Source organism: Pseudomonas sp. ERMR1:02 (assembly GCF_002277815.1).
Lineage (GTDB): Bacteria > Pseudomonadota > Gammaproteobacteria > Pseudomonadales > Pseudomonadaceae > Aquipseudomonas.
The window spans coordinates 57,672-151,140 of the sequence record NZ_NKJI01000015.1 but is presented as its reverse complement, the minus strand read 5'-3'; the positions used below and the strand labels follow the sequence as shown (position 1 = coordinate 151,140).

Annotated in this window: 64 protein-coding genes and 23 pseudogenes (1 of these 87 running past the window's edge); 51 read left to right on the top strand and 36 right to left on the bottom strand. The window is 59.2% G+C overall.

Annotation, left to right across the window (positions count from 1 at the left end):
- The 4 genes and pseudogenes from glyA to CES87_RS23495 form a co-directional block, all read left to right on the top strand.
- Nucleotides 1–469 (top strand): annotated as a pseudogene (glyA, locus tag CES87_RS23505) (serine hydroxymethyltransferase); the annotation flags it as partial.
- Between the two features lie 192 nt (nt 470–661).
- Nucleotides 662–1,444 (top strand): annotated as a pseudogene (locus tag CES87_RS23500) (M15 family metallopeptidase).
- Nucleotides 1,441–1,626 carry a hypothetical protein gene (locus CES87_RS34530; RefSeq protein WP_371858257.1) on the top strand — a complete coding sequence of 62 codons (186 nt, stop codon included), beginning with the start codon at nt 1,441–1,443 and terminating at the stop codon, nt 1,624–1,626. Before CES87_RS23500 ends, CES87_RS34530 begins: the two are co-directional and overlap by 4 nt.
- Before the next feature lie 17 nt (nt 1,627–1,643).
- Nucleotides 1,644–2,174 carry a L,D-transpeptidase gene (locus tag CES87_RS23495; RefSeq protein ID WP_371858256.1) on the top strand — a complete coding sequence of 177 codons (531 nt, stop codon included), beginning with the start codon at nt 1,644–1,646 and terminating at the stop codon, nt 2,172–2,174.
- Nucleotides 2,175–2,291: 117 nt separating this feature from the next.
- On the opposite strand, the pseudogene CES87_RS23490 reads toward CES87_RS23495, so the two are convergent.
- Both CES87_RS23490 and CES87_RS23485 read right to left on the bottom strand, forming a co-directional pair.
- Nucleotides 2,292–3,685 (bottom strand): annotated as a pseudogene (locus tag CES87_RS23490) (cytosine permease).
- 140 nt (nt 3,686–3,825) lie between these two features.
- Nucleotides 3,826–5,669: pseudogene (locus tag CES87_RS23485) on the bottom strand (amidohydrolase).
- A gap of 388 nt (nt 5,670–6,057) precedes the next feature.
- On the opposite strand from CES87_RS23485, the pseudogene CES87_RS33560 reads away from it, so the two are divergent.
- A pseudogene (locus CES87_RS33560) lies at nt 6,058–6,449 on the top strand (DUF6124 family protein).
- Here CES87_RS33560 and CES87_RS23475 read toward each other — a convergent pair.
- The 3 genes and pseudogenes from CES87_RS23475 to ggt form a co-directional block, all read right to left on the bottom strand.
- Nucleotides 6,432–7,453: pseudogene (locus tag CES87_RS23475) on the bottom strand (response regulator transcription factor). The pseudogenes CES87_RS33560 and CES87_RS23475 overlap by 18 nt on opposite strands.
- A gap of 1,150 nt (nt 7,454–8,603) precedes the next feature.
- The gene (locus CES87_RS23465) at nt 8,604–9,137 is read right to left on the bottom strand and encodes a cysteine hydrolase family protein (protein WP_128607959.1); all 534 of its coding nucleotides are present in this window, start codon (nt 9,135–9,137) and stop codon (nt 8,604–8,606) included.
- A gap of 68 nt (nt 9,138–9,205) precedes the next feature.
- Nucleotides 9,206–10,933, bottom strand: a complete 1,728-nt coding sequence (gene ggt / locus CES87_RS23460) for a gamma-glutamyltransferase (protein WP_128607958.1) — start codon at nt 10,931–10,933, stop codon at nt 9,206–9,208.
- Between the two features lie 146 nt (nt 10,934–11,079).
- On the opposite strand from ggt, the gene CES87_RS23455 reads away from it, so the two are divergent.
- The gene (locus CES87_RS23455; RefSeq protein ID WP_128607957.1) at nt 11,080–11,592 is read left to right on the top strand and encodes a methylated-DNA--[protein]-cysteine S-methyltransferase; all 513 of its coding nucleotides are present in this window, start codon (nt 11,080–11,082) and stop codon (nt 11,590–11,592) included.
- A 100-nt stretch (nt 11,593–11,692) separates the two neighbouring features.
- Here the strand turns inward: CES87_RS23455 and CES87_RS23450 are convergent, their stop codons facing one another.
- Both CES87_RS23450 and CES87_RS23445 read right to left on the bottom strand, forming a co-directional pair.
- Nucleotides 11,693–12,286: an NUDIX domain-containing protein gene (locus CES87_RS23450; RefSeq protein ID WP_128607956.1), complete on the bottom strand. Its 594-nt coding sequence runs from the start codon at nt 12,284–12,286 to the stop codon at nt 11,693–11,695.
- Between the two features lie 63 nt (nt 12,287–12,349).
- Nucleotides 12,350–12,787, bottom strand: a complete 438-nt coding sequence (locus CES87_RS23445; protein WP_128607955.1) for a hemerythrin domain-containing protein — start codon at nt 12,785–12,787, stop codon at nt 12,350–12,352.
- 146 nt (nt 12,788–12,933) lie between these two features.
- Between CES87_RS23445 and CES87_RS23440 the strand changes: the two are divergent.
- Nucleotides 12,934–13,358 (top strand): annotated as a pseudogene (locus CES87_RS23440) (GNAT family N-acetyltransferase).
- A 149-nt stretch (nt 13,359–13,507) separates the two neighbouring features.
- Here the strand turns inward: CES87_RS23440 and CES87_RS23435 are convergent.
- Nucleotides 13,508–13,857: pseudogene (locus CES87_RS23435) on the bottom strand (hypothetical protein).
- Between the two features lie 147 nt (nt 13,858–14,004).
- Here CES87_RS23435 and CES87_RS23425 point away from each other — a divergent pair.
- The 8 genes and pseudogenes from CES87_RS23425 (at nt 14,005) to CES87_RS23390 (ending at nt 18,258) form a co-directional block, all read left to right on the top strand.
- Entirely contained in the window at nt 14,005–14,253 is a 249-nt protein-coding gene (locus CES87_RS23425; RefSeq protein WP_128607954.1) for a hypothetical protein, read from the top strand.
- Nucleotides 14,254–14,274: 21 nt separating this feature from the next.
- Nucleotides 14,275–14,603 (top strand): annotated as a pseudogene (locus CES87_RS23420) (DUF6388 family protein).
- Nucleotides 14,604–14,787: 184 nt separating this feature from the next.
- Nucleotides 14,788–15,180: a sulfurtransferase complex subunit TusD gene (tusD, locus tag CES87_RS23415; protein ID WP_128607967.1), complete on the top strand. Its 393-nt coding sequence runs from the start codon at nt 14,788–14,790 to the stop codon at nt 15,178–15,180.
- Nucleotide 15,181: 1 nt separating this feature from the next.
- The gene (gene tusC / locus CES87_RS23410; RefSeq protein ID WP_128607953.1) at nt 15,182–15,544 is read left to right on the top strand and encodes a sulfurtransferase complex subunit TusC; all 363 of its coding nucleotides are present in this window, start codon (nt 15,182–15,184) and stop codon (nt 15,542–15,544) included.
- A complete protein-coding gene (gene tusB / locus CES87_RS23405) occupies nt 15,544–15,837 on the top strand; it encodes a sulfurtransferase complex subunit TusB (RefSeq protein ID WP_128607952.1) in 294 nt (97 codons plus the stop codon). The genes tusC and tusB overlap by 1 nt, the downstream gene beginning before the upstream one ends.
- Nucleotides 15,834–16,168, top strand: a pseudogene (locus CES87_RS23400) (TusE/DsrC/DsvC family sulfur relay protein). The gene tusB and the pseudogene CES87_RS23400 overlap by 4 nt, the downstream one beginning before the upstream one ends.
- Complete coding sequence (locus tag CES87_RS23395; protein ID WP_128607951.1) at nt 16,165–17,166, top strand: glycosyl transferase family protein; 1,002 nt, start codon at nt 16,165–16,167, stop codon at nt 17,164–17,166. The pseudogene CES87_RS23400 and the gene CES87_RS23395 overlap by 4 nt, the downstream one beginning before the upstream one ends.
- Nucleotides 17,167–17,256: 90 nt before the next feature.
- Nucleotides 17,257–18,258: a glutathione S-transferase family protein gene (locus CES87_RS23390; protein WP_128607950.1), complete on the top strand. Its 1,002-nt coding sequence runs from the start codon at nt 17,257–17,259 to the stop codon at nt 18,256–18,258.
- A gap of 130 nt (nt 18,259–18,388) precedes the next feature.
- Here the strand turns inward: CES87_RS23390 and cysG are convergent.
- The 6 genes and pseudogenes from cysG to CES87_RS23360 all read right to left on the bottom strand — a co-directional run bounded on the left by cysG (nt 18,389) and on the right by CES87_RS23360 (nt 26,049).
- Nucleotides 18,389–19,781: pseudogene (gene cysG / locus CES87_RS23385) on the bottom strand (siroheme synthase CysG).
- A pseudogene (serS, locus tag CES87_RS23380) lies at nt 19,782–21,061 on the bottom strand (serine--tRNA ligase). It lies immediately after the preceding pseudogene.
- Between the two features lie 16 nt (nt 21,062–21,077).
- Nucleotides 21,078–21,451: pseudogene (gene crcB, locus CES87_RS23375) on the bottom strand (fluoride efflux transporter CrcB).
- Nucleotides 21,451–22,768: pseudogene (locus CES87_RS23370) on the bottom strand (replication-associated recombination protein A). The pseudogenes crcB and CES87_RS23370 overlap by 1 nt, the downstream one beginning before the upstream one ends.
- A 160-nt stretch (nt 22,769–22,928) precedes the next feature.
- Nucleotides 22,929–23,552, bottom strand: coding sequence for an outer membrane lipoprotein chaperone LolA (gene lolA, locus CES87_RS23365; RefSeq protein ID WP_128607949.1), 624 nt, complete (start codon nt 23,550–23,552; stop codon nt 22,929–22,931).
- Between the two features lie 66 nt (nt 23,553–23,618).
- Nucleotides 23,619–26,049 (bottom strand): annotated as a pseudogene (locus CES87_RS23360) (DNA translocase FtsK).
- A gap of 319 nt (nt 26,050–26,368) precedes the next feature.
- Between CES87_RS23360 and trxB the strand changes: the two are divergent.
- The 4 genes from trxB (at nt 26,369) to infA (ending at nt 29,178) form a co-directional block, all read left to right on the top strand.
- Nucleotides 26,369–27,328 carry a thioredoxin-disulfide reductase gene (gene trxB / locus CES87_RS23355; protein ID WP_128607948.1) on the top strand — a complete coding sequence of 320 codons (960 nt, stop codon included), beginning with the start codon at nt 26,369–26,371 and terminating at the stop codon, nt 27,326–27,328.
- A gap of 63 nt (nt 27,329–27,391) precedes the next feature.
- Nucleotides 27,392–28,072, top strand: a complete 681-nt coding sequence (gene aat, locus CES87_RS23350) for a leucyl/phenylalanyl-tRNA--protein transferase (RefSeq protein WP_128607947.1) — start codon at nt 27,392–27,394, stop codon at nt 28,070–28,072.
- 67 nt (nt 28,073–28,139) lie between these two features.
- Nucleotides 28,140–28,847, top strand: a complete 708-nt coding sequence (locus CES87_RS23345) for an arginyltransferase (protein ID WP_128607946.1) — start codon at nt 28,140–28,142, stop codon at nt 28,845–28,847.
- 112 nt (nt 28,848–28,959) lie between these two features.
- Nucleotides 28,960–29,178 (top strand): translation initiation factor IF-1, encoded by a 219-nt coding sequence (gene infA / locus CES87_RS23340; protein ID WP_002553999.1) that lies wholly within the window; start codon nt 28,960–28,962, stop codon nt 29,176–29,178.
- A 294-nt stretch (nt 29,179–29,472) separates the two neighbouring features.
- Here the strand turns inward: infA and clpA are convergent, their stop codons facing one another.
- A complete protein-coding gene (gene clpA, locus CES87_RS23335) occupies nt 29,473–31,743 on the bottom strand; it encodes an ATP-dependent Clp protease ATP-binding subunit ClpA (RefSeq protein WP_128607945.1) in 2,271 nt (756 codons plus the stop codon).
- A 30-nt stretch (nt 31,744–31,773) separates the two neighbouring features.
- Nucleotides 31,774–32,157: an ATP-dependent Clp protease adapter ClpS gene (clpS, locus tag CES87_RS23330; RefSeq protein ID WP_008062017.1), complete on the bottom strand. Its 384-nt coding sequence runs from the start codon at nt 32,155–32,157 to the stop codon at nt 31,774–31,776.
- A 224-nt stretch (nt 32,158–32,381) separates the two neighbouring features.
- Between clpS and cspD the strand changes: the two genes are divergently transcribed.
- Nucleotides 32,382–32,648 (top strand): cold shock domain-containing protein CspD, encoded by a 267-nt coding sequence (gene cspD, locus CES87_RS23325; RefSeq protein ID WP_141239472.1) that lies wholly within the window; start codon nt 32,382–32,384, stop codon nt 32,646–32,648.
- An 80-nt stretch (nt 32,649–32,728) separates the two neighbouring features.
- On the opposite strand, the gene icd is transcribed toward cspD, so the two are convergent.
- Nucleotides 32,729–33,985, bottom strand: a complete 1,257-nt coding sequence (icd, locus tag CES87_RS23320; protein WP_128607943.1) for an NADP-dependent isocitrate dehydrogenase — start codon at nt 33,983–33,985, stop codon at nt 32,729–32,731.
- Between the two features lie 507 nt (nt 33,986–34,492).
- On the opposite strand from icd, the gene CES87_RS23315 reads away from it, so the two are divergent.
- The 22 genes and pseudogenes from CES87_RS23315 (at nt 34,493) to nuoN (ending at nt 60,691) form a co-directional block, all read left to right on the top strand.
- Complete coding sequence (locus tag CES87_RS23315; protein ID WP_128607942.1) at nt 34,493–36,718, top strand: NADP-dependent isocitrate dehydrogenase; 2,226 nt, start codon at nt 34,493–34,495, stop codon at nt 36,716–36,718.
- A gap of 205 nt (nt 36,719–36,923) precedes the next feature.
- Complete coding sequence (locus tag CES87_RS23310) at nt 36,924–37,370, top strand: NUDIX hydrolase (protein ID WP_128607941.1); 447 nt, start codon at nt 36,924–36,926, stop codon at nt 37,368–37,370.
- Between the two features lie 59 nt (nt 37,371–37,429).
- Nucleotides 37,430–38,575: a tRNA 2-thiouridine(34) synthase MnmA gene (gene mnmA, locus CES87_RS23305; RefSeq protein WP_128607940.1), complete on the top strand. Its 1,146-nt coding sequence runs from the start codon at nt 37,430–37,432 to the stop codon at nt 38,573–38,575.
- Nucleotides 38,572–39,195: a high frequency lysogenization protein HflD gene (hflD, locus tag CES87_RS23300; protein ID WP_128607939.1), complete on the top strand. Its 624-nt coding sequence runs from the start codon at nt 38,572–38,574 to the stop codon at nt 39,193–39,195. The genes mnmA and hflD overlap by 4 nt, the downstream gene beginning before the upstream one ends.
- A 127-nt stretch (nt 39,196–39,322) precedes the next feature.
- The gene (gene purB, locus CES87_RS23295) at nt 39,323–40,693 is read left to right on the top strand and encodes an adenylosuccinate lyase (protein WP_128607938.1); all 1,371 of its coding nucleotides are present in this window, start codon (nt 39,323–39,325) and stop codon (nt 40,691–40,693) included.
- A gap of 86 nt (nt 40,694–40,779) precedes the next feature.
- Entirely contained in the window at nt 40,780–41,949 is a 1,170-nt protein-coding gene (locus tag CES87_RS23290) for a cupin domain-containing protein (RefSeq protein WP_128607937.1), read from the top strand.
- Nucleotides 41,942–42,367, top strand: a complete 426-nt coding sequence (locus CES87_RS23285) for a GNAT family N-acetyltransferase (protein ID WP_128607936.1) — start codon at nt 41,942–41,944, stop codon at nt 42,365–42,367. The genes CES87_RS23290 and CES87_RS23285 overlap by 8 nt, the downstream gene beginning before the upstream one ends.
- Before the next feature lie 213 nt (nt 42,368–42,580).
- Nucleotides 42,581–43,342 carry a secretin N-terminal domain-containing protein gene (locus CES87_RS23280; RefSeq protein ID WP_128607935.1) on the top strand — a complete coding sequence of 254 codons (762 nt, stop codon included), beginning with the start codon at nt 42,581–42,583 and terminating at the stop codon, nt 43,340–43,342.
- A gap of 473 nt (nt 43,343–43,815) precedes the next feature.
- A pseudogene (gene aceA / locus CES87_RS23275) lies at nt 43,816–45,140 on the top strand (isocitrate lyase).
- A 611-nt stretch (nt 45,141–45,751) separates the two neighbouring features.
- On the top strand, nt 45,752–46,165 hold the full coding sequence (locus tag CES87_RS23265) for an NADH-quinone oxidoreductase subunit A (protein WP_003223812.1): 414 nt from the start codon (nt 45,752–45,754) through the stop codon (nt 46,163–46,165).
- A 10-nt stretch (nt 46,166–46,175) separates the two neighbouring features.
- Nucleotides 46,176–46,850, top strand: a complete 675-nt coding sequence (locus CES87_RS23260) for an NADH-quinone oxidoreductase subunit B family protein (RefSeq protein WP_007946424.1) — start codon at nt 46,176–46,178, stop codon at nt 46,848–46,850.
- 73 nt (nt 46,851–46,923) lie between these two features.
- A complete protein-coding gene (gene nuoC, locus CES87_RS23255) occupies nt 46,924–48,708 on the top strand; it encodes an NADH-quinone oxidoreductase subunit C/D (RefSeq protein ID WP_128607934.1) in 1,785 nt (594 codons plus the stop codon).
- Nucleotides 48,709–48,710: 2 nt separating this feature from the next.
- Nucleotides 48,711–49,208: an NADH-quinone oxidoreductase subunit NuoE gene (gene nuoE / locus CES87_RS23250; protein ID WP_128607933.1), complete on the top strand. Its 498-nt coding sequence runs from the start codon at nt 48,711–48,713 to the stop codon at nt 49,206–49,208.
- Nucleotides 49,205–50,560 carry an NADH-quinone oxidoreductase subunit NuoF gene (gene nuoF / locus CES87_RS23245; protein WP_128607932.1) on the top strand — a complete coding sequence of 452 codons (1,356 nt, stop codon included), beginning with the start codon at nt 49,205–49,207 and terminating at the stop codon, nt 50,558–50,560. Before nuoE ends, nuoF begins: the two co-directional genes overlap by 4 nt.
- A gap of 137 nt (nt 50,561–50,697) precedes the next feature.
- Entirely contained in the window at nt 50,698–53,412 is a 2,715-nt protein-coding gene (gene nuoG / locus CES87_RS23240) for an NADH-quinone oxidoreductase subunit NuoG (protein WP_128607931.1), read from the top strand.
- Nucleotides 53,409–54,416: an NADH-quinone oxidoreductase subunit NuoH gene (gene nuoH, locus CES87_RS23235; protein WP_128607930.1), complete on the top strand. Its 1,008-nt coding sequence runs from the start codon at nt 53,409–53,411 to the stop codon at nt 54,414–54,416. The genes nuoG and nuoH overlap by 4 nt, the downstream gene beginning before the upstream one ends.
- A gap of 12 nt (nt 54,417–54,428) precedes the next feature.
- Nucleotides 54,429–54,974: an NADH-quinone oxidoreductase subunit NuoI gene (nuoI, locus tag CES87_RS23230; RefSeq protein WP_218196376.1), complete on the top strand. Its 546-nt coding sequence runs from the start codon at nt 54,429–54,431 to the stop codon at nt 54,972–54,974.
- A 9-nt stretch (nt 54,975–54,983) separates the two neighbouring features.
- Nucleotides 54,984–55,487, top strand: coding sequence for an NADH-quinone oxidoreductase subunit J (gene nuoJ, locus CES87_RS23225; RefSeq protein ID WP_128607928.1), 504 nt, complete (start codon nt 54,984–54,986; stop codon nt 55,485–55,487).
- 2 nt (nt 55,488–55,489) lie between these two features.
- The gene (gene nuoK, locus CES87_RS23220) at nt 55,490–55,798 is read left to right on the top strand and encodes an NADH-quinone oxidoreductase subunit NuoK (RefSeq protein WP_007946416.1); all 309 of its coding nucleotides are present in this window, start codon (nt 55,490–55,492) and stop codon (nt 55,796–55,798) included.
- The gene (gene nuoL, locus CES87_RS23215; protein WP_128607927.1) at nt 55,795–57,648 is read left to right on the top strand and encodes an NADH-quinone oxidoreductase subunit L; all 1,854 of its coding nucleotides are present in this window, start codon (nt 55,795–55,797) and stop codon (nt 57,646–57,648) included. The genes nuoK and nuoL overlap by 4 nt, the downstream gene beginning before the upstream one ends.
- 39 nt (nt 57,649–57,687) lie before the next feature.
- Nucleotides 57,688–59,220: an NADH-quinone oxidoreductase subunit M gene (gene nuoM, locus CES87_RS23210; protein WP_128607926.1), complete on the top strand. Its 1,533-nt coding sequence runs from the start codon at nt 57,688–57,690 to the stop codon at nt 59,218–59,220.
- Nucleotides 59,221–59,227: 7 nt separating this feature from the next.
- Nucleotides 59,228–60,691, top strand: coding sequence for an NADH-quinone oxidoreductase subunit NuoN (gene nuoN, locus CES87_RS23205; RefSeq protein ID WP_128607925.1), 1,464 nt, complete (start codon nt 59,228–59,230; stop codon nt 60,689–60,691).
- Nucleotides 60,692–60,787: 96 nt separating this feature from the next.
- On the opposite strand, the gene CES87_RS23200 is transcribed toward nuoN, so the two are convergent.
- From CES87_RS23200 to CES87_RS23190, 3 genes are all read right to left on the bottom strand, one after another.
- Nucleotides 60,788–61,177, bottom strand: a complete 390-nt coding sequence (locus tag CES87_RS23200; protein WP_128607924.1) for a hypothetical protein — start codon at nt 61,175–61,177, stop codon at nt 60,788–60,790.
- Nucleotides 61,174–62,586 (bottom strand): PAAR domain-containing protein, encoded by a 1,413-nt coding sequence (locus CES87_RS23195; protein WP_128607923.1) that lies wholly within the window; start codon nt 62,584–62,586, stop codon nt 61,174–61,176. Before CES87_RS23195 ends, CES87_RS23200 begins: the two co-directional genes overlap by 4 nt.
- A 163-nt stretch (nt 62,587–62,749) precedes the next feature.
- Nucleotides 62,750–63,079 (bottom strand): hypothetical protein, encoded by a 330-nt coding sequence (locus tag CES87_RS23190; RefSeq protein ID WP_256591057.1) that lies wholly within the window; start codon nt 63,077–63,079, stop codon nt 62,750–62,752.
- 592 nt (nt 63,080–63,671) lie between these two features.
- Here CES87_RS23190 and CES87_RS23185 point away from each other — a divergent pair.
- Together CES87_RS23185 and CES87_RS23180 are read left to right on the top strand one after the other, a co-directional pair.
- Nucleotides 63,672–64,034, top strand: coding sequence for a DUF6124 family protein (locus tag CES87_RS23185; RefSeq protein ID WP_128607922.1), 363 nt, complete (start codon nt 63,672–63,674; stop codon nt 64,032–64,034).
- Between the two features lie 389 nt (nt 64,035–64,423).
- A complete protein-coding gene (locus CES87_RS23180; RefSeq protein WP_128607921.1) occupies nt 64,424–65,749 on the top strand; it encodes an OprD family porin in 1,326 nt (441 codons plus the stop codon).
- 156 nt (nt 65,750–65,905) lie between these two features.
- Here CES87_RS23180 and CES87_RS23175 read toward each other — a convergent pair whose 3' ends face one another.
- The 5 genes and pseudogenes from CES87_RS23175 to CES87_RS23155 form a co-directional block, all read right to left on the bottom strand.
- Complete coding sequence (locus tag CES87_RS23175; RefSeq protein ID WP_128607920.1) at nt 65,906–66,238, bottom strand: DUF2790 domain-containing protein; 333 nt, start codon at nt 66,236–66,238, stop codon at nt 65,906–65,908.
- A gap of 78 nt (nt 66,239–66,316) precedes the next feature.
- On the bottom strand, nt 66,317–66,517 hold the full coding sequence (locus CES87_RS23170; protein ID WP_128607919.1) for a co-regulatory protein PtrA N-terminal domain-containing protein: 201 nt from the start codon (nt 66,515–66,517) through the stop codon (nt 66,317–66,319).
- Between the two features lie 260 nt (nt 66,518–66,777).
- Nucleotides 66,778–69,910, bottom strand: a pseudogene (locus CES87_RS23165) (CusA/CzcA family heavy metal efflux RND transporter).
- Nucleotides 69,911–69,937: 27 nt separating this feature from the next.
- Complete coding sequence (locus tag CES87_RS23160) at nt 69,938–71,143, bottom strand: efflux RND transporter periplasmic adaptor subunit (RefSeq protein ID WP_128607918.1); 1,206 nt, start codon at nt 71,141–71,143, stop codon at nt 69,938–69,940.
- A gap of 86 nt (nt 71,144–71,229) precedes the next feature.
- A complete protein-coding gene (locus CES87_RS23155) occupies nt 71,230–72,510 on the bottom strand; it encodes a TolC family protein (RefSeq protein WP_128607917.1) in 1,281 nt (426 codons plus the stop codon).
- A gap of 468 nt (nt 72,511–72,978) precedes the next feature.
- On the opposite strand from CES87_RS23155, the gene CES87_RS23150 reads away from it, so the two are divergent.
- The 4 genes and pseudogenes from CES87_RS23150 to CES87_RS23135 all read left to right on the top strand — a co-directional run bounded on the left by CES87_RS23150 (nt 72,979) and on the right by CES87_RS23135 (nt 76,081).
- Entirely contained in the window at nt 72,979–73,653 is a 675-nt protein-coding gene (locus CES87_RS23150; protein ID WP_128607916.1) for a heavy metal response regulator transcription factor, read from the top strand.
- Nucleotides 73,650–75,050 carry a heavy metal sensor histidine kinase gene (locus tag CES87_RS23145; protein WP_128607915.1) on the top strand — a complete coding sequence of 467 codons (1,401 nt, stop codon included), beginning with the start codon at nt 73,650–73,652 and terminating at the stop codon, nt 75,048–75,050. Before CES87_RS23150 ends, CES87_RS23145 begins: the two co-directional genes overlap by 4 nt.
- Before the next feature lie 227 nt (nt 75,051–75,277).
- The gene (locus CES87_RS33555) at nt 75,278–75,709 is read left to right on the top strand and encodes a type II toxin-antitoxin system Phd/YefM family antitoxin (protein ID WP_256591056.1); all 432 of its coding nucleotides are present in this window, start codon (nt 75,278–75,280) and stop codon (nt 75,707–75,709) included.
- Nucleotides 75,706–76,081, top strand: a pseudogene (locus tag CES87_RS23135) (type II toxin-antitoxin system VapC family toxin). The gene CES87_RS33555 and the pseudogene CES87_RS23135 overlap by 4 nt, the downstream one beginning before the upstream one ends.
- Before the next feature lie 236 nt (nt 76,082–76,317).
- Here the strand turns inward: CES87_RS23135 and CES87_RS23130 are convergent.
- The 6 genes and pseudogenes from CES87_RS23130 to CES87_RS23105 form a co-directional block, all read right to left on the bottom strand.
- Nucleotides 76,318–78,058, bottom strand: a pseudogene (locus CES87_RS23130) (extracellular solute-binding protein).
- Between the two features lie 47 nt (nt 78,059–78,105).
- Nucleotides 78,106–78,378, bottom strand: coding sequence for a DUF2160 domain-containing protein (locus tag CES87_RS23125; protein WP_128607914.1), 273 nt, complete (start codon nt 78,376–78,378; stop codon nt 78,106–78,108).
- Nucleotides 78,379–78,388: 10 nt separating this feature from the next.
- On the bottom strand, nt 78,389–79,189 hold the full coding sequence (locus CES87_RS23120; protein WP_128607913.1) for a carbohydrate ABC transporter permease: 801 nt from the start codon (nt 79,187–79,189) through the stop codon (nt 78,389–78,391).
- A gap of 10 nt (nt 79,190–79,199) precedes the next feature.
- On the bottom strand, nt 79,200–80,066 hold the full coding sequence (locus tag CES87_RS23115) for a carbohydrate ABC transporter permease (protein WP_128607912.1): 867 nt from the start codon (nt 80,064–80,066) through the stop codon (nt 79,200–79,202).
- Nucleotides 80,063–81,195: pseudogene (locus CES87_RS23110) on the bottom strand (ABC transporter ATP-binding protein). Before CES87_RS23110 ends, CES87_RS23115 begins: the two are co-directional and overlap by 4 nt.
- Nucleotides 81,195–82,288, bottom strand: a pseudogene (locus CES87_RS23105) (ABC transporter ATP-binding protein). Before CES87_RS23105 ends, CES87_RS23110 begins: the two co-directional pseudogenes overlap by 1 nt.
- Before the next feature lie 383 nt (nt 82,289–82,671).
- Here CES87_RS23105 and CES87_RS23100 point away from each other — a divergent pair.
- A pseudogene (locus CES87_RS23100) lies at nt 82,672–84,510 on the top strand (sigma-54-dependent Fis family transcriptional regulator).
- 123 nt (nt 84,511–84,633) lie between these two features.
- On the opposite strand, the gene cysS reads toward CES87_RS23100, so the two are convergent.
- The gene (cysS, locus tag CES87_RS23090; RefSeq protein ID WP_096510107.1) at nt 84,634–86,016 is read right to left on the bottom strand and encodes a cysteine--tRNA ligase; all 1,383 of its coding nucleotides are present in this window, start codon (nt 86,014–86,016) and stop codon (nt 84,634–84,636) included.
- Between the two features lie 16 nt (nt 86,017–86,032).
- A complete protein-coding gene (locus CES87_RS23085) occupies nt 86,033–87,733 on the bottom strand; it encodes a glutamine--tRNA ligase/YqeY domain fusion protein (RefSeq protein ID WP_128607911.1) in 1,701 nt (566 codons plus the stop codon).
- Between the two features lie 247 nt (nt 87,734–87,980).
- On the opposite strand from CES87_RS23085, the gene CES87_RS23080 reads away from it, so the two are divergent.
- On the top strand, nt 87,981–88,484 hold the full coding sequence (locus CES87_RS23080) for a peptidylprolyl isomerase (protein WP_128607910.1): 504 nt from the start codon (nt 87,981–87,983) through the stop codon (nt 88,482–88,484).
- A complete protein-coding gene (gene lpxH, locus CES87_RS23075; protein WP_128607909.1) occupies nt 88,481–89,233 on the top strand; it encodes a UDP-2,3-diacylglucosamine diphosphatase in 753 nt (250 codons plus the stop codon). The genes CES87_RS23080 and lpxH overlap by 4 nt, the downstream gene beginning before the upstream one ends.
- Nucleotides 89,234–89,368: 135 nt before the next feature.
- On the opposite strand, the pseudogene CES87_RS23070 reads toward lpxH, so the two are convergent.
- From CES87_RS23070 to CES87_RS23060, 3 genes and pseudogenes are all read right to left on the bottom strand, one after another.
- Nucleotides 89,369–90,900, bottom strand: a pseudogene (locus CES87_RS23070) (DHA2 family efflux MFS transporter permease subunit).
- Between the two features lie 135 nt (nt 90,901–91,035).
- On the bottom strand, nt 91,036–92,238 hold the full coding sequence (locus CES87_RS23065; RefSeq protein WP_128607908.1) for an efflux RND transporter periplasmic adaptor subunit: 1,203 nt from the start codon (nt 92,236–92,238) through the stop codon (nt 91,036–91,038).
- 15 nt (nt 92,239–92,253) lie between these two features.
- Nucleotides 92,254–93,469 carry the 3' portion of an efflux transporter outer membrane subunit gene (locus CES87_RS23060; protein ID WP_128607907.1) on the bottom strand. 254 nt of this gene lie beyond the right edge of the window, so 1,216 of the gene's 1,470 nt are visible here — the last part of the coding sequence; the start codon falls outside the window, past its right edge; it ends in the stop codon at nt 92,254–92,256.

The following is a 93,469-nucleotide window of genomic DNA, read 5'->3' as shown; positions in this document are numbered from 1 at the left end:
CCCGCTGATGCACGTGATCGCCGCCAAGGCCGTGTGCTTCAAGGAAGCGCTGGAGCCGGCCTTCAAGACTTATCAGGCGCAAGTGATCCGCAACGCCCAGGCGATGGCACACGTGTTTATCGAGCGGGGTTTCGACGTGGTGTCCGGCGGCACCGACAACCATCTGTTTCTGGTCAGCCTGATTCGTCAGGGCCTGACCGGCAAGGATGCCGACGCCGCCCTTGGCCGTGCCGGCATCACCGTGAACAAGAACGCCGTGCCCAACGACCCACAATCGCCATTCGTGACTTCCGGCCTGCGTATCGGTACACCGGCGATCACCAGTCGCGGTTTCAAGGAAGCCCAGAGCATCGAGCTGGCGGGCTGGATCTGCGACATCCTCGACCACCTCGGCGATGCCGATGTCGAGGCCCAGGTCGCCCGGCAAGCCGCTGCAATGTGCAGCGATTTCCCGGTCTATCGCGACTGATCCGTTCTGCACGACACCGCCCCTGTAGGAGCGAGCTCTGCTCGCGATGGACGTCAACGATTATGCGGGTAGTCTGGATGAACGCGTTGTCCCGACGTTTTTCGCGAGCAGAGCTCGCTCCTACAGTGGTTGTACAGGCACGTTTCAAGCCATGATGTGCACACTTGCCTGCCTGCGCGGAGATCGGCCCCGATGTCATTTGCAGTTCGATCATGCAGCCTGTCGCTGCTGTTGCTCTCGCCCCTCCTGCCTGCCGGCGCGCATGCCGAGGACCGGCCTGCGCACATGGTGTATTGCGCACGATCGACCCTGGCATCGAGCAGGACATCCGTTACGCCAGCGCCCACAACTTCACCGGGCACCCCCTCGACGGTTACACGGCAGCGGAATGCGTGTTGTCGCTGGACGCAGCCAAAGCCCTCGCCCGGGTGCAAACGGCGTTGCGAGCGCAAGGCTACGGTTTGAAAGTATTCGACTGCTATCGCCCCAGTCGTGCCGTCGCAGATATGGGCCGTTTTGCGAAAGAACCCGGCGATCCGCGCAAGGCCGAGTTCTATCCACGGGTGGACAAGCAGGACTTCTGGCGTCTGGGTTACGTGGCGCGGGTGTCCAATCACTCCAGGGGCGGCACCGTCGACCTGACACTGACCGGTCCCGGTGCCCTGCCCACGGACACCTGGACGCCTTCTGCCACACCACTCAATTGCACCGCTGACTATGGCCAGCGTTGGCACGACGGCGCCGTCGACATGGGCACCGGTTTGATTGCTTCGATGAGCGCGCCCATACCGACACGACATTGATCAATGCCACCGCCATGGAAAATCGCCAGCGTCTCACCCGCGCCATGGAGCAAGAGGATTTACCGGCTATTCCGCCGAATGGTGGCATTTCACATACAGTCGGGATCCAACGCTGAAGACCGTCATGGATTTCCCCATTACCCCGCTTGAGCCGGGCAGCCCGACGCCATGATTCGACTGATCAAGGCCTGTGCACTGCTGCTGTTGCCCTGTGCGGCGCTCGCCCAGGGGCTCGAAGACATTCAGCAACTGATCGTCGTCACCAGCAAGAATTGGGATGACATTCAGGCACCGCCCAGCGCTATGAACGGCATGGGAGCACCTTTGAAAAATTCGAGGCATCGTTTCCGGTAGTTCTCGGCAAAAACGGGATGGCCTGGGGCAAGGGGCTCAACAGTATCGAAGCACCTCAGGGGCCGATCAAACAGGAAGGCGATGGCAAGGCCCCGGCCGGGATATTCAAACTGGGCACGGCGTTCGGCTACGACCCCGACGCCGACACCCGACTGCCCTACCTCGCACTGACACCGACCATCGAATGCGTGGATGACAGCCAGTCGAAACGCTACAACCAACTGGTCGACGGTGCGACAGTCGCCAGGGACTGGAACAGTTCCGAACGCATGCGGCGCAACGATGACTTGTATCGCCAAGGCATCGTCATCGAGCACAACACCCCGTCATCCCCCGCCGCCGGCTCGTGCATTTTCTTCCATATCTGGCGCGGCCCCACGTTGCCAACACGGGGCTGCACGGCCATGGACCCGGCGGATATGGCGCGTTTGTTCAGCTGGCTGGACCCGCGCCAGTCCCCATTGCTGGTGCAACTGCCCGAGGTGCAATACGAGCAGTTGCGTGGACACTGGGGTCTTCCGAGCGTTGAGCAATGCAACCGGCGCTGATAACTGTAGGAGCGAGCTTGCTCGCGAAGAATTTAACGGCACCGCTGGGCAACCGGTTTACGCGTTATCGTTCACGACCATCGCGAGCGAGCTCGCTCCTACATGGCTTGCTCTTGTTCAGGCCTTTGAACGATCCTCAACCGGGGCGACCAATACTGATGACCGGGCCAGCAGGTAATACAGAATCCCCGGCACCACCAGCCCCACGATCCAGGAAATATCCACGCCGCCGAGTTGCGCGACCATCGGTCCGGAGTAGAAATGGTGTCGACGAAAGGCAGCTGAATCAGCACACCGGTGACGTACACGCCGATCCCCCGCAGGTTCCAGCGACCATACCGCCCCGCCGGATCGGACAAGGCCGGGATGTCGTAGCGCTCCTTGTTGATGAAGTAGTAATCCACCAGGTTGATCGCGCTCCACGGTGTGAAGAACGTCAGCAAGAACAGGATGAAGTATTTGAACGAGTTGAGAAACGAGTACTGCCCAGCAACGCGAGCGTGGTGGATGCCGCGACAATCAGCAGCACAAATAGCATGCGCTGGCCGGCGCTGATCTCCAGGCGGCTACGGAAACCACTGATGATGGTGGCCACGCACATGAAGCTGCCATAGGCATTGAGGTCGACACCGTGACCTTGCCGAACACCACGCTCAAGTACAGCAAGGAGGCCATGATCCCGGTACTGCCCAAGCCAACGATGGTCGCCACTTCGTGACCGCGGAAGTTTGCCCCGCCAAAGCTGCGGCAAACACACCCAGCACCATGGAAGCCTGGGCGCCCAGCACCGTGCCCAGGCCGACGGCGGTGAAGGTTTTCCAGGACGACGTCTTGCTCGGCAAGTAGCGTGAATAGTCAGCCACGTACGGGCCAAAGGCGATCTGCCAGGACGCGGAAAGCGACACCGCCAGCAGGAAAGTGCTCCAGGCGAAATGGCGGTTTTCCAGCAACAGGCCGATGTCGTTGAGGGTCATCAACCGGGCAAACAGATAGACGAACGCGATGACGCCCAGCACGCTGGCCACCCGCCCGACCAGGTGGATCACCCGATAACCGAACATCGTCAGCAACGCGATGCAGCCGGCGAATATCAGGATACCGGCGCTGTCGCTGACGCTGATCAACTGGGCAATCGCTTGCCCCGACAACACCGCGCCGGTGGCGCTGAAGCCGAGGTACATCAGGCACACCAGCACAATCGGGATCGCCGCGCCGTACACCCCGAACTGCACGCGACTGGAGATCATCTGTGGCAACCCGAGCTTCGGCCCTTGTGCCGCGTGCAACGCCACCACGGCACCGCCGAGCACCTGGCCTATCAGCAAGCCGATCAGTGACCAGAACACATCACCGCCCAACACCACGGCCAGCGCCCCGGTGACGATCGCGGTGATCTGCAGATTGGCCCCGAGCCACAGGGTGAACTGGCTGTACAGGCTGCCATGGCGCTCGGCCTCGGGGATGTAATCGATCGAGCGGGTCTCGATCAGGGGATTTCGTTGATTGGTCATTGTTCTTGTTCTCTTCCAAATAGAGTGCATTACACAATCCACTGTAGGAGCCGGCTTGCTGGCGAAAGCTGTGTGTCAGACGACATCAATGTTGATTGATGCGCCGCCTTCGCCAGCAAGCCGGCTCCTACAGGTTCGCATCACTGGCCGGCGATAACAGCCACCTGCCCCACAAACGGCGCCTTGGCCCACACCACCTTGCCGCCAACCAGCGTCATCAACACCTGGTTGCGCCCCAGTTCGTCCTCGGGCACTTGCATGAAGTTTTTATCCAGCACGATCAAGTCAGCGAACTTGCCCACCTCCACCGAACCGACCACCTGCTCCAGCTGAGCTGCTCTGCGGCGTTGAGGGTGATGGTGCGCAGTACCTCGGCACGGGACAGCGCCGGGGCGGTGTTGAGCCTGCCCGCGTACTTGGTGCCATAGCTGTGTGGATTCTGCGGATCGCCCGAGCGGGTGACGCCGATTTTCAGCGCAAGAAATTCGTCGAGCGGATCGACTGGCCAGTCGCTGCCATAAGCCACCCGGCCACCGGCACGGGCGATGCTGCCCGACGGTTCCATGCGCGCGAATCGCTCGGCACCGAGGTGATCGTTGGTGCCGTCGACCGTGGACGGCGCCTGCTGTGCCCACTGGAAAGACATGTTGGCGGTCACATCGAGCGCCTTGAAACGCCCGTAGTCGGCGGGGTCCACCGACTCGGCATGGGTAATGGTCGGGCGGAAGGCGTTGCCGGGCAATTGCTGGCGCACGTATTCGATGCCGTTGAGCGAGTCACGGACCGCGCGATCGCCAGTAGCGTGAAGGTGCGGATCGAAGCCGGCCTGCACAGCCTTGAGCAGCAATGGATTGAGCACTTGCGGCGGGAAATACAACTCGCCACGGTTTTTCCCCGGTGCCCATTTCGGCGCCTTGTCGGTTCCGGCATTGTGCAGATAAGGCGTCAACATCGCTCCGGTGTCGGCCGGTGCGTTGATGATACCGTCCATGAACAACTTCACGTGGCGCATGCTCACGCCCGGCGCCACCTTGGGCTCGCCCTGATCGTAAGTGGCAGCCAATGCCTTGGCTTCGGCGATGGTCTTGTCCGGGTCAGCAGTAGCGGCCGCCGGATCAAGCTTGATCGCCAACAAGGCCCGGGCGGTCAATTCGCCGGACAGCTCAAGCGTGGTGAACGCTTTGCCATTCTCCGGCCCCGACAAGGCATCGAAGAAACTGGTGATGCCTTGCTGGCGCATGGCGTCGAGCGCGGCGCGGCTCTGGGTAAGCTTCTCGGCGTCGGTGGCGGGCGGCACCACAGCGGCCATGGCATCGGCCGCGCCGTCCTCGCAGATACCGGTCGGGTTGCCTGCAACGTCGCGCACGTACTTGCCATCGCCGGGGTTGGCCGTGTGCTTGTCGATGCCCGCCACCGCGAGGCCACGGGAGTTGACCAGCACGGTATGGAAGTCGGTGGAACGCACCTGTATCGGGCGCCTGGTCTTCAGCGCGTCGAGGGTCGATTTATCGGGGTCGCCGTCGAGTCCGTCCATGCCCATGCGATCCCAGCTGCCAACTTCGAGCCAGACGTCGGGGCCCTTGTCCTTTTCAGCATCCAGACAGGCCTGGATGGTTTCCTGGAACACCTTGCGGGTCATGGTCTGGTATTTCAGGTCGCACAAGGTCATGGCGCGACCGCCGTCACCGGGATGCATGTGCGCATCGATGAAGCCAGGCATCAGCATGCGCCCCGCCAGATCGACCACCTGCGTCTGTGCGCCGATGTACGAAGCAACTCCCTCATCGCTGCCAACATAGACGATCTTGCCACCCGTGACCGCCACCGCCTGCTGCACCGAATCCTTGCTGTCGACGGTGTACACGAAACCGTTGCGCATGATCATGTCGGCACCGGTCGAAGCCCGACTCTGACACCCCACCAGCGCCACGCAGGAAACAGCCGTTGCGCCGGCCACGGCGATGAATAGCCTGGACAATTTCAATTGTTTCACCCCTGTTTTTATAGTTTTGCAAGGACTTGACCTGAAGGCCGCGCATGCCCTTGATATGCAGGGCATACCCTATAGAACGTGGCGTTCGGATGGACCTCTGCAAATGAGGAGGGGTCAGGGAATTAGCTGTGCGCAAGTTAGCCGACCGGGGCGACACGAAACCGGCGCAACGTAGGCAACGCCGCAAGGTCTTGTAGCTTTCATGAAGTAAATCCGATGACGATTAAACACTCTCTATCGAATGATGTTAAACGGGTTGAAATTGAGCACCTGTCCGTGATGAAAAACGCCAAAAAAACCAGGAAGCATCCGACATGTTTTTAGGGTTGGCCGTCGGAAGCGTGAGGGGTAGCGTTGCAGCTCCTGACATTCCTCGGAAATCCACCATGCGCAAGATCACGATATACCCACCGGCTCGGAAGTAGAAAACACTGCCCCCTACGTCTCCACGCCTTCCAATGGGCTACATGACGCAGTCAACAAAGCGCTGGACCACTATCTGAAACCCTCTGCACCCGGCACGCCCGCCACGAACACGCCCGACAGAATTTTTGTTGTTGCACCTGACATCAACAACGAAACGTTACTGGCCTACGCCTGTGAATCGCTTGCGTCAGCGCGCGTATTGGCAAACGAATTTCAGCTACGTTGAACGGTACGCACCGCAATACGATGTTGGCCCTTCAACAGGTAATCATGTTGGGTGAACTGGCGGTTAGCCGAGCGTTGGACAATATAGGAGGAGCGCCACACTCAATCCCGACGCGTTGATTCTCGTTGGGAATTCGGCGAACGCAGGACCGTCCCCAGTTCCACCTTGCTCTTAACGCCGAGCTGCAAGTAGCAGTTGCGCAGGTAGGTGCGTACCGTCGCCGGGCTGAGGGTGAGGATTCTGGCGATTTCCTTGTAAGAATGACCGGCGGCGAACAGCATGGCGACGGTCCGCTCCCGTGGCGCCAGCACCGCCCCGCGTGGTTGGGTTTGCAGTGACAGGATGACGTGTTCGGCATTCGGGGTCAGGGTCAGAGCAGTGCTGCCCAGACGCATGACACAGGGCGCCTTGGGCAAATGCGCGATGACCTCGGCAGGCAGCGTCGAGCCGTTCCAGCCGGGCAACTCCCGTTGAATGACCGCGCACAATCCGGCGCCGACGTAGAGCAGACCGCCGTCCAGCCGCGCAACGCCAAAGTCGCTGGCCCCGTTGCCGGTGTCGACGCGGATCATGTCCTGTACCTGAAATCGCCATAGCTGCAACAGGTGCTCGCAGAACGCCGAAAACAATTGCGCCTCACTGTCGCTGAACGCAGCAACATCGGCGCCACGGTAGAGACAGACGAAGAACATCAAGCCGCTTTCCGGCAGCTCGAAGGTGATGCACATCGGGTGATAAAGATCATGGCGCCGGGCGAACGCGTCCACCTCTGCATGGGGGTCGGTGAAACCGCTGTCGCGAATCACCTCGCCTGGGCGGCTCAAGGTGTCATGGGAAAATTTGTCGCTGCCGGCACTCTTTTGCCATTCGGCGGCAAAGGAGTCGGCCAGGTCGATGCGCCCGTGCATCCAGCTCTGCGGCGGTGCGCTGGCGGCCGAGACAGACATCTCGCCCCACCACGCCGAGGCAAACGGCACAAGCTCGCGGAATGCCTGCAAGCCGTCAGCAATGAATTCGGCAGCGCCGCGTTCCCGCGCCAGGCGACCTAACTGCAGTACGCAACGGTTGAACGCTGCAGTGTGGTCATCGACGTGTCGATGCTGCCCTGATGTGCCTCCTCCATCTTACGGTCCTGTTGGCTGCGTGGTCTGGGGGCTGGACCATGCCATAAGGACCGGGATGGCGTCCATGCTAGTTGCGGAAGCGTGGTTTGCCCGCGAAGAGGCCGGCACATACAACATTCATGTTGGCTGACACGACGCGCTCGCTCCCACAAGGGATTGAGTACATCCGCGAAAATCAGGTCGGCTGTCAGGCCGCCTTCGCAGGCAAGCCAGCTCCCACAGGGTATTGGGTACATCCGCAAAAATTCAGGTCGGCTGTCAGGCCGCCTTCGCAGGCAAGCCAGCTCCCACAAGGGATTGAGTACATCCGCGAAAGTCAGGTCGGCTGTCAGGCCGCCTTCGCAGGCAAGCCAGCTCCCACAGGGTATTGGGTACATCCGCAAAATTCAGGTCGGCTGTCAGGCCGCCTTCGCAGGCAAGCCAGCTCCCACAGGGTATTGGGTACATCCGCGAAAATCAGGTCGGCTGTCAGGCCGCCTTCGCAGGCAAGCCAGCTCCCACAGGGTATTGGGTACATCCGCAAAAATTCAGGTCGGCTGTCAGGCCGCCTTCGCAGGCAAGCCAGCTCCCACAAGGATGAGTACATCCCGAAAGTCAGGTCGGCTGTCAGGCCGCCTTCGCAGGCAAGCCAGCTCCCACAGGGTATTGGGTACATCCGCGAAAATCAGGTCGGCTGTCAGGCGGCATAGATGCGGGTTAGCCGCGCTGGGCCAAGGATGGCCGATCGCGGCGGGCCCACGGAGCAGGAGCTCTATAGGAGCGAGCGGGCGGCGATCCGACTTGCCCGCGAAGGCGTTGGGTCAGGCGCCATCTTTGTTGACTGGACTGCCGTCTTCGCGAGCAAGCTTCGCTCCTACAGGCTCTTCCAAGTGACCCGCCGTCAGGGCGGAACCCTAAGCCGCCATTACCGCAGGAATGGATATGTACTCAGTCAACAAAGGACAGGTCGGCTGTCAGGCCGCCTTCGAGAGTAGTTTTAAGGATGCTTCGCTGCGGCCAGCTCGGCTTCGATTTCTTCGGCAACCAGGCTTTCGATGCGGCTCATGTTGCGGTCGCGGATGCCTTGCTCCCTGAGCATGGTCACCGTGCGAAACAGGTACTGCGCCGCCGAGCCCCAATGCCCCGCCGCGCATTTGTGGCGAGGGGATTTCAGAAGCGGATTTCACTGGCCGGGATGACATCGATTCGCGCCACCGAGCTGCTCAGGTCCGCCCAATCCTTGTTGTGTTCGGCAATGATGTCTTCGGCAGTCACATTGCCGTTGTCGACAGTGGAATGCGCATCGGCGGCCAACACCACGTCATAGCCCAATTGATGCGCCTGACGCAGGGTTGCATTCACGCAGTAGTCGGTCTGCAGACCACAGATGACCAAGCGCTCAATGTCCTGCACAGGCACCAGTTTCTGCAGATTGGTCTGATAGAACGAATCGCCAGTGGTTTTACGTACGCGATTATCTTCGGGCGAAGTTTGCAGCCCATCGGCCAGTTGCCAGCCTGGGGTCCCGTGTTTCAACAGATCGCCTTCTTCTTCGTGCTGGATCAGCACCACCGCAACCCCGGCGTCTCGCGCTCTGGCACTCAGGTCATTGATGGTGTCGATAACGCGTTTGATCTCATGGCACTCGTATTCGCCGGAGCAAAGGGCTTGTTGGACGTCGATGATTAACAGTGCGGTGGTCATGGTTCCTTCCTTGAGAAGTCAGTGGATCAGGGGACGAACATAAGCCCGTCCCCTTTCAAACACAACCGTCAGTAACCCAGCGACAATCCGGTGTTACGCCGTGGATCGTTGGCCCCGTAGAAATGGTTGTTGCCCACCGGTTTGCCGCCCAACGACGGGGCGCCTACCAGGATCGCTGCCAAGTGGTTGGCGTCCTGGGGTTTAGCAAACTTGTGGCCCCAGCTTTCGAGGATCTTCACCGTGTCGGGGCTTGTGGTGAAAGTCTCCAGGTTGGTTTCCTCCGGCAGCCATTGCTGGTGGAAACGTGGCGCATCGACCGCTTCCTGAATGTTCATGCCGTAGTCGATCACGTTGAGCATGGTCAGCAAGGTGGCAGTGATGATGCGGCTGCCGCCGGGGGTGCCGACGACCATCACCACCTTGCCGTCCTTGGTGACGATGGTCGGGCTCATGGACGACAGCGGCGCCTTGCCGGGGGCGATGGCGTTGGCCTCGCCCTGCACCAGGCCGTACATGTTTGGCACGCCGATTTTCGAGGTGAAGTCGTCCATTTCATCGTTAAGAATGACCCCGGTCTTGCTCGCCATGACCCCGGCACCGAACCAATCGTTGAGGGTGTAGGTCATCGATACCGCATTGCCCCATTTGTCGACGATGGAGAAATGGGTGGTGTTGCTGCCTTCATGGGGCGCGACGCCGGGTTTGAGTTCGCTGGACACGCCGGCTTTTTGTGGGTTGATGGCTTCGCGCAGCTTGGTTGCGTAGTTTTTGTCGAGCAGGTGGGCGATCGGGTTTTTCACGAAATCCGGGTCGCCCAGGTAGCTGTTGCGATCGACATAGGCGTGACGCATCGCTTCGATTTGGTAGTGCATGCCTTGGGCTGAGTGATAGCCCAGATCCTTCATCGGGTAGCCGTCGAGGATGTTCATGATCAGGCAGATCACCACGCCCCCGGAGCTTGGTGGCGGTGCCGAGACCACGTGGTAGCCACGGTAGTCGCATTCGATCGGCGCCAGTTCACGGGTTTTGTATTTGTCGAGGTCGGCCTGGGTGATGATGCCCTTGTTGGCCTGGCTGGAGGTGACGATGGCGTCCGCCACCCAGCCTTTATAGAAGCCATCGGCGCCTTTCTCGGAGATTTCCCGCAGGGTTCTAGCAAGGTCTTTCTGCACCAGTTTCTGCCCGACCTGCATCGGTTCGCCGTTGCTCAGAAAGATCGAGCCGGAATCCTTGATGTCCTTCTTGAACACGTCGGTGCCTTCGCCGAGCAAATCGACATCACCTTGATCCAGCTCGAAACCGTCTTCGGCAAGTTTGATGGCCGGGGCGATCACCTCCTTGCGTGGTTTGGTGCCGTATTTCGATAGCGCGAGCTCCATGCCGGAAACGGTGCCAGGCACACCGACGGCCAGGTGGCCACGGGTGCTCAGGTCCGGAACGACATTGCCCTCCTTGTCGAGGTACATATTGGCGGTGGCGGCAATGGGCGCTTTTTCACGAAAATCGAGGAAGGTCTTGCGCCCGTCCGCAAGCTGAATGGTCATGAAACCGCCGCCACCGAGGTTGCCTGCCGCGGGATAAACCACCGCCAGCGCGTAACCCACCGCCACGGCGGCATCCACGGCGTTACCACCGCTTTTGAGTACATCCACACCCACATGGCTGGCCAGGTGCTGGGCAGTGACCACCATGCCGTTTTCCCCCGCAACCGGGGCGACGGAGGCCGCATGGGCAGTCAGGCAGCTGAGCACCAGTGAAGTCGCAATCAGCGATTTGGCAAAAGGTTCGTACTTCATGAGTCGGTCTCTTTTTGTTTTAGGGCTCTGTTAAAACAGAGGGAACGCTTCAAGAGCAGTACGAAGTATGGTCAAGATTGCGTATTGCGCCTCCCCGGCGAGGCAGTATCCTTAACAGCTGTTCAACACTTCGACGCGGCACCGGCATGACTTACTCCTGTATCACCCTGGCCTCCCCGGTCGGCGAGTTGAAGCTGGTCGCGAACGGCTTGCGACTGGCGGCCATCCTCTGGGAAAACGACAAACCCGGTCGGGTGCGCCTCGGCCCGATGAGCGAAGCGCCGGACAACCCGATCCTGATCCGCACCTGCGAGCAACTGCGCGAATATTTCGCCGGCACACGTCAGCGGTTTGATCTGGAGCTGGATTTTGCCGGTACGCAGTTTCAGAAGAAGGTCTGGGCAGCCTTGCTGACCATTCCGTTCGGCGAGACCCGCAGCTACAGCCAGATCGCCGAACAGATCGGCAACCCGAGTGCGGTGCGGGCGGTGGGTGCGGCGAATGGCAAGAACCCGATTTCGATCATTGCGCCGTGTCATCGGGTGATTGGTGCGTCGGGGAAGCTCACCGGATTCGCAGGGGGGTTGGAGGCGAAGGAGTTGTTGCTGACGCTGGAAGGGGGACATTGGCCTGGCACAGCACGCCTCCCAGGCTTCTAAACCTGTAGGCGCTGGCTTGCCAGCGATGGCGGCCTCGAGTCGGATGCGGAGTCCAAAGGCCCCTTCGCCAGCAAGCCGGCTCCTACGGAATGTGCATTGATCAAACAGCAGTGAAAATGTTTTTCATCGCCGCATACTGCAGCAGCATGATGGTCTTCGCGTCGCAGATTTCCCCGCGATAAAACGCTTCGAGCGCCTCATCGAATGCCCATTCCAGCACTTCCAGCTCTTCGGTTTCCTCCTCCAGCCCACCACCGTCACTGACCTTCGAAGTCGCATCGTATTCAGCGATAAAGAAGTGCAGTTTCTCCGTCACCGAACCGGGACTCATGTAAGCCTCGAACACCTTCTGCACGTGGTGCACACGGTAACCGGTTTCTTCTTCCGCTTCTGCGCGGATGCGCTCATCGGGCGCGGCACCTTCGAGCAACCCCGCCGCCACTTCGATCAGCAGACCGTCATGCCCGTTGACGAACACCGGCAGGCGAAATTGCCGGGTCAGTACCACGGTCTTCTTTTCGCGGTTGTACAAGAGAATCGCCGCTCCATTGCCACGGTCGTAAACTTCGCGGGTCTGGCGTTGCCATTCGCCGTTGTTGCGTTGGTAATCGAAGGTGATCTTCTTGAGCAGATACCAGTCGTGGGACAACACCTGGGACTCAAGGATGTTGACCCGCTCGGCTGTGTTCGACATGAAAACGCGTCCTGTTTTTCAGAGAATCGACATCTTAGGTGAAATCACCCGACGCCTGCGCATTCAAGAAAGCTGCGCCTTGTATTCCTTCTCGTACTGGCCCGCCAGCGTCTCTTTCTGTTTGTCGTCGAGCAACTTGCCGGCCATCTGGAAGAACTTCTGCTCTTCCTCCTTGAGGTGGTGATGGACTTTCTCGGACAGTTTCTTCGCAGTCGCCAGCCAGGCCGGGCTGGACATTTCGGTCTCGTCCAGCTCTTCCATCATTTCATCCATTTCGTGATGTTCGGCGATGGCATGGCGGCTGAGGTCGACACCATTGTCGAACTCCATCAACGGAATATAGAAATGCCGCTCTTCGGCGGTTTCGTGTGCCTGCAGTTCGGACTTGAGCTGTTTATAGGCTTCAACCCGCTCAGGAGTGTCGCCGCTGGTCTTGACCAGGGCTTTGGCATAGGTGCGTTGGCGTTCGTGGCTTTCACGCAAGGCTTCGAAAATATTCACGGAGTGTCCTCATAGGCCGCATTCTGGAATGATGCTTCTTGAGGCTAGACATCTGCGCGCAGGCGACGGTTCCACTTCTGCCGAGGGGATAGATCAATCGCCATGACCAAGATAGTCTGCGGTTTCACTGCCATAAGGATATAGCCATGACTTTGCGAATAGAGTTCTCGCCAAACCCCACGGAAGAAGAACGCCAAGCCATCCTGCTGCCGCTGCGCGCCTATAACGCCTCGAAAGCCGACGGCGCCGTACCTGAGCACATTGCCTTGCTGGTACGCGACGATAACGACCAGATACTCGGCGGCCTCTACGCGCGATTGTTTACCAGTGGCTGTTCATCGACCTGCTGTCGGTGCCGGAACAGGCCCGGGGACAGGGCATGGGCACGAAGCTGATGCAGATGGCCGAAGACCTGGCGCGAGAGAAAAAATGCATTGGACTGTGGCTCGACACCTTCGAATTCCAGGCACCGGAGTTCTACAGGAAATGCGGTTACAGCGAGATCGGGCACATCGCCGACTACCCGCCGGGTCACAAGCACTTCTTTTTTCAAAAGCGTTTGAGCTACTGATCAAAACGCGAAATTCGTGATCAACACTGAACTAACGTGGGAGCGGGCTTGCTCGCGAAGGCGGTGTATCAGTCGACACATGTATTGACTGATACACCGCCTTCGCGAGCAAGCCCGCTCCCACATGGAGATTGCGTTAAACCATCAGATCACAGACAGGTCGCCAAAGCCGCCAACCGGCGCTTGGCGACGAAGTCGTCGTGCTGTGCGTAGTAACTCAACACGGTTCCCGAAGCATCGGTGGTCACGTCCACAAAAGACTCCGCCGAGCGCGTATACACGGTCGTGCCGCCCTTCTCGCCTGGCTGCAGATAGCGCTGGCATCGACACCGAACACCGCTTCGTCCTGCCAGGAAAACTGCACGCACTGGGCCACGACTTTTTCCGGTTTGTCCGACTTGAGGGTCTTGTACGCAGGTTTGCTGCGGGCGTCGCTCATCACCGAGCCCGCGCATCCGGCCAGTAACGTAACGGCCAGCGCCACCATCAGAATTCGCATTGCATTCGCTCATCAAGAAAAAGCGGACTGTATCACCCTGGCAGCGCGTATCGTTCTGCTTTACTGCATTTATACCGCGACACCGCGCGACGATTCGCGCACCCTGTCGCGCCCCATCGCCGCATAACATTTCTTTCTGGAAGCCTCATGACACCTAACGCCGAGTTCTACAAACCGACCCCCGAATACGCTGACAAGCTGATCAGCCAGATCGGACAGACGCCCTCCTGGATTGCCAAGCGAATCGGCGTCACCGACAAGCGGATTCGTTACATCCTCGACGGCGAAAGAACCGTCAAAGGCGAAACCACGCCGATCAAGATGACCTACACCGAGCAGTTTGCCCTCGAGTGTCTGGCGGCAGCGGCCAAGGCCAGCAAAAAGCAGTCTGCGTAAATCCACAATCAAGGAGCGACCATGGCGGCATCCGAGCTGCAACACGAACAGGCACTGCATAAATTTCTCGATGAGCGCCCCGAGTTGCGCGTCGAACTGGACAACCTGAACCCTTTGCTCGCCCAGGCCAAGGCGAAACCCTCGCGCAGTTTCGCGACGAGCGTTTGCACGAAGCCTTCGAGGCCGAAGCCGAGCGCCTTGGCCTGTTTGCCTGGGAACTGACATTGCAACTGACCGCCGCCACGGACGAGGACTATCAGGCCCAGCGTTTGGAAGTGCATAGGGAAGTGGCTGAAATGGCTGGTATGGAATGGCTGGAGTATTGCGAGTTGTATGGGTTAAGCAAATAACCTTGATGACTGCTGCGCCAGTGAGTCCGCTTTCGCGAGCAAGCCCGCTCCCACATTGGAATGCATTTCAAATGTGGGAGCGGGCTTGCTCGCGAAAAGGGCAACTCGGTCTTCAGTCAAACGCCCTTCGCCGCACCGCCGATAAAGCTTTATCATGGCCGCAGTTTCGCTGATCGAGTCCGTCATGAAGTTCGCCATTGCCGTGTTTTGCGCCGCCCATGCACCCTCCTCGCGCCGCGCCTTGCTGTTCGCCCAGGCCGCGCTGGCCGGCGGGCATGAGATTGTCCGGCTTTTTTTCTATCAGGATGGCGTCTACAACGCATCTGACAGCGTGGTCACGCCACAGGATGAGCTGGACTTGCCCAAGCAATGGCGCGCGTTTGTCAGCGAGCACCAACTGGACGGCGTGGTCTGCATTGCCGCCGCCCTGCGCCGTGGCGTGTTGAACGAGGAAGAAGCCAAGCGCTATCAGCGTGAGGCTGTCGCCATTGGCACGCCGTGGGAATTGTCCGGACTCGGTCAATTGCATGACGCGGTGCAGGACGCCGACCGCCTGATCTGTTTCGGAGGCGCGTGAGATGGCTAAATCCTTGCTGATTATCAGCCGTCAGGCGCCGTGGTCCGGACCGGGTGCGCGCGAAGCACTGGACATCGTGCTGGCCGGCGGCGCTTTCGATTTGCCGATCGGCCTGCTGTTTCTCGATGACGGCGTATTCCAGCTCGCAACGAAACAAGACGCCAAGGCGCTGCAACAGAAAGACCTGAGCGCCAATTTGCAGGCCTTGCCGATGTTTGGTGTGGAAGAACTGTTCGTCTGTGCTGAAAGCGCCGCGCAACGTGGTCTGGACTCAAACGCCCTGTCATTGGAAGAAGCTCAAGTGCTGGCCGCCGATGAAATCACCGCCCTTATTGACCATTACGACCAGGTGATCACCCTCTGATGTCGACTTTGCATGTGTTGTCTCACTCTCCTTTCGGCGACGACCGCCTGAACAGCTGCCTGCGGCTGATCGGCGCGCACGATGCGCTGCTGTTGTCCGGTGACGCGGCCTACGCCTTGCAGCCGGGCACCGCACCTTTCACGGCGCTCATTACTCGCGGCGTGAAAACCTACGTCCTGGCCGAAGACGCCCAGGCCCGGGCCATTGTGGTTCCAGACTGGGCCGAGGCCGTCGACTATCCGGCCTTCGTCGAGCTGTCGATTCACCACGACAAGGTCAACAGTTGGCTATGAATTCCCTGACGGTCGGCGCGCGCGCCATCGAGTTGGACAAGGACGGTTTCCTGGTCGAACTGAGTGATTGGTCCTCTGAAGTCGCCACTGCCCTGGCGGCTGCCGAAGATATCCAGTTGAGCCCCGAACACTGGGAAGTCCTCGAAGTGCTGCGCAGTTTCTATGCCGAATTCCAGCTATCACCGGCCACTCGCCCGCTGATCAAATACACCGCATTGAAGCTCGGGCCGGAAAAGGGCAACAGCCTGCACCTGAACCGATTGTTCAAAGGCACCCCGCCAAACTCGCCGCGAAATTGGCGGGCCTGCCCAAACCGACGAATTGCTTATGACCGATTACCCAGCGCTGACCCTCGAAACGCCCGCCGAACACCCGTTCGCCCAATTCGTACGCATCCTCGGCAAAGGCAAACGCGGTGCCCGCGACCTGACCCGTGAAGAAGCCCGCCAGGCCATGGGCATGGTGCTCGATGAACAGGTCGAAGAGACCCAGCTCGGCGCATTCCTGATGCTGTTGCGGCACAAGGAAGAAAGCGCCGAGGAAATGGCCGGGTTCACCGAAGCGTTGCGTGAGCGTTTGCAGGCACCGGCATTGAATGTCGATCTGGACTGGCCGACTTATGCCGGCAAAAAGCGTCATCTGCCCTGGTATCTGCTGGCAGCCAAGTGCCTGGCGCAGAACGGCGTGCGGATTTTCATGCATGGCGGCGGCGCGCACACGGCGGGTCGGCTGTACAGCGAGCAATTGCTGGACGCGTTGAAAATCCCGCTTTGCCGCAACTGGCAGCAGGTCGGCACGGCACTGGACAACGGCGGCCTGGCCTTCATGCCGCTGATGGACTGGGCGCCACAGCTGCAACGCATGATCGACCTGCGCAACACCTTGGGCCTGCGTTCGCCGATCCATTCCCTGGCACGAATTCTCAATCCGTTGGGCGCCCGTTGCGGCCTGCAAAGCATTTTCCACCCTGGCTACCAGGCTGTGCATCGCGATGCCAGCGGCCTGCTCGGCGACACGGCGATCGTGGTCAAGGGCGATGGCGGCGAGATCGAGATCAATCCGGACGCCGACAGCCATCTGTACGGCACCACGGGTGGTGAAAGCTGGGACGAGGAATGGCCGCAGCTGTCGGCGCAGCGCCACGTCAAACCAGCTTCGCTGGAAATCGAACACCTGAAAGCCGTTTGGCGCGGCGATGTAGTCGACAGCTATCCGCAAATGGCGCTGATTTCGACCATGGCCCTGGCCTTGCGTGGCCTCGGCCAAGCTCGCGAGCAGGCCTTCGAAACCGCCCAGCAATATTGGGACGCCCGAGACAGATCGATTTAATTGATAATATCCGCTCAACCTTTGCGCTTTTTTATCGAACCGAACGGAATAGACTCCTCTCCAACGCTTATCAGTCGAGGAGTCTTGAACATGGGTTTGCTAGTTGAAGGTCAGTGGCAAGACAAGTGGTACGAAAGCAGCAAGGACGGCGCATTCCAGCGTGAACAGGCGCAGCGCCGCAACTGGGTCACCGCTGACGGCCAACCCGGTCCGAGCGGTGTCGGTGGCTTTTCTGCGGCGGCTGGCCGCTATCACCTCTATGTTTCCCTCGCCTGTCCGTGGGCTCATCGCACGCTTATCCTGCGCAAACTCAAGGGCCTGGAAAATCTGATCGATGTGTCGGTGGTCAGTTATCTGATGCTGGAGAACGGCTGGACTTTCGACAAGTCCCACGGCTCCACCGGCGACAAACTCGATCACTTCGACTTCATGCACCAGCGCTACACCGCCGATGCCGCCAACTACACCGGCCGTGTCACCGTGCCGGTGCTCTGGGACAAAAAGCAGGAACACATCGTCAATAATGAATCAGCGGAAATCATCCGCATGTTCAACGGCGCCTTCGATGAGTTGACCGGTAACGACCTGGACTTCTATCCGGCGCCGCTGCGTAGCGAAATCGACGCGCTGAACGAGCGGATTTATCCAGCAGTGAACAACGGCGTTTACCGCGCTGGTTTTGCCACCTCGCAGCAAGCTTATGAAGAGGCGTTCGATGGGTTGTTTGCGGAGCTGGATCGACTGGAAGCGTTGTTAGACGCCAATCGTTATCTGACGGGCGAATACCTGACCGAAGCGGACATCCGCCTGTTCACCACGCTGATTCGTTTCGACGCCGTGTATTACGGCCACTTCAAGTGCAACCTGCGGCGAATTGCCGATTATCCGAATCTGTCGAACTGGCTGCGGGAGATTTATCAATGGCCGGGGATTGCCGAGACCGTGGACTTCACCCACATCAAGAACCACTACTACGGCAGTCACAAGACCATCAACCCGACTGGCGTTGTGCCGAAAGGTCCGGCGCAGGATTTCACCGCGGCCCATGATCGGGCGCGGTTGAGCGGGAAAGGGGTTTGGCGCAGAGCTTGAGATTTGTGCAGGTATGGAGGGCCTCTTCGCGGGCAAGCCTCGCTCCTACGGGTATGTGTCGTTCGCAACATTTGAGCACGACACGGACCTGTAGGAGCGAGGCTTGCCCGCGAAGGGAGCGACGCGGTCTTTAGACCTGCCCCTGAGCCCCTTCAAACCACGCCAGTTTCTCGCGAAGTTGCACCACTTCACCCACGATCACCAGCGTCGGCGCATGCACTTCATGCTCCGCCACCAGTCGAGGTAAATCAGCCAGAGTGCCGGTAAACACCCGCTGATTGACCGTGGTGCCCTGCTGGATCAACGCCGCTGGGGTATCGGCGCCGCGACCATGTTTGATCAACTGTTCGCAAATGATCGGCAAGCCCACCAGCCCATGTAGAACACCAGGGTTTGCGCCGGCGCGACCAGATCCGCCCAAGGCAGATCGCTGGAGCCGTCCTTCAGGTGCCCAGTGATGAAACGTACCGACTGCGCGTAATCGCGGTGGGTCAGTGGAATCCCGGCATAGGCCGCGCAACCGCTGGCGGCCGTGATACCCGGTACCACCTGGAACGGGATGCCATGGGCCGCCAGTTCCTCGATCTCTTCACCGCCACGACCAAAAATGAACGGATCACCGCCCTTCAACCGCACCACACGCTTGCCCTGCTTGGCCAAATCCACCAATTGCTGGTTGATTTGATCCTGTGGCACGGCGTGATCGGCGCGGCGCTTGCCAACATAAACCCGCTCGGCATCACGACGGCACAACTCCAGAATGGCCGGCGCCACCAGGCGGTCATACAGCACCACGTCGGCTTGTTGCATCAGGCGCAAGGCGCGGAAAGTCAGCAGATCCGGATCACCCGGCCCGGCACCCACCAAATACACCTCACCGGTCGCCACTGGCGCCTCGCCATCAACTTTGGCTTGCAGCAAACGCTCGGCTTCGGCGCCCTGCCCGGCTAGTTGCCGGTCAGCAATCGGGCCCTGGAATACGTCTTCCCAGAACGCACGACGCTGCTGCACATCCGGGAACAGGTTTTTCACCTGATGGCGAAAACGCGCCGCCAGACCGGCCAGTTGACCGTATGTGGAGGGTATCCAGGTTTCTATCTTGGCGCGGATCAAGCGCGCCAGCACCGGCGCGTCGCCGCCGCTGGACACGGCAATGATCAACGGCGAGCGGTCGACGATCGCCGGGAAGATCACGCTGCACAGGGCTGGCGCGTCGACCACGTTGACCGGCACGCAGCGCCGATGGGCATCGGCGGACACTTGTGCGTTCAGCGCCCCATCGTCGGTGGCGGCGATGATCAGCCCGCAACCGCCCAGATCCGCCTCGATGTAGCCGCGCAGCACGCACTCTCCACCGCTAGCGGCAACCAGTTCGCGCAATTGCTGTTCGATTTCAGGTGCGACCACCCGCAGCAGCGCACCGGCATCGGCCAGCAGGCGGGATTTGCGCAAGGCAATTTCCCCCCACCGACAACCAACACACGACTGCCGCGCAGGTTATGGAACAGCGGCAGATAGTCCATTTAGCCGATGACCTCGAGGCCACCCATGTACGGTTTCAGAACGTCCGGCACGCGGATCGAACCGTCGGCCTGCTGGTAGTTTTCCAGCACCGCCACCAAGGTACGGCCGACCGCGAGGCCGGAACCGTTCAAGGTGTGTACCAGTTCCGGCTTGCCGGTTCCGGGTTGCGGAAACGCGCCTGCATGCGACGGGCCTGGAAATCGCCGCAGTTGGAGCACGACGAAATTTCACGGTACTTGTCCTGGCTCGGAATCCACACTTCCAGGTCGTAGGTCTTGACCGCGCTGAAGCCCATGTCGCCCGTGCACAGCGCGATGGTGCGGTATGGCAATTCCAGCAGTTGCAGGACTTTCTCGGCGTTGGCGGTCAGGCCTTCCAGCGCGTCCATCGAGGTCGATGGCTCAACGATCTGGACCATCTCGACCTTGTCAAACTGGTGCTGGCGAATCATGCCGCGGGTATCGCGACCCGACGCACCGGCTTCACTGCGAAAACACGGCGTGTGCGCAACAAACTTGATCGGCAGCAGTTTCGAATCGACGATTTCGCCGGCGACGATGTTGGTCAGCGACACTTCAGCGGTCGGAATCAGGTACAGATCGGCTTCGCCTTCGCGTGCGATCTTGAACAGGTCCGCTTCGAACTTCGGCAATTGACCGGTGCCTTGAAGCGCTGGGGCCTGGACCAGATAAGGCGTGTAGGCCTCTTCGTAGCCGTGCTCTGTGACGTGCAGGTTGATCATGAATTGCGCCAGCGCGCGGTGCAGACGGGCGATCGGGCCGCGCAGCAGGGAGAAACGCGCGCCGGACAGCTTGGCCGCGGTTTCGAAGTCTAGCCAGCCGAACTTCTCGCCCAGGGCGACGTGGTCCTGGACCGGGAAATCGAACGCGGTCGGCGTGCCCCAGCGGCGCACTTCGACGTTGCCGTCTTCGTCTTCACCAACCGGCACCGATTCGTGCGGCAGGTTAGGGATGCCGAGCAGGATCGAATCCAGTTCGCTCTGGATCGCGTCCAGTTCGGTTTTACCGGCAGCCAACTCGCCCGCCATGCGCTCGACGTCCGCCATCAGCGGCGCGATGTCTTCACCGCGCTGCTTGGCCTGACCAATGGATTTGGAACGCGCATTACGCTCAGCCTGCAGTGCTTCGGTGCGGGTCTGGACGGTCTTGCGCTGTTCTTCCAGCGCTTCGATGCGCGCGACATCCAGGGCATAGCCACGGGATGCCAGGCGGTCCGCTACGTCCTGAAGGTTGCTACGTAACAGTTTGGAATCGAGCATGTCGGTCTCTCGTTTATCAAAGTTTGGTCAAGGACAGGCCAGCCCAAGTGGCGAGCAGCCCGCCGAATACGCTGATGGCCAGATAACCGAAGGCTATCGGTGCCTGCCCGCTTTCCAGCAAGCGCAGCGTATCCAGTGAAAAAGATGAAAAGGTCGTCAGACCCCTACAAAACCCACAATCAGGCCGGCGCGGATTTCGATCGGCACTTCCGGGCGCGTCAGAAACAGCCCGTACAGCACGCCGATGATCAGACAGCCCACCAGATTGACCGCCAGGGTCGCCGTATAAAAATGCCGGGGCCAATGGGCGTTGACCCAGTTGCCGGTGGCGAAACGCAGTAATGTACCAGCGATGCCGGCGACGGACACCGCAAGAATCGTTTGAATCACTATTTTCTCCGCTGCCGGGGACTTAAACGGTCGAGTTGCGCCAGATGATTGAGCTTTTCACCAATCTTCAACTCCAGGCCACGGGCACCGGCTGATAGAAAGGTTGCGGGTCCAGTTCTTCCGGGAAGTAGTCTTCGCCGGCTGCGTAGGCGTCCGGTTCGTCATGGGCATAACGGTATTCGTCGCCATAACCCAACTGCTTCATAAGCTTGGTTGGCGCGTTGCGCAGGTGCAGCGGCACTTCCAGCGAGCCGTGCTCAGTGGCGCTGCGCATGGCGGCCTTGAAGCCCATGTACACCGCGTTGCTTTTCGGCGCGCAGGCCAGATAGGTGATGGCCTGCGCCACTGCCAGTTCGCCTTCGGGACTGCCAAGGCGCTCCTGCACTTCCCACGCTGCCAGGCACAGGCTGAGGGCGCGGGGATCGGCATTACCGATGTCTTCGCTGGCCATGCGCACCACGCGACGGGCCAAGTACAGCGGATCGCAACCGCCGTCGATCATGCGTGCAAACCAGTACAACGCGCCATCGGGGTTGGAGCCACGCACCGATTTATGCAGCGCGGAAATCTGATCGTAGAAGGCTTCGCCCCCTTGTCGAAACGTCGACGGGTATCACCGAGCAGACTTGCAGCAGATCGACGCCGATCTCGCTGTTGTCTTCGGCCAGGTCCGAGGCGTTTTCCAGCAGATTAAGCAGACGTCGTCCATCGCCATCGGCAGCCGACAGAAGCATCTGAAAACCTTCGTCGCTGAGAGTCAGGTTACGCTTGCCCAGGCCCCGCTCTTCGGTCAGCGCGCGATGCACCAGTTTGCGCAGGGCAGTTTCGTCCAGGCTTTTGAGTACATAAACCCGGGCACGGGACAACAAGGCGTTGTTGAGTTCGAAAGAGGGGTTTTCCGTGGTCGCGCCGATGAAATCAGCGTGCCGTCCTCGACGTATGGCAGGAATGCATCCTGCTGGGATTTGTTGAAGCGGTGCACTTCGTCGACGAACAGAATCGTGCGCCGGCCATATTGTGCGGCCTGCTGCTTGGCGATTTCCACTGCCTGACGGATTTCCTTGACCCCGGCCAACACTGCAGAGACCGTCTCGAAGTGCGCTTCCGAAACTTCTGCCAGCAGCCGCGCCAGCGTGGTTTTACCCACCCCGGCGGCCCCCAGAAAATCATCGAATGCAGGGCACCCTGCTCCAGGGCTTCGCGCAATGGCTTGCCGCGACCGAGCACGTGTTCCTGACCGACGTACTCATCCAGATTGGTCGCACGCAGGCGTGCTGCCAAGGGCTGAGCGATCGGGGTGCTGCGAAACAGGTCCATCACTACTGTTGAAACCTCACTGGGTCCTGATTCGATCAACGCGATACCTGTAGGAGCGAGCACGCTCGCGATGGTCGCCAACGATTACGCGGTATGCCTGACACCCCGTGGCGTACTGGGGTTTTCGCGAGCGAGCTCGCTCCTACAAGGGTTTTGCGTTTTATTCCTGGATCACATCTGCACCCTTGGGGATGTCGAACTTGAACTTGGACGCCGGGATCGGCTCGTTGGCCTTCACGCCGGTGAACAGGATGTTGGTGCGCTGACCGACGCTGTCGATCAGTTGCATGTCATTGACCAGACCATTACGGAACGACAGACGCAGGCTGTCGAACAGGGTGTCCTTGGTCTTAGGCTTGAGGGTGAAGTCAATCACGCCACCGGCTTCCTTGGCGCTGATATCGAAGCTTTGGTTGATCTTGGACACGTCACCGGACAACAACAGGGCCGGGGTCTGGGTCAGGCGTACATCCAGCTTCTTGATGGTCGCCTGTTCCAGATCCGGGTCCCACAGGGTGACCTTGCTACCATCGGACACCACCAATTGCTCCTGAGGCGCATCGGTGTGCCAGTAGAACAGGCCAGGGCGCTGCAGCGACATCTGGCCGGCGGTTTCCTGCAACTGGGTGCCAGAGCCGTCGAGAGTCAGTTGGGAGAAACGCGCGGTCAGGGTCTGGGATTTTTCCAGCAGTTGAGTCAAACGCGCCACGTCCTTGTCATCGGCGTGGGCCGAGAGCGTGGTCAAAGCCAGTACCGGCAGCAACAGCATGCGGATAAGACGCATGGGAGTCCTCATAACATTCGTGGGAGTGCGGGTGGCGCATCAAAGCGCCGCCCTTTCAAAATCCGGTCAGTCGCGCACTGGGCCAGGAGCCAGGACTTCACGCGAACCGTTGGTATTCATGGACGTCACGACCCCGGCCATTTCCATGGCTTCGATCATGCGCGCAGCGCGGTTGTAGCCGATTTTCAGCTTGCGCTGAACCGCGGAGATCGATGCGCGACGGCTTTCCAGGACGAACTGCACCGCTTCGTCGTACAGCGCGTCGGCCTCAGGGTTATCGCCGTCGCCACCACCGCTGCTACCTTCAAAACCACTGCCCGCCTCTTCGACACCGTTGAGAATATCGTCGTTGTACTCTGGCGCGCCGCGCAGCTTCCAGGCTTCCACCACCCGATGAACCTCATCGTCGGAAACGAAAGCACCGTGGACGCGAATCGGCAGACTGGTGCCCGGTGGCATGTACAGCATGTCACCGTGGCCCAGCAGTTGTTCGGCGCCGCCCTGGTCGATAATGGTCCGGGAGTCGATCTTGCTCGATACCTGGAACGCCATACGGGTCGGGATGTTGGCCTTGATCAGACCGGTGATCACATCCACCGACGGACGCTGGGTCGCGAGAATCAAGTGAATACCGGCAGCCCGCGCCTTCTGGGCGATACGCGCGATCAGTTCTTCAACCTTCTTGCCGACGATCATCATCATGTCGGCGAATTCGTCGACGACCACGACGATGGTCGGCAGCTTCTGCAGCAGCGGCGCTTCGTCGTGGATGCTTTCGCGCTTGTACAGCGGATCGCTCAACGGCTCACCGGCGTCCTGGGCTTCCTTGACCTTGGCGTTGAAGCCCGACAGGTTTCGCACGCCCATCTTCGCCATCAGCTTGTAGCGCCGCTCCATCTCGGCGACGCTCCAGCGCAAGGCGTTGGCCGCGTCTTTCATGTCGGTGACCACCGGACACAACAGGTGCGGAATGCCTTCGTAGATCGACAGTTCGAGCATTTTCGGGTCGATCATGATCAGCTTGGCGTCTTCCGGGCCGGACTTGAACAGGATCGACAGGATCATCGCGTTCACGCCCACCGACTTACCGGAACCGGTCGTACCGGCCACCAGCAGGTGAGGCATTTCGCAAGGTCAGTGATGACCGGTTTGCCGCCGATGTCGTGACCCAGGGCCAGGGTGACCGGCGACTTGAAGTTGTCGTACTCGGGGTTGCCAGCACCTCGGAGAAGCGCACGATCTGCCGGTCTTCGTTGGGAATCTCGATACCGACGGTGGTTTTGCCGGGAATCACTTCCACGACACGTACACTGGTCACCGCCAGGGAACGCGCCAGGTCTTTGGCCAGGTTGGAGATGCGGCTGACCTTGACCCCGGCAGCAGGCTGGATTTCGTAACGGGTAATCACCGGCCCCGGGTGGATCGAATCCACGGTAACTTCGACGCCGAATTCCTTGAGCTTGATTTCCAGTAAGTGGCCGACCGCAGCCAAGGATTCAGGCGAGTAATTGAGTTGTTTCTTTTCCGCGGGATCGAGGATCGAGATCGGCGGCAAGGTGCCTTCCACGGCGCTGTCGACGAAAAGCGGTGCCTGTTTCTCTTTTTCCACGCGCTTGCTCGCCGCTGCCGGTTTGACCGGGGCCAGTGCCAGGGCTGGGGCTGGGGCCGGGGCAATTACCGGCGGCACCTGCTTCTCGCGCTCAGACATGTGCTTGCTCAGGGCCTGCTCACGCTCGATCAGACGTTCCTTGACCTTGGCCTGCTCACGCCTGTCGGTGACGCTCGGCGCGACCACGTCGTGTACACGATCATCGACTTCACGCAATTGCGCGACCAGTTGCTTGCGTTCGGTACGAGCCGCCCACCAGCGATTGGCCGCCCCCTGGAACAGTTCGAACAGGTCGAGGGTGATCTTGCCGGTGAGGTCCATCACCTTGAACCACGACAGGTCGGTGAACACCGTCAGGCCAAACAGGAACAGTGCGATAAACAGCAGCGTGCTGCCCTGAATATTCAGCGCATTCTTCGCCAGATCGCCCAGGCTTTCCCCCAGCGCACCACCAGCGCCGGCCGGCAGACCGGTCGCAGCATGGAAGTGGATATGCGCCAGCGCAGCGCCGGACAGCACCAGGAACACCAGGCCGATCAGGCGCCAGGAAAACAGCCAACCGCTCCACTGCCACGGCTCGTGGCGCTGACGGAAGATCTGATAAGCCTTGATCGCCAGTAACAACGGGAAGATATAGGCGAAGTAACCGAGCACCATGAACAGGATATCGGCGCTGTAGGAGCCCGCCGGTCCGCCGAAGTTCTGCACGTCATCGATCTTGCTGTTATGGCTCCAGCCCGGATCGTCCTTGCCATAGGTCAGCAAGGCCATCATCAGGAACAGGCACAACGCGCCGATGGCGATCAATGCACCTTCCTTGAGCCGGTAGTGCAATTGCTGGCGCCAGAGCGGAACGACTGATTTGGGTGCTTCGGTGGATTTCTTCAAAACGTTACTATTCCTGCGCCTTGGGCGCGTCCATCTGTTGATTGACTATAAAAACTGCCCAATCCAGGCAGGTAACAAAGTTAACAGGCGCAACTGGGACTACTTTTAACACTGCGCCTAGGCTTTTATAAACCCGGGACGCAACGCTTCTCTTTTTACAATCATTGTTACAAACGCTGTTACAACCAGGCATTGTACGGGTTTGTTCGTTCGATGCCATGCTTGAAACACTTGGATGTAGCATAGTCAAAAGCACATTGCATGCGGCTCAATTTGAGCATGCATTCTCTTTTGTGACAAAGGCTTATGAGGTGTATTTATGAGCGCAGCGCAACATCACCGTCTGATCATTCTGGGTTCTGGCCCCGCCGGTTACAGCGCAGCCGTGTATGCCGCCCGCGCCAACCTCAAACCCGTTGTCATCACCGGCATACAGGCAGGTGGCCAGCTCACCACCACCGTCGAAGTCGATAACTGGCCAGGTGATGTCGAAGGTCTCACTGGCCCGATCCTGATGGAGCGCATGCAAAAACACGCCGAGCGCTTTGCCACACAGATCGTCTACGACCACATCCATACGGCCAAGTTGCAACAACGCCCATTCGAATTGACCGGCGACAGCGGCACCTATACTTGCGACGCACTGATCATTGCCACCGGCGCTTCAGCGCAATATCTGGGATTGCCATCGGAAGAGACGTTTGCCGGCAAGGGGGTTTCCGCCTGCGCCACCTGCGATGGTTTCTTTTACCGCAATCAGGTGGTCGCTGTAGTCGGTGGCGGCAACACGGCGGTTGAAGAAGCACTGTACCTGTCGAACATCGCCAAGGAAGTTCATCTGATTCACCGTCGCGACAAGCTGCGCTCGGAGAAAATCCTTCAGGACAAACTCTTCGAAAAAGCTGCCAACGGCAATATCCGCCTGCACTGGAACCAGAATCTGGATGAAGTGCTGGGTGATGCCAGCGGCGTGACCGGCGCCCGCCTGCGCGACAGCCATACCGACGAAATCAAGGAGCTGGCGTTGACCGGCGTGTTCATCGCCATCGGCCACAAACCCAATACCGATCTGTTCGTCGACCAACTGAAAATGCATAACGGCTATCTGTTGGTAAAGGGCGGCAGCGAAGGCAATGCCACTGCCACCGCCATTGCAGGCGTGTTTGCTGCTGGCGACGTGGCCGACCACGTCTATCGTCAGGCGGTTACCTCCGCTGGCGCAGGCTGCATGGCTGCCCTCGATGCGGAAAAATACCTCGACGACATTCCCGCTGTTTAACGGCACACTGGGTGGCGAGCCTTGCGCTCGTCACCACCCTCCCCTTCTGCAAGCCCGGACGCCATGCTGACTTGGTTACAACGCAACTCCCTGACTTTCCCGCCGCTGGAAAAAGCCATGCGCGACCCCAACGGCCTTTTGGCTGCTGGCGGCGACCTGTCTGCCGATCGGCTGATCCAAGCCTACCGCCACGGCTGCTTTCCCTGGTTTTCGGAAGGCCAGCCGATTCTCTGGTGGTCGCCGGATCCGCGCACCGTGATGTTTCCCGACGAACTGCACGTTTCCCGCAGCCTGAACAAGTTGCTGCGTCAACAACGCTATCAAGTGACCTTCGATCAGGATTTTTCCGCGGTCATCCGCGCCTGCGCTGCCCCGCGGGAATATGCCGACGGCACCTGGATAACAGAAGCCATGCAGGACGCCTACCTGCAATTGCACAAACGCGGTTACGCGCATTCGGTGGAAGTCTGGGACCAAGGCGAACTGGTTGGCGGACTTTATGGCCTGGCGATGGGCCGGCTGTTTTTCGGCGAATCCATGTTCAGTCGCGCCGACAACGCCTCCAAATATGGCTTTGCCACCTTGGTGCGGCATCTGAAAGACTCGGGTTTTGTGCTGATCGACTGCCAGATGCCCACCGACCATCTGCAAAGCCTGGGCGCCCGGGCGATTGCGCGCAGCGCGTTTGCCGGCTACCTGGCGCAGTATCTGGATCAACCCAGCCGCGCAACCTGGGTTTGCTGAGCGACTTTTGCGCGCGTGGCTTACACTTACAGACGCCCCTACTCAAAAGCTATCCCGAGGGTTGATCATGACCGAGCTGGCGCGCTTGAAGTTTTATGCCACTCAGCCCCACTCCTGCAGTTATCTGCCTGAGGAGCAGGCCACGACCCTGTTCCTCGATCCTAGCCAGCCCATGGATGTGCATGTCTATGCGGATCTGTCGGAAATGGGTTTTCGTCGCAGTGGCGACCACCTGTATCGACCCCATTGCCAGAACTGCAATGCGTGCGTACCGGCACGCATCCCTGTCGCGCAATTCACCCCCAACCGTCAGCAGAAACGTATTTTCAAACGCAACGCCGACTTGCAGGTACGCCCGGCAAAACCAGGCTTCAGCGAAGAGTACTTCGATCTTTATCAGCGCTATATCGAACAGCGCCATGCCGACGGTGACATGTATCCACCCAGCCGCGATCAGTTTTCGACGTTCCTGGTACGCGACCTGCCCTTCTCACGTTTCTACGAATTCCGGCTTGATGGCCGACTGTTGGCGATCGCCGTGACTGACCTTCTGCCGAACGGTCTGTCGGCGGTCTACACCTTCTATGAACCCGACGAGGAGCGACGCAGCTTGGGGCGTTTCGCCATTCTCTGGCAAATCGCCGAGGCCCGGCGACTGGGGCTGGACGCGGTCTATCTGGGTTACTGGATCAAAAACTGCAAAAAAATGAGCTACAAGACCCAATATCGTCCCATTGAGCTGCTGGTTAACCAGCGCTGGGTCGTCCTGAACTAGAGCACACCCTTAAATCCCTTGGCTTGAACCCCACTTTTCGGGCACAATGCACGCCGCTTTTGCCTGGCGCAGTTGCACCGGGCCATTCACTGGACACCGAGGGCTTTACTGCATGTCGAAAGAAGACAGCTTCGAAATGGAAGGCACTGTCGTCGACACCCTGCCCAACACCATGTTTCGCGTGGAGTTGGAAAATGGGCACGTCGTAACCGCGCATATTTCCGGCAAGATGCGCAAGAACTACATTCGTATTCTTACCGGTGACAAAGTGCGCGTCGAGCTGACGCCCTATGACTTGAGCAAAGGGCGCATCACTTACCGCGCTCGCTAAGGTAGGAGCGAGCTTGCTCGCGAAAAACCTGAGAGCACCGCGTCAAGTCAGACTCCCCGCCTCATCGTTGACGACCATCGCGAGCAAGCTCGCTCCTACAGAGATAGGGCCCGCTCGCTAAGCAAGTCAACACGAAACGCCCGGCCTTGCCGGGCGTTTTTGTTTGCCTGGGATTTGCCTGATGTACTCGGTTAAATGTGGGAGCGGGCTTGCTCGCTCCCACATTTAACCTGCGCACACCCCAGACAGCAAAAAGGCGCCCGAAGGCGCCTTTTTGCTTTGTTGCGATTAACGTCAGGCCATTTCAGCCGTGGTCTCGAAATCGAAGGTCAGTTCGCCGTCCTTGATGTCGATGTGTACTACACCGCCATGTTCGGCCAGTTCGCCAAAGAGAATCTCCTCCGCCAGTGGACGCTTGATCTTGTCCTGGATCAGGCGAGCCATTGGTCGAGCACCCATCATCGCGTCGTAACCACCGGCTGCCAGCCAGCTGCGAGCAGCATCGGTGACTTCCAGCAATACACGCTTGTCTTCCAGCTGCGCCTGAAGTTCGATAAGGAACTTGTCCACCACACTCTTGATAACCTCATGACTGAGGCGACCAAACTGGATGATGGTGTCCAAACGGTTGCGGAATTCAGGCGTGAAGCTCTTCTTGATCACTTCCATCGCGTCGGACGAGTGATCCTGATGGGTGAAACCGATCGAAGCGCGCGCCGCAGTCTCGGCACCGGCGTTGGTCGTCATGATGACGATCACGTTTCGGAAGTCCGCCTTGCGCCCGTTGTTATCGGTCAGCGTACCGTGGTCCATGACCTGCAGCAGCAGGTTGAAGACTTCCGGATGCGCCTTCTCGATCTCATCGAGCAGCAGCACGCAATGCGGCTGCTTAGTAATGGCTTCGGTCAACAGACCGCCCTGATCGAACCCGACATAACCTGGAGGCGCACCGATCAGACGCGATACGGTGTGGCGCTCCATGTACTCGGACATGTCGAATCGAAGCAGCTCGACACCCAACGCCTTGGCCAGTTGCCGCGCCGCCTCGGTTTTACCGACGCCGGTAGGCCCTGCGAACAGGAACGAACCGACTGGCTTGTCAGGCGACTTGAGGCCAGCGCGGGACAGCTTGATCGCGGTCGCCAGAGAGTCGATCGCCGCATCCTGTCCGAACACCGTCAACTTCAGGTCACGTTCAAGGTTACGCAGCAGCTCTTTGTCTGAACTGGTGACGTGCTTAGGCGGAATCCGCGCGATTTTCGCGACGATGTCTTCGACCTGAGGCACTTCGATGCGTTTTACGCGCTTCTCGATCGGTTGCAGGCGTTGATAGGCACCCGCTTCGTCGATGACGTCGATAGCCTTGTCCGGCATGTGCCGGTCATTGATGTAGCGCGAGGCCAGCTCGGCAGCAGCACGCAGGGCTTCATCGCTGTATTCGATATTGTGATGAGCTTCGAAGCGCCCCTTCAGGCCACGCAGGATACCGATGGTGTCTTCCACCGAAGGCTCCGACACATCGACCTTCTGGAAGCGCCGGGCCAAAGCACGGTCCTTTTCGAAGATTCCGCGAAATTCCTGGAAGGTAGTCGAGCCGATGCACCGGATATCGCCGGACGACAGCAGTGGCTTGAGCAGGTTCGAGGCATCCATGACGCCACCGGACGCAGCACCCGCACCGATGATGGTGTGGATCTCGTCGATGAACAGGATCGCTTGTGGACGTTTTTTCAGCTCATTGAGCAACGCCTTGAAGCGCTTCTCGAAATCACCGCGGTACTTGGTGCCTGCGAGCAAGGCACCAAGGTCCAGGGAATAGACGACGCTGTTGCTCAGCAGGTCCGGCACCTGGTTGTCGACAATGCGCTTGGCCAGGCCTTCGGCAATCGCGGTTTTACCCACGCCTGCTTCGCCCACCAGCAGCGGATTGTTTTTGCGACGGCGCGCCAGGATCTGCGCAACGCGCTCGACTTCCAGCTCACGGCCTACCAATGGATCGATACGACCCTGGCGCGCGAGCTCGTTGAGGTTGCTGGCATAAGCATCCAGAGGATTGCTTGAAGAAGAAGACTCACCGCCCTCGTCGTCCTGCATATCTTGCTCGCCCTCTGAGTGATCGCCGTGCCCCGGCACCTTGGAAATGCCGTGGGCGATGTAATTGACGACATCGATACGGGCAACGCTCTGCTGTTTCAGCAGGAACACTGCCTGACTCTCTTGCTCACTGAAGATCGCGACCAGCACATTGGCGCCAGTCACTTCGCGTTTGCCCGAGCTCTGTACGTGAAACACAGCACGTTGCAGGACACGCTGGAAGCCCAGGGTTGGCTGGGTTTCGCGATCCTCGTCATGCACGGGGATCAATGGCGTGGTGGAGTCAATGAACTCCTGCAGGTCATGCTTGAGTTTGTCGAGGTTTGCGCCGCACGCACGCAAAACAGTGGCGGCAGCCTCATTGTCCAATAGGGCCAGCAGGAGATGCTCGACGGTCATGAACTCATGACGCTTCGAACGTGCCTCCTTGAAGGCAAGATTGAGGGTGACTTCGAGCTCGCGGTTTAACATAGCTTCACCTCATACCCAAGTGTCCGGCGATTAACCGTCCTTCTCGATTTCACAGAGTAGCGGATGCTGGCTTTCCCTGGCGTACTGGTTGACCTGCATGGCCTTGGTCTCGGCGATGTCGCGGGTAAACACTCCACATACTGCCCGTCCTTCTGTATGGACGGCCAGCATGACCTTGGTCGCCAGCTCGCGATTCAGGTTAAAAAACACCTCGAGCACTTCGACGACGAAATCCATCGGTGTGTAGTCATCATTAAACAAAACCACCTTGTACATCGGCGGCGCCTGTAAAGCAGGCTTGGCCTCCTGAACAGCAATGCCTGCGGAATCGTCGTCGTGTTCCTCCGGGCGATCTTTCTGGAGAAACGGGCGATCCTGATTGAATGTTAGTCGAATCTGGCTGATTGCATGCATGGAAAGAAAGGTTCGTCAGTTGTGCAAATACAGTGGTGGGGGCGTTTCTGGCCGATTTCAACTCCGACTGCCGGGTCGCCTTGACTATCGGCAAAACGGTGTTACAACCAATAGAGCCCACAATGGGTAAAAAAGGTCCGCGGAATCAACTTTTTTCGAAGAAGTGATTGCGGATGAACTGGATGATACTCCAGTGATGGAGTCTGTTGCAGAGGGATATGGGTATGTCAGGCGTGAAGGTCAGTGGCAAGGTGAAATGGTTCAACAACGCCAAGGGTTACGGCTTTATCAATGAGGATGGCAAGAGCGAAGACCTCTTTGCCCACTACTCGGCCATTCAAATGGATGGCTATAAAACCCTGAAAGCCGGGCAAGCTGTCGTGTTCGAGATCATCCAGGGGCCAAAAGGCCTGCATGCCGTCAACATCGGCGCCCCTGTGGATGCCTCGAAAGCCACGACCCCGGCCACGCAACAGACTGTGACGGTTTAAAACCGCACTGTCATCCAGTCATAAAAAAACCGCCCGACTCAATTATTTGAATCGGGCGGTTTTGTACGCCTGTCGCTCGCTTACATGTGCTTGATCAACGCTTCACCGAATCCGGAAGACGAAACCAGTGTGGCGCCTTCCATCAAACGTTCGAAGTCATAGGTCACGGTCTTGGCCTTGATAGCTCCGTTGGTGCCCTTGATGATCAGGTCCGCCGCTTCGGTCCAACCCAGATGACGTAGCATCATCTCTGCCGAAAGAATCACTGACCCCGGATTGACCTGGTCCTTGCCGGCATACTTCGGTGCGGTGCCATGGGTGGCCTCGAACATGGCTACGGTGTCGGACAGGTTGGCGCCCGGTGCGATACCGATGCCGCCCACCTCCGCCGCCAGGGCGTCGGAAAGGTAGTCACCGTTAAGGTTCAGCGTGGCGATTACATCGTATTCGGCTGGACGCAACAGGATCTGCTGGAGCATGGCGTCGGCGATGGCATCCTTGACGATGACTTCGCGGCCGGTTTTCGGGTTCTTGAATTTCATCCATGGGCCGCCATCGAGCAGCTCGGCGCCGAATTCGTTTTTCGCCACCTCATAGCCCCAGTCCTTGAAGGCGCCTTCGGTGAATTTCATGATGTTGCCCTTGTGCACGATGGTCAGCGACTTGCGGTCGTTGTCCACCACATACTGCAGGGCCTTGCGTACCAGACGCTCAGTACCTTCTTTCGATACCGGCTTGATGCCGATGCCGCAGTTCTGGTCGAAACGGATCTTGGTGACGCCCATTTCTTCTTTCAGGAACTTGATGACTTTAGTGGCTTCAGGCGAGCCGGCCTTCCATTCGATACCGGCATAAATGTCTTCGGAGTTCTCGCGGAAGATCACCATGTCGACGTCGCCGGGCTTTTTCACCGGGCTCGGTACACCTTCGAAATACACGACAGGTCGCAGGCATACATACAAATCCAGCTGCTGGCGCAGGGCAACGTTGAGCGAGCGGATACCACCACCGACCGGCGTGGTCAGCGGACCCTTGATGGAGACAACGTAATCTTTAACGGCATCCAGGGTTTCCTGGGGTAGCCAGGTATCCTGGTCGTAGACCTGGGTGGCTTTCTCGCCAGCGTAAACCTCCATCCAGGAAATCTTGCGCTTGCCCCCGTAGGCTTTTGCTACGGCAGCATCAACAACCTTGATCATGACGGGGCTGACGTCGACGCCAATGCCGTCGCCTTCAATGAACGGGATGATCGGATTATCAGGAACATTGAGAGAATGGTCTGCATTGACGGTGATTTTGTCGCCGACGGCTGGAACCTGAATCTTCTTGTAACCCATGCTGAACTCCATTGATTGGATTGAACATCTGGCTTGGTTCGAGCGTAACCCAGTTAAATCTGCGCGCAAACCCTCTGTTAGACCCATCAGCCGCAAAGCCGCTCAGATCGCGAGCTACAAGCCTGAAAGCAAAGGGAAAAGCGCCAAATTCAAGCACGACGAATGACTCTACGCCCGCCTCGCCCCTGCGACCTTTAGACCAATGGACGAGAACCGATTCACATGAACCATCGGCAGATTGCCAGCTACCTATGTATAATGCCGCCCGCTGACCACAGGGTCACGATGGCCGACCTCTCCTTGCTACCCAAATGTAGCCGAGACTTTGCGCCCATAGCCGGACTGTTATCGCAGTCCGACTGCTTGACGCTCTACTGATGCACCCAACATCACCGCGAAGAAACCTCGAAATTCGGCTCATGGATGACTTTGAACGAACGCGCTTACCCGGCGCCCCTCGAGTTTCTGCGCACGCTTTAGCAAAGAGAAGAGAGAGTTAATCCGAATATGCCCAACCGCTCGAAGATCATCTATACCTTCACCGACGAAGCCCCAGCCCTCGCCACCTATTCACTGCTGCCTATCGTAGAGGCCTTCACCGCCTCCGCTGATATCGCCGTTGAAACCCGCGATATCTCTCTTGCAGGGCGCATCCTGGCCAGCTTCCCCGAGCAACTGGGTGACAAAGCCGTAGCCGACCACCTCACCGAACTGGGCGACCTGGCCGTTACGCCTGAAGCCAACATCATCAAGCTGCCGAACATCAGCGCCTCGGTTCCGCAGCTGCAAGCCGCGATCAAAGAACTGCAAGCCCAGGGCTACGCGCTGCCGGACTACCCGGAAACCGTAACCAGCGACGCAGATAAAGTAGCCAAGTCCCGTTACGACAAGATCAAGGGCAGCGCCGTGAACCCGGTTCTGCGTGAAGGCAACTCCGACCGTCGTGCACCGCTGTCGGTCAAGAACTACGCACGCAAGCACCCGCACAAAATGGGCGCCTGGGCTGCTGACTCCAAGTCTCACGTCGCACACATGAGCACCGGCGATTTCTATGGCAGCGAAAAAGCTGCCCTGATCGACGCCGCTGACGCTGTGAAGATCGAGCTGATCGCAAAAGACGGCACCACCACCGTCCTGAAAGAAAAAACCACCGTTCAGGCCGGCGAGATCCTCGACTGCGCCGTGATGAGCAAAAACGCCCTGCGCGCCTTTATCGCTGCCGAAATCGAAAGTGCCAAGCAACAAGGCGTGCTGCTGTCGGTGCACCTCAAAGCCACCATGATGAAGGTCTCCGACCCGATCATGTTCGGCCAGATCGTTGCCGAGTTCTATAAAGACGCACTGGCCAAGCACGCTGAAGTGCTGGCGCAGATCGGCTTCAACCTGAACAACGGCATCGGCGACCTGTACGCCCGCATCAAGGCCCTGCCGGCCGAACAACAAGCTGCCATCGAAGCTGACATTCAAGCGGTCTACGCCGTTCGTCCGTCGCTGGCGATGGTCAACTCCGACAAGGGCATCACCAACCTGCACGTGCCGAGCGACGTCATCGTCGACGCCTCGATGCCTGCCATGATCCGTGACTCCGGCAAGATGTGGGGCACCGACGGCCAGCTGCACGACACCAAGGCTGTGATCCCGGATCGTTGCTACGCCACCATCTACCAGGCTGTGATCGAAGACTGCAAAGTAAACGGCGCCTTCGATCCGACCACCATGGGCAGCGTGCCAAACGTTGGCCTGATGGCGAAGAAAGCCGAAGAGTACGGCTCCCACGACAAGACCTTCCAGATCAAGGCTGACGGCGTGGTTCGCGTGACCGACAGCAAAGGCGCCCTGCTGATGGAGCAGGCTGTTGAAGCCGGCGACATCTTCCGCATGTGCCAGACCAAAGACGCGCCGATCCAGGATTGGGTCAAACTGGCTGTCAACCGTGCTCGCGCAAGCGCCACTCCAGCCATTTTCTGGCTGGACCCGATGCGCGCCCACGACGGCGTAGTGATCGAGAAAGTTCAGGCTTACCTGAAGGATCACGACACTGCCGGTCTGGACATCCAGATCATGGCACCGGTCGACGCGATGAAGTTCACCCTGCAGCGCACCCGTGAAGGCAAGGACACCATCTCGGTGACCGGCAACGTTCTGCGCGATTACCTGACCGACCTGTTCCCGATCATGGAACTGGGCACCAGCGCCAAGATGCTGTCGATCGTGCCGCTGATGAACGGCGGTGGTCTGTTCGAAACCGGCGCCGGCGGTTCGGCACCGAAGCACGTTCAGCAACTGCTGGAAGAGAACTTCCTGCGCTGGGACTCCCTGGGCGAGTTCCTGGCCCTGGCCGCTTCCCTTGAGCATTTGGGTGTGAACTACAACAACCCGAAAGCGCTGGTACTGTCCAAGACCCTGGACCAGGCCACCGGTCAGTTCCTGGACAACAACAAGTCGCCATCGCGCAAAGTCGGCAACATCGACAACCGCGGCAGCCACTTCTACCTGGCGCTGTACTGGGCTCAGGCCTTGGCTGCCCAGACCGAAGACACTGCACTGCAAGCGCAGTTCGGCACTCTGGCCAAAACCCTGACCGAGAACGAAGCAACCATCGTTGCCGAGCTCAACGCCGTTCAGGGCAAGCCAGTGGACATCGGCGGTTACTACCACGCCAATGCCGAACTGATCAGCAAGGCCATGCGCCCGAGCGCCACGCTCAACGCGGCGATTGCTGCGCTGGTGTAAGGTTGTAAAGATGTAAAGAAGCCCCGGCCAAGTGCCGGGGTTTCTGTTTGTGGCATTCCAATATGCACCACGGACAAATGTGGGAGCGGGCTTGCTCGCGAAAGCGATGGGCCAGTCGACATCAATGTTGAATAATAAACCGCATTCGCGAGCAAGCCCGCTCCCACATTGGCCATATTCCAATTTTAGACATCGAGGACGCTCCATGGACTGGCACCCACACATCACTGTCGCCACCATCGTCGAAGACAACGGTCGCTTCCTGATGGTCGAAGAACTCAAGCACGGACGCACGGTGCTCAACCAGCCCGCTGGCCACCTGGACCCGGATGAAACCCTGACCGAGGCCGCCGTGCGTGAAACCCTCGAGGAAACCGGCTGGGACGTCGAGCCGACCGCAGTGCTGGGCATTTATCTCTATACCGCTCCGAGCAACGGTGTGACCTATCAACGGGTCTGTTTCATCGCCAAACCGCTGAAACACAACCCCGACTACCAACTCGATGACGGCATCGTCGGCGCCAAGTGGTTGACCCGCGAGGAATTAATCGAGCAGCGCGATCACTGGCGCAGCGAGCTGATCATCCGCTGCATCGACGACTATCTAGCAGGCGTTCACTTCGGTCTCGAATTGATCCGTCCTTCTCTTTAGCCTTGCAGGCTTGAGCCTGATAGAATCGCGTCCTTTTTCAAGACACTCATTGAATCCCTATGCGTGATCCAGCCCCTTCTGATACACAAAAGAAGCGCGTCATTGTCGGTATGTCCGGCGGCGTGGACTCTTCCGTTTCCGCTCTCCTGCTAATCGAGCAGGGTTATGAGGTGGAAGGCCTGTTCATGAAGAACTGGGAAGAGGACGATGGAACGGAATACTGCACCGCAATGGACGACCTGGCGGACGCCCAGGCGGTGTGCGACAAGATTGGCATCAAGCTGCACACCGCCAACTTCGCCGCCGAGTACTGGGACAACGTGTTCGAGCACTTCCTGGCCGAATACAAGGCCGGCCGTACGCCGAACCCGGACATCCTGTGCAACCGCGAGATCAAGTTCAAGGCGTTCCTCGACTACGCCATGGTGCTCGGTGCCGACCTGATCGCCACCGGTCACTACGTGCGTCGCCGCGACATCGACGGCCGCACCGAACTGCTCAAGGGCCTGGACCCGAACAAGGACCAGAGCTACTTCCTGCACGCCGTCGGCGGCGAACAGATCGCCAAGACCCTGTTCCCGGTCGGCGAACTGGAAAAACCTCAAGTGCGGGCGATTGCCGAGAAGTACGAACTGGCAACGGCGAAGAAAAAGGATTCCACCGGAATCTGCTTTATCGGCGAACGCCGTTTCAGCGACTTCCTCAAGCAATACCTGCCGGCGCAACCGGGCGAAATCAAAACCACCGAAGGTGAAGTCATCGGCCGTCACCACGGCTTGATGTACCACACCATCGGCCAGCGCCAGGGCCTTGGTATCGGAGGTTTGAAAGACGCCGGCGAAGAGCCGTGGTACGTGCTGATCAAGGACCTGGAACACAACGAACTGATCGTTGGCCAGGGCAACGACCACCCGTGGCTGTTCTCCCGCGCCCTGCTCGCCTCCGACATCTATTGGGTCAACCCGATCGACCTGAGCCAGCCGCGCAAGCTGACCGCCAAAGTCCGCTATCGCCAGAGCGACCAGCCCTGCACCCTGGAAAAGACCGCTACCGGCTACCGTGCGACCTTCGATGATCCGCAACGCGCGGTCACTCCGGGCCAGTCCGTGGTGTTCTATGACGGTGAAATCTGCCTCGGTGGCGGTGTCATCGAAGTAGCTGAACCATGGACGAGCAAGGGCACTTCCAAAGGCCAGCAACAATGAGCCCGATTCAGGAGCAACTGACAGCGCTTGGCGGCGTATTTCTCGCCGCCGTGCTGGTCGACAAGATCGCCAAGACCGGCCAGACCAACGAGGCCGGCCTGACCTGCATGCTCGGCAGCCTGTTGATCCGCGACCCCAAGGACACCCTGGAAGTCTACGGTGGCGACGACATCAACCTGCGCGAAGGTTATCGCGCCTTGATCGGCGCCCTCGAACGCGACCCAAGCGCCCTGCAGCGCGAACCGCTGCGCTATGCGCTGGCCATGCTTGGCCTTGAGCGCCAACTGGCCAAGCGTGAGGACATGCTGGAGGTGATCGGCAAACGCCTGCCGCAGATTCAGTCCCAGGTTGATCACTTCGGCCCGGCCCACGAAAACGTGATCGCCGCGTGCGGCGGCCTGTACCAGGACACCCTGAGTACCCTGCGCCAGCGCATCCAGGTCCACGGCGACATGCGCAACCTGCAGCAACCGAGCAACGCCTCGAAAATCCGCGCCCTGTTGCTGGCCGGCATTCGTTCGGCACGCCTGTGGCGGCAATTGGGCGGACATCGCTGGCAACTGGTGATCAGCCGCCGCAAATTACTCAAAGAGCTTTACCCGCTGATGCGCAGCAGCTGAAGCGCATCAGTAACACCGCTTTGTAGTCTGTAACGCGTAATACGCTGGTCAGTTGGCAACGGACCCGCGGATTTTTTCATGTATGATACGCGCCCCATTTCGTTGCCCGACTGTCCGAGAACACCCCATGCAGCTCTCTTCGCTCACTGCGGTTTCCCCTGTTGACGGCCGCTACGCCGGCAAAACCCAGGCCCTGCGCCCTATTTTCAGCGAGTACGGTCTGATCCGTGCCCGCGTCCTGGTTGAAGTGCGCTGGCTCCAGCGCCTGGCCGCTCACCCTGCCATCAGCGAAGTGCCGGCGTTCTCCGCGCAAGCCAACGCGGTATTGAATACCCTGGCGGAAAACTTCTCTCTGGAGCACGCCGAGCGCGTCAAAGAGATCGAGCGCACCACCAACCACGACGTTAAAGCCATCGAGTACCTGCTCAAAGAGCAAGCGGCCAAGCTGCCGGAACTGGCCGCTGTCAGCGAATTCATCCACTTCGCCTGCACCAGCGAGGACATCAACAACCTGTCCCACGCCCTGATGCTGCGCGAAGGCCGTGATGATGTGATGCTGCCGCTGATGCGCCAGACTGCCGAAGCCATCCGCGAACTGGCCATCCGTTTTGCCGACGTGCCGATGCTGTCGCGTACCCACGGTCAACCGGCTTCGCCGACGACCCTGGGCAAGGAACTGGCGAACGTGGTTTACCGCTTGGAGCGTCAAATCGCCCAGGTCGCCGCCGTTCCGCTGCTGGGCAAGATCAACGGCGCTGTCGGCAACTACAACGCACACCTGTCGGCCTACCCTGAGATCGACTGGGAAGCCAACGCCCGCGCCTTCATCGAAGACGAGCTGGGCCTGGGCTTCAACCCGTACACCACGCAAATCGAGCCGCACGACTACATCGCCGAACTGTTCGACGCGATCGCTCGCTTCAACACCATCCTGATCGACTTCGACCGTGACATCTGGGGCTACATCTCCCTGGGTTACTTCAAACAGCGCACCATCGCTGGCGAAATCGGTTCGTCGACCATGCCGCACAAGGTCAACCCGATCGACTTCGAAAACTCCGAAGGCAACCTGGGCATCGCCAACGCACTGTTCCAGCACCTGGCGAGCAAGCTGCCGATCTCCCGCTGGCAGCGCGACCTGACCGACTCCACCGTACTGCGCAACCTCGGTGTCGGCTTCGCCCACAGCGTGATCGCGTACGAAGCCAGCCTCAAAGGCATCAGCAAGCTCGAACTCAACGCTGACAAAATTGCTGCCGATCTGGACGCTTGCTGGGAAGTCCTGGCCGAGCCAATCCAGACCGTGATGCGCCGCTACAACATCGAAAATCCGTACGAGAAGCTGAAAGAACTGACGCGCGGCAAGGGCATCAGCCCACAAGCGCTGCAGACTTTCATCGACGGCCTGGACATGCCAGCCGCGGCCAAGGCCGAGCTGAAATTGCTCACCCCGGCGAACTACATCGGTAACGCTGTAGAGCAAGCCAAACGCATCTGATCGACCGCTTGACCCTTTTAAGACGCCCGGCAGCGCCGGGCGTTTTTATTCCCGTATGAAAAGTAATTTTTTTCAATAGGTTACACATGAATCCTGACATTCCTCTTCAACTTTTGGGCGGCATCACGGCACGGGAATTCCTGCGCGACTACTGGCAGAAAAAACCGCTGTTGATCCGTCAGGCAATTCCCGATTTCGAAAGCCCGATCGACGCCGACGAACTGGCCGGCCTGGCGCTGGAAGAAGAAGTCGAATCACGCCTGATCATCGAGCACGGCGAGCGCCCATGGGAATTGCGTCGCGGCCCGTTTGCCGAAGACGAATTCAGCAAATTGCCGGAACGCGAGTGGACCCTGCTGGTTCAAGCGGTGGACCAGTTCGTTCCGGAAGTCAGCGAACTGCTGGAGCACTTCCGCTTCCTGCCAAGCTGGCGCATCGACGACGTGATGATCAGCTTCGCAGCCCCCGGTGGCAGCGTCGGTCCGCACTTCGACAACTACGACGTATTCCTGCTGCAAGGCCACGGCAAGCGCAACTGGAAAATCGGCCAGATGTGCGACTCCGAGAGCCCGCTGCTGCAACACGCCGATCTGCGTATTCTCGCTGATTTCGAAGCTACCGATGAGTGGGTACTGGAACCGGGCGATATGCTGTACCTGCCGCCGCGCCTGGCCCACTGCGGCGTGGCTGTCGACGATTGCTTGACCTACTCCGTCGGTTTCCGCGCACCGAGCGCCGCTGAAGTGCTGACCCACTTCACCGACTTCCTCAGCCAGTTCCTGCCGGACGAAGAGCGTTACACCGACGCCGACGCCTTGCCAGTGACCGACCCACATCAGATTCAACACGACGCCCTCGACCGCTTGAAAGGCCTGCTGGCTGAGCATATGAGCGACGAGCGCCTGCTGTTGACCTGGTTTGGCCAGTTCATGACCGAACCGCGCTACCCGGAACTGGTAGTCGGCCCGGAAGACCTCGAAGAAGACGACGTCCTCAGCGCCCTGGAGCAGGGCGCGGTACTGATCCGCAACCCGAGCGCGCGCCTGGCCTGGTCGGAAGTCGATGACGACCTGCTGCTGTTCGCCAGCGGCCAGAGCCGTTACCTGCCCGGCAAACTGCGCGAACTGCTGAAGATGATCTGCGCCGCCGACGCACTGCACGTCGACAACCTGGGTGACTGGTTGACCGACGAAGACGGCCGCGGCCTGCTGTGCGAACTAGTCAAGCAGGGAAGCCTGGGGTTCGCCGATGAATAAGATTCACGTACGTGTCGCAGACTGGCAAAAGGATAACGCCGAGATCCGGCGCATTCGTGAAGCGGTGTTTGTCGCCGAGCAGTCCGTCCCGCCTGAACTGGAATGGGATGCTGACGACGTAACTGCCGTGCATTTCCTGGCTCTGGAAGGTGACTTTCCGGTCGGTACCGCTCGCTTGCTGCCCGACGGACACGTCGGCCGGGTGTCGGTACTCAAGGACTGGCGCGGACTGAAAGTCGGCGATGCGCTGATGCAGGCGGTGATCGGTGAAGCCGACAAGCGTGGGCTGAAGCAGCAGATGCTCAGCGCCCAGGTACAGGCCACGGCGTTCTATGAGCGCCTGGGTTTTCGCATGGTCAGTGAGGAATTTCTGGAAGCGGGCATCCCGCATGTGGACATGGTGCGCGAGTCGGCTTAAAACCGCGCCGCCCTTTTCGCGGGCAAGCCTCGCTCCTACAGGTACCCACGCTCCGTAGGAGCGAGGCTTGCCCGCGAAGGCGACCGAAAGATCTGCACAAAAACGCCCCGCCATTCTCCAATGCCGGGGCGTTTTGCTGCCTGCGATTCAACTTGCCCCACTGCGGGCCGACAAAGTGGCAACATACAGTCTTTGAAGGCGGAGATAACGGATATGTCCCTACGCACCCTGCTCACCACACTGTTGGTGACCTGCAGTTTTTCGGTCATGGCAGCCACCGAAATCGTGCCACTGAACTACCACACCAGCGCCAATATGTTACCGGTAGCGCAGGATTTCATCGGCAAGGAAGGCCAGGTCAGCGCCTACGGCAATCAGCTCATAGTCAACGCCGATCAGCGCAAGATCGACGAACTTAAAACCTTGTTAGGCCAACTTGATACCGCCCCAAAACGCCTGTTGATCACCGTCGACACCAACGAAAACAACTTCCAGGGTGATCAGGGTTATTCGGTGAATGGCGCCAAGCCGAGTCAGACTCGCATCATCAATCGCAGCACCGACAGTCGTGACGGGGGCATCCAGCAAATCCAGGCCACCGATGGGATGCCGGCACTGATCCAGGTCGGCCAGAGCGTGCCGCTGACCAGCAGCCAGACCGACTCCTACGGTGACCTGCGCAGCCAAACCGAATACCGCAACGTCACCCAGGGTTTCTATGTCACCGCCAGCGTCACCGGCGAGATCGTGCACCTGTCGATCAGTACCAACCGTGACCGCATGAGCCAGGAACGTCCCGATGTAGTGAACGTGCAAAGCACCGACACAACCGTCACCGGGCGCCTTGGCGAATGGATCATGCTGGCCGGGGTGAATCGCCAGACACAGGCCGACAAACAGGGTGGAACCCGCAGCTACTCGACCCAGGGGCGTGATGACATGACTTTGCGGGTAAAGGTCGATGCGCTGGACTAAACCACCGAATACTGACTGGCAAGTCGTATTAGACCAAAGATGTAGTGCTTGAAAAAAAGCACTACAAAACGTTTGACGAGCCAAAAAAGCGAAGGCATGATGGCCTCGCTCCCGCTAATCAGGGGCCCTGGCAAGGGCCTTCGAGGCGATGTTCGCATCTACCCCGCGAACCGCTTCGTGTCTGTACCGCCCACAAGGTGTGTTTGACGAGGTTGCCGACTGGAACGAAGTTGTCCCGAGGGACGGAAGCGTAATTAGGTAACCGGCACCACACTGATGTTCGCACCAAGGCCCACGACGCCCGAATGCGCCCGCAGTCCGCCTTTACCTGCTCACTTCCCCTCGAGCCCATCGTTCATCCCGTCGCCATCCCCGCCGAATCCGACTTGACCGCCTAAGCTTCTGGTCAGCGAGCGCAGGAATTTTCCACCGCAGAACAACTTTTCATACAAGACGCGACGAGGTTTATCTCCATGGCACTGACACGCGAACAGCAAATTGCAGCCCTCGAAAAAGACTGGGCTGAAAACCCACGCTGGAAAGGCGTGACACGCGCTTACTCCGCTGCTGACGTCGTCCGCCTGCGTGGTTCGGTTCAACCTGAGCACACCTTTGCAAAACTCGGCGCCGAGAAGCTGTGGAACCTGGTTACCCAGGGCGCCAAGCCATCCTTCCGTCCTGATAAAGATTTCGTCAACTGCATGGGCGCCCTGACCGGCGGCCAGGCTGTACAACAAGTAAAAGCCGGCATCCAGGCGATCTACCTGTCGGGCTGGCAAGTAGCTGCGGACAACAACTCCGCCGAATCGATGTACCCGGATCAGTCGCTGTACCCGGTGGACTCGGTTCCAACCGTGGTCAAGCGCATCAACAACTCGTTCCGTCGTGCTGACCAGATCCAGTGGAAAGCCGGTAAGAATCCGGGCGATGAAGGCTACATCGACTACTTCGCACCGATCGTTGCTGACGCCGAAGCCGGTTTCGGTGGCGTACTGAACGCTTACGAGCTGATGAAGAGCATGATCGAAGCAGGCGCCGCTGGCGTTCACTTCGAAGACCAACTGGCTTCCGTGAAGAAATGCGGCCACATGGGCGGCAAGGTACTGGTTCCTACCCAGGAAGCCGTACAGAAGCTGACCGCTGCCCGTCTGGCAGCCGACGTAGCCGGTACTCCGACCATCATCTTGGCCCGTACCGACGCTAACGCAGCTGACTTGCTGACTTCCGACTGCGACCCGTACGACCAGCCATTCGTGACTGGCGAACGTACCCAGGAAGGCTTCTACAAAGTGCGCGCCGGTCTGGACCAGGCAATCGCTCGCGGCCTGGCCTACGCGCCGTACGCCGACCTGATCTGGTGCGAAACCGCCAAGCCGGATCTGGACGAAGCCCGTCGCTTCGCCGAAGCGATCAAAAGGAATACCCGGACCAACTGCTGTCGTACAACTGCTCGCCTTCCTTCAACTGGAAGAAAAACCTGGACGACGCGACCATCGCCAAGTTCCAGCGCGAACTGTCCGCCATGGGTTACAAACACCAGTTCATCACCCTGGCCGGCATTCACAACATGTGGCACAGCATGTTCAACCTGGCGCACGACTACGCCCGTAACGACATGACTGCCTACGTGAAGCTGCAAGAGCAGGAATTCGCTGACGCCTCCAAGGGTTACACCTTCGTGGCTCACCAGCAGGAAGTGGGCACCGGCTACTTCGACGACATGACCACCGTGATCCAGGGTGGCTCATCTTCGGTTACCGCGCTGACCGGCTCGACTGAAGAAGAACAGTTCCACTGATTGCTTCGCCTGAGTAAACGGCCGTTGCGGACCGTATAGAAAGCTAACCGCAGCGCTGCACATCTGACGCCCCGACTGGTTCGGGGCGTTTTTTTGTCCGGGATTCCCCCCGCCCCTGTAGGAGCGAGGCTTGCCCGCGAAGAACGATGACGCGCAGCACCTGAAACACCGCAGCGCGTTCTTCGCGGGCAAGCCTCGCTCCTACAGAATACGGGCCCGCTCAAACCCACACAGCAGCCAGAAAATCCGCTCAAACGTGCCCCACCCCTGCTTGCAGTTACGTCCATATAAGACAACTTCCCAACTTCAAGCCGAATAAACAGTTTAAAAATCAAACCAAACAATATTGATTATCATTTAGCTGGAACTATATTCGTTACATTCCCTACAAAACATAATTCCCGAAAAACCGGCTAATGCCCGCAACGCAAGGCCTACGGCGCTTTTGGCGTTCGCTATGTCCTTATTCCTATAAATAATTTCGCTATAGGAATTTTACTTGCGGGGTGTTTAGCCATAAAATCAGCGGGATTGATTGCTGCGACATATCGTCACTGCTTTGTTTCTTTTTCAAGCTCAGAGACCTTTGCTCTCTGTTAAGGATTACCAGCATGCCCGAAGCGACAGGACTCATGGCCCACAACTGGGGCTTTGCCATTTTCCTTCTGGGCGTTGTCGGCCTCTGCGCCTTCATGCTCGGCGTCTCCAGCCTCCTTGGGTCAAAAGCCTGGGGCCGCAGCAAAAACGAACCGTTCGAGTCCGGCATGCTACCTACAGGTGGCGCCCGCTTGCGGCTCTCAGCCAAATTCTATCTGGTCGCGATGCTCTTCGTGATCTTCGATATCGAAGCCCTCTTTCTCTTTGCATGGTCTGTGTCCGTCCGCGAAAGCGGCTGGACCGGATTCGTCGAAGCTCTCGTTTTCATAGCAATTCTGTTGGCAGGCCTTGTCTACCTATTCCGAGTGGGCGCCCTTGACTGGGCTCCGGAAGCTCGTCGTAAGCGGCAAGCGAAGCTGAAACAATGAGGCTTTGGCAATGCAATACAATCTCACCAGGATCGACCCCGATGCTCCTAACGAGCAGTATCCGATTGGCGAACGGGAAACCGTTTCCGATCCGTTAGAAGATCAAGTCCACAAAAACATTTTCATGGGCAAGCTCGAAGACGTGCTTAACGGCACGATCAACTGGGGGCGCAAGAACTCCCTGTGGCCGTATAACTTCGGTCTTTCGTGCTGCTACGTGGAAATGACCACCGCCTTCACGGCGCCCCACGACATCGCGCGCTTTGGCGCCGAGGTTATCCGGGCATCGCCGCGTCAGGCGGATTTCATGGTTATCGCCGGTACCTGCTTCATCAAGATGGCGCCGATCATTCAGCGTCTCTACGAGCAAATGCTCGAACCTAAATGGGTTATCTCCATGGGTTCGTGCGCCAACTCCGGTGGCATGTACGACATCTACTCTGTCGTTCAAGGGGTGGACAAGTTCCTGCCCGTGGACGTCTACGTGCCTGGCTGCCCGCCCCGCCCTGAAGCTTTCCTGCAAGGCTTGATGCTGCTGCAGGAGTCGATTGGCCAGGAGCGTCGCCCACTTTCCTGGGTCGTCGGTGATCAAGGCGTTTATCGCGCCGAGATGCCTTCCGAAAAGGAAAAGCGCCGCGAACAGCGTATCGCAGTGACCAACCTGCGCAGCCCCGACGAAGTCTGATCCAGTTCAGCTGTTTCAAAGAAACGAAAAACTGGCCTCATTCTTTACGTTGACCGAAAGCGATAAAATAACCATGACTACAGGCAGTGCTCTGTACATCCCGCCTTACAAGGCAGACGACCAGGATGTGGTCGTCGAACTGAACAACCGTTTTGGCCCCGAGGCGTTCACCGCCCAGCCTACCCGCACCGGCATGCCGGTGCTTTGGGTTGCCCGCGCCAAACTCGTTGAAGTCCTGACTTTCCTGCGCAACCTGCCCAAGCCGTACGTCATGCTTTATGACCTGCACGGCGTGGACGAGCGCCTGCGCACCAAGCGTCAAGGGCTGCCGAACGGCGTCGAGTTCTCCGTTTTCTATCACTTGATGTCGATCGAGCGTAATAGTGACGTAATGATCAAGGTCGCCTTATCCGAGAGCGACCTCAGCCTGCCGACCGTCACCAGCATCTGGCCGAATGCCAACTGGTACGAGCGTGAAGTCTGGGACATGTACGGTATCGACTTCAAAGGTCACCCGCACCTGACCCGCATCATGATGCCGCCGACCTGGGAAGGTCACCCGCTGCGCAAGGACTTCCCGGCCCGTGCCACCGAGTTCGATCCATTCAGCCTGACCCTGGCCAAGCAACAGCTTGAGGAAGAAGCCGCGCGCTTCAAGCCTGAAGACTGGGGCATGAAACGTTCCGGCCCGAACGAGGACTACATGTTCCTCAACCTGGGTCCCAACCACCCTTCGGCGCACGGTGCGTTCCGCATCATCTTGCAGCTGGACGGTGAAGAGATCGTCGACTGTGTACCGGACGTCGGCTACCACCACCGTGGTGCCGAGAAGATGGCCGAGCGTCAGTCCTGGCACAGCTTCATTCCGTACACCGACCGTATCGACTACCTCGGCGGCGTGATGAACAACCTGCCGTACGTGCTCTCGGTCGAGAAGCTGGCCGGCATCAAGGTGCCCGAGAAGGTCGACGTCATCCGCATCATGATGGCCGAGTTCTTCCGGATCACCAGCCACCTGCTGTTCCTGGGTACCTACATCCAGGACGTCGGCGCCATGACCCCGGTGTTCTTCACCTTCACCGACCGCCAGCGCGCGTACACGGTGATCGAAGCCATTACCGGTTTCCGCCTGCACCCGGCCTGGTACCGCATCGGTGGCGTCGCCCACGACCTGCCGCGCGGCTGGGAAAAACTGGTCAAGGATTTCGTCGAGTGGATGCCAAAGCGTCTCGACGAATACCAGAAAGCCGCACTGGACAACAGCATCCTGCGTGGCCGGACCATCGGCGTCGCCGACTACAACACCAAGCAAGCCCTGGAATGGGGCGTGACCGGTGCTGGCCTGCGTTCGACCGGTTGCGACTTCGACCTGCGTAAAGCGCGCCCGTACTCGGGCTACGAGAACTTCGAATTCGAAGTACCGCTGGCCGCCAATGGCGATGCCTACGACCGTTGCATCGTGCGCGTCGAAGAAATGCGCCAGAGCATCAGGATCATCGATCAGTGCATGCGCAACATGCCGGAAGGCCCGTACAAGGCGGATCACCCGCTGACTACCCCGCCACCGAAAGAGCGCACGCTGCAACACATCGAAACCTTGATCACGCACTTCCTGCAAGTTTCGTGGGGCCCGGTCATGCCGGCCAACGAATCCTTCCAGATGATCGAAGCGACCAAGGGCATCAACAGTTATTACCTGACGAGCGATGGCGGCACCATGAGCTACCGCACCCGGATTCGTACCCCAAGCTTCCCGCATCTGCAGCAGATCCCTTCGGTGATCAAAGGCAGCATGGTCGCGGACTTGATCGCGTACCTGGGTAGTATCGATTTCGTTATGGCCGACGTGGACCGCTAAGCATGAACAGCACGCTTATCCAGACAGACCGTTTCACTTTGAGTGAAACCGAGCGCTCGGCCATCGAGCACGAGCTGCATCACTACGAAGACCCGCGCGCGGCGTCGATCGAAGCCCTGAAGATCGTCCAGAAGGAACGTGGCTGGGTGCCAGACGGCGCCCTTTACGCCATCGGCGAGATGCTGGGCATCCCGGCCAGTGACGTTGAAGGCGTGGCGACTTTCTATAGCCAGATCTTCCGTCAACCGGTCGGCCGTCACATCATTCGCGTCTGCGACAGCATGGTCTGCTACATCGGCGGCCATGAGTCCGTGGTCAGCGAAATCCAGAGCAAGCTGGGCATCGGCCTGGGTCAGACCACCAACGATGGTCGTTTCACCCTGCTGCCGGTCTGCTGCCTCGGCAACTGCGACAAGGCGCCGGCGTTGATGATCGACGACGACACTTTCGGTGATGTGCAGCCTGCCGGCGTTGCCAAATTGCTCGAGGGCTACGTATGACCCTGACTTCCTTCGGTCCTGCCAACCGCATCAAGCGGTCGGCCGAGACTCACCCGCTCACTTGGCGTCTGCGTGACGACGGCGAAGCCGTATGGCTCGACGAGTACCAGGCCAAGAACGGTTACGCCGCTGCGCGCAAGGCCTTCGCCGACATGGCTCAGGACGATATCGTCCAGACCGTGAAAGACGCAGGCCTTAAAGGTCGCGGCGGTGCAGGCTTCCCCACTGGCGTGAAGTGGGGCCTGATGCCCAAAGACGAATCCATCAACATCCGCTACCTGCTGTGTAACGCGGATGAAATGGAGCCGAACACCTGGAAAGACCGCATGTTGATGGAGCAACTGCCCCATCTGCTGATCGAAGGCATGCTGATCAGTGCCCGCGCACTGAAAACCTACCGTGGCTACATCTTCCTGCGTGGCGAGTACACCACCGCCGCCAAGCACCTGAACCGTGCCGTGGAAGAAGCCAAGGCAGCGGGACTTTTGGGCAAGAACATCCTGGGCAGCGGCTTCGATTTCGAGCTGTTCGTCCACACCGGCGCCGGGCGTTACATCTGCGGTGAAGAAACCGCACTGATCAACTCCCTCGAAGGCCGCCGCGCCAACCCGCGCTCCAAGCCGCCCTTCCCTGCCGCCGTTGGCGTGTGGGGCAAGCCGACTTGCGTGAACAACGTTGAAACCCTGTGCAACGTGCCGGCGATCATTGCCGATGGCGTGGACTGGTACAAATCGTTGGCCCGTGAAGGCAGTGAAGACATGGGCACCAAGCTCATGGGCTTCTCCGGCAAGGTCAAGAATCCGGGCCTGTGGGAATTGCCGTTCGGCGTCACCGGTCGCGAGCTGTTCGAAGACTACGCCGGCGGCATGCGCGACGGTTACAAGCTCAAGGCCTGGCAGCCTGGCGGCGCCGGTACCGGTTTCCTGTTGCCGGAACACCTGGACGCACAAATGTACGCTGGCGGCATCGCCAAAGTGGGCACCCGTATGGGTACCGGCCTGGCCATGGCGGTGGACGACAGCGTCAACATGGTGTCCCTGCTGCGCAACATGGAGCAGTTCTTCGCCCGCGAATCCTGCGGCTTCTGCACCCCTTGCCGCGATGGCCTGCCATGGAGCGTCAAGCTCTTGATGGCCATCGAGAACGGTGAAGGGCAAGCCGGCGACATCGAGACCCTGTTGGGTCTGGTCGGTTTCCTCGGCCCAGGCAAGACCTTCTGTGCTCACGCACCGGGTGCCGTGGAGCCGTTGGGCAGCGCAATCAAATACTTCCGCCATGAGTTCGAAGCCGGCATCGCGCCTACCAGCGCTGCCGTCCCGCCTCTGGCAAGGCCGATCGTAGTCGGCGCGTAAACGCTTAAAAAAGGCGAAGGGTCCGTGCCCTTCGCTTTTCGTGCGATGACGCCTTTACCGGCTGTTTTGATTCGCGCGGATAACAAGATTCCATTAGCCACGCCCGCTGACACCGGGCCAACGAAGAACTTTGAACCATGGCCACTATCCACGTAGACGGCAAAGCGCTCGAAGTCGACGGGGCAGACAACCTGTTACAGGCATGTCTGTCGCTAGGCCTCGATATTCCGTACTTCTGCTGGCACCCAGCCCTAGGCAGCGTTGGCGCTTGCCGCCAGTGCGCGGTCAAGCAGTACACAGACGAAAACGACACCCGTGGTCGCATCGTCATGTCCTGCATGACCCCTGCCACTGATGGCACCTGGATCTCCATCGACGATGAAGAATCCAAGGCCTTCCGCGCCAGCGTTGTTGAATGGCTGATGACCAACCACCCTCACGACTGCCCGGTCTGTGAAGAGGGCGGTCACTGCCACCTGCAAGACATGACGGTAATGACCGGCCACAACGAGCGCCGTTACCGCTTCACCAAGCGTACCCACCAGAACCAGCAACTGGGCCCGTTCATTTCCCACGAAATGAACCGCTGCATCGCTTGCTACCGCTGCGTGCGCTTCTATAAGGACTACGCCGGCGGCACCGATCTCGGCGTATTCGGCGCCCACGACAACGTGTACTTCGGTCGCGTTGAAGACGGCACCCTGGAAAGCGAGTTCTCCGGCAACCTCACCGAGGTCTGCCCGACCGGCGTGTTCACCGACAAGACTCACTCCGAGCGCTACAACCGTAAATGGGACATGCAATTCTCGCCGAGCATCTGCCATGGCTGCTCCAGCGGTTGCAACATTTCCCCGGGTGAGCGTTACGGCGAACTGCGTCGTATCGAAAACCGTTTCAACGGTTCGGTAAACCAGTACTTCCTGTGCGACCGCGGCCGTTTCGGTTATGGCTACGTCAACCGCGAAGACCGTCCACGTCAGCCGCTGCTGGCCAATGGCGCCAAGCTGAGCCTCGACGAAGCGCTGGATAAAGCTGCCGACCTGCTGCGCGGTCGCAACATCGTCGGTATCGGTTCGCCACGCGCCAGCCTCGAAAGCAACTACGCGCTGCGCGAACTGGTCGGCGCCGAGCACTTCTACTCCGGTATCGAAGCCGGGGAGCTTGCACGCATTCGTCTGGTACTGCAGGTGCTCAAAGACAGCCCGCTGCCTGTGCCAAACATGCGCGACGTCGAAGACCACGACGCCGTGTTCGTCCTCGGTGAAGACCTGACCCAGACTGCTGCGCGTATGGCCCTGGCCCTGCGCCAGTCGGTCAAAGGTAAAGCCGAAGACATGGCCGACGCCATGCGCGTCCAGCCTTGGCTCGACGCCGCGGTGAAGAACATCGGTCAGCACGCGCTGAACCCGCTGTTCATCGCCAGCCTGGCTGAAACCAAGCTCGACGACATCGCCGAAGAATGCGTTCACGCAGCTCCCGACGATCTGGCCCGCATCGGTTTCGCTGTGGCTCACGCTCTCGACGCCAGCGCGCCTGCCGTTGAAGGCCTGGACGCCGAAGCCCTCGAGCTGGCCAAGCGCATTGCCGACGCCCTGCTCGCTGCCAAGCGCCCACTGATCATCGCCGGTACGTCCCTGGGCTCCAAGGCGCTGATTGAGGCTGCTGCCAACATTGCAAAAGCCCTGAAGCTGCGCGAGAAGAACGGTTCCATCAGCCTGATCGTGCCAGAGGCCAACAGCCTCGGCCTGGCCATGCTCGGTGGCGAATCGGTCGACGCCGCGCTGCAAGCAGTGATCGACGGCCGTGCCGACGCCATCGTCGTACTGGAAAACGATCTGTACACCCGTACCGACAAAGCTCGTGTCGATGCTGCCCTGAACGCCGCGAAAGTACTGATCGTCGCTGACCATCAGAAGACTGCCACCAGCGATCGCGCGCACCTGGTTCTGCCAGCCGCCAGCTTCGCTGAAGGCGACGGTACGCTGGTCAGCCAGGAAGGCCGCGCCCAGCGCTTCTTCCAGGTCTTCGATCCGAAGTACATGGATGCGAGCATCCTGGTTCACGAAGGCTGGCGCTGGCTGCATGCCTTGCGCGCGACCCTGCTGAACCAGCCGATCGACTGGACCCAGCTGGATCACGTCACCGCTGCCGTTGCTTCGAGCACACCGCTGCTCAATCGCATCGTCGATGCCGCACCGTCCGCCGCGTTCCGCATCAAGGGCATGAAACTGGCCCGTGAACCGCTGCGCTACTCTGGTCGTACCGCCATGCGCGCCGACATCAGCGTGCACGAACCGCGTACCCCGCAGGACAAGGACACCGCGTTCGCCTTCTCGATGGAAGGTTACTCGGGCTCCACCGAACCGCGTCAGCAAGTGCCATTCGCCTGGTCTCCAGGCTGGAACTCACCGCAAGCCTGGAACAAGTTCCAGGACGAAGTCGGTGGTCACATTCGTGCTGGCGACCCGGGCACCCGCCTGATCGAAAGCACCGGTGACTCGCTGAACTGGTTTGCCAGTGTTCCGCGCGCGTTCAACCCGGCTCAAGGCACCTGGCAGGTTGTGCCGTTCTTCCACCTGTTCGGCAGCGAAGAGAACTCTTCGAAAGCCGCTCCGGTTCAAGAACGCATTCCGGCCGCCTACGTCGCACTGGCCAAATCCGAAGCTGACCGCCTGGGTGTCAACGACGGCGCGATGCTGAGCTTGAACGTGGCCGGCCAGACCCTGCGTCTGCCGCTGCGCATCAATGAAGCGCTGGGCGCCGGTCTAGTGGCATTGCCTGCGGGCATCGCCGGCATTCCGCCAGCGATCTTTGGCAAATCCGTTGACGGTCTGCAGGAGGCAGCTCAATGACCTTGTTCACTCCTGAAGTGATCGACATCATCATCGCGGTCCTCAAGGCCGTGGTGATTCTGCTCGCCGTGGTGGTCTGCGGCGCCCTGCTCAGCTGGGTCGAGCGTCGTCTGCTCGCCCTCTGGCAGGACCGTTACGGTCCGAACCGCGTCGGTCCGTTCGGTGCGTTCCAGATCGCTGCCGACATGATCAAGATGTTCTTCAAGGAAGACTGGACCCCGCCGTTCGCCGACAAGGTGATCTTCACCCTGGCACCGGTAGTCGCCATGAGCGCCTTGCTGATTGCCTTCGCGATCATCCCGATCACCCCGACCTGGGGCGTGGCGGATCTGAACATCGGCATCCTGTTCTTCTTTGCCATGGCCGGCCTGTCGGTCTACGCGGTGCTGTTCGCCGGTTGGTCGAGTAACAACAAGTTCGCCCTGTTGGGCAGCTTGCGGGCCTCGGCACAAACCGTGTCGTACGAAGTGTTCATGGGCCTGTCGCTGATGGGCATCGTGATCCAGGTTGGCTCGTTCAACATGCGCGACATCGTCGACTATCAGGCTCAGCACCTGTGGTTCGTCATTCCGCAGATCTTCGGCTTCCTGACCTTCTTCATCGCCGGCGTGGCCGTGACTCACCGTCACCCGTTCGACCAGCCGGAAGCGGAACAGGAACTGGCCGACGGTTACCACATTGAATACGCCGGCATGAAATGGGGCATGTTCTTCGTCGGTGAGTACATCGGCATCGTGTTGATTTCGGCGCTGCTGGTGACCTTGTTCTTCGGTGGCTGGCACGGTCCGTTCGGCATTCTGCCGCAGATCCCGTTCATCTGGTTCGCGCTGAAAACCGCGTTCTTCATCATGTTCTTCATCCTGTTGCGCGCCTCGATTCCGCGCCCACGGTATGACCAAGTGATGGATTTCAGCTGGAAGTTCTGCCTGCCGCTGACCCTCGTCAACATGCTGGTGACCGCTGCGATCGTGTTGCTCAACACGCCCGCCGTCGCGGCTCAGTGAGGATAGAGAATCATGAAGTACATTTTTGACATCGTGCATGGCTTCTTCACCCAGCTTCGCAGCCTGGTGATGATTTTTAGCCACGCCTTCCGCAAGCGCGACACGCTGCAGTACCCGGAAGAACCGGTCTACCTGCCGCCGCGCTACCGTGGGCGTATTGTCCTGACCCGCGACCCCGACGGCGAAGAGCGTTGTGTAGCCTGCAACCTGTGCGCCGTGGCTTGCCCGGTCGGTTGCATCTCGCTACAGAAAGCCGAAACCGACGACGGTCGCTGGTATCCGGAGTTCTTCCGCATCAACTTCTCGCGCTGCATCTTTTGCGGCCTCTGCGAGGAAGCCTGCCCGACCACCGCGATCCAGCTGACACCGGATTTCGAGATGGCCGAGTTCAAACGTCAGGACCTGGTTTACGAGAAAGAAGATCTGCTGATCTCCGGCCCCGGCAAAAACCCTGATTACAACTTCTATCGTGTTGCAGGTATGGCGATTGCCGGTAAGCCGAAAGGCTCCGCGCAGAATGAAGCCGAACCGATCAACGTGAAGAGCTTGCTGCCTTAAGGAAGAAAGATGGAATTCGCTTTCTATTTCGCATCGGGTATCGCTGTTGTATCCACGCTTCGCGTGATCACCAACACCAACCCTGTGCACGCCCTGCTCTACCTGATCATTTCGCTGATTGCCGTGGCGATGACGTTCTTCGCCCTCGGCGCGCCGTTTGCCGGTGTACTGGAAGTGATCGCCTACGCTGGCGCCATCATGGTGCTGTTCGTGTTCGTGGTGATGATGCTGAACCTGGGGCCTGCCTCGGTTCAGCAAGAGCGCGTCTGGCTCAAGCCCGGTATCTGGGGCGGCCCGGTCGCCCTCGCAGCCTTGCTGCTGGTGGAACTGCTGTATGTGCTGTTCTCCCACCAGACCGGTCAGGCCATCGGCCACACCACCGTAGACGCCAAGGCCGTGGGCATCAGCCTGTTCGGTCCTTATCTGCTGGTGGTTGAACTCGCCTCGATGCTGCTGCTCGCCGCAGCCGTCACGGCGTTCCACTTGGGCCGCAACGAAGCCAAGGAGCAATGACGATGCCTGCTATCCCTATGGAGCATGGTCTGGCGGTCGCCGGCATCCTGTTCTGCCTCGGTCTGGTCGGCCTGATGGTCCGCCGCAACATTCTTTTCGTGCTGATGAGCCTGGAGGTCATGATGAATGCCTCCGCTTTGGCGTTCATTGTTGCCGGTAGCCGCTGGGCGCAGCCGGATGGACAGATCATGTTCATCCTGGTGATCAGCCTGGCAGCCGCCGAGGCCAGTATTGGCCTGGCGATTCTGTTGCAGCTGTACCGCCGCTTCCACACTCTCGATATCGACGCTGCCAGCGAGATGCGCGGATGAATCTTCTCTATCTGACTTTCGTATTCCCTCTCATTGGTTTCCTGCTGCTGTCGTTCTCCCGTGGACGCCTCTCGGAAAACCTTTCGGCGCTGATCGGCGTCGGCTCCATCGGCTTGTCTGCCATCGTCACGGCCTACGTGATCTGGCAATTCAACGTCGCGCCACCTGAAGGCGGTCACTACACCCAAGTGTTGTGGCAGTGGATGGCGGTGGAAGGCTTTAAGCCGAACTTCGCGCTGTACCTGGATGGTCTGTCCCTGACCATGCTCGGTGTGGTCGTCGGCGTTGGCTTCCTGATCCACCTGTTCGCGTCCTGGTACATGCGCGGTGAAGCCGGTTACTCGCGTTTCTTCGCCTACACCAACCTGTTTATCGCCAGCATGCTGTTCCTGGTGCTGGGCGATAACCTGTTGTTCCTGTACTTCGGTTGGGAAGGCGTGGGCTTGTGCTCGTACCTGTTGATCGGTTTCTACTACAGCAACCGCAACAACGGTAACGCCGCACTCAAAGCCTTCATCGTGACCCGCATCGGCGACGTGTTCATGGCCATCGGCCTGTTCATCCTGTTCGCCCAACTGGGTACCCTGAACGTCCAGGAACTGCTGGTGCTGGCACCGCAGAAATTCCAGGCGGGCAACATTTGGATGGTCCTGGCCACCCTGATGCTGCTGGGTGGCGCTGTCGGTAAATCCGCGCAACTGCCGCTGCAAACCTGGCTGGCGGATGCGATGGCCGGTCCTACCCCGGTTTCGGCACTGATCCACGCCGCAACCATGGTGACCGCCGGTGTCTACCTGATCGCCCGTACCCACGGTCTGTTCGCCCTCGCGCCGGATATCCTGCATCTAGTAGGCATCGTCGGTGGCGTGACCCTGGTCCTGGCAGGTTTTGCAGCCCTGGTTCAGACCGACATCAAACGTATCCTCGCCTACTCGACCATGAGCCAGATCGGCTACATGTTCCTGGCCCTGGGCGTGGGCGCCTGGGATGGCGCGATCTTCCACCTGATGACCCACGCCTTCTTCAAGGCCTTGCTGTTCCTTGCATCCGGTGCGGTGATCGTTGCCTGCCACCACGAGCAGAACATCTTCAAGATGGGCGGCCTGTGGAAGAAATTGCCTCTGGCCTACGCCAGCTTCATCGTCGGCGGTGCGGCCCTGGCGGCCCTGCCACTGGTGACCGCAGGCTTCTACTCCAAGGACGAAATCCTCTGGGAAGCGTTCGCCAGCGGCAACCACGGTCTGCTCTACGCAGGTCTGGTCGGCGCGTTCATGACTTCGCTGTACACCTTCCGCCTGATCTTCATCACGTTCCATGGTGAAGCGAAGACCGAAGCCCACGCCGGTCACGGCATCGCTCACTGGCTGCCACTGTCGGTGCTGATCGTATTGTCCACCGCCATTGGCGCGATGATCGTTCCGCCGCTGCACGGTGTACTGCCGGAAAGCGTCGGCCATGCCGGTGGCGAAGCCAAGCACAGTCTGGAAATCGCTTCGGGCGCCATCGCCCTGTCCGGTATCCTGCTGGCCGCGCTGCTGTTCCTCGGCAAGCGTCGCTTCGTGACCGCCATCGCCAACAGCGGTATCGGCCGCTTCCTGTCGGCCTGGTGGTTCGCTGCCTGGGGCTTCGACTGGATCTACGACAAACTGTTCGTCAAGCCTTACCTGGCGATCAGCCACATCCTGCGCAAAGACCCGCTCGACCAGACCATCGGTCTGATCCCGCGCATGGCCAAGGGTGGTCACACCGCCCTGAGCCGTACCGAGACCGGTCAACTGCGTTGGTATGCCGCCTCGATGGCTGCTGGTGCCGTGCTGGTAATCGGCGCCGTCGTGCTGGTAGCGGTCTGATATGAACCTTGCGAACTTGCGAAAGGAATTGAGCCCGTCATGATTCTGCCTTGGCTAATCCTGATCCCCTTCATCGGCGGCCTGCTGTGCTGGATGGGTGAGCGCTTCGGCGCCACCCTCCCCCGCTGGATTGCGCTGATCACCATGTCCCTGCTGCTCGCTCTCGGCCTCTGGCTGTGGGCCCACGGCGACTATTCGTTGGCACCAAAACCTGGCGCCGATCCGACTTGGGTGCTTGAGTTCAAGCACATCTGGATCCAGCGTTTCGGCATCAGCGTGCACTTGGCCCTCGACGGCCTGTCGCTGTTGATGATCATGCTGACCGGTTTGCTGGGTGTCCTCTCGGTACTCTGCTCGTGGAAAGAGATTCAACGTCACGTTGGCTTCTTCCACCTGAACCTGATGTGGATCCTGGGCGGCGTTGTCGGCGTGTTCCTCGCCCTCGACCTGTTCATGTTCTTCTTCTTCTGGGAAATGATGCTGGTGCCGATGTACTTCCTCATCGCGCTCTGGGGTCACAGTTCTTCGGACGGCAAGAAAACCCGGATCTATGCGGCGACCAAGTTCTTCATCTTCACTCAGGCTTCCGGCCTGATCATGCTGGTGGCGATCCTGGGTCTGGTACTGGTCAACTTCAACGACACCGGCGTGATTACCTTCAACTACGCCGACCTGTTGAAAACCAAGATGTCGATGACCACCGAGTACATCCTGATGCTCGGCTTCTTCATTGCCTTCGCAGTGAAACTGCCAGTTGTACCGTTCCACTCCTGGTTGCCTGACGCTCACGCCCAGGCACCGACCGCAGGTTCCGTCGACCTCGCCGGTATCTTGCTGAAGACTGCTGCATACGGCCTGCTGCGTTTCGCCCTGCCGCTGTTCCCGAATGCGTCGGCCGAGTTCGCGCCGTTTGCCATGACCCTGGGTTTGATCGGGATCTTCTACGGTGCGTTCCTGGCGTTCGCGCAAACCGACATCAAGCGTCTGATTGCCTTCTCGTCCGTTTCCCACATGGGCTTCGTACTGATCGGCATCTACTCCGGCAGCCAACTGGCGTTGCAGGGCGCGATAATGCAGATGCTGGCGCACGGTCTGTCGGCCGCGGCACTCTTTATCCTGAGTGGCCAGCTGTACGAACGCACCCACACCCGCGACATGCGTGAAATGGGAGGCCTGTGGTCGAAGATCGCTTACCTGCCGGCACTCAGCCTGTTTTTCGCAGCCGCGTCCCTGGGCCTGCCGGTTACCGGCAACTTCGTCGGCGAGTTCCTGATCCTGATCGGCACCTTCCCGATCGCCCCATGGGTCACCATCATCGCGACGTCCGGCCTGGTGTTCGGTTCGGTCTACTCGCTGATCATGATCCACCGTGCCTACTTCGGCCCGTCCAAATCGGACGCGGTGCTGCATGGCATGGATGGTCGCGAACTGATCATGGTGGTCGGTCTGGCAGCGCTGCTGATTTTCATCGGCGTCTACCCGCAACCGTTCCTCGATACCTCTGCCGCGACGATGCATGGCGTGCAGCAGTGGTTCGGCACCGCCTTCACTCAACTCGCTTCGGCCCGGTAAGAGCGCTATGGAATTCACACTTCAACACTTTATTGCGCTTGGGCCACTGTTGATCACCAGCGCCACGATCATCGTGGTGATGTTGGCTATCGCCTGGCGCCGCAACCACTCCCAGACCTTCCTGCTGTCGGTGGCGGGTCTGAACCTGGCATTGCTGTCGATCCTGCCGGCTTTGAAAGTCGCGCCACTGGCTGTGACGCCATTGCTGCAGATCGATAGCTTCGCGTGCCTGTACATGGCGCTGATCCTGATCGCTACCCTCGCCTGTGTGACCCTCGCCCACGCCTATCTCGGCGATGGCGGTACGGGTTACCCGGGCAACCGTGAAGAACTGTACCTGCTGATCCTGATGGCCGCCGCCGGTGGCCTGGTGCTGGTCAGCGCGCAACACTTGGCCGGCTTGTTCATCGGTCTGGAGCTGCTTTCGGTACCGGTCTACGGTCTGGTGGCTTACGCCTTCTTCAACAAGCGTTCGCTCGAAGCCGGTATCAAGTACATGGTGCTGTCGGCTGCCGGTTCCGCATTCCTGTTGTTCGGTATGGCCCTGCTCTACGCCGACTCCGGCTCCCTGAGTTTCACCGGTATCGGCCAGGCCCTGGCGGCCACCGGCCTGCCGAGCTCGCTGGCTCAGTTGGGCCTGGGCATGATGCTGATCGGTCTGGCATTCAAGTTGTCGCTGGTACCGTTCCACCTCTGGACCCCAGACGTTTACGAAGGTGCTCCGGCGCCGGTTGCAGCGTTCCTGGCGACCGCTTCCAAAGTGGCTGTGTTCGCGGTAATGGTGCGTCTGTTCCAGATCTCGCCAGCGGCGAGCAGCGGTGTACTGAGCGACGTGCTGACCATCATTGCCATCGCGTCGATCCTGTTCGGTAACCTGCTGGCACTGACCCAGAGCAACCTCAAGCGTCTGCTGGGTTACTCGTCCATCGCCCACTTCGGTTACCTGCTGATCGCCCTGGTGGCGAGCAAGGGTCTGGCCGTGGAAGCCATCGGCGTGTACCTGGTCACCTACGTGATCACCAGCCTGGGCGCATTCGGCGTGATCACCCTGATGTCTTCGCCGTACAAAGGCCGTGATGCGGACGCCCTGTACGAATACCGCGGCCTGTTCTGGCGCCGTCCGTACCTGACCGCCGTACTGACCGTGATGATGCTGTCCCTGGCCGGTATCCCGCTGACCGCGGGCTTCATCGGCAAGTTCTACATCATCGCCACCGGTGTCGAGTCGCACCAATGGTGGCTGGTCGGTTCCCTGGTACTGGGCAGCGCCATCGGCGTGTTCTACTACCTGCGCGTGATGGTCACCCTGTACTTGATCGAACCGAACCTGCGTCGCCACGATGCGCAACTGCACTGGGAACAGAAGGCAGGCGGCGTAATGCTGCTGGCCATCGCCCTGGTGGCGTTCTTCCTCGGTGTGTATCCGCAGCCGCTGCTGAACCTGGTTCAGCAATCGGGGTTGGCGGGTTGATCGCTTAGCGATACTCGGTAAAAACAGAAACGGCACCTTCGGGTGCCGTTTTTGCGTTTGGTGCTTCAATGACAACCTGGAAATTCGGCTATCGAGTTATCTGAGTTTTAGTAACACGTATGTAATCCCCATCCAAACCACAGTAATGATCATCATCGTTACATAAATGACTAAAAGACGTTTCAGACGAGGAGGAAAGTTTTCGATATCCGCGGAATCCAATCTGCCATAGCGGATGTCCGCTTTCGGCCACACCACTATTCCGGCGATTACAGTGATCAGTACAAAGCCTCCGAACCAGCCCCGACCCCGCCATGCGGGGCCCCACAAGTAGACGAAGCGGCTACTTTTCAAGGCTTCCATCATGGCGTCCAGGTGACGGCGGCTTAGATACAAGCTGTATACGAGGTTCACAGCCCCCAACGGAATTGGGCCACCAATAACAATGATTGCAACCCAAGCAGACCAGTAATCGACACTAATCATGGCTGTCTAGCTTCAAAAAATTTCTCTCCTATAAATTCGCCTCCCCTACCAACGGCATCTGCCCCCGCCCATGAACCAGCTCCAACCAGCGCCGCAAAGCAAATTACGCCTCCTACCGCCGTGCTAGCACCTAGTGCCAAGCAAACGGGACGACCAACCCAAGGAAGAACTGCTCCGCCCATTATTCCCCCCATTGTGGATCCGGCAAATCTCCCTCCTTCGGTGAATTTAACCTTCTCGCAAGCCGCCCCAGAGTCACCAACACAAACCTCCTGAACAGCCAGCAACGAAGAAACCCCGCCAATCCCGATACCGATGTACCCCCCTGCACTCATGTACTTGGCAGCCCGGCTGATTGCATTCACATGAGTGGCATAACCCGGTATCTGCCCCGGCGCACCCGCCTTGTCCCAGTGGTGCACCAGACTACGACTGGAAATGCCAAGCGCCGTTTTCAGCTTGGGATGATCGCCCAACGTAGTCTGGCTACGCAGGCGAGTGGAGTTCAGCAAGTGGGCATCGAGCTGCGCGAGCAGGCGTTGGCGGTCGGCAAAGAACTGCGGTGATCTGAGATGGCCGTGTTGACGGTAGCTGTCTTGATGCAAACGTTCCATCGCTTGCAGGGTGTCGCGCAGACTGGCCAAGTGTTTCTCCATCATCGCCGCGCTGACGCCGAGCCAAGTGGAGGTCTGGCCGGTGAAACTGGCGATTTCCGCCGCGTGGCGGTACATGAACTCGGCTTCATCCGGCGTTAGAGGATCGAGGGCAGCCTTGACCTGCTGCGCAGCCTGCATCAGTTGCGCTTCCTGATAGGTGCAGGAGCTGTTGTTCGGATCGCCCAACACGATCATCGAGCCCGCCTTGACGTCGCCAAGGCCTGGGTTCACCGCTTGAAACTTGCGCATTACCGCCGCATCGCGGGTGCCAAAAAGCGCAGTTTCCAGCGCTCCGCGAGATATGCTTTTAGGCACGACATAGAAGCCGGGCTCCTCAGCCAGCGCACTGCCGAATACCGGTGATACTGGATGGCTCGCCGGAGCGAAACCGGATTGCCCACTCGCCACCGAACGGCTGCTTACCACCGGCTCGGCTGTTGGAGCCGCTCGCCTGGCCACTGGCGGTGCGGACATTTCGGTACGGTAACCGGCGGAAAATACCGACGGAATCAATTCCGCTTTGCAGGGGCAACCACTACGGCTATCCAACGTACCCGCCACGGCTCTACCGTTACTGGTCATATACGCAATGCCACCGACGATCCTGTATGTCTTACCGTCCTTGCCACAGGTGACCCGATCACCCTCATAGGCACGGGCGACGCCATGGATGATGGCGTGGATATCGCCATCGAGGACTTTGCCACCGCAGGCGGTCTCGTCATCCTTGCCAATGAAATAGCCCTTGGTCATGGGATTTCTTCTCCCTCGGTAGAGGGTAGAAAATCGTCTGACATCGAGTCACCCTCGCGCACGACGAACAAGCCAATGTCTTGTGGCGTATTGATGATTTCGTCGCCATTGCTGAGACGGCTGCCAACCAGTGCCAGGTAACTGTTCCCTTCCCCGGCAGTGGTTACGATCTGCGCCGTTCTGCCATCGGTATAAGTGACGACATGCCTTTCTGTGCCGCACGCACTTTCCGACCGCAATCCAACGTGAATTCCAACAGCGACGTCCCCTGCTGGATTACCCCGCCATCACGGGTCTGGCTACCTTCGGTTGCGAAGCGATAAATGGCGCAAGGGCGATGCGCCTCTACGTAAGCGCGCTGTTGAAGAACGATCGTCCGAGCTTCTTCGTTAAATTGCGCGAGTTCTTCCTCGGTGAACGGCGAAATGTCCAGGCTGCTGAGAACTTCCGGAGATAGTTCGTTGGTGTACGAGGTGTGCAGAGGTGCATTCATTTACAACTTCCTTATTGTCATCGATTTGATTTGCCTTCCCTCTCGTCGCGGCAGAAGCGCGAAGTAGAGAGGGTATTGGGCGACGACAAATAAGACGGCGGGACGCTTGCTGGCAGCAATCCCGCTGGAACAACCAAAAAGAACGAATAAGAAAGTTCCTAAAAGCAAACAACCCATTTCCTACAGCAGTAGTTCCAAAAGGTAGTTTTTTGCACAGAAGATGCCCACTGAAAGAAGCTTAAACGCGTCTGTTTAATAGCCACGAAAATTACTTCTCGAAAGCTACAACACCTTGCGTCGTTACCTACGGGTACGACAGAATCCGCCGGCTTGTGCGCCGTGAGCCCTGGTTCTATCGTTTCCGTGCCGCTGAAAATCAGCGGTCGGGCTTGGAAACCCGATGGGTAAACGACACTAAGACACTCTTCATAACGTACTCGTTAGCACTATGTGGTTTCGTTATGGCGGCTGTGCGTGGGAGACCTTCTGGGTCTGCCGGGCTCGTTTACCCTGGTTTTCCAACCTGCGTACAGCTGCCACCCCTTCGCTTGGAAACGAATGTGGCAGCCTCACCAGTAAACGAGGATTCACCATGTTCAAAGTAACACCCAACCCGCCAGACACCGATCCGACATCCCCGTACGAAACCCTCGACTCAAAACGCCCGCACGAAGCCGCCGAGCGCGACTTCGACGATCACTTAAAACCAGAGCCCCCCATCATGGACATCCCGCGCACACCGGGCACCATGTCCATCGTCAACCCTGAGCTCGATACCGAAACCCTGCTGGCCCATGCTTGCGAGTCGCTGGCCTCGGCCAATGTCATGACCATGGATTTGGCGGATCATATGGAAGGGCCCAGGCGCAACTCCCTACTTGGCATTGCGCAAATCATCATGCTCGGCGAACTGGCGGTAAATCGAGCGCTGGACCAACTTGACCCGCCAGAGTAGTCCCGGCTACTGCGACTTCGGCTGACTTGCAATCGCAACGCACCACTGGCGGACAAGCTTGCACACCGCCATTGGTGCATTGGTGTTCTGCCATCTCTAGCTCTGTTCCACTTCAAGTCTAAACATACAAGCGAGCCTGCTCGCGAAAGCGTCATACCGGCCAACGTTTACTTCTCTGACACACCGCCATCGCGAGCAAGCTCGCTCCCACAGGGGAGTGCCTTACATCGCAGGCGCACCTAACGAAATTGTAATTCCCCCATCACCTTGGCGTTATCCGCAGATTGCAACGATGTCACCCGGCGACGATGCCGGTGGGCCCTTGCCCGCCGAACAATAAAACCCACGCCGAAGCACGTTCCCGTTCTGCCCAACCCCAGGAGTGTTTGATGGTTAACAATTCAAAAGTGTCGATGGCCGCTTTAGCTGTGGTTGTCGGCTCCGGGCCGTCCATGGTGTTTGCGGAGGATAAAGCCGAGGGCTTTGTCGAGGGCAGCAGCCTGACGGTGCTCAACCGCAACTTCTATTTCAATCGCGATCACCGTAACGGCCAGTCCAGCCCTACGGGCAACGGATATTCCGAAGCCTGGGCCCACGGCATCATCGGCAAGTTCGAATCCGGTTTTACCCAAGGCACCGTCGGGTTCGGCGTCGATGCGTTTGCGATGATTGGCTTGAAACTCGATACCGGTGACGGGCGCAACGGCGGCCGCAGTTCGTTCGATGTGTTGCCGGTCAACAGTGAAGGCAAGGCGAGTGACGAATACACCAAGGTCGGTGGCGCAGCCAAAGTGCGCGCCTTCGATACCGTGGTGAAGGTCGGTGATGTGTTCCCTGCCACCCCGGTGGTTGCGGCGGGAGATTCCCGGTTGCTGCCGGAAAGCTTCCGGGGCGTCACGGCCACCAACACCAGTATCGAAGGTCTGTCGGTACAAGGTGGTCGCCTGCATGCGATGAGCCAACCGGTTTCCAGCGACATGCGCGAAAACTTCGCCACGTTCTACGGCGGCCCGGTCAATTCACCGTGGATCGGTTATTTTGGTGGCGACTATGCCCTGAACAAAAACCTCAGCTTCAGTCTGTATTCCAGTCGCCTCAAAGATGCCTGGAATCAATACTACGCCGGCACCGCCTGGACATACCCACTGTCCGACGACCTTTCGCTGTTTGGCGGCCTGAACTATTACAAGGCTGTCGACGAAGGCAAACAATTGCTTGGCGAGTTCGACAACAACATCTGGAGCGGCCGGGTCGGCGTGAAACTCGGCGCGCACTCCGTTGCGTTATCGCACCAGCGCAACAACGGCAATGACGACTTCGACTATCTGCGCCAGTCCGATTCGATCTTCCTCGACAATTCCATCCAGTACAGCGACTTCAACTCGCCCAAGGAGCGTTCCTGGATGGTGCGCTATGACCTCGACATGAGCAGCTATGGCGTGCCGGGGTTGTCGTTCATGACCCGTTACGCCCGAGGCACCGACGCCGACTATTCCAACGCCAACACCGTGTATATGCGCCGCGATGCCGACGGTAACCCGCTGACCGACCAGAAGCGCTGGGAACGTGACATCGAAGTCAAATACGTGGTGCAGAGCGGTTCACTCAAAGATATGTCGCTGCGCCTGCGTCAGGCCAATACCCGCGCCACGGCGTTCGAATCGGATCTGGATGAAGTGCGGGTGATTGTCGAATACCCGCTGGCCATTCTGTAACCCACGACTTGTACCTGTTCACCTTTAGAAGCTCCTTGCTCCTTTGGAAAGAGGTGAATTTTTTGGCGTCCTTCGGGGCGCCTTTTTTATGCCTCAAAAAATCAACGCGATTCCTGGAACTGCCGGGTGTCTGCGGCCGTTCCAGAAGGGTCGGAGTTAGCCGCTGTTTTTGCGGCAGTCTCCCACCACGATGTATCTAAGGGTGTTGAGTTCGCCTTTTGAATCCTCATACGTCATTGCGGCGGGCACCACGGCGCAATCAGCAGCTGGCCGCACAACGCTCACCACTTTGACCACATCCAGCTTCATGCCGTATTCATAGACCTTTACCACCGGTGCGGGCTTGCCCTGGTTGGCGGCGTATTGCTCCATGGCTTTGGCGTTGGCAGTCAGCATTTTCTCGAACGTCCTGTCACCGCCACCTTCAGCGAGTACATTCAGGGACACCGCCATAACCCCGGCGAGCGCAATCAGCTTGATCAATTTCATATTCTTCACCTTCAAAACCGGCTCATAAAAAAGCCCACCATCGGCTATCGATGACGGGCTCGTTCTAACGCGACGCGCTTACAAGTCTTTAGTCTTGTCGTCCTTTTTTTCATTCACAACGACAGGATCACGAGTCTGTTCCTTGGCAACAAACAGCTCCATCGAGCGGCCATTGGCAGCCATCATTTTTTCGAACGTTCTGTCGCCACCGCCTTCAGCCATCGCAGCAGAAGACAGAAGCAACGCTGCAGCAAACGTACTCAGTTGTGCAAATTTCATGTTTGAGACCTCATTTAATTAACGAGGTCAGGGTAACAATCCGAACCTTTCGTCACGGTGGCGCCGAAATTACATATCCGTTATGTGGAAAAGGCCACGGCGGGTCGCTTGGAATAACCTGTAGGAGCCGGCTTGCTGGCGATGGCGGTGTATCAGGCACTGCATTGTTGACTGGACTGCCGTCTTCGCCAGCAAGCCGGCTCCTACAGAGGCTGCGTACATCCTGAAAAGTCAGGCCGTTTCGCGAGCAAGCTTTGCTCCTACACTTCACGCCGATGGGCCATCTGATACAGCGCAGGAAGCAATAACAGCGTGAGGATAGTGGAGGACAGAATGCCCCCAATCACCACCGTTGCCAGCGGGCGTTGCACCTCCGCACCGGTGCCGGTAGCCAATGCCATGGGAATGAAGCCCAACGAAGCCACAAGCGCCGTCATCAGCACCGGCCGCAGACGTGTGAGTGCGCCTTCGTTGATCGCATCGCCCAGTGAGCGGCCCTCCTCGCGCAGGTTGCGGATAAACGCGATCATCACCAGACCGTTAAGCACCGCCACCCCGACAGTGCGATGAAACCGACGCCAGCAGATATCGACAGCGGGATATCACGCAACCACAAGGCCATGACACCACCGGTCAAGGCAAACGGAATCCCGGTGAACACCAGCAGGCCGTCCTTGAGGTTGTTGAACATCATGAACAGCAGGCCGAACACCAGCAGCAACGCGACCGGCACCACGATCTGCAAGCGTTTGGCAGCCGATTGCAACTGCTCGAACTGCCCGCCCCAACTGATCCAGTAACCGGCAGGGATCTGAACATCGCGCTCAAGCGCTTCGCCCGCCTCCTCTACGAAGGATCCGATATCGCGTCCACGCACGTTGGCGCTGACGATCACCAGGCGCTTGCCGTTCTCGCGACTGACTTGATTCGGCCCCAATACCAGATCGAGGCTGGCAACCTCCTTGAGCGCGATGAAACCGATCTGCCCGGCATTGCCATTGAGCGGCGCCGGCACCGGAATCAATAGCGCCGACAAGCCATCGATATCCTTACGCATGGCATCGGACAAACGCACCACCATGTCGAATCGCCGGTCACCTTCATACAACGTGCCTGCCTGCCGTCCGCCAACCGCGACGGCAATGGTGTCTTGCACATCGCCGACGTTGAGCCCGTAACGCGCCGCCTTGTCGCGGTCGATGTTGATGGTCAGTACCGGCAGGCCGGAGGTCTGCTCGACCTTGACCTCGGAGGCGCCACTGATTTTTTGCATGGCGGCAGCAATCTTCGCTGCCGTACTGTTGAGCACAGCCATGTCATCACCGAACACCTTGACCGCCACATCACTGCGCACGCCGGAAATCAGTTCGTTGAAGCGCAACTGGATCGGTTGCGACAGCTCATAGTTGCTGCCCGGCAGCGTCGCGGCAACCTGTTGCAGCTCGGCCATCAGCGTTTCACGGGGCTTGCCCGGATCCGGCCACTGCTCCTTCGGCTTAAGCATTACGTAGCTATCGGAGATGTTCGGCGGCATCGGGTCTGAGGCAATTTCAGCGGTGCCGGTACGGGCGAAAACGCGCTCGACCTCCGGCACTTTGGCGAGAATCAGTGTTTCCAGACGCTGCTGCATATCGACCGACTGCGTCAAACTGGTGCCCGGCACCCGCAAGGCTTGCAGGGCAAAATCGCCTTCACTGAGGCTCGGCACAAACTCGCTGCCCATGCGGCTGGTCAACACGCCACTGAGCGCAATCACCGCGAGCGCCATGGCGACGGCGAATGCCCGATGGCCCATGACCCAGGCCAGTGCCGGCGCATACAGCCGACGCGCGCCGCGCATGACCACACCTTCCTGTTCCTTGACCTTGCCGGTGACAAACAGCGCGATGGCCGCCGGGACAAACGTTACGGACAAGAGCATGGCGCCCAACAACGCGATGACCACGGTGAAGGCCATCGGGTGGAACATTTTTCCTTCAACACCGCTCAGGGCGAAGATCGGCAGATACACGACCATAATGATCAACTGGCCGAAAATCAGCGGGCGGCGCGCCTCTTTGGCCGCCGCGAACACTTCATGGAAGCGCTCGGATCGAGTCAGCAGACGCCCGTGATGTTGCTGGGCATGGGCCAGCCGCCGCAGGGTGTTTTCGACGATCACCACCGCGCCGTCAACGATGATGCCGAAATCCAGAGCGCCGAGGCTCATGAGATTGGCACTGACCTTATTGCTGAACATGCCGGTAAAAGTGAAAAGCATCGACAGTGGAATCACCATGGCGGTAATCAATGCCGCACGAATGTTGCCCAGAAACAGGAACAGAATCGCGATGACCAACACCGCGCCTTCGACCAGATTCTTCTTCACCGTGGCAATCGCCTTGTCTACCAGGTGCGTGCGGTCATACACCGCTACGGCGATCACGCCTTTGGGCAGTGAGCGGTTGATCTGCTCGAGTCTGGCGGCCACCGCTTGGGAGACAGTGCGGCTATTTTCGCCGATCAGCATGAACACCGTACCCAGTACCACTTCCCGGCCGTTCTCCGTGGCGGCGCCGGTGCGCAGTTCACGACCGATGTCCACGGTCGCGACATTCCTGACCCGGATCGGCGTGCCGTCGACGTTGGCCATCACGATATTGGCAATGTCCTCGGTACTTGCCACTTGGCCGGGTGCGCGAATCAGCAGTTGTTCGCCGCTGCGCTCGATGTAACCGGCACCGACGTTGGCGTTGTTGCGCTCCAGCGCTGTGACAAGGTCAGTGAGAGTCAGTTTGTAGGCGGCCAGTTTTTTCGGATCGGGCGCAATCTGATACTCCTTGGCAAACCCGCCGATGGTGTTGATCTCGGCCACGCCTGGAACATTGCGCAACTGCGGCTTGATGATCCAGTCCTGAATCACCCGCAGATCAGTTGGCGTGTAGGCGGTTCCGTCGTCCTTGAGCGCACCTTCCTGTGCCTCTACCGTCCACAGGAAAATTTCGCCAAGGCCGGTGGAAATCGGCCCCATCTGCGCCTGCGTACCTTCAGGCAATTGCTCCTTGGCGATCTGCAAGCGCTCGTTGACCAATTGCCGGGCAAAGAACAGATCGGTGCCATCCTTGAAGATCACCGTGACCTGCGACAACCCGGAACGCGACAGCGAACGGGTCTGTTCCAGCGCTGGCAGGCCGGCCATGGCGGTTTCTATCGGAAAGGTGATGCGCTGCTCGGTTTCCAGCGGTGAGAACCCAGCGGCACCAGTATTGATCTGCACCTGAACGTTGGTGATGTCGGGCACGGCGTCGATCGGCAGCTTTGGTAACTGGCGATGCCGAGGCCGGCCATGAGTAGAACGGCGAGCAGCACGATGATGCGCTGCTCGATGGCAAACTGGATCAGGCGTTCGAACATGAGAACCTTCTCGTCGGGGGGGGCGGATCAGTGGGAATGTTCGGCCGAGGCTTTGCCCAGCTCCGATTTGAGAATGAAGCTGCCGGCGTCGACGACTTGCATACCGGCCTCCAGTCCTTGAGTAATTTCCACCTGGCCGGCCGCGCGGCTGCCCAGCTCCACCGGCTGTGCCTTGAAGCCGTCGACGGTGCGAATGAACACCGTGGGTTTGTCCTCGACGGTCTGGATCGCGGTTTCCGGGACGGCTACCTTGGTTTGGCGGCTGTCGGTCGCGACCAGTGCGGTCACGAACAGCCCGGGACGCCAGGCGCCCTGAGGATTGGCCAGGGTCACGCGAACCGTCGCGGTACGCGTCTGCTCTCCCAGTAAACTGCCGACATACGCCACGGTCCCCTCGACTTCGGCGTTCAGCTCCGAAGCGCTGATCGTGACCGGTTTGCCCACTTGCACCTTGTCCAAATCCTTGGGCGAAACGCCAAAGGTCACCCACACCCTGGACAGGTCCGAGAGCGTAAAGGCATTTGTTGTTTCGTCGACCACCTCACCCGGCGTCAGGTGTTTTTCCACCACCACGCCATCGAACGGCGCCCGTAGCTCGTAGCGGTTGCCTCCGCTGGCGACGGCACTGCCACTGAGCACGCTGATTTTCTGCCGGGCATTGTCCAGGGCGATTTCAGCTTCTTCCAGCGCCTGTCGAGCCTGAAGAAAATCCTGCTCGGCAGAGATTTTGTCCTGCCACAACTGGCGCTCACGCTCGAAGGTGGTGCGAGCCAACGCCAGACGCCGTTGCGCGGCAGCCTGCTCGCTGCGCTGGTCGGAGATCTGCTGACTGGCGATCACCGCCAACAACTGGCCCTTTTTCACAGACTGCCCGAGATTGACTTGCACCGACTCAACCACTCCCGGCACTCGCGGCACCACGTGCGCGGTGCGGTCTTCGTCGAAGCGCACTTCACCGGGGAACGGCATCCCGAGGCTGATGCTCTGCGCACGGGCTTCGGCCAGTTGAATGCCGGCCGCTGCGATCTGTTCGCCACTGAGGGTCAGGTGCCCTTCCTCGCTTTCACCTTCGGCATGTTCGCCGCCGGCTGATGCGCCTTCTTCGGCATGATCGGCGTGCTCCGACGCTTCATCGGCATGAGCGTCAATGGATGAGTTACCCACCCACAATCCGCCGATTCCGATGCCCAGGGTCAACGCCGCCGCAGCGACAACCATCAGTTTTTTATCCATGAAAACTCCTCTGCGTCATGCCGCCGACAGCCACGGTTTCCCTGGTACTGCGCGGTAGAGCAGTTGTTAAAGATGTGGAATGAAATTCAGCGGTTCACGCCTGGCGCGCCGAGATCCCCAAAAATGCGTTCAATGCGAACTCTGGCGTCTGTCGCTTCGGCAACGGCCTGGATGTACTGGGTACGAGCACCGATCAGAGTTCGCTGGGCATCGAGTACATCCAGAAAACCGAACTTGCCCATTTCGAAGCCGCGGGTCGCGCTGTCGACTGCGCTCTGCGCGGCCGGCAGGATGGTTTGATCGAATGCACTGACCTCGCCATTGGCGGTCTGCCATTGCGCCAGCGTGGTCTGGATTTCCGTGCGCAAACGCAGTTCGGTGGCATTGCGCAGATCCCGTGCCTGATCGGCACGTCGCGCCGCCGACAGCACATTGCCCTGATTGCGGTTGAACAACGGGATGGGCATTGATAGCCCGACGACATTTACCCGCTCGCGCTCCAGTTCGCTGTACTGACTGCCAATGCTCACGGTGAGATCGGGAATCCGCTGCGCCTTCTCCAGCCCCAATGAGGCTTCACGCTGATCGATCTGCAATTTAGCCAGGCGCAGTTCAGCAGTTTCATTCAGTCGTTCAAGCAACCGGGTTGGCGGCGGCACGGCAGGCATGCCGTGGAGGGCAGGTTGCACACTGACCAACGTCGGCAACGGCGCGCCCATGACCTGCGCCAATTGCTGATAGGCATTGGCTTGATCGCGCTCGGCCCGGCTCAGCTCCAGCCGCACTTCAGACAATTGCACCTGAGCCCGCGTACCTTCAACCGGCGACGACTTGCCCGCCTGGATACGTCCTTGCGCCACCCGCAAACCCTGCTCGGCCAAAGCCTGCGACTGACGGGACAACTGCAACCTTTGCTGCGCCGTTTCGGCTGCGCAAAACGCCTGAATCACATCCGCGCGCAAAGCATTGCGCTTGCGCTCCAATTCTATCCCGGCGGCATCCTGCGCCCGGCTGGCGACGTCGATTCGCGCGCCGCGCTTGCCGCCCAACTCGATCGGCTGGCTGATCATCACCGTGGTGGTTCGCGAGTCGCGCCGGGTATCCTCGGCCTCCCAGGATACTTCGGGATTGGGTATCAGCGCCGCCTGACGCCGATCACCTTCAGCGATACCGATCTCCCATTGAGCCGCGGCAAGTTCGGGGTTGCCGGCAAACGCCGTTTGCAGGGCCTGATCGAGGGTCAGTGTCGACACCGACGGAACAGCCGCAAAACAAGGACCTGCCAATAACAAAAGGCCAGTGGTACTCACCACCCGCATTGTGTTTTTCAGGCGTGATCGCGCCGTCAGTTCATTTAACCCGGGCAATTGGATACTTCCTTTACAAATCAAGAAACTTTCGATGCCGCCAAGGTAGGGTTTTGAACTTATCGGCAAGGTGACTGGAACATTACAAATACGTTATCCACGATCATCATTAGTAATTTCGATCTAGCATGCGAAGTGCAAAATCGACACAGCAATACAACGAAACACATGTCCGGACTTTATCTTCCGAATAGTACTTGCCCAATTTAAATTCGCATGAGGCAGATGGATTTCCGGCGCCAAATTCTGCGACAAGCTGTCGCAGACAGCTCTAAATCAACGACTTCGATTGACTCTGTAGTCACTACAGACTTTAGCCTCAACGTCCTGATCAAGAGAAAAAACTGTAGGAAAGCAAGAACCCAATCATTCAGCTGTTATTGAAAACCGTCCGGAAGACCCTACAAAAACAACAACTTTCCCGACCACCTTAATGACGCATCCATTAAATAAAAGTGGTGATTTACCATGCGAATCCTTGTCATCGAGGACGAGTTCAAAGCTGCCGAGTACTTGCACCAGGGACTGACGGAAAGTGGTTATATCGTTGACCGCGCAGCAACCGGCGCGGATGGACTTCATCTGGCCCGACAACAGCTTTACGACCTGATCATTCTGGACGTCAATCTGCCGGAACTGGACGGCTGGGGCGTGCTTGAACAATTGCGCCGCACCCACTCCACCCGGGTGATGATGCTGACCGCACGCGGTCGCCTGGCCGACAAGATCCGTGGCCTGGATCTGGGCGCCGACGACTATCTGGTCAAGCCGTTCGAGTTTCCGGAATTACTCGCACGGGTACGCACCCTGATGCGTCGAAGCGAAAACACCCCGGTGCCGCAAGTACTCAAGGTCGCCGATCTGGAACTCGATCCAGGGCGTCACCGGGCCTTTCGTGGCGTGCAGCGCATCGACCTGACCACCAAGGAGTTCGCCCTGTTGCATCTGCTGATGCGCCAGTCCGGTGAAGTGCTCACCCGTACCCAGATCATTTCCCTGGTGTGGGACATGAACTTCGACTGCGACACCAATGTAGTCGAGGTCTCGATCCGGCGCCTGCGGGCGAAGATCGACGATCCGTTCGACAGCAAACTGATCCATACCCTGCGCGGCGTCGGCTATGTGCTGGAGGCGCGGGAATGAAGCCTGCAAGCCTGTCGCTGCGGTTGGGTCTGACGGTCAGTATTCTCGGAGCTCTGCTGGTGGTGTTCCTGGCGGTACTGGCCTACTTTGCCCTGACCCACGAATTGAATGCGTTATCCAGGGACAGCCTGGCCAGGAAAATGCAACAGGTCGAGCACAGCCTGTCGATGTATACCAATCCCGGCGAAATCAGTTCGAAGCCACACATTCTGCTCGATCAAGTCATGGGGCATGACAACCTCACCCTGACCATTTATGACCGGTACTACCTGCGCACACCACTGCTCAAATCCGGCTCCGGCATGGCCGATCCACGCCTCGAACTAAAGGAAGTGCGGGCGGCCACCGATCAACTGGCTTACTCCAGCAGCGTCGACGCCAAGGGCGCAAAATTTCTCACCGCGTCCAGGCTGATCCGTATCAAGGACGGGACCAGCGTCCCGGTGCTGCTGTCCACGGACAGTGAACACGATCAGGCATTGCTGCGCGCTTATCTGCGCTCGACGCTGGTTGCTTTGCCGCTGTTGCTGATCCTCATCGGCCTCAGTGCCTGGTGGGCGGTGCAGCGAGGTCTGGCACCGATGCGCGAGTTTCGCAAAGTGGCAGCGATGGTTTCGACGCAAGACCTTGACCATCGGCTGTCGGTGGTGAACATGCCCCAGGAACTCAGCGAACTGGCGCAGGGCATCAATTTCATGCTGCATCGCCTCGACAATGGCGTGCAGCAGTTGTCGCAGTTCTGCGACGACCTCGCCCACGAACTGCGCACGCCCATCAACAACTTGATGGGTAAAGCCCAAGTGACGCTGTCGCGAGAGCGAACGGTTGAGGAGTACAAAGACGTTCTGGTGTCCTGCACCGAAGAACTGGAGCGTGTTGCGCGAATCGTCTCGGACATGCTGTTTCTGGCGCAGGCCAGCCAACCGACGGCGCACGCGCCTTTCGAGTCGATCGCTCTGGAAGACGAAGCGTTGAAAGTCGCCGAGTTGTTTTCCCTATCGGCGCAGGAGAAGCGGATTGATCTGAGTGTGGTGGGCAGCGCGCGTGTGCTGGGCGATCGCTTGATGATCCAGCGGGCGATCTCCAACCTGCTATCCAATGCCCTGCGCCATTGCCCGGAAGGGCAATCGGTATCTCTGCTCATAGAACGAGGGGCCACACAGGTTTCGCTATTGGTAAGCAATCCCGGCGCCGGCATCGAAGCGCAGCACCTACCGCACCTGTTCGACCGCTTTTACCGGGTCGACAGCAGTCGTTCCCGCGCGCAGGGCAGCACCGGACTGGGCTTGGCCATCGTGCGTTCGATCATGAGCCTGCATCAGGGGGTTGCGGAGGTGAAAAGTTTGCCTGGCACAATGACGGTGTTTCGGTTGGGGTTTCCTGAAGCCAACGAGTGATTGCGGTGAGCGACCAACCTGTGAGAGCGGGCCCGCTCGTTCCCACATGAGCTGGACATAGCGGATCGTATGATGGCTTTTGTACGATTTTTTACCGCTGGACTCCAAGCCTCCGGCAATTACAGAAGGCTCTCGCCAGATTGTCCGTTTCGTCCTACAGCCAGCGTTGAGCCTAAAGCTCTATCTTGGATGACTGCTGGAAGGCTCAACCGAGGCGAAATCAAATAATGAAACGTGATATCTATTTTGAATTGGCAGATGGCTTCCACGCCTTCGCTGCTGAACATCAATATAAAGACGTGCATCTACCCTACGAAGCGCGAAACCCCAACCTGCCACTTGCCTGTGCTGAGGCGCAGAGTAACTTTGCCGCCCTCAAATATTCTGGCTATATTTGTCCAGAATATAGGAGAGAAAGTATGATCATCGTTCCTTTGGCCGAAGCAAAAAACAATCTGTCCAAACTCGTCGACGACGCAGCGGCTGGGCAGATCATCACGATTGCCAAGCATGGTCGAGCGCTTGCTCGTCTGGTTCCAGTGAGCAAACCCCGCGGCCAGCGTATCGGAGCGATGAAAGGCAAACTGGTGCTTCCAGAAGACTTTGATGCCCCACTGCCAGACGACATGCTCGATGCGTTCGAGGACACACGGCAATGAGGCTTCTGCTCGACACGCATATCCTTCTCTGGACACTTGGCGATGATCCCAGGCTGTCTGGGAAAGCCAGAAAGCTGATTGAGAATGCTGCTGACATCTACATCAGCGCAGCAACATTCTGGGAGATGGCAATCAAGGTCGGATTGGGAAGCTAAACGTCGATCTGGAAGAAATCCGTCAGTACTGCCTCGACAGCGGTTTTATCGAACTGCCGGTAACTTCAGAGCATGCCATTGCCGTGAAAGACCTTGAACATCACCATCGCGACCCTTTGACCGCCTCATAATTGCGGCCGCCATGACTGAACCCATGAAGCTCCTCACTGCCGATCCGATGGTTGCCAAGTACACGGACCTCGCTGTTCTGGTCTGATTAGCTGGCCACACTATTTCAACGTATCTTTGAATTTTTTGTCCGGTTGAAAACGCTTGTCGTATCGGATGGCCTCTTCGCGAGCAAGCCCGCTCCCACATGGGATCAGCGTCGGACACAAATTTTGTGTTCACTAGCTGATCCCATGTGGGAGCGGGCTTGCTCGCGAAAGGGCCTCAATAGACACAAAAGAAAACGGCACCTCCCGGTGCCGTTCGCCTTTCAAACTCCAACCTTTACTTACGCGCATCCGCCCACGATTTCAGCAGTTCGTTGTAGCTCACGGTTTCGCCTTTAGGCTTTTCGTTTGCCAGTTTCGGTTGCGGTGCGCCCGGTTGATCGAACCAGTACTGCGCGTCGCGTTCGGGGTTCATTTTCGGGGCGCAGGTAGACTGCACTTTCGAGCGTTCCAGCCGGGCCATGATGGCGTCCTGGTCCTTGGCCAGACCATCCAGTGCCTCTTGCGGAGTTTTGTCGCCGCTGGCGGCTTCGGCGATATGGCTCCACCACAACTGCGCGAGGCGAGGATAATCAGGCACGTTGGTCCCCGTCGGCGTCCATTGCACGCGGGCCGGGCTGCGGTAGAACTCAACAAGACCACGAGTTTCGGTGCCAGATCGGTCATCGCCTGGGAGTTGATGTCCGATTCGCGGATCGGCGTCAGGCCGACGATGGTTTCTTCAGCGACACAGTTTTCGAGGTCACGAACTGCGCATACAGCCAGGCCGCGAGTTTCTGTTTCTCAGGCGTGGACTTCATGAACGTCCAGGACCCCACGTCCTGATACCCCAGCTTCATGCCCTCCTGCCAGTAAGGCCCGCGCGGTGATGGCGCCATGCGCCATTTCGGCGTGCCATCGGCGTTCACCACTGGCAGACCCGGTTTGGTCATGTCGGCAGTGAACGCGGTGTACCAGAAGATTTGCTGGGCGATGTTGCCTTGCGACGGCACCGGACCGGATTCGGAGAAGGTCATGCCCGCCGCTTCCGGTGGCGCATAGGCCTTGAGCCAGTCAACGTATTTGGTGGTGGCGAACACCGCAGCCGGGCCGTTGGTGTCGCCACCACGGGTCACACTCGAACCAACCGGATGGCAATCCTCGACCCGAATGCCCCACTCATCCACCGGCAAGCCGTTGGGGAGGCCCTTGTCGCCGCCACCGGCCATGGAGAACCAGGCATCGGTGAAGCGCCAGCCCAGGGATGGGTCTTTCTTGCCATAGTCCATGTGCCCGTAGACCCGCTTGCCGTCGATTTCCTTGACGTCTTCGCTGAAGAACTGGGCGATGTCTTCATAGGCCGACCAGTTCACCGGCACGCCCAGCTCGTAGCCGTACTTTTCCTTGAACTTGGCTTTCAGCTCCGGTCGCTCGAACCAGTCGGCGCGGAACCAGTACAGGTTGGCGAACTGCTGGTCGGGCAATTGATAGAGCTTGCCGTCCGGAGCGGTGGTGAACGAGATGCCGATGAAGTCCTTGATGTCCAGGGTCGGTGAGGTGAAGTTCTTGCCCTCGTTGGCCATCAAGTCAGTGATCGCTTCGGTCTTGCCGTAGCGGAAGTGGGTACCGATCAGGTCCGAGTCGTTGACCCAACCGTCATAGATGCTCTTGTCCGATTGCATCACGGTCTGCAGCTTTTCCACCACGTCGCCTTCTTGCAGCAAGTCGTGGGTCACTTTGATCCCGGTGATCTCGGTGAAGGCCTTGGCCAGTACCTTGGACTCATACTCGTGAGTAGTCAGGGTTTCCGAGACAACCTTGATGTCCATCCCGCGAAACGGCTCGGCTGCCTTGATGAACCACTTCAATTCCGCGAGCTGCTGATCCGCCGTCAACGTGGACGGCTTGAACTCACTGCCGATCCACTTTTTCGCGGCGTCTTCATAGGCATCGGCCCAGGCCGTTGCGCTCAAACCGCCGAGTGCCAGCATGGCTGCCAATGAAATGCTATGTCGCAGCTTATTGTTTTTGTCGAACATAGAGACCTCCTTATTGAATTTGGGAGCAACATTGCCGAGCGATTCGACTAGCCCCAACGCATCACAGCCAACAGCCACACCAGGGACAACGCAAACGCTATCCAGATGCTCCAGTCGGTCACGCCAACTACCAGCAAGTGCAGGTAGGCGCTGCCGAGAAGACCGATAAACAGCCGATCACCACGGGTGGTGGCAATCGGCAAAAAGCCACGCCGCAGAATGCTCGGCGAACGCAACTCCCAAGTGGTCATCACCACCAGGATCAAGGCAATCACACTGAAGAATGCCGCCGTCGGGACGGTCCAACTCATCCATTCCATCATCGACTCCTCATACCCGACCCAGGGCAAAGCCCTTGGCCACGTGGTTGCGAACAAACCAGATCACCAGCATGCCGGGCAGGATGGTCAACACCCCTGCCGCCGCCAGCACGCCCCAGTCGATGCCGGACGCCGAGACCGTGCGGGTCATCACCGCCGCGATGGGCTTGGCGTTCACCGAAGTGAGGGTTCGCGCCAACAGCAGTTCGACCCAGGAAAACATGAAGCAGAAAAACGCCGTCACGCCGATGCCGGAACCAATCAGCGGGACGAAAATCTTCACGAAAAACTTGGGAAAGCTGTAGCCGTCGATGTAGGCCGTTTCGTCGATTTCCTTCGGAACGCCGGACATGAAGCCCTCAAGAATCCACACCGCCAACGGCACGTTGAACAGGCAATGCGCCAGCGCCACGGCGATGTGCGTATCGAACAACCCGATCGAGGAATACAGCTGGAAGAACGGCAGCAGGAACACCGCCGGCGGCGCCATGCGGTTGGTCAGCAACCAGAAGAACAGGTGCTTGTCGCCCAGAAAGCGATAACGCGAGAACGCGTACGCCGCCGGCAACGCCACGCTCAGGGAGATCACCGTGTTCAGGCTCACGTAGTACAGCGAGTTGAGGTAACCGGTGTACCAGGCCGGATCGGTGAAAATCACCTTGTAGTTGTGGACGGTGAAATCCTGGGGAAACAGCGTCAGGCCGCCGAGGATTTCGGTGTTGCTCTTGAAGGACATGTTCAGCAGCCAGTAGATCGGCACCAACAGGAACAGGATGTAGAGCAGCAACGGGAAAAGCTTTCTTTTGCTCATGGCGCGGGCCTCAACGGTTGGCGTCAGAGTGAGTCATGGCGGTATAGAACAGCCAGGACACCAACAGGATGATCAGGAAGTACACCAGCGAGAACGCCGCAGCCGGGCCCAGGTCGAACTGCCCGATCGCCATTTGCGTCAGGGTCTGGCTGAGGAAAGTCGTGGCATTGCCTGGCCCGCCACCGGTCAGCACGAACGGCTCGGTGTAGATCATGAAACTGTCCATGAAGCGCAGCATCACGGCGATCAGCAATACGCTCTTGAGCTTGGGCAACTGGATGTGCCGGAATACCGCCCACGCCGACGCTCGGTCAATCCGCGCCGCCTGGTAGTACACGTCGGGAATCGCCCGCAGACCGGAGAAGCACAACAGCGCCACCAGCGATGTCCAGTGCCAGACATCCATCACCAGCACGGTGACCCAGGCGTCCATGGTGTTGGCCGCATAGTTGTAGCTGATGCCCATGGCATTGAGGCTGGAACCGAGCAGGCCAATGTCGGCCCGGCCGAAGATCTGCCAGATGGTGCCGACCACGTTCCACGGAATCAGCAGCGGAATCGCCAGAATGATCAGCACCAACGAGGACCATTTGCCCTTGATCGGCATGGTCAGGGCGATGGCGATGCCCAGCGGGATTTCGATCAGCAGCACGCAGGCCGAATAAATGAACTGGCGCAGCAACGAATTATGCAGACGCGGATCGAGCAATACCTGTTTGTACCAGTCGGCACCGACGAAGTAGCGGCTGGACTGATCAAAGATGTCCTGCACCGAGTAGTTGACCACGGTCATCATCGGGATCACCGCACTGAATGCCACCAGCAGGAACACCGGCAGCACCAGCCACCAGGCCTTGTTGTTCTGCACCTTGTTCATGGCTGCGCCCCTTTGTTGGCAAGGTCTTCACCAATAGCTTGCGGCTCCAGCAGGAATTCATCGGCGTAGACCATCAGCCATTGCGCGGGAAAGCTGATGTACGCCGTGCCTTCGGGCACCGGTTTGTCCTCGGCCAGGCGTACCTTCAGCGGCACGCCGTCGAGGTTCAATGTCATGATCTTGTAGGTGCCCAGATCTTCGACGTGTACGACTTGTGCCCGCATCGCGTCATCGTACGGCTCGTCCCACACGTGGATGAACTCCGGCCGAATGCCGACCTTCAAGGTGTGCCAGCTGGATTCGACGATGCGCTTTTGCATGGCTTCGGACAGCGGCAGATGGATCGAAGCGAAACCGACGCCTCCCGGTTGCGGTTGCACCTCGATCAGGTTCATGCCGGGCTACCAATGAAATAGCCGACAAAGGTGTGGCTCGGCCGCTCGAACAGTTCTCGCGGCGTGCCGAACTGCACAATCTGCCCGCCGTACATCACCGCGATCTTGTCGGCGAAAGTCGACGCCTCCAGCTGATCGTGGGTGACGTAGACCATGGTGATGTTGAACTGCTCGTGGATCTGCTTGAGCTTGCGCCGCAGCTTCCACTTCAGGTGCGGGTCGATCACCGTCAGCGGCTCATCGAACAGGATCGCCGACACGTCATCGCGCACCAGCCCACGGCCCATGGAGACTTTCTGTTTTTCGTCGGCGGTGAGGTTGCGAGCCTTTTTGCTCAACAGTCCCTGTAGGTCGAGGACTTCAGCGATTTCCTGCACTTTGGTGTGAATTTTCGCCTCGGCCATGCCCTGGTTACGCAACGGGAAGGCCAGGTTGTCGAACACCGTCATGGTGTCGTAGACCACCGGAAACTGGAAAACCTGAGCGATGTTGCGCTTCTCCGGCGTCAGGTCGTTGACCGCTTTGCCATCGAACAACACATGGCCCTGAGACGGGCTGAGCAACCCGGAAATGATGTTGAGCAAGGTCGACTTGCCACAACCCGATGGCCCGAGCAAGGCATAGGCGCCGCCCTGTTCCCAGATATGGTCCATCTCGCGGATTGCATAATCCTCGGGACCGTTCGGCGTGCTGGTATAGCTGTGGGCGAGGTTCTGCAAACGGATTTCGGCCATCAGGCAACCCTCGCGACACGCCGGCCCGGCGCCTGAACCAGTCGCCCTGCGTATCGAACACAAACAGTTTATGAGTCGGGATGTAGATGCGAATCGGCGCATCGACGTCATATTCGTGAACGCCAGGCAGGTGCAGCACCAGCAGGAAATGCTCGTTGCGCACGTGCAGGAAAGTTTCCGAGCCGCTGATTTCGGCGACCTCGACGGTCACCGCCAACTCGAGGTCATCGTCGTTGCTCGGCACCAGCGAGATATGACTGGGGCGTACACCGAAGCGGAACTCGCCCTCGCCCACCGGGCGCAAATCGACGTTCAACGGGAAGTGCACGAAATTGGCGAAGCTCACTTCGTTGCCGGCGATGCGTCCGGGCATCAAGTTGATCGGCGGCTCGGAAAACAACTCGGCCGCCAGCACCGTCTGCGGTTGGTGATAGACCTCGGACGACTTGCCGCTTTGAATCACCCGGCCTTCGTGAAGAATGGTCGTGGTGCCGCCCAGGGCCAGGGCTTCGTTGGGCTCGGTGGTCGCGTAAATGGCGATGGTATGGCGAGCCTTGAACAGCTCGCGCATTTCCTGGCGCAACTCTTCGCGCAACTTGTAGTCGAGGTTGACCAGCGGCTCGTCGAACAGGATCAGCTCCGCATCCTTGACCAGCGCCCGGGCCATGGCCGTGCGCTGCTGCTGGCCGCCGGAGAGTTCGAGCGGATAGCGTTTAAGGAATTTCTCGATGCGCAGCATCTTTGCGGTTTCCAGCACCTTGCTCTGGATCAGCTCGTTGGACACACCGGCCTGACGCAACGGCGAGGCGATGTTCTCGAAGACGGTCATGGTCGGGTAATTGATGAACTGCTGATAGACCATCGACACGTTGCGCAAACGCACCGGGCGTTGCGTGACATCGACGCCATTCATCAAGATGCGGCCGCTGTCAGGCTTGTCCAGCCCGGCCATCAGGCGCATGAGACTGGTTTTGCCGGACAGCGTGCGCCCGAGCAAAACGTTGAAGGATCCGGGTTCGAAACGCAGGCACGCATCGTCAATCCAGGTCTGGCCCTCGACGGTGCGGCTGACATGCTCCAGGGTTAATGACATGGCTCGGCCTTTTTATTTTTGGAGTCAAGCGACCGGAGCTACATAGCGACATTTGTGCCAGAAATCGCAAGCATTTGATCGGGCTTGAAAAAAAGGACATCCGAACCAAATCAGCGTTCGATGCTGAACAGAAATGAACAACCGCGACTGAACAACTGAACACTTGAACGATTGACAATGAACATTAGTGAACAACACTCTTTAGACCGTTTTTCGCACACCTGTAGGAGTCAGGCTTGCCGGCGAAGGCGATTTTGAGGACGCCTTCACCGGCAAGCCTGGCTCCTACAGGTATGTGGTGTGCCAATGTCATCACGTATGAAATATGCTGTTGTGCGCAAATCCATAACAACAATAAAAGCGTTAATCAGAGGCTGACTTGAATGGCCGCACCTGCCCCGCGTTATCCCACGACGCCATCATCCAGGACTCCTGGTCCCGTTGCCGCGCGTTTGGCCTCAACCATCAGAGTGCTCCCGCATTCGATCAACTGCCCGCCGCAGGCGTTGCGCAGTTGCTGGAGAGCCAGCACTCATTGGTGCAGACCACCCACCAGGAAGTGCTGCCGTATTACGAGAACATCCTCAGCAACTCCAATTGCCTGATCATGCTCGCCGACAATCAGGGTCAGGTGCTGACGTCCTGGGGCACCCAGCGTTTTATCGATCCGAGCCTGACCCGCGGCTTCAGCGCTGGCGCTAGCTGGATGGAGCATTGCAGCGGGACCAACGCGATTGGCACCGCGCTGGCCTGCGAGCAGGCGGTGCACATCGAGCACGATGAACACTTTCTCAAGGCCAACCGCTTCATGACCGGTTCCGCTGCGCCGATTTTCGATGCCGAGCGCAAGGTCATCGCGGTGCTGGACGTGTCCAGTGACAGCTATCTGCCGCCGTCCCATACCCTGGGCATGGTGAAGATGATGAGTCAGACCGTGGAAAACCGGCTGATCCTCAACCTGTTTCACGGTCAGCATTTCCAGCTGACCTTCAACACCGGCCTGAATAACCTCGACAGCCAGTGGGCCGGGTTGTTGATATTCGACGAGAGCGGCCAGGTATTGTCCGCTAACCGCCGCGCCGACAATCTGCTGGGTGTACGTCTGTCGCGGGTCAGTGTCGAGAGCCTGTTCAAGGTGTCGCTGCTGGAATTGTTGAATCAACCGGAAGGCCTGCCCTTCTCTTTGCAGGCTCAGGGCGCAACCGCTTCCAGTGCCTGCTGAAACGGCCAAAGCAGGCACCGATTCAGGCCCGTGTGTTCGATGAACCGGCAGTGGCTGCACCGACGCCTGCCGCAATCAGCCTCAATACCCTGCACTTGGGCGACAGCCGCGTGGAAAAAGCCGTGCGTCAGGCCGAGCGTTTGCTTGAAAAAGACATCCCGTTGCTGATCCATGGTGAAACCGGCGTCGGCAAGGAAGTCTTCGTTAAAGCGCTGCATCAGGCCAGCTCACGCAGTAAACAAGCATTCATCGCCGTCAACTGCGCGGCGATCCCCGCCGAATTGGTGGAATCCGAACTGTTCGGCTACGAAAAAGGCGCGTTCACCGGTGCCAATCAGAAAGGCAGCATCGGCCTGATCCGCAAGGCCGATAAAGGCACGCTGTTCCTCGACGAAATTGGCGACATGCCCCTGCCAACCCAAGCGCGATTGCTGCGCGTGTTGCAGGAGCGTTGCGTGCAACCGGTGGGCAGCAGCGAGTTGTTCCCGGTGGACATCCGCATCATTTCCGCGACCAACCGCTCCCTGCGCGAACAGGTGCAACTGGGTCGCTTCCGCGAAGATTTGTACTACCGCATCGGCGGCTTGACCCTGGAATTGCCGCCGCTGCGCGAGCGTAGCGACAAGCAAGCGCTGTTCAAGCGCTTGTGGGAACAACACCGCGAACCGAGCCAGTGGGCCGGATTGAGCCGAGAGGTACTGGAGCTGTTCGACCGCCATCCGTGGCCTGGGAATTTGCGTCAGGTCAGCAGCGTGATGCAGGTGGCACTGGCCATGGCCGAGGAACAACCGGTGCGGCTGGAGCATTTGCCGGATGATTTTTTTGTGGATATGGAGATGGAGCCGGTGGATACGCCGGAGCCGCTGGCGGTGGATTTGAATGATGCCGAGGATTTGAATCGGCAGTTGCAGGCGGCGGGGGGAATATCTCGTATCTGGCGCGGCGCCTTGGAGTTAGCCGCAATACCCTTTACAAGCGGTTGCGCCAATCAGACAGCTAATGACGGTTTGATCGTTCCCACGCTCCGCGTGGGAATGCCTCAACGGACGCTCTGCGTTCGGCTTTTGATTTGGGACGCGGAGCGTCCCGGGCTGCATTCCCACGCAGAGCGTGGGAACGATCATCAGTCAGCCAAACGCCAGGTCGTCCCACCCTTCCCGTCTTCCAGCACCACACCCATGGCCGTGAGCTGGTCGCGGATGCGGTCGGATTCGGCCCAGTCTTTCCCGGCACGCGCCGCCAGGCGCGCAGCGATCAGCGCTTCGACTTCAGCCGCATCCACGCGCCCTTCGGCACCGGCCTGCAGGAAGTCATCGGCTTCGAGCTGCAACACACCGAGCACGCTGGCCAGTTCCTTCAAGCGCGCCGCCAGACCGGCCGCTGCATCGAGATCGCTCTCGCGCAGACGGTTGATCTCGCGCACCATCTCGAACAGCACCGCGCAGGCTTCCGGCGTGCCGAAGTCGTCGTTCATCACCGTGGTGAAACGCTCGACGAACGCTTCGCCGCCAGCCGGCGCCACGTTCGGCAGGCCTTTCAACGCGTGGTAGAAACGCTCGAGTGCGCCTTTGGCGTCCTTGAGGTTGTCTTCCGAGTAGTTGATCGCGCTGCGGTAGTGGCTCGACACCAGCAGGTAACGCACGACTTCCGGGTGGTACTTGTCGAGCACGTCGCGGATGGTGAAGAAGTTGTTCAAGGACTTGGACATCTTCTCGCCATTGATGCGAATCATGCCGCAATGCATCCACGCGTTGGCGTAGGTCTTGCCGGTGGCCGCTTCGCTCTGGGCGATTTCGTTTTCGTGGTGCGGGAACTCCAGGTCGCTGCCGCCGCCATGAATGTCGAAGGTCTCGCCAAGGCAGCAGGTCGACATCACCGAGCATTCGATGTGCCAGCCCGGACGCCCGGCGCCCCATGGTGATTCCCAGCTCGGTTCACCCGGCTTGGCGGCTTTCCACAGCACGAAGTCCAGCGGGTCCTGTTTCGACTCGTCGACTTCGATACGGGCGCCGATGCGCAGGTCTTCGATCTTCTTGCGCGATAGCTTGCCGTAGCCCATGAACTTGCCGACGCGGTAGTACACGTCGCCATTGCCCGGGGCGTAGGCGTAACCCTTGTCGATCAGGGTCTGGATCATCGCGTGCATGCCAGGAATGTGATCCGTGGCACGCGGCTCCATGTCCGGCTTCTTGATGTTCAGGCGCGCTTCATCTTCGTGCATCGCCGCAATCATGCGCTCGGTCAAGGCTTCGAACGACTCGCCGTTCTCGTTGGCCCGATTAATGATCTTGTCGTCGATGTCGGTGATATTGCGCACGTAGGTCAGGTCGTAACCGCTGAACCGCAGCCAGCGGGTCACAAGGTCGAAGGCGACCATGCTGCGGCCGTGGCCCAGGTGGCAGTAGTCGTACACGGTCATTCCGCACACGTACATGCGCACCTTGTTGCCATCCAGCGGCTTGAAGACTTCTTTGCTCTTGGTGAGCGTGTTGTAAATCGTTAGCACGTCATAAATCCTTGAATCACTGGCCCCACGAATCACGCAGGGTCACGGTACGGTTGAATACCGGCTGACCTGGTTTCGAGTCCTTGATATCCGCGACGAAGTAACCTTCGCGCTCGAACTGGAAACGGTCTTCCGGCTGTGCATTGCCCAGCGAAGGCTCGGCACGACAACCGGTGAGTACCTGCAGCGAATCAGGGTTGATGTTGTCCAGGAAGCTGGCGCTATCTTCGGCCTTCTCCGGGTTGGCGGAGCGGAACAGACGATCGTACAGACGCACTTCGCATTCGACGCTGGCAGCCGCCGGCACCCAGTGCACCACGCCCTTGACCTTGCGCCCTTCGGGGTTCTTGCCCAGGGTGTCCGGGTCGTACGAGCAACGCAGCTCGACGATGTTGCCGTCGGCGTCCTTGATCGCTTCGTCGGCACGGATCACGTAGCTGCCGCGCAGACGCACTTCGCCGTTTGGCTCAAGGCGCTTGTAGCCCTTCGGCGGCTCTTCCATGAAGTCATCGCGGTCGATGTAGATTTCACGAGCGAACGGCAGCTTGCGCACGCCCAGCTCTTCTTTCTGCGGATGACGCGGCAGTTCGAGGTTCTCGACCTGGTCTTGCGGGTAGTTGGTGATCACGACCTTCAACGGACGCAGCACGCACATGGCACGTGGCGCGTTCTGATCCAGGTCCTGACGGATGCTGAATTCAAGCATGCCGAAGTCGACCACGCCGTCGGAACGGTTGGTGCCGATCATGTCGCAGAAATTGCGGATCGACGCCGGGGTGTAGCCGCGACGGCGAAAACCCGACAGCGTCGACATGCGCGGATCGTCCCAACCATGAACGTGCTTTTCATCGACCAGTTGCTTGAGCTTGCGCTTGCTGGTGATGGTGTAGTTCAGGTTCAGACGGCTGAATTCGTACTGACGCGGATGCGCCGGCACTGGCAGGCTGTCGAGGAACCAGTCGTACAGCGGACGGTGGCTTTCGAACTCCAGGGTGCAGATCGAGTGGGTGATGCCTTCGATGGCGTCCGACTGACCGTGGGTGAAGTCGTAGTTCGGGTAGATGCACCACTTGTCACCGGTCTGGTGGTGGTGCGCGTGACGGATGCGATACATGATCGGGTCGCGCAGGTTCATGTTCGGCGAAGCCATGTCGATCTTGGCCCGCAGCACACGTGCGCCGTCCGGGAACTCGCCGGCGCGCATGCGGGCGAACCAGTCCAGGTTCTCTTCGACGCTGCGATCACGGAACGGGCTGTTCTTGCCCGGCTCGGTCAGGCTGCCACGGTATTCCTTGGCTTGCTCAGGGGTCAGGTCGTCGACATACGCCTTGCCGGCCTTGATCAGCTCGACGGCCCAGTCGTGCAGCTGGTCGAAGTACTGCGAGGCATAGCGCACTTCACCGGACCACTCGAAGCCCAGCCACTTGACGTCGCTTTCGATCGCGTCGATGTATTCCTGATCTTCCTTGGCCGGGTTGGTGTCGTCGAAACGCAGGTGCGTGACGCCACCGAATTCCTGGGCCAGGCCGAAGTTCACACAGATCGACTTGGCGTGACCGATGTGCAGGTAGCCGTTGGGCTCAGGCGGAAAACGGGTGACGATCTGCGTGTGCTTGCCCGAATCCAGGTCTGCCTGGATGATCGGCCGCAGGAAGTTGACCGGCACGGCAGGGCCGGTCTTGGAATTCGAGGTAGGGTCGACAGTGGGCTTGCTCATAGGATCCTTGGCGTACAAGTGCATGGCCTGCTAAGGGCCGGACAAAACAAAGCCGCTATCATAGCCGATGCCGTCAAGCAGCTGACAGAGCAGGCCCGAAAACGACTGCATTTAATCGGATGCAAATGAAAAACAGCCTCGAAATTCGCGCCTGTCGCGCTAAACTGCGCTCCTTGGTCAACGCTGACCAACACGGTTGAGGGCCTTGTTGCCCCGAAACCCACGAATTCATTAAAGAGTAGCCAACATGACCCAAGTCAAATTGACCACCAACCATGGCGACATCGTCCTGGAACTGAACGCTGAAAAGGCACCGTTGACCGTTGCCAACTTCATCGAATACGTCAAAGCCGGTCACTACGAAAACACCGTTTTCCACCGTGTAATCGGTAATTTCATGATCCAGGGCGGCGGTTTCGAGCCAGGCATGAAAGAAAAGAAAGACAAGCGTCCAAGCATCCAGAACGAAGCTGACAACGGTCTTTCCAACGACAAATACACCGTCGCCATGGCCCGCACCATGGAGCCGCATTCGGCTTCCGCCCAGTTCTTCATCAACGTGGCTGACAACAGCTTCCTGAACCACAGCGGCAAGAACGTTCAGGGCTGGGGCTACGCGGTATTCGCCAAAGTAGTTTCCGGCACCGACGTTGTCGACAAGATCAAAGGCGTGGCCACCACCTCCAAGTCCGGCCACCAGGACGTACCAGCAGACGACGTGATCATCGAGAAAGCCGAGATCATTGAGTGATATTGCTGATTTCAGACTTACATCTGGAAGAGGAGCGCCCGGACATAACCCGGGCGTTTCTGGATTTGCTCGCCGGACGCGCCCGCTCGGCGAGTGCGTTGTACATTCTGGGCGACTTTTTCGAGGCGTGGATTGGCGACGACGCCATGACCCCCTTCCAGCGCTCCATCTGCCAAGCCCTGCGCGAATTAAGCGACAGCGGCACGGCCATTTTTCTGATGCACGGCAATCGCGATTTCATGCTCGGCCAGGCCTTCTGCAAACAGGCCGGCTGCACCCTGTTGAAAGACCCGAGTGTCGTGCAGTTCAACGGCGAGCCGGTGCTGTTAATGCACGGCGACAGCCTCTGCACCCGCGATGTCGGCTACATGAAGCTGCGTCGCTACCTGCGCAACCCCATTACGCTGTTCATACTGCGGCATCTGCCTTTAAGCACGCGGCATAAACTGGCGCGCAAGCTGCGCAGTGAAAGCCGTGCGCAAACGCAGATGAAGGCCAATGACATTGTCGATGTCACGCCCGAAGAAATTCCGCGGATCATGCAGCAATACGGCGTGAATACCCTGATCCATGGTCACACCCACCGCCCGGCCGTACACAAGTTGCAGCTTGGCGATCAGGCGGCCCGGCGCATTGTGCTGGGGGATTGGGATCGTCAGGGCTGGGCGCTGCAGGTGGATGAACACGGGTTTGCGTTGGCGCCGTTTGATTTCGTCCCGCCGCCACAATTGGCTGCGCCGTCAGCCTAACCACCGAATACAAAACCCCCGTAGGAGCGAGCATGCTCGCGATAAACCTGAGAACGACGCGGGGTATCAGGCACCCAGCGTTATCGTTGACGTCCATCGCGAGTGAACTCGCTCCTACAGGGGGTTGTGTTTGGCTTAGTGGCCGGCAGAGGCCGCAGGTCCCGCCTTGGCGGTAAACGGCGGTTTGGCCAGCCACACGATCAATATCAAGCCCATGAACATCCACCCCAGCAGGGTGAAGTAGTCCACCGTGGACATGATGTACGCCTGGCTGATCACCATCTGATCCAGCTGCGTGTACGCCTTGGCCCCTGCCCCGCCCAAATGCGTCAACGCCTCACGGGTTGCCGGATCGAACCGGGTGATGCTTTCGGTCAGGTACGCGTGGTGCTGATCGGCACGGCGGATCCAGATCCAGGTGGTCAACGATGCCGCGAAGCTGCCGCCCAGGGTCCGCAGGAACGTGGCCAGCCCCGAACCGTCAGCAATCTGGTGCGGAGGCAAATCCGACAGCAGGATGGTCAGGGTCGGCATGAAGAACAGCGCCACGCCGATGCCCATGAACAACTGCACCATGGCGATGTGCTGGAAGTCCACTTCATTGGTGAATCCGGCGCGCATGAAGCAGCTCAGGCCGATGGCCAGGAAAGCCCCGCCCGCCAGCACCCGCATGTCGAAGCGCGGAGCGTATTTACCGACGAACGGTGACAGCAGCACCGGCAGGACGCCCAGCGGCGCCACAGCAAATCCGGCCCAGGTTGCGGTGTAGCCCAGACGCGTCTGCAACCATTGCGGCAGGATCAGGTTGATCCCGAAGAACCCGGCGTAGCCCAGAATCAACACGATGGTGCCGTAGCGAAAGTTGCGGTGGGCGAACAGCCGCAGGTTTACCACCGGGTGCTCATCGGTCATTTCCCAAATGATGAAGAACGCCAGGGCGACCACCGAGATCGCCGTGCCAATAATGATGAAGCTCGATTCGAACCAGTCGGCGTCGTTGCCTTTGTCGAGGACGATCTGCAGCGCACCGACGCCGATTATCAACGCGATCAGGCCGACGTAATCCATGGGCTGGCGACTGGTGACCACCGGCCGTTTCTTCATCTGTTGCGTGACCACCCACGCGGCAAACAGGCCAATGGGCACGTTGATGAAGAAGATCCACGGCCAGCTGTAACTGTCGGTGATCCAGCCACCGAGGATTGGCCCGGCAATCGGCGCCACCACCGTCACCATCGCTAATAGCGCCAGGGCCATCCCCCTTTTCGCCGGCGGGTAGACCGCAATCAGCAACGTCTGGGTCATCGGATACAACGGCCCCGCCACCACCCCTTGCAGGACCCGGAAGCCCACCAGCTCAGGCATGGAAGTGGAAATCCCGCACAGGAACGAGGCCAGTACAAACAGTATCGTCGCCCAGACAAACAACTTCACCTCGCCGAAACGCCGGCTGAGCCAACCGGTCAGCGGCAGCGCAATCGCGTTGCTCACCGCAAACGAAGTGATCACCCATGTGCCCTGCTCCGAACTCACGCCCAGGTTGCCGGAATCGTCGGCAACGCCACGTTGGCGATGGTGGTGTCGAGCACTTGCATGAAGGTCGCCAGCGACAGGCCGATGGTGCTGAGCACCAGGCTGGGCGGGCTGAAAGAGGCGTTATTGCTCATCGCGAATCCTATGAATCAGAAGATCACAACTGCCCCTGTGGGAGCGGGCTTGCTCGCGAATGCAGTGTGTCAGATACCACTATGGCGACTGACACACCGCATTCGCGAGCAAGCCCGCTCCCACAAGGTCCGGTATCAGCGGTTCGCGGTCTTGCTGACCGCGGCGCTGTTGTCGTGAATCAGTTGCGTGATCATGGCGTCGGCTTCGGCCAACTGACTGTCATAGATGTTGGTGCTGAACGAAGCCTTCTGCGGTGGCTGCTGCGCCAGTACCGGGCCGCTCTGGTCGCGCAGATTCACATCGACCACGGTCGACAGGCCGACCCGCAATGGGTTTTTGGCCAGCTCTTGGGCGTTCACATGAATCCGCACCGGCACCCGCTGCACGATCTTGATCCAGTTACCGGTGGCGTTCTGCGCTGGCAGCAAGGCAAACGCGCTACCGGTACCGGCGCCGAGGCTGTCGATGGTGCCGCTGTATTTCACGCTACTGCCGTAGAGGTCGGTTTCGATCTCCACCGGTTGGCCGATGCGCATGTCACGCAGTTGGGTTTCCTTGAAGTTGGCGTCGATCCACAGCTGATCCAGCGGGATCACCGCCATCAGCGCCGTGCCAGGCTGTACGCGCTGACCGAGTTGCACGGTACGTTTGGCCACGTAACCGGTGACCGGCGCGATCAAGGTACTGCGGGCGTTGTTCAGGTAGGCCTGACGCAATTGCGCGGCGGCAGCCATCACGTCCGGATGGGACGACACCACGGTGTCATCCACCAAAGCGCTGGTGGTCTTGAGTTGCTGTTTGGCGTTGGCCAGGGCGTTCTGCGCCGAGGTCAAATCGTCGCGGGCGTGGGACAGTTCTTCCTGGGAGATCGCCCCGCCGGCGGCGAGGTTTTTCCGGCGATTGAAGTTGTCCTGGGCTTTCTGCACTTCAGCTTGCTGGGCATTGACCTGGGCTTTCATGCCGTCGACGTTGCTGTACAAGCCGCGAACCTGACGCACGGTACGCGCCAGTTGCGCCTGGGCATTTTGCAGACCGATTTCGGCGTCGTTGGGGTCGAAGTTCACGAGCACCTGGCCTTCGTGGACCAGATCGCCATCGTCGGCGCCAATGCTCACCACGGTGCCGGTGACCAGTGGGGTGATTTCCACCACATTGCCGTTGACGTAGGCGTCGTCGGTGCTTTCGCTCCAGCGACCGTAGAAGTCATGATAAGCCCAGACGCCCGCGCCGCTCAGTGCGACCGCTACGGCGAGGATCAGCAACATAAACTTGCGCTTGCCCGAGTTGGGGTTGCCTGGAGCGTTTTCAGCGGATTGAGTTATATCGGCAGTGGCCATGACAAATACCTTGAATTAGTGGGTCAGCGTGGCTGGAGTAGCGTTAGCCGAGGCGATGGCCTCAGGCTGAAATCCGCCACCCAGCGCCTGCATCAGTTGGATCGACAGATCGATCTGTTCGGCATTCAGGTTGGCCAGCTGACGCTGGGCCTGGAGCAACTGTTGCTCGATGCTGAGCACGTCCAGGTAGTTACCGATGCCGGAACCGTACCGCTGGACCACGGTGTTGTAAGAGTCCTGGGCGATGTCGGTGGCGTGCTGCTGGGCAGCGATTTGCCGGCCGATGTCACGCAACTGGTTGATGCTGTCACTGACATCTCCCAGCGCTTTCACCAGACTTTTGTTGTACTGCGCCACCGCGAGGTCGTAATCGGCGTCGCGGGAATCGAGGTCGGCACGCAGGCGGCCACCGTCGAAAATCGGCAGGGAAATGGTCGGCGCGATATTGAAGAAGCGACTCGCCGAACCGAACATTGCATCGCCCAACAAAGATTCGGCACCGGCGGCAGCGCTGAGGTTCAAGTTGGGATAGAAGCGGGTTTTGCCGGCGTCGATATTTTTGCTCGCTGCCTCGACCCGCCAGCGCGCGGCCACCAGATCCGGACGACGACCGAGCAACTCGGCCGGCAGTACCGACGGCAACGCCACGGCGCTGGCCTTGAGAATTTGCGGACGGGTGATTTCATTGCCGCGATCCGGGCCTTTGCCAAGCAGCACGGCCAGGGCGATTTTCGCGCTTTGCAGGCGTTTCTCGGCGTCGATCAGATTGGCTTCGGAAGTGGCTTCCAGGCTTTCGGTCTGCTGGAACTGGTACTGGCTGTCGATCCCGGAGTTCAAGCGACGCTGGCTCAGGTCGAGCATTTGTTTGGTGCGCTTGAGGTCCTCGGCAGACAGGTCATAAACGATGTGCGCCTGCCCCAGATCGCTGTAGGCACGGGCGACATCGGCGGACAAGGTCAGCTGCGCGGCCTGTTGATCGACTTCGGCGGCGCGGGCCTGGCCGAGTGCGGCTTCCCAGGCGTCACGCTGACCGCCCCAGAGATCGAAGTTGTAGTTGAAGCTGGCGCCGAGGCTGCGCAAGGTCGCGTACCGGTCGCCCTGCCCACTCGGGTCTTGATCGCGGGCCAGGCGCGAACGGCTGACACCGGCACTGGCATCGAGGGTCGGCATCCGGTTGGCATCGGCGGCGTATGCGGCGGCGCTGGCCTGATGGGCGCGGGCGTCGGCGATC

Coding starts and splice junctions, on each gene's coding strand:
- tusC (WP_128607953.1), top strand. CDS start 15,182: ATGGCTAAATCCTTGCTGATTATCAGCCGTCAGGCGCCGTGGTCCGGA.
- CES87_RS23315 (WP_128607942.1), top strand. CDS start 34,493: ATGCCCAACCGCTCGAAGATCATCTATACCTTCACCGACGAAGCCCCA.
- trxB (WP_128607948.1), top strand. CDS start 26,369: ATGAGCGCAGCGCAACATCACCGTCTGATCATTCTGGGTTCTGGCCCC.
- nuoK (WP_007946416.1), top strand. CDS start 55,490: ATGCCTGCTATCCCTATGGAGCATGGTCTGGCGGTCGCCGGCATCCTG.
- aat (WP_128607947.1), top strand. CDS start 27,392: ATGCTGACTTGGTTACAACGCAACTCCCTGACTTTCCCGCCGCTGGAA.
- CES87_RS23125 (WP_128607914.1), bottom strand. CDS start 78,378: ATGGAATGGATGAGTTGGACCGTCCCGACGGCGGCATTCTTCAGTGTG.
- nuoH (WP_128607930.1), top strand. CDS start 53,409: ATGACCTTGTTCACTCCTGAAGTGATCGACATCATCATCGCGGTCCTC.
- nuoJ (WP_128607928.1), top strand. CDS start 54,984: ATGGAATTCGCTTTCTATTTCGCATCGGGTATCGCTGTTGTATCCACG.
- CES87_RS23200 (WP_128607924.1), bottom strand. CDS start 61,177: ATGATTAGTGTCGATTACTGGTCTGCTTGGGTTGCAATCATTGTTATT.
- CES87_RS34530 (WP_371858257.1), top strand. CDS start 1,441: ATGATTCGACTGATCAAGGCCTGTGCACTGCTGCTGTTGCCCTGTGCG.
- CES87_RS23190 (WP_256591057.1), bottom strand. CDS start 63,079: ATGAATGCACCTCTGCACACCTCGTACACCAACGAACTATCTCCGGAA.
- mnmA (WP_128607940.1), top strand. CDS start 37,430: ATGCGTGATCCAGCCCCTTCTGATACACAAAAGAAGCGCGTCATTGTC.
- CES87_RS23175 (WP_128607920.1), bottom strand. CDS start 66,238: ATGAAATTGATCAAGCTGATTGCGCTCGCCGGGGTTATGGCGGTGTCC.
- CES87_RS23345 (WP_128607946.1), top strand. CDS start 28,140: ATGACCGAGCTGGCGCGCTTGAAGTTTTATGCCACTCAGCCCCACTCC.
- icd (WP_128607943.1), bottom strand. CDS start 33,985: ATGGGTTACAAGAAGATTCAGGTTCCAGCCGTCGGCGACAAAATCACC.
- nuoL (WP_128607927.1), top strand. CDS start 55,795: ATGAATCTTCTCTATCTGACTTTCGTATTCCCTCTCATTGGTTTCCTG.
- clpA (WP_128607945.1), bottom strand. CDS start 31,743: ATGTTAAACCGCGAGCTCGAAGTCACCCTCAATCTTGCCTTCAAGGAG.
- CES87_RS23065 (WP_128607908.1), bottom strand. CDS start 92,238: ATGGCCACTGCCGATATAACTCAATCCGCTGAAAACGCTCCAGGCAAC.
- clpS (WP_008062017.1), bottom strand. CDS start 32,157: ATGCATGCAATCAGCCAGATTCGACTAACATTCAATCAGGATCGCCCG.
- CES87_RS23455 (WP_128607957.1), top strand. CDS start 11,080: ATGACTTACTCCTGTATCACCCTGGCCTCCCCGGTCGGCGAGTTGAAG.
- CES87_RS23280 (WP_128607935.1), top strand. CDS start 42,581: ATGTCCCTACGCACCCTGCTCACCACACTGTTGGTGACCTGCAGTTTT.
- CES87_RS23285 (WP_128607936.1), top strand. CDS start 41,942: ATGAATAAGATTCACGTACGTGTCGCAGACTGGCAAAAGGATAACGCC.
- lolA (WP_128607949.1), bottom strand. CDS start 23,552: ATGCGTCTTATCCGCATGCTGTTGCTGCCGGTACTGGCTTTGACCACG.
- CES87_RS23170 (WP_128607919.1), bottom strand. CDS start 66,517: ATGAAATTTGCACAACTGAGTACGTTTGCTGCAGCGTTGCTTCTGTCT.
- CES87_RS23160 (WP_128607918.1), bottom strand. CDS start 71,143: ATGGATAAAAAACTGATGGTTGTCGCTGCGGCGGCGTTGACCCTGGGC.
- tusB (WP_128607952.1), top strand. CDS start 15,544: ATGTCGACTTTGCATGTGTTGTCTCACTCTCCTTTCGGCGACGACCGC.
- nuoE (WP_128607933.1), top strand. CDS start 48,711: ATGAACAGCACGCTTATCCAGACAGACCGTTTCACTTTGAGTGAAACC.
- CES87_RS23195 (WP_128607923.1), bottom strand. CDS start 62,586: ATGACCAAGGGCTATTTCATTGGCAAGGATGACGAGACCGCCTGCGGT.
- CES87_RS23290 (WP_128607937.1), top strand. CDS start 40,780: ATGAATCCTGACATTCCTCTTCAACTTTTGGGCGGCATCACGGCACGG.
- nuoG (WP_128607931.1), top strand. CDS start 50,698: ATGGCCACTATCCACGTAGACGGCAAAGCGCTCGAAGTCGACGGGGCA.
- ggt (WP_128607958.1), bottom strand. CDS start 10,933: ATGAAGTACGAACCTTTTGCCAAATCGCTGATTGCGACTTCACTGGTG.
- CES87_RS33555 (WP_256591056.1), top strand. CDS start 75,278: ATGAAACGTGATATCTATTTTGAATTGGCAGATGGCTTCCACGCCTTC.
- CES87_RS23390 (WP_128607950.1), top strand. CDS start 17,257: ATGGGTTTGCTAGTTGAAGGTCAGTGGCAAGACAAGTGGTACGAAAGC.
- CES87_RS23265 (WP_003223812.1), top strand. CDS start 45,752: ATGCCCGAAGCGACAGGACTCATGGCCCACAACTGGGGCTTTGCCATT.
- purB (WP_128607938.1), top strand. CDS start 39,323: ATGCAGCTCTCTTCGCTCACTGCGGTTTCCCCTGTTGACGGCCGCTAC.
- CES87_RS23450 (WP_128607956.1), bottom strand. CDS start 12,286: ATGTCGAACACAGCCGAGCGGGTCAACATCCTTGAGTCCCAGGTGTTG.
- CES87_RS23185 (WP_128607922.1), top strand. CDS start 63,672: ATGTTCAAAGTAACACCCAACCCGCCAGACACCGATCCGACATCCCCG.
- nuoI (WP_218196376.1), top strand. CDS start 54,429: ATGAAGTACATTTTTGACATCGTGCATGGCTTCTTCACCCAGCTTCGC.
- CES87_RS23085 (WP_128607911.1), bottom strand. CDS start 87,733: ATGAGCAAGCCCACTGTCGACCCTACCTCGAATTCCAAGACCGGCCCT.
- CES87_RS23395 (WP_128607951.1), top strand. CDS start 16,165: ATGACCGATTACCCAGCGCTGACCCTCGAAACGCCCGCCGAACACCCG.
- CES87_RS23145 (WP_128607915.1), top strand. CDS start 73,650: ATGAAGCCTGCAAGCCTGTCGCTGCGGTTGGGTCTGACGGTCAGTATT.
- CES87_RS23150 (WP_128607916.1), top strand. CDS start 72,979: ATGCGAATCCTTGTCATCGAGGACGAGTTCAAAGCTGCCGAGTACTTG.
- nuoF (WP_128607932.1), top strand. CDS start 49,205: ATGACCCTGACTTCCTTCGGTCCTGCCAACCGCATCAAGCGGTCGGCC.
- CES87_RS23465 (WP_128607959.1), bottom strand. CDS start 9,137: ATGACCACCGCACTGTTAATCATCGACGTCCAACAAGCCCTTTGCTCC.
- cspD (WP_141239472.1), top strand. CDS start 32,382: ATGTCAGGCGTGAAGGTCAGTGGCAAGGTGAAATGGTTCAACAACGCC.
- CES87_RS23080 (WP_128607910.1), top strand. CDS start 87,981: ATGACCCAAGTCAAATTGACCACCAACCATGGCGACATCGTCCTGGAA.
- nuoM (WP_128607926.1), top strand. CDS start 57,688: ATGATTCTGCCTTGGCTAATCCTGATCCCCTTCATCGGCGGCCTGCTG.
- CES87_RS23120 (WP_128607913.1), bottom strand. CDS start 79,189: ATGAGCAAAAGAAAGCTTTTCCCGTTGCTGCTCTACATCCTGTTCCTG.
- tusD (WP_128607967.1), top strand. CDS start 14,788: ATGAAGTTCGCCATTGCCGTGTTTTGCGCCGCCCATGCACCCTCCTCG.
- CES87_RS23425 (WP_128607954.1), top strand. CDS start 14,005: ATGACACCTAACGCCGAGTTCTACAAACCGACCCCCGAATACGCTGAC.
- CES87_RS23495 (WP_371858256.1), top strand. CDS start 1,644: ATGGCCTGGGGCAAGGGGCTCAACAGTATCGAAGCACCTCAGGGGCCG.
- CES87_RS23180 (WP_128607921.1), top strand. CDS start 64,424: ATGGTTAACAATTCAAAAGTGTCGATGGCCGCTTTAGCTGTGGTTGTC.
- nuoC (WP_128607934.1), top strand. CDS start 46,924: ATGACTACAGGCAGTGCTCTGTACATCCCGCCTTACAAGGCAGACGAC.
- infA (WP_002553999.1), top strand. CDS start 28,960: ATGTCGAAAGAAGACAGCTTCGAAATGGAAGGCACTGTCGTCGACACC.
- nuoN (WP_128607925.1), top strand. CDS start 59,228: ATGGAATTCACACTTCAACACTTTATTGCGCTTGGGCCACTGTTGATC.
- CES87_RS23115 (WP_128607912.1), bottom strand. CDS start 80,066: ATGAACAAGGTGCAGAACAACAAGGCCTGGTGGCTGGTGCTGCCGGTG.
- CES87_RS23310 (WP_128607941.1), top strand. CDS start 36,924: ATGGACTGGCACCCACACATCACTGTCGCCACCATCGTCGAAGACAAC.
- CES87_RS23260 (WP_007946424.1), top strand. CDS start 46,176: ATGCAATACAATCTCACCAGGATCGACCCCGATGCTCCTAACGAGCAG.
- hflD (WP_128607939.1), top strand. CDS start 38,572: ATGAGCCCGATTCAGGAGCAACTGACAGCGCTTGGCGGCGTATTTCTC.